Genomic DNA, 113,515 nt, shown 5'->3' with positions numbered 1-113,515 from the left:
ACGCCCGGGTCCTGGTCGTCGGCTACCCCGACCTGCTGCCCGACGACGGCAGCGGCTGCTACCCGACCGTGCCGTTCGCCGCCAAGGACTTCCCCTACCTCCGCGACACCGGGAAGCGGCTGAACCTCATGCTGCGCATGGTCGCCGCCTGGAACGGCGCCCGGTACGTGGACACCTACGGCCCGACCGTCGGCCACGACATGTGCAAGGCCCCCGCCGACCGCTGGATCGAGCCCCTCCAGCCGACCTCCCCGGCCGCCCCGGCCCACCCCAACGCCAAGGGCGAGGCGGCGATGGCCCAGGCCGTGCTGAACCGGCTGGAGCGGCGCCACTAGGCGTGCGCGACGGGCCGGGAGTCCACGGCCCGTCGCGTCCCGGTGTTCCGGGTATTGCGTCAGCGCGTCCCGACACTGCGGGCCGTGCGGCCCGGTGGGACGGTTCGCGATAGGTTGACCTGCATGAGCGACAACGTTTACTTCGACATTTCGATCAACGACCAGCCGGCCGGCCGGATCGTGTTCACCCTGTTCGACAAGGTGGTGCCCGACACCGCCCGCAACTTCCGTGAGCTCGCCACGGGCCAGCACGGTTTCGGATACGCCGGTTCCGGCTTCCACCGGATCATCCCCCAGTTCATGCTCCAGGGCGGCGACTTCACCCGCGGTGACGGCACCGGCGGCAAGAGCATCTACGGCGAGAAGTTCAAGGACGAGAACTTCGAGCTCAAGCACGACCGCCCGTACCTGCTGAGCATGGCCAACGCGGGCAAGAACACCAACGGCTCGCAGTTCTTCGTCACCACCGTCGTGACGTCCTGGCTGGACGGCAAGCACGTGGTCTTCGGCGAGGTCGTCGAGGGTCAGGACATCGTCGACAAGATCGAGGGCTACGGCTCCCAGAGCGGCAACCCCAAGGCCAAGGTCCAGATCACGGCGAGCGGCACCGTCTGAGTTCGGACCGGCTTTCTTCCACGGGGGACCGGGCGGCCGCCCGGTCCCCCGTGGCGTCGGTCACCGGGTGCCGCGCTCGCGCGGCGGTTCCGCCGCCCCCGGCGGGGCCCGCCCGGCCGGGGAGTCGTGCGCGGTGAGGTGCTCCAGGGCCTCGGCCAGCTCCTCGCAGGCCTCCTCGACGGAGAGCCGGGTGTGGTACTGCTCGGTGATCACCGCCGACAGCAGCAGTGCGGTCAGCGCCAGCGAGCCGTTGAACAACTGGAGCTTCACCATCACCTCGACGGGCGACAGCCGGGTGAACGCGCCGATGCCCTCCGTCGCGGCGACCGTGGCCGTCACGGACGCGAACAGCGCGCACAGCATGCTCCCCGCCAGCCGGAACCGCAGCGCGGCCCAGATCAGCAGCGGGTAGACGAGGAACAGCGCGCTCAGGGAACTGTGCGTGGCCAGCGGGACCAGGACGGCCGCGACGGCGACGAGGGCCAGGACCTCCTTCCAGCGGGACAGCGACGGCAGCCTGCGGGCTTCGAACAGCACCAGCAGGACCGGGGTGATGATCAGCACGCCCATCGCGTCGCCGACCCACCATGCCAGCCAGGTCGGCCAGAAGTGGGTCGGGTCGAGCTTGCCCGCGAGCATCAGGCTGACCACGCCGACGGTGGAGCTGACCAGCATGGCGCCGAACGCTCCGAGGAACACCAGGGCGAGGCCGTCCCGCAGCCGGCTCAGGTCGGTGCGGAAGCCGACCCGGCGCAGCGTCAGGTAGGCGCAGACCGGCCCGGCCGTCTGGCCGACGAGGATGCCCACGGCGTCGGGGCCGGGACTGCCGACCGACAGCACGAGGAAGAACGCGCCGAGCGTGATGCCCGGCCAGCAGCCCAGGCCGAGGACCAGCAGACAGGCCAGCGCCACGCCGGTCGACGGGTAGACGGGGGTGAAGACGGCGCCCTCGACGGTCAGCCGGCACAGCAGGCCGAGCCGTCCTGCCGCGTAGTAGCAGGTGGCGACGGCCAGCGTCCGGAGGGCGAAGACGACCGGGCGCAGCTCCTGGTTTCCCACCACACCAGCCATCAGACACCGGGGCGGCCGGGTCGGCGAGGCGGGAGCCGCCCGCGGCCGGCCCGCGGACCGGTGCCGGTGTCTCCGTGCGCCCGGCACGAGCGCCGGAACCGGAGCCGGAGCCGCAGCCGGGCCGCCGGGGGCTACGGCGTGGCGTCCGGACCCTCGTGGCCCATGACCAGGACGGCCGCGTCGTCCTCGTGGCCCACGCGTTCGGCGCCCTTGATCACGGCGGCGGCCAGGGACTGGGCGTCGAGACCGGCGACGGCGGCGACCCCGGCGAGCCGTACCACCTGGTCGAGCCCCTCCTCGATGGGCAGCGACGGCCCCTCCACCACGCCGTCGGTGAGCAGCACGAACATGCCGCCGGTGGTGAGCCGGTAGCGGGCCACGGGGTAGTCGATGCCCGGTTCGATGCCCAGCGGCGGTCCGCCCTCGTCCTCCCCGACCCCGGACTTCCCGTCCGCGGTGGCCCAGACGAACGGGACATGGCCGGCCCGGGCGCTCTCCAGCACCCCGGCCTCCGGGTCCAGCCGCATGAAGGTGCAGGTCGCGAAGAGGTCGCTGCCCAGGGACACCAGCAGGTCGTTGGTGCGGGCGAGCAGCTCGCCCGGCTCGCCGGTCACCGAGGCGAGCGCCCGCAGGGCCACCCGGACCTGGCCCATGAAGGCGGCCGCCTCGATGTTGTGGCCCTGGACGTCACCGATGGTCAGGCCGATGTGGCCGTCGGGCAGTGGGAAGGCGTCGTACCAGTCGCCGCCCACGTTGAGTCCGTAGCAGGCGGGTGCGTACCGGACGGCCAGATGGAAGCGGGGGGTGTCGGGCAGGTCCGGGGGCAGCATGCCGCGCTGGAGGGCGATGGCCAGCTCCACCTGCGAACGCTGGTACTCGGCCCGCTCGCGTGCCTGGGCGGTGAGCGACCGCAGTCTGACCAGCAGCTCGTCGTCGTCCGTCGAACGCTTGCGAGGCATGGATCACTCCGGCCGAGGCTCCATCCTTACCAGGGCAAACCCGCAGGTTTTCACCTTTACAGGATCATAGTGCGAACGGCGGGCGAGCGGTCGGCCGCGGCGACGGCCGGATGCGGTCGGCCGTCGCCGGGCGGCTCGGTTCACCCCTGGTGCGGTCCGTCCCCGCGCCGGGACACGCGCAGCGTGCCGACCGTCCTGAGCAGCCGGTCCGCCGGGTCGCGCAGCCGGGGATGGGCGAGGACCGTGTTGCGCAGCCCGCGGACCGGCCGGCGCCACAGTCGGTGCGCCGTGGCCACCGGGTGGGCGCGGGTGGCGAACCCCTCGCCCACCCGCAGCTCGCGGGTCTTGAGCCAGTCCTTGTACTCCTTGTCGCCGCGCCCCAGGTCGACCAGGGTGATCCCGGCCCGCGCAGCGGCCTCCGCGGTGCGCAGATGCATCATCAACCCCGGTGAGTAGTAGTGCAGTTCGGGGTCGTAGGCGGTGAACCAGGCGGCGAGCACGGTGCCCGAGCGCGGGCCGAAGTGCGCGGCCACCGGCCGGTCGCCGGCGTAGAGCACGGAGAGCACACCGGTGAAGTGTTCCTCACGGACGTGGAAGAGGTGGTCGACGAGGTCGACGATCCAGGGGCGGGCGAAGCGGTCCATGCGTCCGGTCCGCCGGTACTGGGCGGACTTCCAGCGCATCAGCGTGCGCAGGGCCGCGGGATCGCGTTCGTCGAACTCGAAGCGCAGGTCGCCGGTGTCCCGGCCGAGGCGCCGCTCCTTCTTCAGCGTGGTCTTCGCCAGGCCCGGATAGGTGGCGCGCAGCCACTCGGGGTAGCCGCCGTCACCGGGCTTCACGTCGATCACCGGCGAGGCGAAGGTGCCGGTGACATGGGGGACGAAAGGTCTCTGCTCGGCCACCAGGTGGTCGAACTCGAAGATGGACATCCCGCAGGCGCTCAGCAGCTCCTGGGTGTCCCAGGTGACTCCGGGCCGGTGCACCAGCGCCTGGCAGTCGGAGAGACCGAGGCCGACGGCCCGGCCGACGCCGAGGGCATTGCGCTCGTACGGGAGGAAGCCGACGGCTTCCCCGTCCTCGCGCAGGACCGCCACCCGTACGCCGGCCCGGTGTCTGCCGACGCCTGTCGTGAACTCCGGGGCCAGAAAGGGGTTCGCGTACTCCGGCGACTCGTCCATCGCACGGTGCCAGGCCCCGCGGAGCGACTGGGTCAGCTCGCCGGGTCTGTGGATCGTGATGTCCACCTCAGATCAACCGCCCTTCGGCTGACGAGGTGTGTGACGCATGACTGCACTGGCCTCTGGATCGCATGGGCGACCGCTCCCCCCCCCATAACGCGTATTCCGCGTTCTGCCGTTTCTATGAACAGCTCCTGTTCCCCGCTGTACACCTTCGTTCCGGGACCGGCGACGGGGTCGCCGGTCCGGAGGTGTCGCTCAAACGTCGCGAAACAGTACGCACACTGTCAAGGGTGCCACTGTCGGGGCGGGTTGGGGGTGGGTTGAGGGTGGGTGACTCGGACTTTCCGGCCCCTTTCCGTCAGCTCGCCGTCAGGTCGCCGTGGCGGCGGCCGCCGCGCGGCCCGCCTGCCGGCCGGAGAAGAGGCAGCCGCCGAGGAAGGTGCCCTCCAGCGACCGGTACCCGTGCACCCCGCCGCCGCCGAAGCCGGCGACCTCACCGGCGGCGTACAGGCCGGGCACGGGAGTGCCGTTGCTGTCCAGGACGCGTCCGGAGAGGTCGGTCTGGAGACCGCCGAGGGTCTTGCGGGTGAGGATGTTCAGCCGCACGGCGATCAGCGGGCCGGCACTGGAGTCCAGGATCCGGTGGATCGACGCCGTCCGGCTGAGGGAGTCGCCGATGTAGCTCAGGGCGTTGCGGATGCCCTGGACCTGGACGTCCTTGCTGTACGGGTTGTCGATCTCGCGGTCGCGGGCCTCGATCTGCCGTCTGAGGTCGGCGAGGTCGATGAGGTTGTCGCCGGTCAGCTTGTTCATGCCGGTGACGAGGTCGGTGAGGTTGTCGGCGACCACGAAGTCCGCGCCGTTGTTCTTGAACTTCTCGATCGGCTCCGGGGTCTGCCAGATCCGGGACAGCAACTGCCAGACGTTCTTGTTGGTCAGGTCGGGGTTCTGCTCGGAGCCGGAGAGTGCGAACTCCTTGGCGATGATCTTCTGGGTGGTGACGAACCAGGAGTAGTCGTAGCCGGAGGCGGTGATCGACCCGAGGGTGTGCAGGGTGTCGTAGCCGGGGATGTCGGGGGTGCCGAAGCGGCGGCCCTTGGCGTCGAACCACATCGAGGACGGTCCGGGCAGGATGCGGATGCCGTGGTTCGGCCAGATCGGGGCGTAGTTGCGCAGGCCCTCGGTGTAGTGCCACATCCGGTCGGGGTTGACGATCCGGCCGCCCGCCTGCGCCGTGATGCCGAGCATCCGGCCGTCCACGTGCGCGGGGACGCCGGTCACCATGAACTTCGGCGGGGTGCCGAGCCGGGCCGGCCAGTTCTGCCGTACGAGATCGTGGTTGGCGCCGATGCCGCCCGAGGTGACCACCACGACCGGGGCCCGCAGTTCGAAGTCGCCGACGACGGTACGGCTGCTGGGGGTGCCGCGGGCCGCGCTGCTGGGCTCCAGGACCGCGCCCCGTACGCCGGTCACCGCCCCGCCCGTGGTCACCAACTCGTCCACCCGGTAGCGGAACTTGAAGGTCACCTTGCCGGCGGCGACCGCGGCGCGCACCTTCTTCTCGAACGGCTCGACCACGGCCGGGCCGGTGCCCCAGGTGACGTGGAAGCGGGGCACGGAGTTGCCGTGGCCGTCGGCGAGGCCCCCGCCGCGCTCGGCCCAGCCCACGATCGGGAACCACTGCACGCCCAGCCCGGAGAGCCAGGACCGCTTCTCGCCGGAGGCGAAGTCCACATACGACTGGGCCCACTTGTAGGCCCAGTAGTCCTGGCCCTTCGGGTCGTCGACGCCCCGGTCGAAGCCGGCCGTGCCGAGCCAGTCCTGCCAGGCGAGGTCGTGGGAGTCCTTGACGCCCATCAGCCGCTGTTCGTCGGAGTCGACGAAGAACAGTCCGCCGAAGGACCAGAAGGCCTGGCCGCCGAGGCTCGCCTCCGGCTCCTGGTCGAGCAGCAGCACCTTCCGGCCGGCGGCGGCGAGTTCGGCGGTGGCGACCAGGCCGGCGAGGCCGTGGCCGACGACGATCGCGTCCGCGTCCTGCGACTCGGCGGCGAACGCCCCGGCCTGGCCGAGGGTCATACCGGCGAGCGCGCCGCCGGCCACCGTCAGCACCTGACGGCGGGTGAACCGGGACGACGGCTCGGAGCTTTCGGGCGCGTCGGCGCCTGCTCTGGGGTTCTCCATGGGGGCGTGCCTTCCGTACGGATGCGGGCGCTGCGGGAGACATGACTGGGACTGCCGGGACGGCAGGGTGTTACCGACGGTAGCCCATGGTGGGAGCGGCGACTAGAGCCGGGCGCGACCAGATCGCGGGCGACCTGGCCTACAGCCAGGTCGAGTTGAAGTTCCTCTCTGATTCCGTGGAGAGAGAACGGACATCGATGAGCATCATCACCACCGCGACCGCCCGGCTGGCCGACATCGCCGTCGAGACGGACCGCACCGACGCGGTGCAGTCCTCATGTCAGCCTCGCCGCCGCGGTGCCCGACGGCAGCCGCGTCGAGTACGGCCCGCAGCTGCGGGCCGTGACCCGCAGCGAGCTGGAGATCCGCGACGGCCTGGCGGTGGCCCCGGACGTGCCCGGCATCGGCATCGACCGGGACCCGGACGCACTCGACGACCGGAGGGTGGCATGACGACCTCCGTCGGCCCGCGGGGCGCGGATCCGACGGCGGACCAGGCGCCGACGGCGGCGGACCAGGCGGCCCCGGGTGAGGGGTGGGCCACGGCGGAGCAGGTGCTCCTCACGGAGCGGCCGGTCCGCCGGCCCCGTGGACACCGCCGAGCCGGAAGATGTGCAGGTGCGCGTGGAGGCGCTGCAGCGGATCGTACTGACGTGCTATCAACCTCAGTCATGGAGACCCCGGCGGCCGAGCCCGTCACCCCGTCCACCCCGCGGCCCGTACGGTGGCCGACCATGGTGCAGGGGTGGCATGAACTGACCTTTCTGCACTGGCCGGTGGAGCCCGAGCTGGTCGCGGGACTGCTGCCCGCCGGCACCCGGCCGGACACCCTGGACGGGGTCACCTACGTCGGCCTCGTCCCGTTCCTGATGCGGGGCACGGGCTTCGGGCCGGGACCGGGGCTGCCGTACCTGGGCACCTTCTGCGAGACGAACGTACGGCTGTACTCGGTGGACGGACACGGCAGGCGCGGGGTGGTGTTCAGGTCCCTGGACGCGACCCGGCTGCTCCCGGTGCTGGCGGGCCGACTGGGGTTCCGGCTGCCGTACGTCTGGTCCGCGATGCGGCTGCGCCGCGAGGGCGACGTGATCACCTACAGCTGCCAGCGGCGGCGCCCGGCGGCCGCCGGCCGGGCGGTCGTACGGATCGGGCCGCCGATACCCGAACCCTCGCCGCTGGAGCACTTCCTGACCGCGCGCTGGGGACTGCACGTGACCTGGCACGGCCGTACCGCGCACCTGCCGAACGAGCATCCGACCTGGCCGCTGCACCGGGCTGAACTCCTCGACCTGGAGGACGAGCTGGTGGCAGCGGCAGGCTTGCCGGCGCCGCTCGGGCCGCCGGTCAGCGTGCTCTGGTCGCCCGGCGTGAAGGTGCGGTTCGGGACGCTGGAACTCCTCGGTCACAACAGGTAAAGAAACCGCATGGTCTAGTCCAAAGTGGGCTTTGGTCCAGTCCAATTCATTGACGTGACCGCGACACCTCCGGAAGCTGGGACCACTCCACCTCCCCGCCCCCCATGGAGGCACCAGTGAGACCCCTTCGCGCATGTCTGGGCGCGGCGGCCGCCGTCACCCTCGCCGCCGCCGGCACCACCGCGCTCGTCGCGAACGACGCCTCCGGCGCGACCACCGCACTGAGCAACCGGTGGTACGCGGCCGCCCCCTACCTGATGCCGCTGGACAACAACCCGCCGGACGCGGCCGCCATCATGGACGCCAGCGGCCTCAAGGCCTTCCAGCTGGCGTTCGTCCTGGCCCCCGACGGCGGCGGCTGCTCGCCCACCTGGGGCGGCACGGCGGCGGTCTCCTCGGACACCGCCGTCCAGTCCGTGATCAACACGATCCGGGCCAGGGGCGGCGACGTCTCCGTCTCCATCGGCGGCTACGGCGGCACCAAGCTGGGGCAGACCTGTGCGGACGCGGCCTCCACGGCGGCGGCCTACCAGCAGGTCATCACCAAGTACGGGCTGCACGCGATCGACTTCGACCTGGAGGAGCCGGAGTACGAGAACACCGCGGCGATCAGGAACGAGATCGGCGCCGCGAAGATCCTCCAGCAGAACAACCCCGGCCTGTACGTGTCGGTGACGACGCCCGGGACGGCCGACGGCACCGGCTGGTTCGGCAAGCAGATGCTGCTGGAGGCGAAGTCCGAGGGGTTCACCCCGAACAACTTCTCCATCATGCCGTTCGACGGCGGCTTCAGCGGGGCGGCCTCGCAGACCAGCGCGCTCACCGACTTCAACGCGATCCTCCAGTCCACCTTCGGCTGGGACCAGGCGACCGCCTACGCCCACGAGGGCTTCTCCGGGATGAACGGGCGCAGCGACACCGGCGAGTACTTCACCCAGGCCGACTTCCAGACCGTGCTCGACTACGCGACGAGCCACCACATGGACCGCTTCACCTTCTGGTCCCTGAACCGCGACCGCCCGTGCAGCCCGGTGGACAACAACGGCACCACGTCCGGCACCTGCTCCAGCGTGGCGCAGAGCGCCTGGGACTTCGCCAAGTACTCGGTGAAGTTCGCCGGGGTCACCCCGCCGACCACCACCCCCACGCCCACCCCGACGCCCACCCCGACCTCGTGCAGGACCGCCTGGAGCGCGACGGCGGTGTACACGGCCGGCAACGAGGTCTCGTACAACAGCCACAACTGGCTGGCCAAGTGGTGGACCCAGAACGAGGTGCCCGGCGCCTCCCAGTGGGGTCCCTGGCAGGACGAGGGCGCCTGCTGAACCCCTTGCGGCCCTGGAGCGGCCTTCTGACGAGAGGTCCCCGTCGCACCTGGCCGAGTTCGACCGGTACGGCCTGGCGGGGGCCACCGTTGCGCCGCACGATGGTGGGGGCCGTCCGCGTCGCGGCCGGACGACGGGAGGACCGATGACTCAGAGCTGGGGGCCACGCCCTCCCCTCACGGCGGACGGCGCCGAATGGCGGCCCGCGCTGGACATCCCGGCGCCCGGGCCGCAGCGCCGCTGGACCGTACTGCTGCGCTGGCCGCTGCTGATCCCGCAGTACGTCGTGCTCTGCCTCCTGGGCATCGCGGCGTTCTTCACGACGGTGGCCGGCTGGTTCGCGGCGCTCGTGCTGGGCCGGCTGCCCGACGGGATCGCCTCGTTCCTGGGGAAGTACCTGGCGTACGAGACCCGGATCGCGGCCGCCTCGATGCTCCTGGTGGACCGGTATCCGCCGTTCGCCCTCACCGCGCCCGACCACCCGGTGCGGATCGAACTGCGGCCCACCGCCCTGAACCGGTTCGCGGTGCTGTTCCGGCTGATCCTGATGATCCCGGCGGCGATCATCGCGAACCTCGCGACGACCGGTTGGTTCGTGATCAGCTGGATCTTCTGGATCATCGCGCTGGTGCGGGGACGGCTGCCGGATCCGGTCTTCGGCGCGACGGCGGCGGTCGCCCGCTACCGGATGCGGTTCGGCGCGTACACCAGCATGCTGTCGCCCGTCTACCCGAAGGACCTCCTCGGCGACCGGCCGGACACCGCGAAGGAGGCCGGACAGGAGGCCGCCTCCGGCACCCGGCCCCTGGTCCTGGACACCGCCGCGAAGTTCCTGGTCTGGGCCTTCCTGGTACTCGGCCTGATCACCCAGATCGGCTCCCGCTCCACCGGCGGCCACGACGAGAACGGACTGGCGAATACGCCGCAAGTGGTGCATCTCGCGCGACGGTCGTAGCGTCGAGGGGACAGGTACGGCCGAACGGGCGGGAGCGACCATGCGCAAACCAGTGGTGGGAACGGCGATGGGACTCGGGGCGGCCCTGTTGCTCACGGCCGGTATGACGACGGCCTCCGCGACACCGCCGACACCGCCCGCGGCACGGGCGGCGGTCCAGCACCCGGTGCTCGTCGACTGCCTCTGGCACCAGCGGTTCAGGCCGACCGACTTCCTGCTGGCCTGCGGCGACGGCAACAGCATCCTCACCGGCATGCACTGGACCAAGTGGAACGACGACACGGCGGTCGGCCAGGGCGTCAACGTGGTCAACGACTGCAAGCCGTACTGCGCGGCCGGCAAGTTCCACAAGTACCCGGTGACCGTACGCCTCGACCGCCCGACGGCCTGGACGAAGCACCCGAACGTGCAGCACTTCACGCGGATGAACCTGACCTACTCCGATGCCAGGCCGGAGGGATACACGCAGGTCATGAGCTACCCGATGTGGAACTGAGCGGGGCCGTCACCCGGCTGCGCGACAGGCGGGGCCACCTCGTGCGCCGGGCGGGCGACGTCGCGGCCCCGGCTGCCGCGGCCCGGGGACGGCGAGGCGCCATGGTGGTGTGACCGGTACGCCGGAGCGCTGCGCTCCCGTCGAAAGAGGTCACATGCCCCGATTCCCCCGCCGGGCCGCCGCCGCCCCGGCCGCGGTCGTGATCGGCCTGCTCGCGGCGGTTCCGGCCGCGAGCGACGAGCCGGTCCTCTCCCGTCCGCACACCGTCGCGCATTTCGATCTGGCCCAGGGCCAGACACCCGAGAGCGTCGTCGCCGAGCGGGGCGGCGCGGTCGACGTCTCCTTCGCGTTCGCCCGGCAGGTCGTCAAGGTCACCCGGGAGCGCCGGGTCCGGGTCCTCGCCACCCTGCCCGACGAGGACAGCCCCCGCACGCCCCTCGTGAGCGACGCGGTCACCCAGGGCCTGGCCCGCGCGCACGACGGCACGCTCTACGTCAACTACGCCACCGGTACCGGCCGGACCGGCGTCTGGCGCATCCCGGCGGGCGGCGGTGCGCCCGAGCAGATCGCCCGGCTGCCGGCGGACGGCCTGCCCAACGGCCTGGCCCTCGACGAGAAGCACGGCGTGCTCTACGCCGCCGACTCGGCGCTGGGCACGGTGTGGCGCATCCGGCAGGCGGACGGCACGGCCACGGCCTGGGCCACGGGCACCGAGCTCACCGGGCTCCCGTCGGCCACCGGGTTCGGCGCGAACGGCATCAAGGTCCACCATGGCGCGGTATGGGTGACCAACACCGACCGGGCCGCCCTGCTGCGTATCCCGGTGGGCGCGGACGGCTCGGCAGGGGCGGTCGAGACGCGGGCGACCGGCCTGACCGGGGTCGACGACTTCGTCTTCCCCGGCCGCTCGGACCTGGTGCTCGCCGCGCTGAACCCGTCCAACGAGGTCGCGCTGGTCGACCCGGACGGCACCCACGCGAGCGTGCTGACGGTGCAGGAGGGGCTGTCCAACCCGACCTCGCTGGCGGTACGCGGCCGTGACGTGTTCGTGGTGAGCGCCGCCTACTCCACCCAGCGCGACCCGAACCTGCTGAAGGCCCGGCTGGGCACGCACTTCTCCCGCGGGTAGCCGGGGAGGGCCCGGATCAGGCCCTCCCCCGCACCCGGGGACCGGCCGGCCTCAGGCGATCTCGACCAGCAGGTCGCCGCCCTCCACCTGCTGGATGCGGTTGATGGCGAGCCGGGAGACCCGGCCGGACTTCGGGGCCGTGATGGTGGCCTCCATCTTCATGGCCTCGATCGTGGCCACCGTGGCACCCGCCTCGACCTCGGCGCCCTCCTGCACCGCGAGGGTGACGACGCCGGCGAACGGGGCCGCGACATGGCCGGGGTCGGTGCGGTCGGCCTTCTCGGTGGCCGGGATGTCGGAGGCCGCCGCCCGGTCCCGGATCTGGATCGGCCGCAGCTGGCCGTTGAGGCTCGACATCACCGTGCGCATGCCGCGCTCGTCGGCCTCACCGACGGCCTGGAGCTCGATGAGCAGCCGGACGCCGGGCTCCAGGTCGACCGAGTACTCCTTGCCCGGGCGCAGGCCGTAGAAGAAGTCCTTGCTGTCCAGGACACTGGTGTCGCCGAACGTCTGGCGGTGGTTGTCGAACTCGCGGGTCGGGGCCGGGAACAGCAGCCGGTTCAGCGTCGTGCGGGGCTCCTTGGCCAGGCCCTCGCGGTCCTCGGCGGTCAGCTCCGGGGCCGGCCTGGCGGCGGCGCGGCCCTGGAGGGCCTTGGTGCGGAACGGCTCGGGCCAGCCGCCGGGCGGGGTGCCCAGCTCGCCGCGCAGGAAGCCGATGACCGAGTCCGGGATGTCGAACCTGTCGGGGGTCGCCTCGAAGTCCAGCGGCCGCACCCCGGCGCCGACCAGGTGCAGGGCGAGGTCGCCGACCACCTTGGAGGACGGAGTGACCTTGACCAGCCGGCCCAGGATGCGGTCGGCGGCCTCGTACATCGCCTCGATCTCCTCGAAGCGGTCGCCGAGCCCCAGCGCGACGGCCTGGGTACGCAGGTTGGAGAGCTGGCCGCCGGGGATCTCGTGGTGGTAGACGCGGCCGGTCGGCGAGGCGAGGCCGGCCTCGAAGGGCGCGTAGACCTTGCGGACGCTCTCCCAGTACGGCTCCAGGTCCTCCACGGCCCGCAGGTCGAGGCCCGTGGGACGGTCCGAGTAGTCGGTCGCGGCCACGATCGCCGACAGCGAGGGCTGCGAGGTCGTACCGGCCATGGAGGCCACCGCGCCGTCCACCGCGTCCGCGCCCGCCTGGATCGCGGCGAGGTAGGTGGCGAGCTGGCCGCCCGCGGTGTCGTGGGTGTGCAGGTGGACCGGGAGGTCGAACTCCCGGCGCAGGGCCGAGACCAGCTTCGCGGCGGCCGGGGCGCGCAGCAGACCCGCCATGTCCTTGACGGCGAGGATGTGGGCGCCCGCGTCGACGATCTGCTCGGCGAGCCGCAGGTAGTAGTCGAGGGTGTAGAGGCGCTCGCCGGGGTTGGAGAGGTCGGCGGTGTAGCAGAGGGCGACCTCGGCTACGGCGGTGCCCGTCTCCCGTACCGCCTGGATGGCGGGGCGCATCTGGCCGACGTCGTTGAGGGCGTCGAAGATGCGGAAGATGTCGATGCCGGTGGCGGCGGCCCCGTGGACGAAGGTGTCGGTCACCTCGGTCGGGTACGGGGTGTAGCCGACGGTGTTGCGGCCGCGCAGCAGCATCTGGAGGCAGATGTTGGGGACGGCCTCGCGCAGGGCGGCGAGCCGCTCCCAGGGGTCCTCGGCGAGGAAGCGGAGCGCCACGTCGTAGGTGGCGCCGCCCCAGCACTCCAGGGAGAGCAGTTCGGGCAGGGTGCGGGCGACGACCGGGGCGACGGCGAGCAGGTCCTTGGTGCGCACCCGGGTGGCGAGCAGGGACTGGTGGGCGTCGCGGAAGGTGGTGTCGGTGATGCCGATGGTGGGCGACTCGCGCAGCCGGCGGGCGAAGCCCTCCGGGCCGAGTTCGACCAGCCGCTGGCGGGACCCGGCCGGGGGCTCGCCGTCCGGCAGCGGGGGCAGCTTGGTGGTCGGCTCGATCAGGTGGGGGCGGTCGCCGTGCGGCCTGTTGACGGTGACGTCGGCCAGGTAGGTGAGCAGTTTGGTGCCGCGGTCGGCGGAGGTGCGGGCGGTGAGCAGGTGCGGGCGCTGCTCGATGAACGACGTGGTGATCCGGCCGGCCTGGAAGTCCGGGTCGTCCAGGACCGCCTGGAGGAACGGGATGTTGGTGGCGACACCGCGGATGCGGAACTCGGCGACGGCACGCCGGGCGCGGCCGATGGCGGCCTTGAAGTCCCGGCCCCGGCAGGTGAGCTTCACCAGCATCGAGTCGAAGTGCGCGCTGATCTCCGTACCGGCGTGGGTGGTGCCGCCGTCGAGGCGGATGCCGGAGCCGCCCGGGGAGCGGTAGGCGCTGATCCGGCCGGTGTCGGGGCGGAAGCCGTTGGCGGGGTCCTCGGTGGTGATACGGCACTGGAGGGCGGCGCCGTGCAGCTTCACCGTCTCCTGGGAGAGCCCGAGGTCGGCGAGGGTCTCGCCGGAGGCGATGCGCATCTGGGCCTGGACGAGGTCGACGTCGGTGACCTCCTCGGTGACCGTGTGCTCGACCTGGATGCGCGGGTTCATCTCGATGAAGACGTGGTTGCCGTTCGGGTCGAGGAGGAACTCGACGGTGCCGGCGTTGCGGTAGCCGATCTCGCGGGCGAAGCGGACGGCGTCGGCGCAGATGCGGTCGCGCAGTTTGGGGTCGAGGTTGGGCGCGGGGGCGAGCTCGATGACCTTCTGGTGGCGGCGCTGCAGCGAGCAGTCCCGCTCGAAGAGGTGGATGACGTTGCCCTCGCCGTCGGCGAGGATCTGCACCTCGATGTGGCGGGGGTCGACGACGGCCTTCTCCAGGAAGACCGTCGGGTCGCCGAACGCGGAGGCCGCCTCACGGGAGGCCTGTTCGATCGATTCGCGCAGCGCGGCGGGTTCCTCGACCCGGCGCATGCCGCGGCCACCACCGCCGGCGACGGCCTTCACGAACACCGGGAAGCCGATCTCGTCGGCTGCGCGGACCAGTTCGTCGATGTCGTTGGAGGGCTGGGAGGAGCCGAGGACCGGTACGCCGGCCGCGCGGGCGGCGGCCACCGCGCGGGCCTTGTTGCCCGTCAGCTCCAGGGTCTGGGCGCTCGGCCCGACGAAGGTGATGCCCGCCTCCTCACAGGCACGGGCGAGTTCGGGGTTCTCGGAGAGGAACCCGTAGCCGGGGTAGACGGCGTCGGCCCCGGCCCGGCGGGCCGCGCCCACGATCTCCTCGACGGACAGATAGGCCCGCACCGGATGTCCGGGTTCCCCGATCTGGTAGGCCTCGTCGGCCTTCAGCCGGTGCAGCGAGTTGCGGTCCTCGTGCGGGAACACGGCGACCGTGCGCGCACCCAGCTCATAGCCCGCGCGAAAAGCGCGGATGGCGATCTCTCCACGGTTGGCGACCAGCACCTTGCGGAACATCCCTGGATCCCTTCAGCCTGCCGGCGACGAACACCATGGTGTCAGCCGCGCCCGTCCTCAGGGGGTGTCCGGCGGATCATGTCGGCATCGCGCGCGTCCTGGGCCGGCCGAGGAACGCCGTCTCCTCCCGCCGGCCCGATCCGTCGGACACCCCCCGGCTCGCCGCCACATTAGGGGTTGCCTGAACTCGCTGAAGTGCGAAAACCATCACATTGACGTTGTTGAGCAGTTCGGCGGGTACGCCGCGTGGCATATGGGGTTTCGCGCAGGTCGGCAGGGCCGGGGTGTCTCAGGGCAGCCGGAAGGACGGTACGGGGTGGCGTGGCGGGCCCGGTCGGGGCAGCGGCGGGTCCGACCGGGGCGGCGACGGAGTGGTGTCGAGGCGTTCCACGAGGAACGCGGGGAACGGCAGGCGGTGGCCGTGCAGCAGGCCGAGGACGATCGCCGAGCCCACGGCGATCAGGTGCTCACGGCCGGCGAGGTTCGGCACGGCGATGGACTCCCACACCATCGAGCCGCCGGTGAGGGTGAAGACGACGGGGGCGCGCCGGACCACCGCCAGATAGGTGAAGAGACCCACCACGGCCGCGGACGGCCCCGTGTCGAGGATGCGGCCGACCTCCGGGGGCAGGCCGAGACCCCACCAGCCGGGGCCCAGCGCGACCATCACCCGGGCGGTCATCGTGCCGGCCAGGGTGGTGAGGTACGCGACGGCGAGGGTACGGCCGCGGCCGAGGGTGAGTTCGGCGAGCGCGAAGGCGAGGAAGAGCTGGGTGATGCCCGCCCAGACCGGCAGGTCGAGCGCCGGGACGTAGAGCGACACCGGGGTGCGCAGCAGGGAGAGCCAGAGCGGGAGGTCGGCGGTGACGCCGCCGAGGTGCCACACCAGCCGCCTGCCGAAGGGGTGCTGGGCGATGCCGTGGAAGAAGATGACGCCGAACGCGGCCACGAACGCCAGCAGGAGCCCGGAGAGCCCGCGCCGCATCAGCTGCCGTACCGGCTCCAGCACGATCGCGTGCCATTCGTCGCGCAGTGTGCGCCGGACGAAGCGGACCGCCCGCGCGGCCACCCGGCTCAAGTCGCCTTCCATGAAAGGCATCGCCCCCATCGACACCGCCCCCGTCATCGGCCTGCGCACCCCAAGAGGTTCTCCGTGCCAGGGCCGTTCCACGCGTCATCGTATAGACGTTTGGATCATTTGCGACTATGCGGGAGCTACGGATGGTCGGATATCGACGTCGGATTTATCACCCGTCCACGACTCAACCCGCGCGACCTCCCTCGCGTCACGTACCACGACCCCACCGTGGCGGGCCTGTTGCTGGAGCAACCGGGTGGGCCGGTGGGGAGCGGATGCGCAGAACTGCATAAGATCGCTCACAGCCACAACACAGCAAGTCACCTTGCCGGTGGCCGGTTTTCAGCAATGAGACCGGAACCGTTCTGTTTCGATCACGGACTCCCCTATAGTGACGCCCAGTTCAGCACCGAGCGTCACAACTCCTTCACCGGACACACATCCCTACCTGCTCCGAGGACCAGACCGGACCGATGACCGCGCCCACGCATCCCGGCGACCGACCTTCCCTCCGAACGCTTCTTCCGGCCTTCGCGCTGACCGCCGTGGTGTCGGCCCTCGCGGTCTTCGCCGCGGTGACCGCCGCGCCGGCCTCGGTACGCACCCCCCTCGCCCTCGGCGCGAGCGCTGCCGCGCTCCTGCTGTGCACGGCGGTGACCTGGGCCGTACACGCGGCGCGGGTCGCGCGCGGCGCCCGGCGCAGGCTGGAGGCGGTGAGCCAGGACATCGGGCGGCTGCTCCAGCAGCAGGCCCGCACCACCGAGGAAGCGCGTCTGGAGCAGCAGCGGCTGATCGACGAACTGGCCCAGCAGCGCAGCGAGTTCGCCGACTCGTTCGAGCAGGAGCGGGCGCGGATCCACCAGGAGAGCGGCCAGGAACTGGACTGGTACGGGCAGGAGAACGCCCGGCTCGCCACCGAGCTGGAGCGCGCCTCCCGGGAGCGGGCCGCCGCGATCGCCGCCGCCGGCAACGCGTCCGGGCGGATGCAGGCCCTCGCCACCGCCACCCTCGCCGACCTGCGGGCCATGGAGGACCGGCACACCGACGAGGACGTGCTGGCCGACCTGTTGCACCTCGACCACCGCACCGCCCAGGCGGGCCGACTCGCCGACTCCATCGCCGTCCTGACGGGGGCCCGTTCCGGCCGTCGCTGGGCGCGTCCGATCAGCATGGAATCGATCCTGCGCGGCGCGATGGGACGCATCAGCGGCTACCGCCGGGTGCGGGTGCACTCGGTGAGCGAGACGGCCGTCGCCGGCCACGCCGCCGAGGGTGTCATGCACGCGCTGGCCGAACTCCTGGACAACGCGGCCAACTTCTCGCCCCCCACGGCCGAGGTCCACGTGTACGTGGAGGAGGTGCCGGCCGGGGTCATCGTGTCCGTGGAGGACAGCGGGCTGGTGATGGGCGACGTGCAGCTGCGCCGTGCCGAGCGGGCGGTCGCAGGTGACAGCACCGAGCTGGGCGGCCTCAGCGGTACCCGGCTCGGGCTCGCGGTGGTGGGGCGGCTGGCCCGCAAGCACGGCCTGAAGGTCTCGTTCCGGCCGTCGGCGCGCGGTGGCACCGGGGTGCTGATGCTGGTCCCGCAGGACCTGCTGACCCGCCCGGTCGCCGACGAACCCGCGACCGCGCAGGAGGCGGAACCGGCCGAGCCGGTGCCGGTCGCCCCGGACCCCACGCCCGTGCACGAGTCCGCCGAGCCGGACGAGGACGAGGAAGGGCCCACCGGGCTGCCCAGGCGGCGCCGTGGCCGGACCCTCGCCGAGGCCGAGCGCCGGTCGGCGCCCCAGCCGGCGGAGCCGCGCCCCGCGCCCGGCGCCGCGGACGCCCAGGTCCGGGCCGCCCGCTTCAACAGCTTCCGGCAGGCCGTCCGCCCGGCCGCGGGCGACGCGGCCGAGACCTCGGCCGAGCCGGCCGGCGAAGCGGCCCCGTACGCTCCCGACCCCGTACACGACCCGGTCCCCGCGCCCCGCCCGGAGGCCGGTCCAGAGCTCACGTCCCACCCGCACGCGTACCCGGAAGGCGACACCACTTCATGACCGGCAGGACCACCGCCGACGACAAGCTCACCTGGCTCATCGAAGGCCTCCTGGAGCGCACCCCCGGCGCGCGGCACGCCCTGGTGCTCTCCCGCGACGGGCTGAAGCTCTGCCGCACCCCGGAGCTCTCCGTCGACCAGGCAGACCAGCTCGCCGCGATCGCCGCCGGCATCCAGTCGCTGTCGCACGGGGCGTCCGTCGAGTTCGGCGACGGCAGCGGTGGCGTGCGGTCGGCGATGACCGAGTTCTACGGTGGCGTGCTGTTCATCGTGGAGGCCGGCGAGGGCGCCCACCTGGCCGTGGTGACCTCCGAGGACGCCGACCCCGGGCTGGTCGGGCACAACATGAGCGAACTGGTCGAGCAGCTCGGCGAACATCTGACCGCGCAGCCCCGCACGTCATGAGCCGCCCCGGCAGGGACGACGCGCCCGACCGCCTGTACACCATCACCGGCGGCCGCACCGGTTCCGGCCCCGACAGCCCCTTCGACCTGGTCACCCTCGTCGTCGCGGAGTCGGCGCCGGCTCCCGGCATGCAGTCGGAGCACGCGGCGATCCTGCGCCTGGCCGAGTTCCCGACCTCGGTGGTGGAGATCGCCGCGGAGCTGAAACTGCCGGTGAGCATCACCAAGGTGCTGCTGGGCGACCTACAGGCGGCCGGCCGGGTCAGCGCCCGCCATCCCCACCGGCCCGCCATCACCGACCCCGACATCCTGGAGCAGGTGCTCGTTGGACTCCGCAACCTCTGACGCGCGCACCCCGTTGGGTGCCTCCGCCGACAACGGTTTCAAGATCGTGGTCGTGGGCGGTTTCGGCGTCGGCAAGACCACCCTGGTCCGCTCGGTCAGCGAGATACGTCCCCTCAACACCGAGGAGACGATGACCCAGGCCGGCGCGGATGTCGACGACATCCGGGAGGTGCGCGGCAAGTCCGCGACCACCGTCGCCTTCGACTTCGGCCGGATCACCCTGGACGCCCGCAATGTGCTGTACCTGTTCGGGGCGCCGGGCCAGGAGCGGTTCTGGTTCCTGTGGGACCGGCTGTTCTCCGGCACCCTCGGCGCGGTCGTGCTCGTCGACACCCGGCGGATCGACGACTCCTGGTACGCCATCGACCGGCTGGAGAAGCACGGTACGCCGTTCATCGTGGCCTGCAACCACTTCGGCGGCCCCGTGCACACGCCCGAGGACGTCCGGCACGCCCTCGACCTGGACCCGAACGTCCCGCTGCTCGACTGCGACGCCCGTTCCCGGGAGTCCGGCAAGCAGGTGCTGATCACGCTCGTCCAGCACGTCAAGAACCGGTACGCCGGCCCGTCCGCACCGGCGGACCTGCCCCGACAGGAGTTCGTGTGACCCCCGATGCCGTGCCGCTCGGCGGCCCCCGGTTCCAGACCGAACCGGCGCGTCTGTACCGCGAGATGCGGCGCGACCACGGCGCCGTCACCCCGATCGTGCTCGACGGGGACGTGCCCGCCTGGCTGGTCGTCGGCTACCGCGAGCTGCACCAGGTGACCGGTGACCCGGTGCTCTTCAGCCGGGACTCCGACCTGTGGAACCAGTGGGACATGATCCCCGACGACTGGCCGCTGCTGCCGATGATCGGCCGCAAGCAGCCGTCGATCCTCTACACCGTCGGCGAGCGGCACCGCGAGCGGGCCGGGATGATCAGCGACGCGCTGGAGGCCGTCGACCCGTTCGAACTGCGCGGCCACGCCGAGCGGTTCGCGGACGAGCTGATCGACGGACTGTGCACCAGCGGCGAGGCGGACCTGATCGGTCAGTACGCCATGCTGCTGCCGGTGCGGGTGCTGGCCCGGCTGTACGGCTTCTCCGACGAGGAGGGCCCCGGCCTGGTCACGGCGCTCAACGACATGATCGACGGGCGTGAGCGGGCGATCGCCGGACAGATGCATCTGGCCACGTCCATGGCGCAGTTGCTGGCCGACCGCAAGGCGAACCCGGCCCATGACGTGGTGTCCCGGATGCTTCAGAACACGAGCGGGTTCACCGACGAGGAGATCTCCCAGGACCTGATGGTCATGATGGCGGCCGGGCACCAGCCGACCGCCGACTGGATCGGCAACTCGCTGCGCCTGATGCTCACCGACGACCGGTTCGCGGCCTCCCTGTTCGGCGGCCGCAACAGTGTCGCCGAGGCGATGAACGAGGTGCTGTGGGAGGACACCCCCAGCCAGAACATCGCCGGCCGCTGGGCATCGCGGGACACCCAGCTGGGCGGCCGGCGGATCCGCGCCGGTGATCTGCTGATCCTCGGCCTCCAGGGCGCCAACTCCGATCCGCAGGTGCGTATCGACGCCTCCGCGCTGACCGGCGGCAACAACGCGCACTTCTCCTTCGGCCACGGCGAGCACCGCTGCCCCTTCCCCGCCCAGGAGGTCGCCGAGGTGGTCGCCCGGACCGGTATCGAGGTCGTCCTCGACCGGCTCCCGGACATCGACCTGGCGGTCCCGGCCGGGTCCCTCACCCGGCGGCCCTCGCCGTGGCTGCGCGGGCTGAGCGAACTGCCCGTCAGGTTCACGCCCGTACCCGCCCTCTGATCGGTACCCCGGTACCTCGGTACCCCGGTGCTTTCTGCACCTCCGCACTTTCTGCACCTCCGCATCGACAGACAGGCGCAGCACACCGCATGGCGCAGTTACCCGACCCTGCCCTGGGAGGCACGTCACGATGACGACCGGTACCGAACAAGCCCGGATCGCCCTCGACCCCTTCGTCACCGACCTCGACGGCGAGAGTTCGCGGCTGCGCGCCGCCGGTCCGCTCGCGGCCGTGGAACTGCCCGGCGGGGTGCCAGTCTGGGCCGTCACCCGGCATGCCGAGGCCAAGGCGCTGCTCACCGACCCGCGTCTGGTCAAGGACATCAACGTGTGGGGGGCCTGGCAGCGCGGGGAGATCGCGCCGGACTGGCCGCTGATCGGGCTCGCCAACCCCGGCCGTTCGATGCTGACCGTGGACGGCGCCGACCACCGCAGGATGCGCACGCTGGTGGCGCAGGCGCTCACCCCGCGCCGCGTGGAGCAGATGCGGGAGCGGATCCAGAAGCTCACCCAGGACCTGCTCGACGGGCTCCCGGCGGACAAGGAGAGCGTCGACCTCAAGGCGGCCTTCGCCTACCCGCTGCCGATGTACGTCATCGCCGACCTGATGGGCATCGACGAGGCCGAACTGCCCCGGCTGAAGGTGCTGTTCGAGAAGTTCTTCTCGACCCAGACGCCGCCCGCCGAGGTCATCGCGACCCTCACCGAGCTGGCGGGGATCATGGCGGCGACGGTCGCCGCCAAGCGGGCCGAGCCCGGCGACGACCTGACCAGCGCGCTGATCCTGGCCTCGGAGGACGGCGACCACCTCACCGACGCGGAGATCGTCTCCACCCTCCAGCTGATGGTGGCGGCCGGCCACGAGACGACGATCTCCCTGATCGTCAACGCCGTGGTCAACCTCTCCACCCACCCCGACCAGCGCGCCAAGGTGCTCTCCGGCGAGGTGGACTGGTCTGCGGTGGTCGAGGAGACCCTGCGCTGGTCCACCCCGACCTCGCACGTCCTGATCCGGTTCGCGACCGAGGACGTGCCGGTCGGCGACAAGGTCCTCCCGGCGGGCGACGCGCTGATCGTGTCGTACGCGGCGATCGGCCGCGACGAGAACGCGCACGGGCCGAGCGCCGGGGAGTTCGACGTCACCCGGGAGTCGGCGAACCGGCACATCTCCTTCGGGCACGGCCCGCACGTGTGCCCGGGTGCGGCGCTGTCCCGGCTGGAGGCGGGCGTCGCGCTGCCCGCGCTCTACGACCGCTTCCCCGGCCTGGACCTGGCGGTACCGGCGTCCGAGCTGCGCAACAAGCCGGTGGTCACCCAGAACGACCTCTTCGAACTGCCGGTGCGACTGAACCCCTAACGGGTGTTCACGGAGTACGACTTGGCTCCGGTGCCGGCCAGCCTGCCGCCGTCGACGATCAGGTACTCGTCGCGCAGCGGCCGGCCCGCGAGCCAGGACTCCAGGATCTCGCGGGTGCCGGCCGCGTAACGGGCCTGTGCGGAGAGGGTGGAGCCGGAGATGTGCGGGGTCATCCCGTGGTGCGGCATGGTGCGCCACGGGTGGTCCGCGGGGGCGGGCTGCGGGAACCACACGTCGCCCGCGTATCCGGCCAGCTGCCCGCTGCGCAGCGACCGGTCGACGGCGTCCCGGTCGGCGATCCGGGCCCGCGCGGTGTTGATGAGGTACGCGCCGCGCTTCATCGTGCCGATCAGCTCGTCGCCGAACAGGCCCTCGGTCTGCGGGTGCAGGGGCGCGTTGATCGTGACGACGTCGCAGTGCGGGACCATGGCCGCCGCGCTCTCGTGGAAGGTCAGGTTCAGCTCCCGCTCGACGGACTCGGGCAGCCGGGTGCGGTCGGTGTAGTGCAGCGTGACGTCGAAGGGCGCGAGCCGGCGCAGCACCGCGAGGCCGATCCGGCCGGCGGCGACGGTTCCGACGTGCATGCCCTCCAGGTCGTAGGACCGGCTCACGCAGTCGGCGATGTTCCAGCCGCCGTCGAGCACCACCTGGTGCGAGGGCAGGTAGTTGCGGACCAGCCCGAGGATCATCATCACCACGTGCTCGGCGACGCTGATGCTGTTGCAGTACGTCACCTCGGCGACCGTCACCCCGTGCGCGATCGCGGCGTCGAGGTCGACGTGGTCGGAGCCGATGCCGGCGGTGACGGCCAGCTTGAGGTTCCGCGCGGCGGCGATGCGCTCCGGGGTGAGGTAGGCAGGCCAGAACGGCTGCGAGATGACGACGTCCGCGTCGACGAGTTCACGGTCGAAGACCGAGCCCGCGCCGTCCTTGTCGCTGGTGACGACGAGGGTGTGGCCGGCCTTCTCCAGGAAGGAGCGCAGGCCGAGTTCGCCCGAGACGCTGCCCAGCAGGTGGCCGGGGGTGAAGTCGACGGCCTCGGGGGGCGGGGCGGTCTGGCCGCCCGGGTAGTGGTCGATGACGGGGATGCCGTCGCGGGCGTAGCTCTTCGGGTATCCGTCGGTCGGGTCGTCGTACAGGACGCAGAGCACCTTGGCCATGGCGGCGGCTCCTCAACTCCGTTGCGGATGGGCGCCTTTCACGATCCTCGGGGCCAACTGTGCAGGTCAAAACGAACGTTGCTATGCCGTGATAGCCCGCTTCTATCACCGGCCGCGGCCGTCCAGGACGGCGTGCAGCCGGCTGTCGAGGGCGTCCCGGAGACCGGCCTCCCGGGCGACCTTCACCAGGGCACGGGCGAGCACGGACTGGGGCTCGCTGCGGGCGACGACGAGTCCGACCCGCGGTCCGTGGGCGGGGCCCTCCAGCGGGACCACGCGCATGCCCTCCGGTACACCGAACATGTGCAGCCAGGCGTGCGAGATCACGCTGGACCAGCGGCCGCCGGGGAGGTGGGCGTACAGCCCGGCCACGCTGTCGGACTCGATCGCCGGGACGGGTGCCGCGCCGTCCGCGGCGAAGCACTCGTCGATGATCCGCCGGTTGCGCATCCGGCGCCCGAGCAGGCACAGCGGGAGCGCGGCGGCCTCGGACCAGGTGGCCGTGACCGCCTCGCCGAGGGCGCCGTCGACCGGGGTGAGCAGCACGTAGCGCTCCTCGTAGAGCGGGAAGCGGCGGACCTGGCGCAGTTCGTCGTCGTCCAGGTAGGTCATGGCCGCGTCGAGCTCGAACCCGGCGAGGCCGCGCCTGATGTCGGCGGACGACAGGGACTCCATGGCCACCCGGGCGTGCGGATGCCGGTCGCAGAACGGGCCGGTGAGCAGCGAGGCGACGGGGACGGCGGTGGGGACGACGCCGAGGCGCAGGGTGCCGGTGAGGCCGTCCCGCAGGGCCGACAGCTCCTGGCGGAGCGCGTCGCCCTCGGCGAGGATGCGGTGCGCCCACGCCAGGACGACCTCGCCCTCGGGGGTCAGGCCCTCGTAGCGGCGGCCCCGGCGCACGACGGGCACGCCGAGTTCGTGTTCGAGCCGCCGGATCGCGGCGGACAGCGAGGGCTGCGAGACATGGCAGGCGGCGGCCGCCCGGCCGAAGTGCCGCTCCCGGGCGAGCGCGACGAGGTATTCGAGCTGGCGCAGCAGCATGCGGCCTCCGTTTGACTTCGAGTGCTCTTGAAGTCGTAGCGTCCTGAGAAGAACAAGTCAGCGGGAAAGGCTGGGAGTCAATGCAACAGCGCAATCTTCGAGATCTGTCGGTCTCCGCCATCGGCCTCGGCTGCATGGGCATGTCCGCCTTCTACGGCACCACCGACCAGGACGAGGGCGTGCAGACCATCCACCGCGCGCTGGAGCTCGGGATCACCTTCCTGGACACCGCGCAGCTCTACGGGCCGCTCACCAACGAGTCGCTCATCGGCGAGGCGATCCGGGGGCACCGGGACGAGTACGTCATCGCCACGAAGTTCAACTACCGCATGGACGACGCCGTGCCCGGCGACATGAGCACCATCGGCCCGCAGGACGGCTCGGCCGCGCACGTCCGCAGCTCGGTCCACGGCTCGCTGCAGCGCCTGGGCACCGACTACATCGACCTGTACTACCAGCACCGCGTCGACCCGAACGTGCCGATCGAGGAGACCGTGGGCGCGCTGGCCGAGCTGGTGGCCGAGGGCAAGGTGCGGCACATCGGGCTGAGCGAGGCCGGTCCCGAGACGATCCGGCGGGCCCACGCGGTCCATCCGGTCACGGCCGTGCAGAGCGAGTACTCGCTGTGGTCGCGCGACCCCGAGGACGGGGTGCTGCCCACCTGCCGGGAGCTGGGCATCGGGTTCGTCCCGTACTCGCCGCTGGGCCGCGGCTTCCTGGCCGGCCGGTTCTCCTCCCCCGACGACCTCGACGCGGGCGACTGGCGGCGCACGGGTCCCCGCTTCACCGGCGACAACCTGGAGCCGAACCTGCGGCTGGCCGCCAAGGTGCGGGAGATCGCCGCGGAGAAGGACGTGACCCCGGCGCAGCTGGCCCTCGCCTGGGTGCTGGCGCAGGGCGACGGCATCGTCCCGATCCCGGGCACCAAGCGCCGCAGCTACCTGGAGCAGAACGCGGAAGCGGTCGACGTGGAGCTGACCAAGGAGGACCTGGCCCGGATCGAGGCCGAGGTGCCCCGGGCGGCCGGTGCGCGCTACGACGAGGCCGGGATGCGGTCGGTGGATCTCTAGGGTCCCGCTCGCGGTGGCCGGGCGGGGGCCGGTGCCGCACGCTGGTAGGCATGGGGAGCCGGTGGAACGTCGCGGGGCTGCGGCAGTCGTGGCAGTCGTCACACATCCTGCTGCTGCTCCCGGTGCTGCTCATCGTGGTGATCACGGTGGCGGCCATCCGGTCGCCCCCCGACGTCCACCTGGGTCCCACCCTGGTCATCGCGCCCGCGCTCACCCCGTCGTTCGCCGGGCCCCGTACGACCGCGCTGGTGGGCGCGCTGGCGGTGGCCGCCCAGGTGGTGATCGCCGTGTTCCACGGCGGGCTGGTCAGCGCGAACCACATCGTGCAGATCGTCACCCTGACGATGCTCTCGGTGATCGTGGTGGTCTACAGCTCGGTCCGGGAGCGGCGCCGTGCCCAGCTGGCCCAGGTCCGCTCGGTCGCCGAGGCCGCGCAGCACGTGCTGATGTGGCCGCTGCCCGAGCAGATCGGCCCGCTGCGGATCGCCTCGCTGTACCTGGCCGCCGAGGACGAGGCGCAGATCGGCGGCGACCTGTACGCGGTCACCCGCTCCGAGGGCCAGGTCAGGGTGTTGATCGGTGATGTCCGGGGCAAGGGGCTGGCCGCGATCGGCGAGGCGGCGCTGCTCCTCGGGGCCTTCCGGGAGACGGCCCACCGGGACATCACCCTGCCGGAGCTGGCGGTCGTCCTGGAGCAGAGCGTGAGCCGGTACGCGGCGGACCGGGACTCGCCGGAGGAGGCGGGCGAACGGTTCGCGACCGCGCTGCTGATCGAGATCCCGGACCTGGACCCGGTGACCCGGATGACCAGCTGCGGCCATCCGCCGCCGCTGCTGCTGAGCCCCGGCCACGCGGTCACCGTCCCGAGCCTGCATCCGTCGCCGCCGCTGGGCGTGCACTGCACCCCGGCCACCGAGCACACGGTGGACGTGTTCTCCTTCGAGCCCGGCGACACCCTGCTGCTGTACACCGACGGGGTCGTCGAGGCGCGGGACGTCCGGCGCCGCTTCTATCCGCTGACGAACCGGGTGGCGCAGTGGACCGACGCGTCTCCCGAGGCGCTGATCCACCACGTCCGGCGCGATCTGCTGTTCCACGCCGGCGGCCACCTGGGCGACGACGCGGCCCTGATCGCCCTGCACCGCACCCCCACCGTGCACCGCCGTCACCACCACGGCGTCCTCGGCCACGGCTCCGCCCGGACCTAGCGGGTCTCAGAACTCCGTGGTCTGCGACTGCAGGTACGTCTGCAGGAAGGCGAGCTTGGCGTCGCTGTCGGCCACCGCCAGGGTGCCGAAGCCCGCGCCGAGTTCCATGGTCTGCGGGGTGTCGGTGGCGAGGGCGGGCCAGTCGGCCAGGGAACTGCCGTTCGGGTCGCCGGTGGCGGCGAACCGGGCGACGTAGGAGGCGGTGGTGTCGGCGATGTCGTAGTCCTTGGAGGTCCAGGGGCGACCGGTGTTGTAGAGGTAGCCGAGCAGGTAGTAGACGTCCGAGCCCTCGAAGGCACCGGTCGCGTCGGTGCCGATGACGGGGTTCGTGTCGTCGTACCCGGGCGGGACCCGGGTCCAGAAGTAGGTGTACACGTCACTGGAGTTGGCGGCCGTGGTCTTGAACTGGGTCGCCCACAGGAAGGCCGAGACGCGTTCCTCGTCCCGGGCGTAGGCGCTGAACTGCCGGGCGGCCGTCGTGTCGCTGTCCGCCGGGTACAGGCTCAGGAAGGTGTCCGCCAGCCCCAGCGGGCCGAACTCGGAGCGGGCGTAGGCCTGGAACGCGTCGAGGGTCAGCTTCAGGCCGGGCGAGGCGCCGTTCGCGTCCTTGCAGACGCCGGTCAGAACGGGCACGTCGGTCTCGGCGCAGGCCTTCAGCACGGCGGTGTAGGTGTCGGGCAGGACGTATCCGTCCAGGACGTGCCCGAAGTCGGCGGCGGTGTCGGCGGCGGCCCGGGTGACGAGGTCGTCGGCGGCCAGCGCGCGCAGGCCCGCGAGGTCGGCGGCGCCCAGCCGGGCGGCGAAGGCGGTGCCGTCGGTCTCGGCGTCGGCGAGGTCCCGGTAGCGTCCGGCACCCTGGGCGAGTCCCGGGTCCCTGGTGTACCGGACCCCCGAGGAGAGCAGGGCGCGGTGGTAGAGGCCCCTGGCGCGGCGGGACGCGAGCAGGATGTTCACGATGGACGCGCCCTGTCCCCAGCCGCCCAGGGTGACCCGGTCCGGGTCACCGCCGAACGCGCCGATGTTGCGCCGGACCCACTCGAGCGCCGCGACGACGTCCTGGATCCCCCAGTTGCCGGAGCCGCCGTACGCGGACTCGGCGGTCAGCTCGGGGTGGGCGAGACCGCCGAGCGGGCCGACCCGGTGGTCGGGGGTCACGACCACCACTCCCTTGGAGGCGAGCAGGGAGCCGTTGTAGATCTCCTGGCCCGCCCACAGGGCCCGGTCGCCGCCGTACAGCCAGACGAGGACGGGGCGGCCGTCGCCCGAACCGGAGTCCGCCGTCCAGATGTTGAGGTTCAGGCAGTCCTCGCCGAACGCGGGCACCTGGTCGGCGGGGATGTCCGTGACCGGCTGCGGGCAGGCGGGGCCCCAGGAGTCGGCGGCCCGCACCCCGTTCCAGGAGGGGGCCGGCTGCGGCGGGCGCCAGCGGTTGGCGCCGGCGGTGGTGTCGGCGTACGGGACACCCTTGTAGACGGTGACGCCGCGCAGGCCGCCCTGGACTCCGGTGACCTGGCCGGACTCCGTGGATATCACGGTGGCGGCCGAGGTCTTCGCCGCGGCCGGTGTGGACAGGGTGCCGAGCAGTCCGGCCGCGGCGGCGGCACCGAGAAAGCCGCGCCGGTTCAGCGGGGCGGAGGGCAGGTCTGTGTCGCTCACGGGATTCCCTTTCGGGCGGTGGGGGGGACGAGCCGACGAGAAGCCTGGCGTGGGGGGATCCGCGCGGCAACCGCATCCGGGCGACTCACAGCAGGTCAACAGCTCCTGAAGGGGCGGAAGTCGAGGCGACCGTTCAATTGTCTTTGGGCCAAAGTTAAGTCGTGAGGGTGTTCGCCGGCCTGGGCCGACTGTCAGACTCCGCTTCGCCTTTCACAGACAGGGAGTCGAGATGTCCGACCCGCAACCCCCCACCCGCAGACGGCCGCTGCGCAGGGCCCTTGCCGCGGCTCTCGGCGCGCTCGCGCTGGTGGTCGCCCTGCCCGCCACCGCGCACGCCGACGTCCTGACGCTGCTGCCGCAGAACGCCGACGGTGTGGAGCAGACGTTCTCCCCGGCCTACGACTACGACGGCGACGGCTGCTACGCCACCGCGGCCATCGGCGCCGACGGCACCCTCAACCCCGGCCTCGCGCTCGGCGGTGACGTCAACGGCCACTGCCACGACTACGCGCAGCTGGCCAACGCCAACACCTACTCCCGCGAGAAGTGCAACAACGGCTGGTGCGCGGTGATGTACGCCAGCTACTTCGAGAAGGACCAGGCGACGTACGGGCCGCTGGCCATCGGGCACCGGCACGACTGGGAACACGTCATCGTGTGGATCCAGAACAATCAGGTGCAGTACGTCTCGGTGTCCCAGCACAGCAGCTACCAGGTGGCGGCCGCCTCGGCGATCCGGTTCGACGGCACCCATCCGAAGATCGTCTACCACAAGGACGGCCTGTCCACCCACGACTTCCGGTTCGCCAACTCCAACGACGACCCGCCGGAGAACGCCACCGGCGGCTGGTTCTTCCCGCGGCTGGTGGGCTGGGACGGCTACCCGGCGGGCTACCGCGACAAGCTGATGAACGCGGACTTCGGCTCCGCCACCATCAAGATCAAGGACGGCTCGTTCAACGCCAACCTGGGGTACTCGATGCCGTCCGGGATCTCGTTCGACCCGAACGCCTGAGCCGGGCCGGACTGTCCGGTCCGCCGTCCGCGGGGCGGATGCCTTCGGGGAGGTCTCGTACCCGACCTCGACACCCGTGGCGCCGTCCGCCCCGGTGGCGGTGCCCGTCAACGGTAACCGCGCAACGACCGTGCCGGGGCCGGGAAGGTGAGCCGGGCCCCGGCACGGAGCCGGTGTCACGGCTTGCGGGCGACCGCTCCGTACATCGCGATGTCCTCGTCGCGGATGCCCTGCTCGCCGGTGCCGTCCGGGTGCCACTTGTGGACCTGGACGATGCCCGGCTCGACCAGTTCCAGGCCCTCGAAGAAGGCGTCGGCCTCGTCGATGGTGCGCAGCCGCATCGGCATGTTGCGGGCCGCGTACTCGCGGGCGACCCGGCCCACCTCCTCGGGCGCGAACTCGGCCGTGCCGATGGACATCGCCAGGTAGCTGCCGGAGGGCAGCGGTTCGAGGAGGCGGCGTACGACACCGACCGCGTCGTCCGCGTCGAGCATGAAGTGCACGATGGCGATCACCGTGAGCGCGACCGGCTTGTCCAGGTCGAGGGTCTCGCGCAGTTCGGGGGCGTCGAAGAGGTCCGTCAGGTCACGGAAGTCGGCCTCGATGTACGCCGTCCTGCCCTCGGGCGTGCTGGAGAGCAGGCCCTGGGACAGGGTGAGGACGATGGGGTCGTTGTCCACGTAGACCACCCGGGAGTCCGGGGACACCGCCTGGGCGATCTCGTGGAGGTTCGGGGAGGTGGGGATGCCGGTCCCGACGTCCAGGAACTGACGCATGCCCGCCTCCTCGGCGAGCCAGCGCACGGCACGGTTCATCCAGTCGCGGTTGGCGCGCATGTGGATCGGGAGCGCGGGCCACTCCCGGGACATCGCGTCACCCGCCTCCTGGTCGGCGGGGTAGTAGTCCTTGCCGCCCAGGATGTAGTCGTAGATCCGCGCGGAGTGCGCGTTCTCGGTGTCGATGCGGTCGGCCGGCCATCCGTTGTCGGGCAACGCCGTGACTCCCATTCAGATGAGGGGGATGCGGGGTGTTCGATGGACTGCGGGTGATGCGTCAGAGGTGGGGGGTTGGTTGAACGATCAGCTATAGCAAGGAAGTTACGGGAAAACCGATCACATCAGGAAGTCGGCGTCACCCGCCTTCACTCCGGACAGGAAACTCGTCATCTCACGCGGCGTGAAGACCAGCGCCGGACCGTCGGGGTCGGTCGACTGGCGTACCGCGACCCGGCCGTCGGCCAGCTTCTTCACTTCGACGCAGGCACCGCCGGCGTCGTCGCTCCACGGCTTGGACCAGCCGCGCGCGCCGAGTTGCCGGGACGGAATGCCGTTGCGTATGAGGTGGTGCACTAGAGCTCCTTGCGAATCGCACCGAGGAGGGCCTCGGTCTTTCTGGCGGGCGCTGCCTGCGCGCCCAACCGGTCCAGGGCCTCGCGATAGACCACGACGTCGTCGCTCTTGTCCAGGTAGACAGCGCCCACCAGGCCGTTGAGATAGACGATGTCGGGCAGCTCGGGTGCCCGGAACCGGAAGAGGTGGTACGCACCGGCGCGCATGGCGGGGTGCGGGCCGTTGGCGAACGGCATGATCTGCAAGGTGACGTTGGGCAGCCGGTTGATCTCGATCAGATGGCCGATCTGGGCGCGCATCACCCCGGCGCCGCCGACCGGCCAGCGCAGCACCGTCTCGTCCATCACGACCCACAGCCGCGGCGGCGCCGGGCGGGTGATCAGCTCCTGGCGGCGCATGCGCAGGGCCACCATGCGCTCGGTGGCCTCGGTCGCCGCGTGCGGGTTGCCGGCCCCGAGCAGGGCGGCGGCGTACTCCCTGGTCTGCAACAGGCCGTGCACGAACTGGTTCTCGTAGGCGCGGATCTGCAACGCCGCCTGCTCCAGGCTCAGATACGCGGCGAACCAGTCCGGCATCACATCGCGGTAGGTGTGCCACCAGCCGCGCTTGTTGGCCTCGCGCACCGACTGGAGGAAGGTGTCCACCTCCTGGCGGTCCGTCACGCCGTAGACCTGCAGGAGCTTCTCGGCGTCGGCCAGCCGGAGCCGGGCCACCTTGGCGGCCTCCATCCGGCGGATGGTGGAGTGGCTGACCCCGATCGCGGCCGCGGCCTGCTCGAAGGTCAGGCCGGCCCGGGTCCGCATCTCCTCCAGCTGTCTGCCCAGGATCATGCGCAGGACGGACGGGGCTCCGCCCCAGTCGGTCTCCGAGGTCACGCCCTACCCCCTCACACCAGGTTTCAGGGTCACCGTCTCACGTGCTCGTGATCGTTCACGGACGCGTTCGATCACTTCTTGTCGGGAGCAGCATGCACTTCGCTTCTTGCAATTTTCAACTTGCCGGTTGCGAGGCGATGTTGCCGGATGCCAGAGTGGGCTTACTGCTCCGGCCGACCAAGGAGCAGGCGAAGCAGTCCAGTTGGGGGAGACTGAGCTGCGGTCCGGCGCCGTCCAGGCACGGGTCGTCGTCTGCACCCCGAGTGGCCCGGGGCCGACACAACCGCTCGACCCCCACGCTGCGAAGCCGGACGAAAGGCGCACGGCGATGGCCCCGCCCTCTCTCCCCCAGCCACTCGACCGACTGCCCGAGGACCACGTACCCGCCCTGCCGCGGCCGGTCCTGGCGGCCGCCGCCGAGGGCCCGCACCGCCCGTCGGACGCGACGGGCATCCCCAGACCACCCGGAGGCGAACGCCTCGGTCGACTCCCTGGGCCGCAAGGCCTCGACCGGTTCGCCTCCGGGGACCGTCCCACTCTGCACAGCCGGGCCTTCGACCTGGCGCCGACCCCGCGCGCGGTGGGCAACGCCCGCCGGAGCGTGGGCGAGCTGCTCGGCTCGTGGGGCGTGTCCGAGGAGGCCGTCGACAACGCGGTCCTGGTGACCTCGGAGCTGGTCACCAACGCGATCGTGCACTCGGCCGGCCGGCGGATCATCTGCCGGGTGCACGCCGACGCCGACCGGATCCGCATCGAGGTCGAGGACCAGAACGGGAGCATCACGCTCCCGGCGCCCCGGCGGGCCAGACCCGACGAGCAGAACGGCCGCGGCCTGTTCCTCGTCGACGCGCTCAGTCTCGACTGGGGTGTCACCGCCGCGCCGGAGGGACGGCCCACGGCCCGCGTCGTCTGGGCCGAACTGTCGACGGCACCGGACGCACCGCTCACCACCCCCCACACCTCAGGAGGCCCGCCGACCCATGGACCGTCCCCCCACTCCTGATCCCGCCGCAGACCCGTCCTGGACCCGCACCCGCCCCAAGCCCGGCCCGGAGCAACCCCACACCGCTCCGGCCGGCTGAGCCGCCACCGACACGATCCGGCCGGGACTCCCTCGTCCCGGCCGCGCCGCGTGCCCCGAGGCCGCCGCTCACTCCGTCGCATGCGAGAGCAACGCGGCCGCGGCCGCCCGTAGTTGTACCGCCGCGGTCACACAGGCCGTCGCCTGCCGCTCCAGGGTGGCACCGCTCCACTCCGGCGCCTCGGCGCAGTGGCCCAGCGTCTCGGCGGCACCTCGCAAGCGCTGGGCATAGCCGTCCATGCGGTCCGCGTCGACCCTCAGATCGTCCACGTACGCGAGGAGTTCGGGGGTGGCGGTGGCGGGACGGGATTCGGTCACCATGGGGCTCACCTGCAACTCGGAGGGACGCCTAGCGCGGCAGCACCGCGCCGGCGCTTCTATGGGCCACGAACCGGGGGCTGGACAGGACGAACCCGGGCCGCACGGTGTCGAGTTCGAGGACCTGGAGGTGCCGGGCGAGCGGCCCGTGGGCGCCGTCGACGCGCAGCCGCAGCCGGGGGCGGGCATGGATCCGCGGCCTGCCGTGCGCGCGGACCAGGGTGCGTACGACGCTCTCGCCCCGTCGCCCGTAGAACACCCAGTCCGCCTCGGGACAGCGGGCGCCCGGCCCCGGACGGCCCTCGACCGAGACACCCAACTCGGGTGCGTGCAGCCGCAGTTCCCGCCCCTGTAGGTCGATGTCGGCGGATCCGCGGACGGCCGGCTGGGCCCAGACCTCCTCGGCCACCGCCCGTGCCTCCTCGGTAGCGACGGCGAGCGCCACCACGTACCGTCCGGTGCGGCGCAGGTCGGCGCGGCGCAGCAGGTCCGCGGCGAGGTCGTACGCGTGCGGCCGCCACAGGTCGTCGACCAGCACCGACAGGCCGAGTTCGGTGTAGGGGCCGATGGTGGTGCAGCGGTGCTCGTAGAGGGAGAGCACGGCGAGGGCGCGGCGGCCGAGCCGGGTGGGCACCAGCCAGGCGACGTCGGGCAGCAGGCTGCGGGCCACGTCGGCGTCGACCGGGAAGCACAGGTGCGCGGCGGAGGAGTCGTAGTAGCGCACCGGCATGTCGACCGGGCCCGCCGAGGTGGCCAGGCTCGTGGTCGGGACGGCCAGGAACGGGTAGCCCTCGGGCGGGCGGCCGCGGTCCCTGAGCCGGTAGACACGGGTGCGTTCGACCGGGCCGTGGTAGCGGGCGAGGGCCCGGTCGACATCGGCACGGGCCTCGGGGACCACCGTCTCCAGGTGGTCGATGTAGACGCGGAGCAGGTGGCAGAGCGGGAACTCGCGGGTGGGGCCGGTGTAGTCGACCCGGTAGCGGTTGGGGTGCGGGGCCCCGGGGCCCTCCGGGACCGGGACGATGTCGTGCCGGTCGGTGATGCCGGCGACCCAGGTGCGCGGGTCGGCGGGCCGGCGGTCGTCGACCTGTGCGCCGACGGCGACCACGTGGGTGACCCGGTAGGCGCGGCAGAACTCGTCGTCCTGCGCGAGGTTCAGCAGCGCGATGCCGCCCTCGCCGTGGCCGACCAGGGCGAGGTCGGCGCCGCGTGGGATGCCGTGGTCCCGGATCGCCAGCAGGATCGAGCGGGTGTAGGGCGAGTCGGCCAGGAACAGGTTGCGCCAGGCCCCGGCGAAGTCCTGCGGGGAGCCGTCACGGGGGCGGCCGGGGGCCGCGCCGGGGGCCTGGACGACGTACCGGAGCACGCCGTCGGGGCCGCGGACGTCCTGGACGAGGACCCGGCCGTCGCCGGCGAGCGCGTCGATGTTGCGCAGGAAGCCGAGGAAGGAGCCCTCGGTGGCGAGGGAACCGGCTTCCCGGGCGGACAGTTCGACGGCCTGGGCGCCGCCCTCGCCCCGGTCCGGGACCGGCAGACGGGAGGCGTCGAAGCCCCTGACCGGGCCGGCGGCCAGCGCCCAGGCGGTCTCGTCGCTCAGCGGGTCCTCGTCCAGCAGGCCCTGGATGGTGAGGAGTTCGGACAGGATCGGGGCGAGCGCGGACAGCGAGCGCTGGGCACCCTGGTCCTTGAAGAGGGCCCGCAGGGCGCGGACGGCCTCCGGGTCGTGGCCGGCGGTGACGGCGCCCGTCAGCCGGCGCATCCCCGGGTCGTGCCCGCACTCGGGGTGGTCGAGGAGTACGGCGGCGATCCGGAGCCGCAGCGAGGTGACCGCCACCAGCGCGGCCAGGCTCTCCCGGCCCAGCGCCTCCCCCGCGGCGCCGAGCAGATGACCGACGCCGTCGGGGGCGACGATCGCCGAGCCGCCGAGACCCTGCTTGTTGGTGAGCGTCCGCAGCAGCGCCCAGCGGGCCGCGAGTCCGGTGCGCGGGCGGCGGCGCGCGGAACCCGTCAGCGCCGGGGCGAACAGCACGGAGCTGGTCCGTGCGGAGACCTCGCGGATGCCTTCGGCGACGGCCACCACGTCACGGGCGCACTCCCGCAGCATCTCCTCCGCGGGCGGCCCGGAGGCACGGCGATGCGCTGCCATCCGACGCTCCCTCGGATCGACGACATGCCCTGCTCCCATCGTGTGCCCTGCATCCGGCACCCGCACCTTCGCCCGCCCGGGTGAGACAGAGAGGCGAACCGGCCGAGGCCCGGCACGCACGCGGGGGCGCGTCGGTTGTCGGGAGCCGTGGGGGGGGATCCGTCGGTGGTGGGTGTTCAGGTGTCGGGCGTGAGGCCGGCGGCGATCGTCGCGCCCAGCTCCCAGCATGCCTCGATGTCGGCCTTGCCGGGCTCGCCGGTCACCGTGACCGGTTCGGCCGCGCGGCGCCAGCCGAGGCCGGTGGTGATGGAGTCGAGGGCGCGCAGGGCGCCCGTGACGTCGTTGCCGCCGTGCACGTAGGCGCCGAAGGGACGGCCGCGCGTCTCGTCCAGGCACGGGTAGTAGATCTGGTCGAAGAAGTGCTTGAGGGCGCCGGAGAGATAGCCGAGGTTGGCCGGGGTGCCGAGCAGGTACCCGTCGGCTTCGAGCACGTCGGCCGCGGTGGCCGACAGTGCCGCCCGCCGCACGACCCGCACGCCCTCGATCTCCGGGGCCGTCGCCCCGGAGACCACGGCCTCGAACATGGCCTGGCAGTGCGGTGAGGGGGTGTGATGGACGATCAGCAAGGTGGGCACACCGGCACCCTGCCGTGCGGGGCCCGCCGACGGCAAGCGGCGGCGGGCCGCCCTCAGGGCTGTACGGGCATGCTCCAGCAGTTGGAGACGGCCGGCACACCGGAGAGCCGGGCGGTGAGCCAGGCGACCGCGTCGCCCTGGTCGGTGAGCAGGGGTTCGAGGTGGTTCAGCAGGGCGCGGCCCGCGTCCGGCAGGAGGACCGGCACGTAGGTGATGTTCGCGCCCTTGTCGCACCAGTTCACGGCGAGCGTGCGGGCCTGCGCGTGCGGGACGAGATCGTCGCTGACGCCGGTGGCCACCCGGACCGGACTCGCCGGCGCGGTCCTGCCGATGCGCTGATCGTCCAGGAAGGCCCGGAGGGCGGGCTCCTCGCCGACGATCTCGGAGATGGAGCTGCCGTCGGTGGTCCAGGCGGTGCTGTGGACGGAGCCGTAGGCGAGCAGCGCGTCGCCGACGCACATCGTCGACAGGTCGGCGAGGGCGGCCCGGCCCGCCGCGCCGAGATGGGCGTCGACGATCGGCTTGAGCGCCGGATCGGACTGGACGAACCCGTTCACCGCCCAGCCGAGGGCACCGGCAAGGTCGCTGCCGTCGATCGCCGCGGTCACCGCGGTGAGGTCGGCGGGCGGCGCTCCCGCATAGCTGCCGGAGAGGGTGATGTCCGGGGCGTAGGCGGGCTGCAGCTCGGCGGCCGCGGCGGTCGCGCCGCCGCCCTGGCTGTAGCCGAACAGGCCCACCCGCGAGGCCGCGGTGACCGAGGCGCCGGGCAGGCTCCGGGCGGCGCGTACGGCGTCCAGCACGGCGTGGGCGCCGTCGAGCCGGTTGACGTAGGTGTGCAGCCGGTCCGTGGCACCGAGCCCGACGTAGTCGGTGACGACGACCGCGACGCCCTCGGCGAGCAGCCGGTAGATCGACAGGTCCTCGTAACCCACGGACACCGTCTGGCCGTTGAGGACCAGCGGATACTCCAGGCCCATCGAGGCGGCGCACTGGTCACCCTGTCCCATGGTGCCGGGGGCCAGCGCGACCAGCGGGCGGGCGCCGGGGCCGAGCCAGGGCGCGGTGGGCTCGATGTAGGCGCCGGTGACGGCGACGGGGTCGCCCGCCGAGTCGGTGGACTTGTACATCAGCCGGGTGGCGCTGCCCGGCAGCGGGCCGGGCAGGCTCGGCAGGCTGAGGGCCAGCGGAAGGGGTTCGGTGCGGACGAGGGCGCCGTCGGCCGTGGGCAGGGTGGCCGGCGGGTCGTAGAAGGCCGGGATGGTGACACCCCGGGAGACCTCCGCCTGGGAGGCCGTGGCCTGCAAGGTCTGAAGGCAGAGGCAGGCGGCAGCGGCGACGGCGGTGGCCAGCAGGCGAACGCGGACAGGCATGGGGAACCTCCTGGACGTGCTGGACGTGGGAGGTGCGGTGGGGTGTCCCCGGAGCGGCCGACGGGGCAGGTGCGGTCTACCCGACGGTAACGAGCACCGGATTACCGGCGGTAGCGGCCGTCAGGTTACGGTTCAGTAATATGACGGACGGTCAACATGGGGCGACGACTCACGCTGCGGGTAGGTCGCGGCAGGCGCGGTGGGACGTGTCGTCGCGCTTGGGGCACGGCCTGGCAGGGCAGGGCAGGTGGCAGTCGTGAGCGAGCCGGAGGCCGAGCCGGCCGGGCCCGCCCTGGACGCGTCGCGCGCGGCGCGCGAGAAGGGTCAGACCGCGTTCCGCCGGGCGCGCCAGAGCAGTACGGCCCCGGAGGCCAGCAGCAGTCCGCCGAAGAGCGCGGGCCACAGGTGCACGCCGGTCTCGGCGAGATCGCCCTGGACCGCCTGGGGCTCGGTCTGGGGTTGCGTGCCGGAGCCGGTGGCCGGGGTCTCCTGACCGGCCGGGGCGGCCACGGCGGTGTCGGCCGGCGTGGCGGCGACGGCGGTGTCGGCCGGCGTCTCGGTGTCGGGCCGCTGCGTGGGCTCGCTGATGACACCGCCGCCCGACGACTTCGTGGTCGAGGACTTCGTGGTCGAGGACTTCTTCGGCGACGCGCTCGCGTCGACCCTCGGCAGCTCGGTGCCGCTGGAGGCGGTGGCGGGGGTGCCGGCCGGAGGCTCGGACGACGGCTGCCCGGTCGCCGGCTCGGACGGCTCGGCGCTCTGCGTCTGGGCCGGCGGGGCGACCGGGCTCGCGGTCTCGCTCGGCTCGGACGGCTGGGTGCTCTCGGACGGCGGCTGTTCGTCGGCCCCCGCCCCGCAGGTGCGGCCCGAGTTGATGCAGTCGACCATCTTCCGCATCAGGCTCTCGTCGAAGACGTTGATGAAGTCACCGTGGTCGGTGACCGGCTTGTGCAGCTGCTCGGGGAACGAGTCCACCGCGAACAGCGGGACCGTACGGCCGCCGTCCTGGAGGCTCGGCGCGTCCACGGCGTAGACGATGCGCTGCACCAGCTGCGGGATGGCCTGGAATCCGGCCGGGCAGCTGCCGTCGGGAGCCTCGAACGCCACATGGGTGCGGTGGTTGGCGCTGTCGATGTTCCGGCCGTCCCAGCAGCTCTGGAACCTGAACGTGCGCACCACGTCACTGCCCGCCGGGCAGAGCGGGTACTTGTCCTTGAGCTGCCGGTTCTCGAACCCGGTGCAGCTCCAGGAGGCGTTGGCGTTGGCCGGCCCGTTGACGAAGGCCTTGGCGTCGCCGGTGATGATGCGCAGCAGCCTCGGCATCTCGGTGACCTTGGAGGTCGGGTTGCCCTCGAAGGTCAGCGTGACCTGCTTGGCCGTGACGATCTGCCCGGCGTTGCCCTCGGTGCCGCCGCCCGGCTTGCCGGCGTCCCGCTCCTGCTTGCCGTTCTGCAGCCGCAGCACGGGCCAGTAGTACGTGGACCTGTCGCCCTTGTCCGCGCAGCTGGTGTCCGCGTTCGCGAGGTCCTGGTCGCTGGCGAAGGCGTTGTTGGACTGGTTGCCGATGTAGTCGTGGAAGTGGTGGGCGCCGTTGGAGACACCGGGCGCGACGATCACGTTGTCCGAGTTGAACAGACCGTTCGCGTTGACGCCGCAGCTGGAGCTGAAGGTGCCGGTGGAGCCGCCGGACCGCTCGGCCGGGGTGGTGACGTTGGGCTGGACGGAGGTGATGTCCGCGTAGTCGGCGGCGACCGGGCCGTTGCCGCCCTGACCGCCGGCGCCGGTGCCGGTGCCGGTGCCAGTGCCCTGGCTCGGCGCGGCGCTCGCCTGACCGCTCTGGCTCGGCGTGGCACTGCCCTGGGGGTCCGCCGACTGCCCGGCGCCCTGGTTCGAGGAGCGCAGGGTGCAGGCGGCCAGGTCGTCCAGGCCCTGCGGGCGGTCGCCCTCGCGGCCGATGGCGTCGGCGATGCGCTGGAGCGACGCGGACCGCTTCTCCTTCAGCGGGTTCATGATCGTGTCGTCGGCGAGGCCGGGGTTCTGTTCGATCGCCGTGGCGGACTGGCTGAGCTGCTGGTAGGCGGCCACGACCTGCTGGTCCAGCTGGGCGAGTTCACGGTCGACGTCGGCCTTCGCCCCGTCGGGCACCGCCGTCAGCCTGCTGCCGACGTCGGGACAGTAGATCGTGGGGGCGGACAGCACCTGACCGGTGGCGACCTGGCCCTGCTGGTCCCCGCCCTCGGTGGCCGAGGCGTAGACGTTCACCGCGACCAGTCCTCCGCCACCGAGCATCAGGGCGACCGCCGCGAAGGTCGCGCGCTGTGCGCCGGTCGGGCGTCTGCGCCTGTTGGGTCTCAAGGTCGTTCCCCTGGGTCTCGTGGTCGGCCGGACATGGAAATCCCCGGCCTTATACGGACCCCGGCGCCATCGTGTTCAACAGACCCGCGAATTCACGGTGACCTCACAGAAAGCGGGAGTCCCGGAACGGGCCGACGCGACCGACGGCAACGCCCCGGTGACCCTGCGAAAGCAATGGATGGACGCCAAATGCCGTCCCGTACGGTCGAGTTCCGAACGCTAAGACGAACATCACAAATACGTATCGGACATTACGCCCTTCAACCTTCACACGAGTGACACAAGTTGGCTAAGTTGACGGACAAGCCGTTCGGCTCCCCCCGGCGAATCCCGCCGGGCCGCACGGCCTCCGCCGAATCCGGCGCCGTCCAGAGGCGAATCCGGAGCCGGGGACCCAACCGAACCACTGGGGTGAATCGGCCGAGCGTCCGTGCGGACGACGGCCGTAGGGCATGCCTTCCGGACTTCACCGCCCGAACCCGACAGCTAACTCGGTAGGCGGAGTACGGAAGGAGCACGACCCCTCAATGGCGCCCGAGAGCCGTGACGAGGTTCGACAGCGGATCAACAGCCTCTACGACCAGGCCGAGAACGCCACCGGGAACTACAACGCCACGCGCGCGATGAGCGGGGGTTCGCGCTCACGCGGTGTACCGCTGTTCAAGCGGCCTCGTCGCGACGACCCGGGCCTCGACAACATCGCCCGGGAGTGGTTCGACGGCGCCCGCTCGAAGCTGGGACCGAGCGTCCCGGCCGCACTCCCGTCCGACCGGCAGCCCGCCCGGCCCGGCCCGCGGCGGCCCGTCAGCGCCATGGCCGCCGACCTGATCGGCCAGCTGGAGAACTCCGGCCCGGCCCGGCTGGAACTGACCGCGGGTCCGTCCGCGCAGACCGACTTCGAAGTCGTCCGCGAGCTGCCGCAGCCGAGGCAGGATCAGCGCGCGGTGGCCGCGCTGGAAGCGGCTCCGGCCGCCGCCCAGCCCGTGCCGACCGCGCAGAACCCGTGGCCCACGCCTGAGGCCCAGACCGCGGCGCAGCCCTGGGCGGCGCCCGCCGTCGGCATACCGAACCAGCGGACCGACAGCGGCTCCTTCCGGACCGATGCCCTCGCCGCCACCCGCGCGATCCCCGCGGTGACCGAGACGGGCGGCATCCCGATCGTGTCCCCGTCCGACACCGGGACGTTCCGCATCATGACGCCGGGCGGTACCGGAGCCTCCCGGGCCCTGCCCCCGGCGGACACCACCGGCTTCCGCGTCATGACGCCAGGCAGCGCGGCCACCGGAACCTTCCCGGGCGTGCCTCCCATGGAGATGGCCCCCGCACCGACCCCGCCTCCCGCGGACACGAACGGCTTCCGCGTCATGACCCCGGGCAGCGCGGCCACCGGAACCTTCCCGGGCATGCCCCCCATGGACATGGCCCCGGCGCCGGCCGACACCACCGGCTACCGCGTCATGACGCCAGGCAGCGCGGCCACCGGAACCTTCCCGGCCGTGTCCCCCATGGACATGGCCCCCGCACCGACCCCGCCTCCCGCGGACACGAACGGCTTCCGCGTCATGACCCCGGGCAACACAGCCACCGGAACCTTCCCAGGCGTGCCTCCCATGGACATGGCCCCCGCACCGACCCCGGCCGTAGGGGACAGCGGTTCCTTCCGCATCATGACCCCGGGTGCCACGGGGTCGTTCCCGATGCCGACCCCGGCCGACGCGGGAGCGTTCCCGACCGCTGACCCCATGGGCACGAGCGTCTTCCCGACCGCGGCACCCGCCGCTCCGGCCCCGGCTCCGGCCCCGATGGACATGGGCGGCTTCCGGGTCATGTCGCCGAACGCGGCCGCCGCCTACGCCGAGGTGCCCCAGGCCGCCGCCGACACCGCCTACGCCACCGGCGCGTACATGTACCCCCCGGCGGCCCCCGCCGCCCCCATCGCCACCATGCCGCCGGCCGACCCCTTCGCCGCCGCGCCCGTCCCCGACATGGTCGGCGCCTACGCCGGAGCCGCGCAGCCCGCCGACGCCGCGTACGCCTACACCGCCGCGATGCCCATGGCGATGGCAGCGCCCCCGGCCGCGATGCCCGCCCAGATGACGGCACCCATGCCTACTCCCATGGCGCCCCCCATGGCCGCCCCCATGCCGACGCCTCCCATGCCGGCGATGGCCGCGGCGGCGCCGATGGCCATGGTGGCGCCGCCCGAGGCGATGACGGCGGCCGCGCCCGCCATGGCGATGCCCACCGCCGCCCCGGTCATGACGGCCCCGCTGCCGACCGCACCCATGCAGGTCACCGCCCCGGTCCCGACCGCGGCCGCGCCCGCACCCGGTGCCTTCGCCGACCCCGGCGGCTATGCCCAGCCGGGCCTCACGCCCGAGCCGGGCAAGGCCATGAAGGCGCTGGCGTTCGCGCGGGAGCAGATCGGCCGGCCGTGCGTCTGGGGGGCGGCCGGGCCGGGGGCGTACGACTGCTCCAGCCTGACCCAGGCCGCCTGGCGCGCCGCCGGTGTCACGCTGCCGCGCAGCGCGGCGGAGCAGACGCTGGCCGGCACCCCGCTGACGCTGGCCGCCGTCGAACCGGGTGACCTGGTCTTCTTCTTCGACGACGACAGCCACGTCGGGATCTACGCGGGCGGCGGCGCCATGGTGCACGCGCCGAGCCCCGGGGCGCTCATCCGCGAGGAGTCGATCTACAACGCCGGGGAGTCCGCGATCCACCGGGTGATCCGCCCGGCCTGACCCGGGCCGGGCCGGGTCCCGAGGTCAGGCCCTCCGCCGCCGCGTGCGCCAGCTCTCGTGGTGGTCCAGGAGGGTCTCCTCGACGGGCCGGTAGACGAGGCCCAGTTCACGGACGCTGCGGCCGTTGTCGACGCGGAAGCGGATGCCCAGGTGCTTGCGTATGTAGTCCTGGGTGAGGCCGAAGAGCGGGCCGAGGACCCGTACCGGCCCGTGCGGGAGCGCGGTGCGCGGCAGGCGCGGGTCCCAGGGGTGGCGGGTGCGGATGATCCGGGACATCTCGTGGAAGGACGTCATCGTCTCGTTGGCCACGATGTACCGGCCGCGGGCCGCCGGGTTCTCCGCCGCCGCTATGTGCGCGTCGGCCACGTCGCGGACGTCCGCGGTGGTGAAGCTGAAGTCCGGGGCGCCGTAGCAGAAGTACCCCTTGAACAGTTCGTCGAGCAGGAACAGACTGCCGGACTCGGAGGCGGCGGTGAGGGCGGGGCCGAGGATCAGGCCGGGGTTGAGGGCGACCATCCGCCAGCGGTCCTGGACGGCCTCGGCGTCCCAGGCGGCCCGCTCGGCGACCGTCTTGGCGTAGTGGTAGGGGTTGTCGGCAACCGTGCTGGTGGTGTTGAAGTACTTCTCCGTCAGCACCTCGCCGACCATCTCGCGGACGTCGGCGTAGTCGCCGAAGATCGCGCCCACGGTGGAGGTGAAGACCAGGGTCGTCACCTCCGGGGTGCGTTCCACGCTGCCGAGGACGTTGCGGGTGCCGAGCAACGCGGGGTCCACCACGTCCCGTCGGCCGTCCTTGATCTGCTCGGGCATCAGGAACGGCGAGGCCACGTGGAAGACGGTCGCGCAGCCGCGGAAGGCCTCGTCGAAGGAGCCGTCCCTGAGCAGATCCGCCTCGAACAGGGTGAGCCGCCCGGGGAAGGCCTCCTGGAGCTCCCACAGCGGCCGTGCCTTCGTGGCGTCGGAGGCGCGGCGGACGGTCGCCCGGACCCGGTACCCCCGCTCCAGCAGCCGCCGTACCAGATGGCTGCCGACGAAACCGCTGCCGCCGGTCACGGCCACGGTCGTCTCCGCGCGTGCGTCCACGCTCCCACCCCTCGCCCTCGGGCCACCGCGCCTCGGTGCGCCGCAGAGGACAGGTTGGTGCATGTACATGGCGTACGCCAAGCACGGCACGGCCGCCATGGCGCCCCGGGAGTCATAAGCAGGACCCGACACACCTCATAAGATCGCCTTATGAGGTCATAGAGTGGACCCGCGTACCTACTTAGGACTGCCTTAGTTTAGGCTTCCCGTTCGAGATCGCTTGTCCTCACTCGAAGGGAACCTGATCATGCCGCGCCCCCTGCGGGTAGCCATCGTCGGAGCCGGCCCCGCCGGGATCTACGCCGCCGACGCCCTGCTCAAGTCCGCGGTGGCCGCCGAGCCCGGCGTGTCCATCGACCTCTTCGAGCGGATGCCCGCCCCGTTCGGCCTGATCCGGTACGGCGTCGCCCCCGACCACCCGCGCATCAAGGGCATCATCACGGCCCTGCACCAGGTGCTCGACAAGCCGCAGATCCGCCTCTTCGGCAACGTGGACTACCCCGCCGACATCAGCCTCGACGACCTGCGGTCCTTCTACGACGCGGTGATCTTCTCGACCGGCGCGACCGCCGACCGCGAGCTGCGGATACCCGGCATCGAGCTGGACGGCTCCTACGGCGCCGCGGACTTCGTCTCCTGGTACGACGGCCACCCGGACGTGCCCCGCACCTGGCCGCTGGAGGCCGAGAAGGTCGCGGTCCTCGGGGTCGGCAACGTGGCCCTGGACGTGGCCCGCATCCTCGCCAAGACCGCCGACGAGCTGCTGCCGACGGAGATCCCGCCGAACGTCCACGACGGCCTCAAGGCCAACAAGGCCCTTGAGGTGCACGTCTTCGGGCGACGCGGCCCGGCGCAGGCGAAGTTCTCCCCGATGGAGCTGCGGGAGCTCGACCACTCCCCCAACATCGAGGTCATCGTCGACCCCGAGGACATCGACTACGACAAGGGTTCGATCGAGACCCGGCGCGGCAACAAGCAGGCCGACATGGTCGCCAAGACCCTGGAGAACTGGGCGATCCGCGACACCGGCGACCGCCCGCACAAGCTCTTCCTGCACTTCTTCGAGTCGCCGACCGAGATCCTCGGCGCGGACGGCACCGTCACCGGCCTGCGCACCGAGCGCACCACGCTGGACGGCACCGGCAACGTCAAGGGCACCGGCGAGTTCAAGGACTGGGACGTCACCGCGGTCTACCGCGCGGTCGGCTACCTCTCCGACAAGCTGCCCAAGCTGCCCTGGGACATCGAGTCGGGCACGGTCCCGGACGAGGGCGGCCGGGTCATCGAGGAGAGCGGCAACCACCTCCGGTCGACCTACGTCACCGGCTGGATCCGCCGCGGCCCGGTCGGTCTGATCGGCCACACCAAGGGCGACGCCAACGAGACCGTGTCCAACCTGCTGGACGACTACACCAACGGCCGGCTGCACGCCCCCGAGGCGCCCGCGCCGGAGGCCGTGGAGGCCTTCCTCGCCGAACGGAACGTCCGCTTCACCACCTGGGAGGGCTGGTACCGGCTGGACGCCGCCGAGAAGGCGCTGGGCGAGCCGCAGGGCCGCGAGCGCGTCAAGCTCGTCGAGCGCGAGGACATGCTCCGGGAGAGCGGCGCCTGAGGCGCTGAGCCGCAGGGACCGAAGGGGGCCGGCCGGACTGCGGGCGGCCCCTCTCGCACACGCCCGGTGTGCCCGGCGGACGGGGCCCGCCCCTGAGCGGATGGGCGGGCGGGCCCCGTCCGCCGCCCCCATTGTGCGTGGCGTGCCTGTTGAGGGGCACGGGTGAACCGGAGTCGTACGAGGCACACGGTCTGCGCCCCGGGTGCGGGGCGCACACCCCGTGCGCGGGCGGCCCCCGCCCTTCAGGACCCGCTCCCGGGCGGCGATACTGGAAGACTCAGCCCGCTCCCACCAGCAGATTGGCCCATGTCGAACTCCGCCACCGACCGTGCCGTCCTTCCGCCGACCGTCTGGCCCGCCCGCGGCCGCCACACGGGCCCGGACTCCGAAGAGGTGATCCGCAGGATCCTGCGCCGCCGCAAGGAGACCGGAGCCCTCGACGACTTCGCCGAACCCCCGATCCCCGTGGACTCCGCCCGGCGGCTCTTCGAAGCCCGCTGGCGCGTCGACGACGACGCCGTGACGGTGCGCGCCCGACTGACCCTCCTCGACCCGCGCGGCCATCAGGCGGGACGCGAGTGGCAGCTCGTCGCCGAGGCCGACCGGCCCTGGGACGAGGCCTGGCCCTCCCCCGCGGCGATGTTCTGGCCCGACGGCGAGGAGGCCGGTGACGGCGGCGAGGCGGCCTGGGACTACCTCCCGGCGGTGGCGGGCGTGCGGCTGCGCACCGTCAACCCGCTGCCCGCCGACGACAAGGACATGCGCCGGGTGCTGCGGGACGCGGCGAAGGACGCCTGGTGCGTCAACCTCGTCGTGCACGAGGCGATGACGCCGGACGCGCTCGGCCGGCTGCCGCTGGTCCGGCAGCTCCCGCCCGGTCTCGCGCACCGCGTCGTGGAACACCGGGCCGCGCCTCAGCAGTTCCGTGCGGTCAACTGGGCGCTGCGGGACCTCGGCGTCGAGGTACCGCGCGGTGGCGCCGTACTGCTGCCCCCGGACCCGGCGCCGTCGGACTACGCCGCGCAGGAGTACGCGGTGCGCAGTGTCTTCCTGGACGGTTCGGAGCCGACCGAGCTGTTCGCCGCCGTGCGCCGGTGCGTCGCGCTGCCGAAGCCCGCGCCGCAGGGCGCCGAGGAGGCGCTGGCCGATCTGCGCGACAACTGGACGCTGATGACGCTGGAGGAGGAACTGGCCCGTGAGCGGGGGCGCGTGGCGCAGTACGCCGAGGCGCTGGAGGCCATGACCAGGTCCCGCGACCTGTACCGGGAGGCCGCCGAGCGGGCCGGCGAGGCGCTCGCCGCCCTCCGCGACACCCCCGCTCCGGCCGCGCCTGCGCCGCAACCCGCCTCCCCCTTCCAGCAGTTGACCCGCGCCTTCAAGGGGCTGCGGGCCCCGAAGGAGAGTTCCGGGCCGGCCGTCATGTCCGAGGACGAAACCGGGAAGACGGACCAGTGAGAGACCCCGCGCCGGATCGGGGCCGAAGGACGGGACAGCCATGGACACCACCACGACCGTGCTCGTGATCTGCGCGATCGTCGCCGCGGCCCTGCTGGCCGGCGCCGTCGCCGTACTCGTACGGCTGGTCCGCACCCGGAGCGCCCTGCGCCGGGCCGGGCTGCCGACCGGCTCGCGCTGGGTGTTCTGGGGTGCCGTGCTGTATCTGGTGCTGCCCACCGACCTGTTGCCCGACCCGATCTACCTGGACGACATCGGTGTACTGCTGCTGGCCCTGCGCTCGATGCGCGCGGCCCTGCCGGCGGAGGACCCCGAACTCTGATCCGGCGGGCATGATGGGGTGATGCGCTGCACGTACACCGGTGTCCCCGGTCTCTCCTCGAATCCCGGTGCCACGCCCGAAGTCGCCGTGGTGGTCGACGTGATGCGCGCGTTCACCGTGGCGGCCTGGGCGTTCTCGCGGGGCGCCGAGCGGATCGTCTTCGCCGAGACCCTCGACGAGGCACTGGAGCTGAAGGCCCGTCACCCCGGCTGGCTGGCCTTCCAGGACGGACCGGTGGTGCCCGGCTTCGACCTGGCCAACTCACCGGCCCAGTTGCGCTCGCTGGACGTCGCGGGCCGCACGGTCGTGCAGAAGACCACCGCCGGGACGACCGGGGCGCTGGCGGTCGCGGGGGCCCGGCTGCTGCTGTGCGCGAGCTTCGTGGTCGCCGGGGCCACCGCCGCCGTACTGCGCCGCGAGCGGCCTTCGGCGGTCACCTTCGTGGTCACCGGGGACGGCGGACGGGCCGAGGAGGACCTGGCCTGCGCCGAGTACATCGCCGGGCTGGTGAGCGACGGCCCGGTCGCCCCCGGCCCGTTCGTGGAGCGGGCCCGGAACTCCGGTGGGGCCGCGCGGCTCGCCGAGGGCCTGCGGCTCGGCTGGGAGGGCGTCCACCCCGAGGACGTGCCGCTGTGCCTGGAGACGGACACCTTCCCGTTCGCCATGGCGGCCGGCCGGGAGGGCGGTCACCTGGTGCTGCGGCCGGTGGACGCGGGCTGAGCCGGCCGGCGTGGGTCGCGGAGGTGCGTTTTCGGGCCGTCGTGACGCATTCTTGCTGTGTCACCCACCCGGCGGTGCGCGGACGAGGTAGGACCCGATGACAGGGAGCGGCGAGCCCATGGGCCGGGCGCGTGAGCGGCTGACCGCGCTGCTGGTCGAGGCCTCGACCGGCGCCCTGGGCGCGGCGGACGGTCACGTCGCCGGGGTGTACCTGCGCTCCGGCACCCCGGGACTGCTGCGGCTGGCGACGCTGGTGGGGCTGCCAGGACCGCTGTTCCGGCCCTGGTGGCGGCTTCAGGTGGACCGGCCGTTCCCGGTCGCGGACGCCTACCGGCTCGGGGTGCGGGTGGTGCTGCCCGACGCCGCCGAGATGGTGCGCCGCTATCCGCAGTTCGCGGCGGGCCTGCCGTTCCAGTTCGGCTCGGTGTACACGCCGGTGCCCGGGGCGGAGCCGTCCTTCGGGGTGCTCACGGTGCTGCGGCCCGCGACCCCGGACACCGTGGACGAGCTGCCCGACCTGGACCGGCTCGGGCGGCTGGCCGAGACACTGGGGGCCGGGCTGTCCGAGCTGGTGGCCGAGGAGGGCGACGCGGCGGTCGCCTGGGAGGGCGAACCGGTGTGCGTACGGCCGCCGGCGAGCCGGCCCGGGGCGGCCCGGGTGGGACGTTTCACCTGGGACCCGGCCACGTCGGCGGTGCGCGCGGACGACCGGCTGCACGCCCTGCTCGGCATGGCGCCGCAGGACTTCCCCGGTACCGGCGCCGAGCTGGCCGCGGCGGTGACGCCCGACGACGCCGACGACGTGCTGGCCGCGCTGCACGAGACCGCGGCCGGCAAGCCGCCGTACGCCCCGCTGCGGGTGCGGGCCGCGGACGGCGCCCCGCTCCTGCTGGAGCTGTGGCCGCCGCCCGGCACCACCGACCCCTCCCTGGTCTCCGGGATCGTCGTCGACCCGGGCCCGGCCGCGGCCGCCGACGCGGCGGCCGATCTGCTCCCCCAGGGCGTCTTCTGCCTGGACCGCTCGGGGGTCGTCCGCTACGCCAACCCGGCCGCCGTCCGGCTGACCGGCCTGCCGCGCGCCGAGCTGCTCGGCCGGCCCGTGTGGGACGCGATGCCGTGGCTGAGCGGACCGCCGTACGACGACCACTGGCGGGGGGCGCTGCTGGCCCGCGGCCCGGTGCGCTTCCAGGTCCGTCGCGGGGATCCCGCCGAGGGCGAGCTCCTCGCCCTGTCCGTGCACCCGGGCCCGGACCTGGTCACCTGCACGGTCGTCCCGGCCGCCCTGATCGAACCGTCCGTGCACCTGCCCCGCGCGGCCGAGCCGGGCACCGCGGCCGGGTCCGGACGGCCCGGCGGGGCCTCGATGGCCCCGCTGTACCGGCCGATCGCGCTGGCCATCGCGCTGACCGACGCGGTCACCGCCCGGCAGGTGTCGGTGGTGGTGACGCAGGAGCTGCTGCCGGCGTTCGGCGGCGGCCGGCTCGCCATCTACCTGCTCCAGGACCGGCATCTCTACCTGGCCTGGGAGAACGGCTTCCCACCGGGCTTCCTCGCGCCGTTCGACGGTGTCGGTCTGGACGCCCACATCCCCGGGGTGGAGGCCCTCACCACCGGCCGGCCGCTGTTCTTCGAGTCGATGCAGCGGCTCGCGGACACCTACCCGGGTCTCGCCCTGGACGCGACCGTGGGCGCCCGCGCCTTCCTCCCGCTGATCGCCTCGGGGCGGCCGGTCGGCACCTGCATCCTCGGCTTCGACGTGGAGCGCCGTTTCAGCACCGAGGAGCGCACGGTCCTCACCGCGCTCGCCGGTCTGATCGCGCACGCGATGGAGAAGGCCCGCCGCTACGACAGCGAGGCCGCCCTCGCCCGCGGTCTGCAGCAGGCGCTGCTGCCGCGCCGGCTGTCGGCGCACCCCCAGGTGGAGACCGCGGGCCGGTACCTGCCGGGCACCCAGGGCATGGACGTGGGCGGTGACTGGTACGACGTCGTGGGGTCCGGCGACGGCCTCGCCCTGGTCATCGGCGACGTCCAGGGACACGGTGTGCAGGCGGCCGCCACCATGGGGCAACTACGCAGCGCGGTGCGGGCGTTCGCGCTCAGCGACCGGCCGCCGGACGAGGTGCTGAGCGGCACCAACCGGCTGCTCATCGACCTCGACCCGGGTCAGTTCGCGAGCTGCTGCTATCTGCGCCTGGACCCCGCCACCGGGCGCACCCGGATCGCCCGGGCCGGTCATCCGCCGCCGCTGCTGCGCGCCCCGGACGGCCGCACCCGGGTCCTGGAGATACCCGGCGGTGTCGTCCTGGGCGTGGATCCTCGGGCCCGGTATCCGGTGACCGAGCTGGAGCTGGCGCCGGACGCGATCCTCGCCCTGTACACGGACGGGCTGGTGGAGCGGCCGGGCGCCGACATCGACGACGGCATCGCCGCGCTGGGGGCGGCCCTGGCCGAGGCCGGGGAGGTGCCGGGGCGGGGCGGCGGCCGGACCCTGACCGGGGTGGCCGACCGGCTCACCGCCATGGCCCGGCACGCCACCGACCGCCCCGACGACGTGGCCCTGCTGCTCGCCACCCGCCGCCCGGGACCCGTGCGCCGCGGATGATCGGGACAGAACGGGGTGTCCGGCCGGTTACCAAGGGGGACGCCCTCGCCTCACGCCGCCGGGCAGTGTAGACATGGGCTCATGGTCCGTCAGCCCGGCCGGTCCGACACTCGGCCGTCCCCATCCGGGACTCCGCGCGCGCCGCTCGCCCCACGGCGTCCGAGCGGGCCGGGGCGGGTCCGGTCCGGATGGCTCGGGTCGGCGGTGAGCGGACGCAGCGTGGCCGGACAGGTCTTCGTGCTGCAAGTGGTGATCGTGCTGCTGCTGGTCGTGTCGGCCGTGCTGGCCCTGGTGCTCCAGGTACGGCACGACAGCACCATGGAGGCCCGCAACCGGTCCCTAGCGGTCGCCCAGACCTTCGCCGACGCCCCGGGCACGGCGGCGGCGCTGCGGCTGCCCGACCCGACGGCGGTGCTCCAGCCTCGGGCGGAGGCGGCCCGCAAGTCGACCGGCGTGGACTTCATCGTCGTCATGAACACCGACGGGATCCGGTACACGCACCCCAAGCCGGACCGCATCGGCAAGAAGTTCGTCGGGAACATCGGGCCCGCGCTGGCCGGCGGGACGGTCACCGAGGAGGTCCAGGGCACCATCGGGGAGCTGGTGCAGGCCGTGGTCCCGGTCCGGGACGCGGACGGCGCGGTGGTGGGGCTGGTGTCGGCCGGCATCACCACCGCGCACGTGGGCGGCCGCGCCGACCAGCAGCTGCCGCTGCTGCTGACCGCGGCCGCCGCGGCGCTGGCCCTGGCGACGGCGGGCACCGCGCTGGTCAGCCGGCGGCTGCTGCGCCAGACGCACGGGCTCGGCCCGGACGAGATGACCCGGATGTACGAGCACCACGACGCGGTGCTGCACTCGGTGCGCGAAGGCGTGCTGATCGTCGACGGCGACGGCCGGCTGATGCTCGCCAACGACGAGGCACAGCGCCTGCTGGACCTGCCCCAGGACGCCGAGCGGCGCCGGGTCCTGGACCTCGGCCTGGACCCGGAGACGGCGGCGCTGATCGCCTCGGGACGGATCGCCACCGACGAGGTGCACCTGGTCAAGGACCGGCTGCTGGCCGTCAACCAGCGCGCGATCGAGGTGCGCGGCGGCCCTCCCGGCAGCGTCACCACCCTGCGCGACTCCACCGAACTGCGCGCCCTCTCCGGCCGTGCCGAGGTGACCCGCGAGCGCCTGAACATGCTGTACGACGCCGGGGTGGGCATCGGCACCAGCCTGGACGTCACCCGCACCGCCGAGGAGCTGGCGGAGCTGGCCGTGCCGCGGTTCGCGGACTTCGCCACCATCGACCTGTACGACGCGGTCCTCAAGGGCGAGGAGCCCAAGCCCGGGGACGCGCTGCGCCGGGTGGCGTGCACCGGCATCCGCAAGGACGCCCCGCTGTACCCGGTCGGCGAGCGGTTCCAGTTCGTGCCGTCCTCGCCGCAGGGCCGCAGTCTGGAGACCGGCGAGTCCGTGGTCGAGCCGCGGCTGCGGGAGGCGCCGGGCTGGCGTGCCCAGGACCTGGAGCTCACCCAGCGGATCCTGGACTTCGGCATCCACTCGCTGATCACGGTCCCGTTGCGGGCCGGGAACCTGGTGCTGGGCCTGGCCAACTTCTGCCGTTCGGAGAAGCTCGCGCCGTTCGACGCCGAGGAACTGGCCCTGGCGGAGGAGCTGGTGGCGCGGGCGGCCGTCTCCATCGACAACGCCCGCCGCTACACGCGCGAGCACAGCATGGCGGTGACCCTCCAGCGCAGCCTGCTGCCGCGCAGCCTGCCCGCGCAGGGCGCCCTGGACATCGCCTACCGCTACCTGCCGGCGCAGTCGGGCGTGGGCGGCGACTGGTTCGACGTGCTGCCGCTGTCCGGGGCCCGGGTGGCGCTGGTGGTCGGGGACGTGGTGGGGCACGGGCTGCACGCGGCGGCGACCATGGGGCGGCTGCGCACCGCGGTGCACAACTTCGCGGCGCTCGATCTGCAGCCCGACGAACTGCTCGGTCTGCTGGACGAGTTGGTGGGCCGGATCGACCAGGACGAGACCCCCGCGGACACCATGGCCACGATCACCGGGGCGACCTGCCTGTACGCGATCTACGATCCGGTGACCCGGCGGTGCACGGTGGCCCGGGCCGGTCATCCGCCGCCGGCGCTGGCCAGGCCCGACGGCGGCGTGGAGTTCCCGGAGGTGCCGGCGGGTCCGCCGCTGGGGGTGGGCGGACTGCCCTTCGAGACGGCCGAGCTGGATCTTCCGGAGGGCAGCAGGCTGGTCCTCTACACCGACGGGCTGGTCGAGGACCGGCAGCGGGACATCGACGAGGGCCTCGAACTGCTCGCCGGGGCCCTGGAGTCGGCGGCCGGCGCCTCCCCCGACGAGACCTGCGCGGCGGTACTGGAGCGGCTGCCGGCCCGCCCCAGCGACGACGTGGCGCTGATCGTCGCCCGCACCCGGGCACTCGGTGCGGACCGGGTCGCCCAGTGGCAGGTGCCGGCCGATCCCGCGGCCGTCTCCGAGGTGCGGTCCCGGGTGACCCGGCAGCTCGCCCGCTGGGACCTGGACGAGCTGTCGTTCACCACCGAGCTGATCCTCAGCGAGCTGGTCACCAACGCCATCCGGCACGGCCGGGCGCCCATCGGGGTACGGCTGCTGCACGACCGGACGCTGATCTGCGAGGTCTCCGACGCCAGCACCACCTCGCCGCATCTGCGGTACGCGGCGAGCACCGACGAGGGCGGCCGGGGCCTGTTCCTGGTCGCGCAGCTGTCCGAGCGCTGGGGCACCCGCTACACGCCCGCCGGGAAGGTCATCTGGGCGGAGCAGCCGCTGCCGTGACCCTCAGCCCAGCGCGCGGTCCAGGTTGAAGGCGGCGCTGATGAGGGAGAGGTGGGTGAACGCCTGCGGGAAGTTGCCCTGTTGCTCGCCGGTGCGGCCGATTTCCTCGGCGTACAGGCCGAGATGGTTGGCGTAGGTGAGCATCTTCTCGAAGGCGAGCCGGGCCTCGTCGACGCGTCCGGCGCGCACCAGGGCCTCCACGTACCAGAAGGAGCAGATGGAGAAGGTGCCCTCGTCGCCGCGGAGCCCGTCGGGGCTGGCCTGCGGGTCGTAGCGGTAGACGAGGGAGTCGGAGACCAGGTCCTCGGTGAGGGCGTCCAGGGTGGACAGCCACTTGGGGTCGGTCGGGGCGATGAACTTGGCCAGGGGCATCATCAGCAGCGAGGCGTCGAGGACGTCCCCGCCCTCGTGCTGGACGAAGGCGCCGCGCCGCTCGGACCAGCCGCGGTCCATGATCCACCGGTAGATGGTGTCGCGGCTCTGCCGCCAGCGGGGCAGGTCGGCGGGCAGGCCGCGCCGGTTGGCGAGGCGGATCGCCCGCTCGATGGCGACCCAGCACATCAGCCGCGAGTAGAGGAAGTTCTTGCGGCCGCCGCGGGTCTCCCAGATGCCCTCGTCGGGCTGGTCCCAGTGGTCGCAGACCCATCCGACGAGGCGGGTGACGTCGTCCCACTGGCCGCTGGAGATGGGCTCGGCCCACTTGTCGTAGAGGTAGATCGAGTCGATGAGGGCGCCGTAGATGTCGAGCTGGAGCTGGCCGGCCGCGTCGTTGCCGACCCGGACCGGGGCGGAGCCGCAGTGCCCCTCCAGGTGGGTCAGCTCACGTTCGGGCAGGTCGCAGCGGCCGTCGATGCCGTACATGATCTGGAGCGGGCCGGAGGCGAAGCCGTCGCCGGGGCTGATGTAGGTGGTCACGAACTTCATGAAGGCCGCGGCCTCGCTGCTGAAGCCGAGCCGCAGCAGGGCGTAGACGGCGAAGGCGGCGTCGCGGATCCAGACGTAGCGGTAGTCCCAGTTGCGTTCGCCGCCGAACTGTTCGGGGAGGCTGGTGGTGGGCGCGGCGACGATGGCGCCGGTGGGGGCGTAGGTGAGCAGTTTCAGGGTGAGCGCCGAGCGGTGCACCATCTCACGCCAGCGGCCCCGGTAGCGGGACTGGTGCAGCCAGCGCCGCCAGTAGCAGACGGTGGCCTCGAACTGCCGCTGGGCCTCGGCGCGGGCGCAGCCGCGCGGGGCGATGTCCTCGCCGGCCTGGTCGAGGGCGAAGACGGCGGACTCGCCCTCGGCGAGCTTGAAGTCGGCGCGGGCGTCGGGGCCGTCGCTCTCCAGGGCGACCGTGGAGGTGAGCAGCAGCGACTTGGCCGCGGACTCGAACAGGGCGGTGTCGCCGAGCAGGCGCAGGGTGTGCGGGTCGGCGCCGTAGTTGAAACGGGGGGCCACCCGGACCCGGAAGGGCACGGTGCCGCGCACGCAGAGCACCCGGCGGATCAGCCGGTGCCGCTCGCACTCGCCCGAGCCGTCCGTCACCGGCATGAAGTCCTGGACCTCGCCGACGCCCTCGTCCGTGTAGAAGCGGGTGATCAGCACGTTGGTGTCGGGGAAGTAGAACTGCTTGGTCCGGGCCGGTACCGTCGCGGCCAGCGCGAAGAAACCGCCGCGCTCGGCGTCCAGGACGGCGGCGAAGACGCTGGGGGCGTCGAAGGACGGGCTGCAGTACCAGTCGATCGTGCCGTTGCTGCCGACCAGGGCCACGCTGCGCAGATCCCCGATCAGCCCGTGTTCGGCGATCGGCAGGTAGCGGGGGCTCCCGGGCGCATTCTGGTAGAACAGCTGCTCGGCCATCGTGACGGCCTCCCCGGAACGGATGTACGGTCACCATACAGCTTAAAAGGGACATAGCTTAAAGGGGCGAATCGCCTCCCGGGATGCGGGGTGCGGCCGGGCGGGCAATCGTGAGAGTGTGCACCCCGCTCCGCGAAGGAGGGACCCATGTCGACCTCAGAACCCGAAGCGTCCCGGCCGCCCGAGGACCGAGCCACCCCGGACGCCCTGCTGCACAGCGCCCCCGGTACCGGGGTGGCGCCCGAGGACCTGGTGATGGCGTCGGGCCGGGACGTCACCCCGGCCACGCTCGAATGGGCCAGGAAGAAGATGGAGCGCGAGGGGCCCAGCTGCGTCGAGCGGCTCCTGCCCTGATCCACCGCTGTCGGATTTCACACGAAGGTTGCCCGTTCACCCTTTCGAAGCGGGGTCGGCTGCTGACAGACTTCGCAGGGTGCCCGACTTCGACATGCTCGTCATCGGTTCCGGACCCGGCGGCCAGAAGGCCGCCATCGCCGCGGCCAAGCTCGGTCGCCGGGTCGCCGTCGTCGACAGCCCCGACATGGTCGGCGGTGTGTCCATCCACACCGGGACCATCCCCTCCAAGACCCTGCGCGAGGCCGTCCTCTACCTGACCGGCCTGACCCAGCGCGACCTGTACGGCCAGAGCTACCGGCTGAAGGAGGAGATCACCGTCTCCGACCTGACCGCGCGCACCCAGCACGTGGTCAGCCGCGAGGTGGACGTCATCCGCAACCAACTCTCCCGCAACCACGTCACCCTCTGCTCCGGCATCGGGCGGTTCATCGACCCGCACACCGTCGCCCTGCGCGAACCGAGCGGCAACGAACGGCTGTTGACCGCGGAGCACATCATCATCGCCACCGGCACCCGGCCGGCCCGCCCGGACAGCGTCGAGTTCGACGGGCGCACCATCATGGACTCGGACAACGTGCTGTCGCTGGAGCGGGTGCCGCGCTCCATGGTCATCGTCGGCGCCGGTGTCATCGGCATGGAGTACGCCAGCATGTTCGCCGCGCTCGGCAGCAAGGTGACCGTGGTGGAGAAGCGCGCGGCCATGCTGGACATGTGCGACGTCGAGGTCGTGGAGTCGCTCAAGTACCACCTGCGGGACCTGGCCGTCACCTTCCGGTTCGGGGAGACCGTGGCCGCCGTCGAGCGGCATCCCCGGGGCACGCTGACGGTGCTGGAGAGCGGCAAGAAGATACCGGCGGACACGGTGATGTACTCGGCGGGCCGGCAGGGCCTGACCGACGGACTCGACCTGGACAAGGCGGGGCTGTCCGCGGACCGGCGGGGCCGGATCACGGTGGACGAGCACTTCCGCACCGAGGTGCCGCACATCTACGCCGTCGGTGACGTGATCGGTTTTCCGGCGCTCGCCGCGACCTCGATGGAACAGGGCAGGGTGGCCGCGTACCACGCCTGCGGGGAACCGGTCGGGCAGATGGACAACCTCCAGCCCATCGGCATCTACACCATCCCGGAGATCAGTTTCGTCGGCCGGACCGAGGACCAACTCACCGAGGAGTGCGTGCCGTTCGAGGTCGGGGTGGCCCGCTACCGGGAGCTGGCCCGGGGCCAGATCATCGGCGACTCGCACGGCATGCTCAAGCTCCTGGTCTCCCCCGAGGACCGGCGGCTGCTCGGTGTGCACTGTTTCGGCAGCGGAGCGACAGAACTGATCCATATCGGTCAGTCGGTGATGGGCTGCGGGGGCACGGTCGACTACTTGGTGGATGCCGTCTTCAACTACCCGACGCTGGCGGAGTCCTACAAGGTCGCGGCCCTGGACGCCACCAACAAGCTGCGGCAGCTCGACCGGCTGGAGGACTGAGGGCCCGCGGAACCGTTGCTTCCGATGTGAGAGTTCGTAGCCCCAAGTGGCATATGTGATTACCGCTCGGTCAGCTTGAAAGGTCAAAGAGGGCCGCTATAGTCACACCCACACACGCGGTGTGACCGTCCGCCGACTCTCGGCATGCGGCCCTCACCACCCCTTTCTTCTTTCCGACCGGCCCTTTGCCCGAGGCCATCCCTCTCCGGGTACGAGGCGGGTCGTGCACCCCCCACCCGTACCACCGCGGGCCTGCACTCCCGTGCGCCCTGCACGACCGGAAAGCAGCACAACCATGAGCAACAACAGGGGCAGAGGGCTCCAGGCCAACGCCCTCGGCACGTTCGACACCGTGGTCATGGCCATCGCGGGCAGCGCACCGGCGTACTCGCTGGCCGCGACCACCGCGGTGCTGGTCGGGGCGGTGGGGCTGGGCAGTCCGGCCGCCCTGCTGTGGTGTGCGATACCGATGCTGGGCATCGCGCTGGCCTTCAGCTACCTGGGCCGGATCGATGTGAACGCGGGCGCGAGCTACTCCTGGGTGGGCCGCACCCTGCACCCGTTCCTCGGCTTCGTCAGCGGCTGGGCGCTGGTGGTGTCCGCGACCATCTTCATGGTGGCCGGCTCGCTGCCCGCCGGATCGATGACGCTGTCCCTGTTCGACGCGGGCCTCGCCGACAACGTGGCCCTGTCCACGGTGGTCGGCGCCGCCTGGTTCCTGATCATGCTGGCGGTGGTGCTCGGCGGGGCCCGCCTCACCGTGCGCGCCCAGCTGCTGATGTCCGGCATCGAGCTGGCGGTCCTGCTGCTGTTCGCGGTGCTGGCCCTCTTCCACACCAACACCGCCCGCACCTTCGACTGGTCCTGGCTCGGCTTCTCCCACTTCGACGGGGTCTCCGGCTTCGCCTCCGGCGCGCTCATCGCCGCCTTCTACTACTGGGGCTGGGACGTCACCAGCAACCTCAGCGAGGAGACCCGCAACTCCCGCCGTACCACCGGACTCGCGGGCCTGATCGGCGTCGGCATCGTCTTCGCGCTGTTCGAGGTGTTCACCATCGCCGTGAACGTCATCCTGTCCGCGGACCAGATCGCGGCGAACGACGCCAACGTGCTGGGCGTGCTGGGCGAGCAGATCTGGCCGGGCTGGGGCGGCAAGCTGCTCATCGTCGCCGTGATGCTCTCCACCATCGCCACCCTGGAGACGACCCTCATCCAGGTCACCCGCTCGCTGTTCGCGATGGGCCGCGACCGGACGATGCCGACCGCGCTGGGCAGGGTGCACCGCACCTGGAACACCCCGCACGTGGCGATCGGCGTGGTCGGCGCGGTGGCGCTGACCCTGTTCATCGCCTCCAACGCGCTGGGCTCGGTGGGCGAGATCCTCTCCGACGCCATCTCGGCGATCGGCCTCCAGATCGCCGTCTACTACGGTCTCGCCGGCCTCGCGGTGGTCGTGGCCTACCGCAAGACGCTGTTCAGGTCGGCGGGCAACTTCCTGCTCGGCGGGCTCTGGCCGCTGTGCGGTGCGCTGTTCATGTTCTGGATCTTCGTCGAGTCGCTGGGCCAGCTGAGCAGCGCGGCGATCGCCATCGGCATCGGCGGTCTGGCCGTGGGGCTGATCCCGATGCTCTGGTACTGGAAGCAGGGCAGCGACTACTACCGGCCGGCCAGGCTGGACGCCACCCGCACCGTGGCGGCCGACTGGGTCCCCGATGATCATGCCACCGTCCATGCCCAGGCTTACGAAGGCCTCCCCACCGATTTCTGAGGTACGAGTCCGATGGCGCGAGACCGCTTCGCCCCCGAATTCGACCCGGACTGCGGGGACGAACCCCTGACCTCGGCCCGGCAGGACATCGTCATCGGCCGCTGGCAGGGCCTGCGGGCACTGCTGCGGACCACCGGCCCCCACTGGCTCGTCCGGGGCCACCGGGTACGGCTGCTGGCCCAGGCCTGCGCGGGCAGTTCGACGATGGAGTCCTGGCTGGCCGCCGAGCCGCAGAGCGCCGACGCGCTGGTGCTGCGGGCGGCGACCGAGACGGCCCGGGCGTTCACCCTGGCCATCTCCGCGGGCCGGGGCGCCCCGATGGACCGGGCCAGGATCGACACCGCGGTGCTGGCCTGCCTGGCCGCCGCCGAGGCGTACCCGCAGGACCCGACCCCCTGGGTCTCCCTGATCTCGGTGGCCCGGCTGTATCCGACCGGGGTGCGCCGCCAGGAACTCGCCCGCTGGTGGGACGAGTTGCACCGGCGCGACCCGTACAACGTGGAGGGCCACCTCCAGGTGCTCCACTACTACTCCGCGCGCTGGCACGGCACGCACGGCCTGATGTACGACTTCGCCCGGGACGCGGCCGGGGTCGCCCCGCCGGGCTGCGCGCTGCCCGTCCTGGTGCAGTACGCCCGTGTCGAGGAGTTCCGGTACGCCCTGGACGCGGCGGAGGACCGGCAGAACGCCGTCGCGCTCAGCCAACACTGGAAGCACGACGGCGCGGTCAGCGACGTGCGGCGCACCTGGGAGCGCTGGATCACCCAGCGCGGTGACGCCCCCGTCGCCCCGGGCGAGCTGCGTGACCTCAACTACCTGACACACGCGGCCTGTCAGGCGGGCGTCACGGACATCGCCGCCGACCTGCTGCGGCTCCAGGGCCGCCGGGCGACCCGCACCCCGTGGTCGTACACCGGCGACGCGGAGAAGCAGATCGTCAAGTGGCGGGCGGACCTGAAGGTGCGTGGTTGACCCGCCGTCTGTCGACTGCGGCGCCGTCGTGGCTGGTCGCGCCCACGCGGCGGTAGCCGCACATCGGATACGGCCCCGCGCCCCTTCAGGGGCGCTGGCTCAGCCCTCGGTCTGCTCCGCGGGCCGGGCCAGGCCCGTGGTCCATTTCTCCTCGATGCGGCCCGCCTTCCAGATCAGCAGGGCGATCACCCAGGTCGCGAAGAAGAGGCCGACGATGACGAAGCCGACGATGTTGAGGTCGAGCCCGGCGACCCAGTCCCAGAAGAAGCCGTGCAGGTGCATCTTGTCGGCGAGCAGACCGAGGAGTTCCACGGTACCGATGATCAGCGCGACGGCCACCGACAGGCCGGTGATGGTGAGGTTGTAGTAGACCTTGCGGACCGGCTTGGAGAACGCCCACTCGTAGGCGAAGTTCATGAACGAGCCGTCGATGGTGTCCAGCAGCGACATCCCGGCCGCGAAGAGCACCGGCAGGGTGAGGATGGCGTACCAGGGCAGGCCGGAGGCGGCGCCGGAGCCGGCCAGCACGAGCAGCGCGATCTCCGTCGCCGTGTCGAAGCCGAGCCCGAACAGCAGGCCGAGCGGGTACATCTGCCAGGGCTTGCTGATCGAGCCGGTGACCCGGCCCAGGAAGCGGTTCATGAAGCCGCGGTTGTTCAGCTGCGTCTCCAGCGCGGCCTCGTCGTAGGCGCCGGAGCGCATCTGCCGGAAGACCTTCCAGATGCCGGCCAGGATGACGAGGTTGATGCCGGCGATGAGATAGAGGAAGGTCCCGGAGACGGTCGTACCGATCAGGCCGGTGACCTCGTGGAGGTGCGAGCCGTCGTCCTCGACCGGTCCGGCCAGGGCCTTCATGCCGAAGGAGAGCAGCAGGGAGAGGCCGAAGACGATGCTGGAGTGGCCGAGGGAGAACCAGAATCCGACCGACAGCGGCCGCTGCCCCTCGCCCATCAGCTTGCGGGTGGTGTTGTCGATGGCCGCGATGTGGTCGGCGTCGAAGGCGTGCCGCATGCCCAGCGTGTACGCGGTCACGCCGATGCCTATGCCGAAGGACTCGGTGCCCACGCTGAAGTGCTGCGGGGCGATGATCCCGACCAGCGTGCCCCAGCCGATGACGTGCAGCGCGAGCACGAAGCCGGCCATCCCGCCGACCCTGGTCCACTCCTGCCGGGTCATGGAACCCCGGACACGGCGCCAGGCCGAGCGCTTGGCTTCGGCCTGGACGGGAAGGGACGGGGCGGAACCAGGGGTGGCCGTCATCGGGAGGTGACATCCTTCGGTCGAGCAACAGGCAGCTGCCAGCGGCAGCCTTGTGCCATCTTCCCGCACTTGCAAATCGTTCGCATCAACGCCCGCACCAGGCCTTCACCAAGAGAAGGTCATGGAAAGGTAAAGGCCGGTTCGCCGGTCACACCGCCAGCAGCCCGCTCCCCAGCCAGTCCCTGGCGTTCTTCACGCCCGGCAGGGCGAAGAAGTAGCCGCCGCCGGTCGGGGAGATGTAGTCGACGAGCGGCTCGTCGATCAGCCGGGTCTGGGTCGCCTCGAACTGACGCTGGACGTCCTGGTTGTAGCAGCAGAAGGCCAGGCCCATGTCGAGGTTGCCGACGCTGTCCACGCCCCGGTCGTAGTTGTAGCCGCGGCGCAGGATGCGGGTGCTGTCGGACTTGGAGGTACGCGGGTTGGCGAGCCGGATGTGGGCGTCCAGCGGGATGGCGTTGCCCTTCGGATCCTTGGCGTAGTTGGGGATGTCGGTCTCCTTGGCGCCGTCCAGCGGGGCGCCGGTGTCCTTGCGGCGGCCGAACATCAGCTCCTGCTCGCTCAGCGAGACCCGGTCCCAGAACTCGACGAGCATCCGGATGATCCGGATCACCTGGTAGCTGCCGCCCGTCGCCCAGGCCGGCTCGCCCTGGCCCTCCCCGACCCAGATCAGCCGGTCGGTCTCGCGGGCCGAGGTGACGTCCGGGTTGGCGATGCCGTCCTTGAAGCCGAGCAGGTTGCGCTGGGCGCCGGTCGGCCGCGGGGCGTTCTGGAAGCCGTCGATGCGCCACTTGATCTGCATGGCGCCCCGGGTGTGCTTGGCGATGTCCCGCAGCGCGTGCAGCACGGTGTCCGTGCTGTTGGCGCAGATCTGCAGCGAGAGGTCGCCATGGCACTCGGCGGCGTTCAGGTTGTCGTTCGGGAAGGTCCGCATCGGGGTCAGCCGGACCGGCCGGGCCTTGGCGAGGCCGTAGCGGTCGTCGAACAGGGAGGCGCCGACGCCGACGGTGACGGTCAGCGCGTCGGAGGGCACCGTGGGGCCGAGGATGCCGTTGTCGGCGGGCGGCGCGCCGACGCCGAGGTCCTCGGGGGTGCCGCCGGAGGTGAGGAAGCGGGCCCGCGCGGTGATCGTCTTCAGCAGGTCGGTGAGCTCCTGCCGGCTGTCGGCGATGACGTCCAGGGAGACGAAGGTGGCGGCGGCCGGGGCCGGGGTGAGGATGCCGGCCTGGTGGGTGCCGTGGAAGGGGATCTCGGTGGTGCCGCTCGCGTCGGCTGCCTGGGCCTCGGCGGCGCCGCCGGCCTGGCTCAGGGCGAAGCCGCCGCCGGCCAGGACCGCGCCCGCGGCCCCGGCGCCCAGCGCCGTCCGCACGAAGGAACGGCGGCCGGCGCCCATCGGGCAGGACGGGGTGTCGGCAGCGGACATCGGAGGGTTCCCTTCGTCGTACGGGTGCGGGTGCTCTGCGCGCTTCATCAGGCGGACTTCCTGATCTCCAGGAGGTCCGGCACCGGGGAGAGGTCTTCGAGGAGCTGTCCGGTGGCACCGGCGATGCGCTGCCGGGTGACGGTGTCGAGCCCCTCGACCGGGGTCCAGGTCGCGCCCTGGTGCTCGGCGTCCAGGAGTTTCTGGAGACGGGCGATGTCCGCGTCGACGGTCGGCAGCAGCTTCGGCGCCCGGGTGGTGAGCAGCGGCCGGAGCACGGTCAGCAGCTCGCGGGTGCCGGCGAGGTTGGCGTTCGCGGTGGCGAGGTTGGTGCCGCTGCCCTCGTCGGTGTCGGCGGTCAGCTCGAACTGGAGGGTGTTCTCCAGGATCTCGTGGGCGCGCAGCGGCAGGTCGCCCGGGTCGAAGTCCTGGGCCGGGAACGCCTTCTGGAGCCCGGCCGCCGCGTCGGCGAGCGCCTGGACCGGAGCCTTCAGCTGCCCGGCGGTCTGCGCGTGCCACAGCCCGTACTCGACCCGGTGGAACCCGGCGAAGTCCCGGTCGGCCACGCCGCCCGAGAGGCCGTCGGCACGGCCGTTGATCTTCTTGTCGTAGTCCTCGAAGGTGCCGTAGGCGGCGCCGAGGGAGGAATAGGTGAGGTGGGCGGTCAGCCAGTCGGTGCGGGCCTTGGCCAGGTGGTTGCCCGCGATGTCGGCGTCGAGGGTGCGGGTCTGCGCGACCAGGGTGGCCAGACCCCGTTCGACGTACGCCTTGTACGCCGCCAGCGGTGCCGCGAGGTCCGCCTCGGAGACCGGTACGACCGCCTTGGTGCCGCCTGTGCCGCCGCTGACGGTGACCGACTCGGAGGTGACGGCCTTGCCGCTGGAGGGGACACAGCGCCAGGCGTAGGTGCCGCCGGCCACCGTGGCGACCAGATCACGGGTGGTGCCGGGAGCGAGGCCCTCGACCTCGCCGTAGACCGCGTTGCTGCTCGGGTCGATCAGATACACCTCGGAGGTCTTGCTGCCGGTGTTCTGCATCCGGAAGGTCTGCCGGCCCGGCTTCGGCGCGGTGAAGCCCTTGCCGCACTCGGTCTCGGAGACGGCGACGGTCTGGCCGCCGGCCGGCTTGGGCCGGGCGACGGCGACGACGAGCCCGGCGACGACGGCCGGCACGGCGACCACGGCGACGGGAACCACCCAGGCAGGCCGGCGCCGCGGCCCCCCGGCGGGCTCCGGGCCGGGTTCGGGCCGCCCGGCGGAGGCCTCCGGCTCGGAGCGCTCGGCGGCAGGCTCCGACTGCGTCGGCGTCGGCGTTCCAGGCTTCGCGGCGGAGGGCTCCGCCTGCCGCTCCGGCCTGTCGGCCGGCTTCGGTGCCGCGGTCCGCACTCCCCGCACGAACAGGGTCATGACGACCGCGAGGTAGCCGATGTACCCGGCCACCTGGAGCCACGTCATCGCCGGGGTGATGTTGAGGACGCCCTGGAGGAGGGTGCTGTACCAGGAGCCCGCGTCGATGTGGGCGCCGAGGTCGAAGGCGTACGCCGTGTTGCCCGGGAGGACGCCGCCCTCCTGGAGGTCGCGCAGGCCGTAGCCGAGGACACCGGACGCGATCACGATCAGGACGGCACCCGTGTAGGTGAAGAACCTCGAGAGGTTGATCTTCAGTACGCGCCGGTACAGGCCCCAGCACAGGCCGGCCGCCAGGACCAGGCCGATCCCGGCGCCGGTCAGGGGGCCCGCGGACTCACCGGCCGCCCGGGCGGTGGTCCACAGGAACAGCGCGGTCTCCAGGCCCTCGCGGCCGACCGCGAGGAACGAGGTCAGGATCAGCACGCCCGAGCCCATGGCCAGGGCCCCGGTGACCTTCTGCCTGATGTCGCCGGCGAGACTGCGGGCCGAGCGCCGCATCCAGAAGACCATCGCGGTGACGAAGGCGACCGCGATCACGCTGAGGACGCCGCCGAAGGCCTCCTGGGCGGTCGCGGAGAGGGAGGCGGCGGTGAAGGTGAGCACCGCGCCGAAGCTCATCGCCAGTGCGATCGCGGCCAGCACACCCGTCCACACCTGCGCCAGCCGGTTCGCGGCCCCCGCCCGCACCAGCGTGGCGACGAGGATCGAGACGATCAGTCCGGCTTCAAGACCTTCCCTCAGCCCGATCAGGAAACTAGGAAACGCGTCGTCCCACATCCGTCGCAGCCCTCCCCGGCAGGCCCGTCCCCGCCCATTGGCTCGAACTTAGTGAAGGCATGCCTTACTCCGCCGACCATGATGACTACACCCATGTAGTCAGCCGGTCATGAACTGGTAATGGTGCGGCAAAAGCCGCGCCGGACGCGGACGCGCACGCCCGGGAACACCGGCCGGACGTCGTTCGTCTACATTCGGGTAGACCGTCTACGCCTTCGCAGTCACCGGAGCTTCGCAGTCATCGGAAAGGGCCGTCGCCGGCGTCATGAACCGCAAGAGGACCGCGGAGTTCGCGGGGAGCGTCGCGTTCGGGGCCTGGGCGGCGTTCGCGGTGCTGGCCCTGGTCGTGACCGGCCGGCACGGCACCCCGCTCGGCCCGGACCGCACGTTGCTGGCCTGGTCCCTCGGTCACCGTCCGGACGTGGCGGTGGCCGTGGCCCGCGGGGTCACCGCGACCGGCACCGGGATCGTGCCGTACGCGCTGGTGACGGCGGCCGGGGTGGCCGTGGGCCGGACCCGGCGGCAGCGGCTGGTCGCGGCGCTGCTCGGCGCGGGGTGCCTCGCCCTGGGCCAGGCGGCCCGGAGCTCCGTGATGGAGCTGATCGCGCGGGCCCGGCCGCCGCAGGCCGACTGGCAGACGTCCGCCTCCGGTTGGTCGTTCCCGTCCGGACACACCACCACGGCCGCGCTCGCCGCCGGTCTCGTGATCCTCGCGATCCGGGCCAGGGGCCCGCGGGGCCGCACGCCGTGGTGCCTGGCCGTCGCCTGCTGGGGCCTGGCCGTCGGGGCCACCCGGGTGTTTCTCGGCGTGCACTGGTGTACCGACGTGATCGGCGGCTGGCTGTTCGCGAACGGCTGGCTCGGGGTCTGCGCGTGCGCGGCGGCCCGGTGGGTTCCGGACAGATGGGTACCGCACGACGCACCGGAGAGACCGGTGGCCACGCCGTGAGCGTCGGGGCGGGTGCGGCGCCGGTCGGCCATGTCCCCGGTCAGGCCCGCCGTTTCGGCCTCCGGCAGCCGTCCGGGGGTCCGAGGCCGTCCGCCGCGATGACCGGGACCGGCGGGCAGCCACGGCGTACGACGCCTGCCCGGTCACAGCGCCCGGCGTCGGATCAGCAGGCCGAGCACCAACAGGCCCGGCAGCAGGGGCAGCCACACGGTCAGCAGCCGGTAGCCGAGCACGGCGGAAGCGGCCGCGGCGGCCGTGGTGCCGGAGGCGGTGAGGGCGAGCGCGAGGGCCGCGTCGAGCGAGCCGAGACCGCCCGGGGTGGGCAGCAGCGCGGCGGCTCCGCTGGCCGCGAGGTAGAGGAGCGCCACCCGGGCCGGGGCCAGCGGCAGTCCGACGGCCCGGGTCACGGCGATGAGGACCACCGCGTGCAGCCCGGCGAAGGCGAGCGAACCGCCCCACAGCGCGGCCGCCCGGACCGGGCGGGCGTGCAGGGCCCGGATGTCGGCGGTCACGGCGGCCACCGCGCCCCGGCAGCGGGGCCAGACCCGGACCCGGAGCAGCACGCCGACCAGAGCGGCCGCGGCGGTCCCGGCGAGGAGCGCGGCCATGGACAGGTGCGGGATCCGCAGCAGTCCCGGGCAGGCGGGGGCGAGGACGGCGACGAGGGCGAGCCGGACCACGGCGCCGGCGGCCGCCTTGACCGCGAGGGCCGACGCACCGCGGCCCGCCGGGAGACCGCAGCGCATCAGGAACCGCAGGTTCACCGCGCCCGCGCCGAGCCCGGCGGGCAGCACGTGGTTGGCGGCCGAGGCGGCGAACTGCGTGGCGACCAGCCGTCCGACGGGCAGCCGGCGGGCGACCGCGCCCTGCTGGGCGAGCGCCGAGGACGCCCAGGTGCCGACCGCCGCCCCGGCCGCCACCAGCAGCCACCCGTGGTCGGCGACGGCGAGCCGGACCACCCCGTGCGCCACGGCCGGCCAGTGCCGCCTGACCAGCCAGCCCGCGCCGAGCAGCAGCACGAGGCAGACACCGCTCTGCCAGTAGAGTCCCCGGCGGCCCAGGACGGGCGTGGCGTTCACGTTCGGGACCATCGACACACCCACCCCTGTTCCCCTGCGGCGCGCAGGACCCTCATGGGCTTCAGGAGCAAACACTGACAAACTAAACGGACTTACCCGCGGAGGCAGCGCGGGTGCGGCCATACGAACGGCGGCACTACGCGCTGTAAGGTTGGGACATGGCTGGCACAGGGTCCCGCGGCAGGGCGGAGCGGCGCAGCGCAGGAGAGCTGGAGAGCGAGGTCCTGGCGGCCCTGTGGGCGACCGAACGGCCGTTGACCCCGGCCGAGATCCAGACCGAGATCGGCGGCGGGCTCGCGTACAACACGGTCCACACCATCCTCAAACGGCTGTACGACAAAGGGCTCGTCCTGCGGGACGCCGACGGACGGCGCGGTGCGTACCGGCCGGCGAAGAACGCGGCGGAGCTGACCGCCGAGGCCATGCACGAGGCCCTGGACCGGGGCCCCGACCCGATCGCGGCGCTCCAGCAGTTCGTGTCCCGGCTGAGCCCGGAGGAGGAGCGGGCGCTGCGGAACCTGTTCGCCGGAGGCGGCGCATGAGGTTCGACGTCTACACCCCGCTGCTGGTCTCCCTGTTGCTGCCCCTGGTCAGTCCGGTGATCGGCCGCCGGATGGCCCCGGCGCTGGCGGCGCGCGTGCTGACGTCCGCCGCCGTGCTGACCGCCGCCGCGACCACCTGGTCCCTGATCCTGCTGACCACCGCGCTGCTGGGCGATGTCCCGCCGGTGATCCGGGAGGCCCACGAGGACGGGCGGCCGCTGGCCGACCCGGTGCCCGAGGTGATCGGCGTCGCCGCGTGCCTGGCGCTGGCCGTGGTGGCCCGGCGGGTGCAGCGGGCGGTGCGCGCCGAGCGGCGCACCCGGCGGGCGCTGCGACGGCTGTGCGAGGGGCATCCGCGGGACACCGAGCTGGTGGTGGCCGCCTGCGAGGTGCCGCAGGCGTTCGCGATCCCGGGCCGGCCGGGCCGCATCCTGGTCACCTCGGCGATGCTGGGCGCACTGGCACCGGCGGAACGGCGGGTGCTGCTGGCCCATGAACGGGCCCATCTACGCCACCGGCACGGCCGTCTGGTGACGGCGGTGACGCTGGCCGCGGCCGCCGACCCGCTGCTCGGGCCGGTCCGTTCGGCCGTGACGTTCCTGGTGGAGCGGTGGGCGGACGAGCAGGCGGCGACCGAGGTAGGGGACCGCGGGACCACCGCCCGTGCGCTGGCCCGGGCGGCCCTCAGCACGGGCCGCGCCGCGCGCCCGGCCTGCGCCCTGAACTTCACGGACCGTGCGGTCACCCGCCGGATCGCGGCCCTGCAGACGAGTCCACCCCCGTATCTCTGGTCGGCCGCGGCGGCCGTTCTCGCGCTGGGCGCCCTGGCAGCGCTGTTCGCTGCCGACGCGACGACCGACCTGGTACGGCTGCTTGCCAACGCCCTGACGTAAAGCGCCCCGTCTTTGTCTTTCAGGGGCGCGGGGAACTGCGCGACACGCCACGCCGGCGGCGCGGATGACCGATCACGCCGTAGGAGGTGCGGCCGCGTCGTCGAGTGCCGGTCGGGTGTGGCTGGTCGCGCAGTTCCCCGCGCCTCCGGGAAAACTGCGCTCAGGCCGGTCGGGCAGGTGCCCGGTGCCGTGGCTGGCCCGGGGCCGGGCCCTGCCTCACCGGGGGCACCGCCCGCACCGCCGGGCTGTCGGTGCCGATCGTCACCGGCTCCCCGTGGTGGTGGACGGTGAGCGGGGGGCCGTCGAGCAGGGTGTACGTCGCCTTGTCGGCGCCGATCTCCACCCGGAGCCGGCTGTCCCGCAGCTGCAGGCTGAAGGCAAGCCGGCGCAGCCGTTCCGGCAGCCGGGGGGCGAACCGGGCGCCGTCGTCGTAGTGGCGCAGCCCGCCGAAGCCGGCCACCAGGGCCATCCAGGTACCGGCGAGCGAGGCGATGTGCAGCCCGTCGCGGGTGTTGTGCTCCAGGTCGTCGAGGTCCATCAGCGCGGCCTCCGCCGTGTAGGCGTGGGCGAGCGTCAGGTGCCCGGCCTGGGCGGCGACGACGGCCTGGCAGCAGGCGGACAGGGAGGAGTCGCGGACCGTCAGCGGCTCGTAGTAGGCGAAGTTGCGGGCGATGTGCTCCTCGTCGAAGTACGCCTCGCAGGTGTACATCGCCAGCACCAGGTCGGCCTGCTTGACGACCTGTTTGCGGTAGAGGTCGAAGTAGGGGAAGTTCAGCAGCAGCGGGTACTGCTCGGGGCGGGTGTTCTCGAAGTCCCAGCGCTGGTAGCGGGTGAACCCGGCGTGCTGCTCGTGGACGCCGAGTTCGTGGTTGTAGGGGATGTGGACGGACTCGGCGGCGTCCCGCCAGGCCGCGCTCTCCTCCGCGTCGACGCCCAGCCGGGCCGCCTGGCGCGGGTGGCGTCCGACGGCGTCGGCGGCGGCCAGCAGGTTCGCCCTGGCCATCAGGTTGGTGTACGTGTTGTCGTCGGCGACCGCGCTGTACTCGTCGGGGCCGGTGACGCCGTCGATGTGGAAGGCGCCGCGGCTGTCGTGGTGGCCGAGCGAGCGCCACAGCCGGGCGGTCTCCACGAGGAGTTCGACGCCGGTGTCCCGTTCGAAGTCGGTGTCGCCGGTGGCGGCGACATAGCGGACCACCGCGTCGGCGACGTCGGCGTTGACGTGGAAGGCGGCGGTACCGGCCGGCCAGTAGGCCGAGCCCTCCGAGCCGGCGATGGTCCGCCAGGGGAACGCGGCCCCGTCCAGGCCCAGTTGGGCGGCGCGTTCGCGGGCCGCGGGCAGCGTGTTGTGGCGCCAGCGCAGCGCCTCGGCGACGGCGCCGGGGGCGGTGTGGGTGAGGACGGGCAGCACGAACATCTCGGTGTCCCAGAAGGCGTGCCCGTCGTATCCCGAGCCGGTGAGGCCCTTGGCGGGTATCGCCCGCTGCTCGGCGCGGGCCCCGGCCTGGAGCACGTGGAAGAGGGCGAACCGGACGGCCTGCTGGACCTCCTCGTCGCCGTCCACCTCCACGTCGGCGCGGGACCAGAAGTCGTCCAGGTAGCCGCGCTGGTCGTCGGCCAGCCCCTGCCAGCCCTCGTGGGCGGCGGCCGCGAGCGCCGCGTCCACCTGGTCGGCCATGGCGGGCAGCGAGCGCACCCCGGACCAGCCGTGCGCGACGAACTTCTCCATCCGCAGCCGCTCTCCGGGCTCCAGCACGGAGGTGACGGTCAGCCGGGCCACGTCCGCGCCGCTCTCGGCGCGGGCCTCGGTCCGCTCGGGACCGGAGACCGTGTGGTCGGCGGCGACCGCGACCCGCAGGCCGCTGCGCCGGGTGCGGTGCACGAGGCGCAGCCGGTGCCCGGAGGCGAAGTCGTCCTCCTGCTCCAGCACCGAATCCAGGGCCACGGCGGCCCGCGGATCGCCGTTCGCCCCGGGCAGCTGCTCGTTGGCGACCAGTTCGGACTGGACCACGATCCGGCAGCGCCGGTCGACGGCCGTCACCTCGTAGGAGACGGCGGCGATCGCCCGCTGGGTCAGCGACACCAGCCGGGTCGAGCGCACCCGTACGGTGGAGCCGGCCGGCGAGGTCCACTCACAGGTCCGCTCCAGCACGCCGCGGCGCAGGTCGAGGACCCGCTCATGGGTGACGAGCCGGCCGTAGCGCAGGTCGAAGGGCTCGTCGTCGACCAGCAGCCGCAGGATCTTGCCGTTGGTGACGTTGATGACGGTCTGCCCGGACTCGGGGTAGCCGTAGCCCGCTTCGGCGTACGGCAGCGGGTGCACCTCGTGCACGCCGTTGAGGTAGCTGCCCGGCAGGCCGTGCGGTTCGCCCTCGTCGAGGTTGCCGCGCCAGCCGACGTGCCCGTTGGAGAGCGCGAACACCGACTCGCTCTGCGCCAGCACGTCGAGGTTGAGCGCGGTCTCGCGGACCGCCCAGGGTTCCACGGCGTACGACCGATGGGTGATCACTGCCTGCCTCCCAGTTCGGCCAGGTCCTTCACGACGGTGTCCGCGCCGTGCGCGTACAGGGCGTCGGTCTGTCCGACGCGGTCCACGCCGACGACGTACCCGAAGCGCCCCGCGCGGCCCGCGTCCATCCCGGCCAGGGCGTCCTCGAAGACCGCGGCGCGGGCGGGTTCGACCCCCAGGTCACGGGCGGCGGCCAGGAAGGTGTCCGGGTGCGGCTTGCCGGGCAGCCGGCGCTCGGCGGCCACGACGCCGTCGATGCGGACGTCGAAGAAGTGCTCGGCGCCGATCGAGCGCAGCACGTCACGGCAGTTGGCGCTGGAGGAGACGATCGCGGTGCGCAGCCCGTGCGCGCGGACCGCCTCCAGATAGCGCAGGGTGCCGTCGTAGGCCTCGACCCCCTGGGTGCGGATCCTCTCCAGCAGCAGCTCGTTCTTGCGGTTGCCGAGGCCGTGCACGGTCGGGGCGTCCGGTGGGTCCTCCGGGGTGCCCTCGGGCAGGTGGATGCCCCGGGAGTCGAGGAAGGCGCGGACGCCGTCGGCGCGCGGGCGTCCGTCGACGTACTCGTCGTAGTCGGCGACCGCGTCGAAGGGCCGCTGTCCGTCGTGGCCGCGCAGAAAGGCGTCGAAGGTCTCCTTCCAGGCCGCGGCGTGCACGACGGCCGTCTTGGTGACGACCCCGTCGAGATCGAAGAGACAGGCCTGGATGGTGTCGGGCAGACCGAGTGCAGTCATGACCCGCATCTTCCCCACCGGACGGGTTCGAGGGGGTGGCGCCCGCCACATTCGGGGCCCGGTGTCACACTTTTTGCGTGCCGCTGACTTTCGACGACCTTCTCGACCGCGCCCGTTCGCTCGCCGGACGGGCCCCGCGCGCGATCCTCGGCATCGCGGGCAGCCCCGGCGCCGGCAAGACGACCCTCGCCGAGCGTCTGGTGCGGGAGCTGAACGGCCCCGGTGAGCCATGGGCCGCGCATGTGCCGATGGACGGTTTCCACCTGGCCGACGTCGAGTTGGACCGCCTCGGTCTGCGGGACCGCAAGGGGGCGCCGGCGACCTTCGACGCTGCCGGGTACGCGGCGCTGCTGCGGCGGCTGCGCGCGGAGCGGGACGTCGTGGTGTACGCGCCGGGCTTCGAACGGGTCCTTGAGCAGCCCCTCGCGGGCGCGATCCCCGTCCCGCCGACGGCCCGGCTGGTGGTCACGGAGGGCAACTACCTGCTGCTGACGGAGGGCCTGTGGGCGCGGGTCCGGCCGGCCCTGGACGAGGTCTGGTTCTGCGAGGTCGACGAGGCCGAGCGGATACGGCGGCTGGTCGCCCGGCACGAGGAGTTCGGCAAGGGGCACGAGCAGGCGGTGGCCTGGGTGGCGGGCACCGACCAGCTGAACGCCGACCTGGTCGCGGCCACCCGGGACCGGGCGGACCTGGTGGTACCGGAGACGCTGCCGCCCACCCGAAATTGATCGCGGGTTGTTGTCGATCCGGCCGTCTCCCGTTCGACATCATGATGTGCGGCGTCTCGCCCCACGAGGACACGAAACGAACCTGGCGAGGAAACACGTGGAACAACTGCTGAGAGTCATGAACTTCGTCGTATCGGCCGACGGGGTCGCCGCCGGTGCCAGTGAGCACCAGAGCCTGGAGCGGCCGTTCGGCCTCGACCGTCCCGAGCGGCTGTTCGCCTGGGCCGGCGCCACCGCGAGCTGGCCCAACCGCACGGAGGCCGGCGGCAGCCGGGGCCTCGACGACTACTTCACCCGGGACTTCGCCCGCAACATCGGCGCCGAGATCATGGGCCGCAACAAGTTCGGGCCGCAGCGCGGGCCCTGGCAGGACCACGAGTGGCAGGGCTGGTGGGGCGACGAGCCCCCGTTCCGCACCCCGGTGTTCGTCATGACCCACCACGCGCGTCCGTCGTTCACGCTCTCCGACACCACCTTCCACTTCGTCGAGGGCGACCCGGCCACGGTCCTCGCCCAGGCCCGGGAAGCCGCGCAGGGCAAGGACGTCCGGCTCGGCGGCGGCGTCACCACCGTCCGCCAGTTCCTCGACGCCGACCTCGTCGACACCCTGCACGTGGCGGTCTCACCGGTGAAGTTCGGCTCCGGCCTCCGCCTCTGGGACTCCCCCGACGATCTCCTCGACCGCTTCCACCTGGAGGTCGTCCCCAGCCCGAGCGGCGTGACCCACCACCTGTTCTGGCGCAGGTGACGTGTCGCTGTCCAGGCCGCCCTCGATGAACTCCGGGGCGGCCCGGGCCACGGCGAGCTAGCGCACCACGCGGTGCCGGAGGTAGGTGACCCCCGAGTCGAAGGTGCGGGTCTCGACGCGTTCGAGATCCACGCGGCGGTCGTGGCGGGGGAAGTACGGAGTGCCGCCGCCGACCAGTACGGGGTAGATCATGGTGCGGTACTCGTCGATCAGACCCCGTTCGGCCGCCTCGGCGGCGAGGGTCGCGCCGCCGATGGCGATGTCGCCCTCCCCCGGCTCGGCGCGCAACCGCTCGATCTCCTCCGCCACGCTGCCGGAGGCCGGCCGGGCGGCCTGGCCCCGCACCTGGGACAAGGTGGTGGAGAACACGACCTTCGGGAGCGGGTTCCAGAGCGCGGTCCATTCGCGCTCGGCGGCGTCGAACGCGGGTTCCTGGTCGGCGTTCTCCCAGTACAGCATCGTCTCGTAGAGACGCCGTCCCATGAGGTGGACGTCGACCTCCCGGATCTCCTCGATCCAGAAGCGGAAGACCTCCTTGTCGGGCGCCGTCCAGTTGAACGTGCCGTCCGGCCCGACGATGTAACCGTCGAGCGACATGCTCATCGAATAGGTCACGCTGCGCATCGGGAGTCCTCCTGCTCGGGAACGGGTCCGACAGTACGACCGCCGGGGGCCGAAGGACTCATCGACGCGCGCGGCAGAGCCTCTAGCAGGCGGTCAGGGCCAGTTCGGGCACGCCGTGGGCGTCCTCGGCCCCGATGGCGGCCGTGAACTGCTCGGTGTGCACGGTCAGATCGCCTTCGAAGGACGGAGTGAAGTCCCCGCCGGGTCCGTACTGGACGGCGAACACGTGCAGGTGCTCCGGCGCGCCCGGCGCCGGTTCGGCCTCGTAGGCGGTGCTGGTGACCAGGTGGCGCCAGCCCTGGTCCGGGTTGCCGTAGCCGCGCGGGTCGGCGGCGAGGGCGAACGCGGCCTGTTCCTGGGTGAGTTCGGCGCGGGCGTCGAAGTGGTCGGGGCCCTGGAGCGCGGGATGCGTGAGCCGCAGCGCGCCCGCCGAGGCGACCCGGCCCTCGGCGACCCGGCGGACCCGGTCGCCGTCGTCCGCCGCGTAGGGCAGCCCGGACAGCAGGTACGGCGTCCCCGCGAAGCGCTCGACGGCCACCGTCACCCACAGGCTGGTGCCGTCCGTGACGTAGAGGGAGCGCACATGGCGCAGCACATGGTCGGGGCCCACGACCGGCTTGCTGACCAGCTTGGCGGTGAGGCCGTCGGCGTGGACGTCCCGGACCCGGATCTCTCCCATCGGCCGGCAGTACAGGAATCCGTCCAGGACGGGGCCGAAGCCGTGCTGCCGGTTCACCGCGGCCGGGAGGTGGTAGGTGCCGGCCGCCTCGACGAGGGCGGGGGTCATGTGGTGGTCGAAGGCGACCGACACGGAGCCCGCGCGGAGCTGGTGGCGGGCCGGGACCGTCGACGGGTCGCGGTGCCAGGCGGTGGTGTCCTGGATCTGCCAGACCAGCATCCAGGCGAAGTGCCCGTCGACCCCGCCGTCGGGCTTGACCGCGTGCCGGGCCCAGCGGCTGTCGCCCCGGTAGCGGCCCAGGTCGGAGCCGATCCGGGCGCCGAAGTAGCGCAGGCCGAGCACCGACTCGAAGGCGGAGTGCTGTTCGCTGTAGCGGGGGCCGCCGTTGTCGAAGCCGCCGTTGGTCAGGCGGGCGTCGATGTACCGGGCGAGCGCGTCACCGTCCTCGGCGAACATCTCCTCTCCGCTGATCCGGTGGGCCTGGGCGAGGAAGGACAGGGAGATGGGGCCGTAGTTGTTGTCGTAGGCGCCGCCGTGCTCGGGGGGCAGCAGGGCGCCGCGGTCGAGGACTCGGTGCGCGCGGATCTTGTCCGTGTACAGGGCGAGTGCCCGCTCACGGACCGGCTCCGCCTGCGCGGGCGGGAGGTGCCGGGCCAGCATGAGCCCGCCGACCACGCAGCCGATGGCCTGGTTGCCGGCCTCCTGCGGGTTGAAGAAGGTGGCCTCGGTCAGCCAGCGCCAGTAGCCGCGGGCCAGCTCGGTCAGCTGGGCGCGCTGCTCGTCGTCGACGAGGCCGTCCGCGAGGTCGAGGACGTTCACGGCCTGGAGCAGCGCCCACACCGTGCTGGGCCAGTCCCCGATCGGGTGCGCGCCCGCCTCCAGCACGTAACGGGCGTACGGCAGACCGCAGTCGCGGACGGTGAGGTTCGGATAGCCGGGGTTGTCCTCGGTGTAGACGCGTTCGCGCAGATGGAAGGCGAGGCTGCGGTGCACGGCATCCGGCAGCCGAGCGTCCTTCGAGCGCTGCCAGGCCAGCGCCAGCAGGGAGGTGATGCCGAGGGAGGTGTCGCCGATGTCGTCGTCGGCGTCGGGGTGTTCGAGGTTGCCCTCGGCGGTGAGGCGGGCCAGGGCCTGTTCGACGACGTCGGCGAGGACCGCGTCGTACGCCTCGGGGGTGGACGGCAGGTCGTGCAGCGGGCCGAGCTGGCGCGGCAGGTGCATCGGAGGAGGTCAGCCCTTCATGCTGGAGGTGGCCGTGGCGTGGTTCGTCGAGGTCAGACGGCAGGCGAGGGACGGCGGGCGCGCAGTGCGACGGTCAGGGTGCTCGGGCCGAGCCCACCGATGTAGACACGGTTCCCGGACGTCGCGTCGGTACCGCCGACCACGGTGTGGTCCTGCCCCGGGTCGTACCGTAGTACGTCGCTGCGGTCCGGCCCGGCGAGCGGCTCGCCCGCCTCGACGGCGGCCTCGACCCTGATCTCGTCGGCACCGACCCGGTAGGTCATCGGCCCGGTGGTCAGGCACCAGCGTCCGTCGCCGATCGGTACGGCGCCCTCGGGCTCACCGCCCGGCCGGAAGGTCAGTTCGAGGGCCCAGGGCACCCTCGGTCCGCTGATGTCGATCCGCAGGTCGGCACCGTCCTCCCGCAGCTCCGCCTCGACGCGGGTCGTGTGGGAGACCTCGTCCCGGGGCCGGTCCGGGAAGGCCATCGCGGCCGAGAAGCGGCCCTCGTCCGCCATCCGGTAGGCGCCGTCGTCGCGTCGCCGGCCCGGCGGGAGCGGCTGGTAGTAGGCGGCCGTGAGGGTCTCGGTGAGCCGGTACCGGTGGTCGGCGAGCTGCCGCAGGCCGGCGGCGCGGAACGGGCCGAGGTCGAAGAACCCCCGCGAGAGGCGGACCGCGTCGAGGACGGCGTCGCCGGCGAACAGGCGCAGGAAGGTGGGGTTGCAGGCGAGGCCCGAGCGGATGCGCCGGTGGTCGGGCACGTCCGAGCCGCCGTACAGGACGCTGTGCGCGGTGGCGGACGCGTGTGAGGCGAGGCCGGCCGTGCCGAGGTACCGGCCGCGGGGCAGGGGTTCCGGCGCCGGTGCCGGCAGCATGCGGCACAGGTCGGGGGTGAGAAGGGTCTGGGCCAGCAGGTCGGGGTCGTCGATGCCGCCGGCGGCCGCCAGCCGTGCCGCCCGGCTGAGGTCGCCCCGGCCGGTACGGATCGCGAGCAGCCGGTAGTGCGGCAGGTAGGGCGCCAGCGGGAACGGGTGGTGCTGGTCCTGCCGCCGCGAGTGGACGGTCTCCACGGTGCCGTCCGGCCGGATGAGGTCCAGGGTCGCGGTGAGGTTGCGTTCGACGGCGTCCCGCAGGTCGGTGCGGCCGAGGACGTCGGCCAGGAGCAGCAGCGACGGGTTGGACACGTGCGAGGCGTAGACGGCGCTGCGCTCCGAGTACAGGCCCTCGGCGTCGATGTCGACGCCCTCGGCGAGCCATGCGTCGACCCGGTCGAGCAGCCGGCCGTCCGGGAACGAGCGGTGCAGCCGCGCCAGCGCCGCGCACAGCTCCCAGCGGTGGTTCGGGGTGTGCACCCCGCCGGTCAGGAGGGCGCCGGTGGCGGCGCCGGCGATCTCGGCGAGCGCGGCCGTGACCTCGCGCAGCTCCGGCCCCGCGCCGGCGGCGAGGAGGTGTGCGTCGCACACGTCGTTGACGGTGAACGCGGAGTCCGGCGGTGACTGCACGTTGTCGCCGCCGGCGAAGAGGCCGGTGGCGGTCTGCGCGGCGCGCAGGGCGCGGAGCTGCGTCATCGCGGCGGCGACGGCCCGCCCGCTGCCGTGCAGTGCCGAGTCCGGGGACCGGTACGCCGCGACCAGGGTCTTCACCCACCGCGCCAGGGCGCGGTGGGTGACACCGGCAGGTTCCTCGTCGGGGCGGGCCGCCGCCGGGGCGGCCGACCGGTCGGCCGCGTCGGCCGCCGCGCGGACGAACTCGTGGTCGAGCGGGCTGGGCAAGGTCAGTCCTTCAGGCCGGCATTGATGTCGGCGCCCATGACGTAGCGCTGGAAGACCAGGAAGATCACGATCAGCGGGATCATGGAGATGACCGAGGCGCCGAGCAGGACCGACCAGTTGATGTTCTGGGCGCCGACGATGCTCTGGATGCCGATCTGGACGGTGAACTTGTCGGGGTCGTTCAGCATCAGCAGCGGCCAGATGTAGTCGTTCCACCGCCACTGGAAGGACAGGATGGCGAGGGTCAGCATGATGGGCCGGGAGAGCGGCACCATGATCCGCAGGAAGATCGACAGTTCACGGGCGCCGTCGATGCGGGCGGCTTCCACGAGTTCGTCGGGAACCGTCAGGAAGAACTGGCGGAACATGAAGCATCCGGTCGCGGTGAGCACGGCCGGGAGGATGACGCCGGCGAACGAGTTGTAGAGGCCGAGGTTGCGGACCACCAGGAACTCGGGGGCGAGCATGACCTCGCCCGGCAGCATCGTGGTGGCCAGGATGCAGATGAAGAACGCCTTGAGCCATTTGTTGTCGTACTTGGCCAGCGCGTAGCCGGTGCAGCAGCTGGCTCCCACGGTGAGGATCGTCGTGATCACGCACACGAGGGTCGTGTTGATGAAGTACTGCGAGAAGTTGGCACTGCGCCACGCGGTCAGGTAACCCGACAGGGTGGGGTGGTGCGGAACCATCGTCAGCGGGTAGGAGAACAGGTCTCCGGCCGGTTTGAAGGAGCTGAGGATGAACCACAGCACCGGCAGTCCGTAGAGGCACGCGAGGATCCACAGCAGTGTCGTCGCGGGGACCGCCCGCCGGAGCCCGCCGCTGTTCGCGCCGCGGGACCGCTTCTTGGCGGCGGGCCGTCCGGGATCGGCGTCGACCGGGCGTGGCATGTCTGTGGTTGTCATCGGTTCTCCACCCGTCGGTTGACGATCAGCTGGATGATCGCGACGGCCATCAGGATGAGCATGAGCACGAACGACGCGGCGCTCGCGTAGCCGATCTGGCCCCGTTGGAAGCCGGTCTGGTAGATGTACTGGACGAGCAGGTTGTTCGATGTTCCGGGTCCGCCGTTGTTGAGGGAGACGAAGACCGGGTATTCCTTCATCGCGTTGATCGTGTTGAGCAGGATGACGATGAACGAGGTGGGCGCGATGCTCGGCAGCGTGATGCTGAAGAACTGGCGCCATGGACCGGCGCCGTCGAGCGAGGCCGCCTCGTAGTAGGACACCGGTACGTTCTTGATCGCCGCGATGAACAGCAGCATCGAGAAGCCCGTCCAGGCCCAGGACGCCGCCATCACCACCACGAGCAGCGACAGGTCCGCGTTGGACTGCCACGGAACGGCGTGCCCGCCGAGCTTCTCGATGAAGTAGTTGACCAGTCCGAAGTTCTCGCCGAACAGCCACCGCCACAGGACACCCACGACGATGGGCGAGAGCAGCCACGGGATGAAGAAGATGATCCGTGCCACCGACGTGCCCTTGGCGTGCTTGCTCACCAGCACATTGGCGATGAGCAGCGAGACCGCGAAGTTCACCGGCACGAAGAGGACCGCGTACAGCAGCGTCCGGGTCAGCGCGTCGTAGAAGGCGGAGTCCCCGAGCAGGTTGTGGTAGTTGTCCAGTCCGACGAACTGGAACGCTCCCACACCCGTGTAGTTCGTGAAGGAGTAGACGAGCCCGATCACCGCCGGCCACACGAAGAACAGCGCGAAGAGCACGACATTGGCCGCGATGAGAACGAGTGGCGCAAGGGTGTAGCTGTTGCGTCGTTTTCTGGGTGGGCTCGCGGACACGGCCGAGGCGCGTTTTGTCATCTTCCTGACTCCGTGCTGGTGGAATGGATTGCTGTGGGCTCACGCCGTGAGCCCGGCATCACGTGGTCGCCCAGGGCCGGGCGGCGGTGTCGGAACACCGCCGCCCGGCCCGTCGGCCTACGAAACGCCGCCGACCTGCTGGTTGTAGCCGTCCACGATGTTCTGGAGGGCCTTCTCGACCGACTGCTGGCCGTTGACGGCCTTGCCGATCTCCGTCTTGGTCGGGTCGGTGGTGAGGCTCTTGCCCTTCAGCACCCAGTTCGTCTGCGCGCCGTTGAAGTAACCCGAGATCGGCGCGTAGAGCGGGATCTCCTCGTTGTACAGCTTGAACGCCGCCTGTGCCGCGGCCGAGGTGAAGGGGTACTTCGGGCTCAGGCCGCTCTCGACCGGGAGGAAGCCGGAGCTCTCGACGAGCTCGGTGTACTGCTTCGGGTCGTACACCCAGGACATGAACTTCTTGGCGGCGGCGGACGCGTCGCTGTTGTTGTTGAAGCCCACCATCATGCCGCCGCTGTTGACGTCACTGGCCTGGACCGGCTGGGCGGGGGTCGGGACGCTCGCCCAGTCGAACTTCTTGATGCTGTCCGCGAAGGAGGCGACCTGCCACACACCGGACCAGTAGGCGACCACGTCACCGCTCTGGAACAGGGCCGACGGGTCGGCGCCGCTCGTCCACACCGACTTCGGCATGACCTTGTCGTCGTTCAGCCCGACGAAGTACGAGACGGCCTTCTTGGTCGCGGCGTCCACCGAGAACTTGCCGGAGGAATCCGCGTGGACGTACTTGCCGCCCATCTCGTACACCATGGCGCGGAGCCGGGACGGCGACTGGTCGAAGGTCAGCGAGTACTTGGCGCCGGTCTTCTCCCGGACCTTGTTCGCGGCCGCGATGAACTCGGTCCAGGTCCAGGTGTCCGAGGGCGAGGCCGGGACGGCGACGCCGGCCTTCTTGAACAGCGTCTTGTTGATGAACAGACCGGAGGCGGTGACGTCCGAGGGGATGGACAGCACCTTCCCGGACGAGTCCTTCGCGAGGAAGTTGGAGTTGATGTTGTAGCTCTTGTTGTTGGCGATGGAGCTGAGGTCGATCAGCTTGTTCGACCAGATCGGGTCCAGCGCCGGCACGTCCGCCACGTCGGGCAGCGAGTTCGCCTGGGCGGCGTTGTGCAGCTTCGTCGGGTACCCGTCGTAGGGGATGTTGACGAGCTTGACGCTGACGCCGGTTTCCTTCTTGTACTGCGCCACCAGCTTCTTCCAGCCCGCGTCCTGGCCCGGAACCGTGGAGATCCAGAACGTCAGCGACTTCGCGGTGCCGCCGGAGCCGGACCCCGACCCGCAGGCGGAGAGCAGCAGGGCTCCTGCCGAGGCAACGGCAGCGAGGGGAATCAGGCGGCGCATACCGCCGCGGCCGAGTCGGCTGGAGCGCCGCACACCCACAGTGGTCATCTTCGATCCCATTTCGTCGTACGAACGGAGCACGGCGCCGGCTGAGGCGGCACTGGTGCATTTTGAAGGAAAAGTCACTTTCCGGGGGGCCGCGGCCTCGCCCGGCCGCATCGTCCACGCGGGGCGAGATCCCCGGCCGTCCTGGCCGTCACCGCACGGGCACGCCCTCGTGCGGTTGCCGTACGTCGTGTACGGGCTGGGAGGCTCACCCCAAGTCGGCGTCCCGGCCGACTTAGAAAGCGCTTGTCCGGACATTGGCAGACCGATTAGGAAGCCGTCAATCCTTCACCTGCGCGCCTTCGGTCACGTTTTGGACTCCCTTGGCCACAGCGAGCCGAGCGGCACCCACCACGGTACCGAGATCGCCGATCTGGCTGCTGACCACCTCGGTGGGCCAGCTCAGTCGCCCCAGCTCAGACCGCACCCCGGGCAGGAGCTGCGGGTCCGCGCCGGTGCTGCCGCCCAGCACGATCAGCCCCGGGTCCAGTACGGCGGCCACGGCGGCGGCCAGCCGGCCCACGTCGGCGGCGTGCCGGGCGACGAGGGAACGGGCCGGTTCACGGCCCTCGGCGGCCAGCGCGAACAGCTGCTCGGCGGTACGGGGGCACGGGCCGTCGGTGTCCTGCCAGGCCTCGGCGGCCCGGCGCAGCAGGGCGTGCGAGCCCACATAGGCCTCCAGGGCCTCCTGGCGGGGCTCCCGGTCGTCGTCCCAGGGGTAGGGCAGCCGGGCGAGCTCACCGGCCGCGCCGTTGGCGCCGCGCAGCACCTGGCCGCCGATGACGATGCCCAGACCGATACCGACGCCGATCCGCAGGTAGCCGAAGGTGCGGCGGCCCCGGGCGGCGCCCTCGTGGAGCTCGGCGAGGGCGGCGCAGTTCACGTTGTTCTCCAGGTGCACCGGAACCCCCGGTGGCAGGGCGACGGAGACCGCGTCGAAGACGGGCCCCGCCTTGGCGGTCGCCGGGCGCATCCCGGTGCCCGCCAGGTCGGAGGCGGTGACGTCACCGATGGCGACGACGATGGCCCGCAGCGGGGCGCCCGCAGGCAGCGCCGCCAGGGCCTCGCGGACGGCGTCGGCGGCGCGGATGCGGGGTGTGTCCGCCTCGACGAGCAGGGTGCCGTCCAGGGCGCAGCCACGCACCCTGGTGCGGGCCGGGCCGAGGTCGACGGCGATGACCGAGCCGGAGGCGGGGCCGAGACCGTATACGGCCGCGGAGCGGCCGGTGCCGCCGGAGGCGGTGCCGGAGTGGGTGGCCAGCCGGGCCCCCTCCAGCTCCGCGACGGCGGCGGAGACCGTGGGCTTGGACAGCCCGGCGAGGCTCGCGAGCTGCGGCCGGGTGGCGCTGCCGGCCTGGGCCAGTACGGCGAAGACCGCGCCGGCGCTCTCGGTGAGCCGGGGGGTCTCAGCCACGACGTGTTCCACAGTTCCCCCATGGGTCTGGGGCCGCGCTCCCCCGGTGTCGCGGGATGCGGCGATGCGGTGCCCTTGTGCCGCGCGGTTCTGCCCTCGACAGCGTCCCGTCGATCGAGTCCGCGGCAACTCTTGACGCACTGTACTTCGTTAGTTAACTTCCTAACGAAGTTCACGGTACTCGCCTGCCGTGCTCCGCAAGAAGCCCGTCCCGGGGCTTCCCTACTTGCTCGACTCCTGTTCGGCCAGAAACGGTTCGCCCGCCGTCGCAGCACAGTGCCAGGCTCTTCGGCGCTGTTCGCCCAGACGACGAAAGAGGATCCGTGCAGGACACCCCTTCTTCTCCGCTCGTGGTCGGTATCGACGTGGGTGGCACGAAGACCCAGCTCCGCGCCCTCGCCGGCGCGGACCGGGTCGCCGACCACGTCCGCCCGAGCAGCGGCTGGCGGCCGCACGACCCCGACGCCGCCGCCCGCTGGCTGACCGCGATCGTCCACGACGCCCTGCCGGCCGGCACCCGCCCGGCCGCGCTGGCCGTCGGCGGACACGCCTGTGAGACCCCCCGTCAGTGCGCCGGCATCGCCGCCGCACTGCGGGGGCTTCTCGGCGTTCCCGTCCGGGTGGTGGGTGACGCCGAGCTCCTCGTCCCCGCCGCCGGTCTGGAGAAGGGCGTCGGCCTGGTCGCCGGCACCGGCTCGGTGGCCGTGGGCCGGCAGCCCGACGGCAGCCCCGTGCAGGTGGGCGGCTGGGGCGCGGCCCTCGGCGACGAGGGCGGCGCCGCCGGACTGGTCCGGGAGGCCGCCCGTGCGGTCTGGGCCGCGCACGACCGCGGTGCAGCCCCCGACGCCCTGGCCACCGGACTCGTAGCCGCCTTCGAGGTGGCCGAGGTGCCCGCGCTCGGCGCCGCGCTGGAGAGCGCCTCCGACGTCTCCGCCGAGTGGGGCCGGCGCGCCCCGGTGGTCTTCGCCGCGGCCGACGCGGGCTCCCGGCTCGCCGCGGACGTGATAGCCGACGGCGGCCGCGCCCTCGCCGGCCTCGTGGCCCGGCTCGCCGCCCGCGGTCTCGCCGTGGACGACGTGGTGGTCGCCGGCGGCACGATCCTCTCCCAGCCGCGTCTGTACGACGCCTTCGCCGCCGCGCTCGCCGAGGCCGTACCGGGAGCGCGGCCACAGCGGTTGCGGTTCCCGCCGGTCGAGGGCGCGGTGGCACTGGCACGTTCGATCCGGTGAGCACCCGTCCGCGGCCCGTGCGGTCCCGCACACCTGGGCCACGGACCGTTCGACGCCGCGAACGCGCAGGTCCCGTCGGGTTCTTCCGGTGAACCACCGGGCTGCCGTTCAACTCCGGGTCACATGGCGGTCGTCGGGCGATGGCCGCCGGGACATGAACCCGGCCCAGAACTTCGCTCGTTCGACACTTCTCCCACGCGAACCCACACGTCCGGTGCGCATCGGTGCCCCGGGCGTCGTGTCAACTCCCCTCCGGCCAATGCGCCGTAGAACTGAAGAGAGGCACATCCATGTCGTCACCTGCCGGGCACCGCTCCGCTTCTCCGGCCCGTGGACTCGCCGTCGGCCGACGGGGATTCCTGAAGACCTCGCTCGGCGTGTCGGCGGGTGTGGTGGCCGCACCGACCCTGGTCGGCTGGCTCGCCGCCGCCGACGCCAAGGCCGCGACCGCCGCCCTGGCGTTCGTCGACGACTACAAGACCAACATCAGCACCAACCTCACCGCCGACACCAACGCGGTGGTCCGCATCCTCGGCGGCTTCGCACAGATATGGAAGACCGGTTCCGCCTGGAACACCGGCACCGTGCTGCGCGCCGACATCCTGCGCGCCAACATGCGCTACTGCGCCAAGATCACCAGGAAGCGCAGCGCCGCCGACGCGAAGAAGGCGTTCCTCTACGACCGCCAGCACCAGAGCTACGCGATGATCGCCGGCCTCGGCCCGCTCGCCGACCTCTACAAGGCCGGTTCCCTCGCGGTCACCTCGATCACCAGCGCCCCCGACGGCACCCCCGCCACCACGATCAGCGACGCCGTCCCGGCCGACGCCCCGGCGGGCTCCGCACTCGGCGCGGGCTCGCACGACTCGGCGCTCGGCAAGGTGGCCACCCTGGTCGACACCGTGCGCGGCAACTACGCGTCCGGCAACCCGTCCAAGTACGCCTACCAGTACCCGCGCCCCTGGCGGATGAACGAGGACAGCGAGGTCGTCGACACCGGTACGACCGACGCGTACGGCTTCCCGGTCTACGAGTCGGACGTGGTCGTCGCCCCGCAGCTGCTGCGCCAGCGCGGCACCTCCCCCACCGACGACGGCGGCTTCCCGTCCGGCCACACCAACGCCTTCCACCTGGCGGCCCTGGCTTACGCGTACGCGGTGCCGGAGCGCTTCCAGGAGTTGGTCACCCGCGCACTGGAGCTCGCCGACACCCGGATCGTGGCGGGCATGCACAACACGGTCGACGTGCTCGGCGGCCGCGTCATGGCCACCGCCCTGGCCGCCGCCACCCTCGCCGACCCGGCCAACGCCGACCTCAAGGCGGCCGCCCGCGCCCAGGCCCTCGCCTACTTCGAGGCGCAGACCGGCTCCACCGCCGACACCCTGTACGCCTACGCCCACTCGGCCGGCACCGCCACCGACCCGTACGCCGACCGCGAGGCCAACGAGCGCGCGATCACGCCCCGCCTGACGTACGTCCTGAACCGGGAGGGCCGCGAGCTCCCGCTCACCGTGCCGAAGGGCGCCGAGGTGCTGCTGGAGACCCGCCAGCCGTACCTCACCGCCGACCAGCGCCGCGAGGTGCTGCGCAGCACCGGGCTGCCGTCCGGGTACGTGCTGCTGGACGGCCCGGAGCAGTGGGGGCGCCTCAACCTGTTCGCCGCCGCCGACGGCTACGGCTCCTTCGACTCCGACGTCACGGTCACCCTGGACGCGGCGGCCGGCGGCTTCGCGGCGGCCGACAGCTGGCGCAACGACATCGACGGCCACGGCGGCCTGACCAAGAAGGGCACCGGCACGCTCACCCTGACCGGCCGCAACCGCTACCGGGGCGGCACCGTGCTGGCCGACGGCAGCCTGGTCGCCGCCTCCGAGGACGCGCTGGGCCGCGGTGACGTCCGGGTCTCGGCCGGCACCCTGCGGGTCGCCGGGGAGCTGTTCGTGCGCGGTACGTACACGCAGGACTCGGGCGCCCTGGAGGTCACCCTCGTCAAGGGCGGCAAGGCGCCGCTGGCGGTGAAGCACCTGGCCGTGCTGGGCAAGGGCAGCACGCTGGTCCTGAACCTCTCCGCCGAGCACCCGCCGGCCGCGGGCAGTACCCTCCCGGTCGTCGACGCGCCCCGGCTGCGCGGCCAGTTCGACAGGGTGGAGCTGAACTCCGCCACGCTCCGGGCCGTACCCGTCTACACGGCAGACGGTCTGTCGGTACGACTCGTGAAGCGGTGACGCGCCCGGCGGCGGGAGCGATGCGACAGTAGGGCCCATGGCTGCTCGTGATCGCTCCCGCCGCCGCGGGCCCGGTGTCCCCGCGGGGCGGATGATGGCAAGCGAACAGCAGTCGGTCCTCGAACCCGACGTCCCCGACCTCCCCGCCGGGCCCGGCCCGCTCCCCCGGCGCACCGCCGCGGTCCGGCTGGCCGCCGCGCTGCGCGCCCGCCGGCGGTGGCTGGTGCCGGCCCTCGCGGTGCTGCTGCTCGCCCAGATGGCGGCGGCGATGGTGACCACCGCCGTCCAGCAGACACCCACCATCGACGAGCCGGTCTACGTGGCCACCGCCACCGACTACCTGCACGAGCACCGGCTGCGCTACAACACCGAGCACCCGCCGCTCGGCAAGCTCGTCATCATGGCCGGCCTCGCCGTCGCCGACCCGCACTACGACCCGTCGTACCGGGGCGACCAGGGGCAGGTGGGCCGGCACCTGCTGTACTCGTCCGGCAACGACCCCTGGCGGGTGATGCTGTGGGCGCGGCTGCCGGTGATCGCGCTGACGCTGCTGTTCGGTCTGGTCGCCTTCGCATTCGCCCGCGAGGTCCTCGGCACGGCCGCCGGGCTGCTGGCGCTCGCCCTGTACTGCTTCTCCCCCGACCTGGTCGCGCACGGCTCGCTGGCCACCCTGGACGTGCCGTCGGCCGGGTTCGTGCTGACGGCGGCCTGGCTGGTGTGGCGGGCCCGGCGCCGTCCCAGGCTGTATCTGCCCCTGGCCGGAGCCGCGTTGGGGGCCTCGCTGGCGACGAAGATGAGCGCGCTGCCCGCGGTCCCGGTGCTCATGGCGCTGGCCGTGGTGTCGGTGTGGGGAGCGCGTCCGGGCCGTGCGCCGCGTGCCCTCACCGCCGCCGCCGTGGTGGCCGTGACCGCGGTCGCCGTCGTGTGGCTCTCCTACCTGGCGGTCGATCCCCGGCTGCGGGCGCTGTCCGCCCAGCCCGTGCCGGCGGTGCCCGGCCTGCGGGGGTTCCTGGTCGGCCTGATGCCCTTCCCGCAGTCCTACCGGGACGGCATGCGGATGCAGTTCGCCATGGAGGACTACCCCTGGCAGGGCTATCTGTTCGGGCACGTCTACACCGGCTCCCGCTGGTACTACCTGCCGGCCGCGCTGCTGGTGAAGACCCCGCTCGGCATGCTGGCGCTGTGGGCGGCCGGTGCCGTCGCGCTGCTGTGGGTACGGCGGTTGCGGCGGGTCGCACCCTACCTGCTGCTGCCGCCGGCCGTGCTGCTGGCCTCGGCGATGACCGGGTCACGGGACTTCGGGACGCGGTACGCGATCTTCATGCCGATGTTCCTGGCGGTGGCCGGGGCCGCGGTCGTGACGGTGCGTCGGCGGTGGGCGCGGCCGGTGGGCGGGGCACTGGTGCTGTTCGTCGCGGTGAGCTCGCTGCGCGCGTTCCCGTTCTATCTGCCGTACGCCAACGAGGCGTTCGGGGGTCCGGCGAAGACGCACCTGTGGCTGCACGACTCCAACGTGGACTGGGGGCAGGACCTGGGCCGGCTCGCCGACCGGCTGAGGGAGCGCTATCCGGGCGAGCGGATCTGGCTGGTCTACAAGGGAAGCGGCGTGCCGGCGTACTACGGCGTCCACGCCGCCGATCCCCGCAAGGTGCCGCCCGGGAAGGTGCACGGGCTGCTGGTCGTCTCGGACTCGTCGGCGGCCAAGGCGCGGGGCACACTGGCCGAATTGATCGACAGCAGCCGCCCGGTCGATGATGTCGGTCATTCGATCACCATCTACCGGCGGTGACCGTACGATCCACCCGAACCACCGGCGACGGCCACCGCATCCGTCGCCGGTGCGCACCGGAATCCCGGTGCTGATTCCGCATCCCGGGCGTTCGGACGCCGGGACGGTCCGGCGTACCGCACAACCCCTGGTCACCACGGTCCGTGAGCTATGTTGAGTCCTCGTGGGAGACAAAGGAGGCGCTTCGGTGCCATCGCCGCAGCAGGCACGTGCACAGGCATCCGCGATCACCTCGGGCAAAACCGTGCCGGAGGCCGAGGCCGCGCCCACCTCCCAGCTCCGCGAACTCTTCGACGGCCCCCGGCTCTCCCCCGGCCAGCGCCGCATCGCCCAGTACCTGATCGACCACATCACCGAGGCGGCCTTCCTGTCGATCACCGACCTCGCCGAGCGGGTCGGGGTCAGCCAGCCGTCGGTGACCCGGTTCGCGGGCGCGGTCGGTTTCAGCGGCTACCCCGCGCTGCGGGAGCGGCTCCAGTCGATCGCGTTGCGCACCCTGGCCGGCGGCACCGGGGCCGCCACCGAGCACCGCAGCAACGAACTCCAGGCCGCCGTGGACGCCGAGATCGAGAACCTGGAGAACCTGCGCCGGGACTTCGCCGACCCGGACCGGGTGATCTGGATCGGCCGGGAGCTGTCCCAGTCGTCCCCGCTCACCGTGCTCGGCCTGCGTATCTCCGTCTCGCTGGCGGAGTACTTCGCCTACGCCGCCCGCCGTATCCACCCGGACGTAAGGCTGGTGACCCGGGGTGGCAGCGTGGCCTACGACGCACTGCTCCAGTCGCGCGAGGCGGGCGGCACCTGGGTGCTGGCGTTCGGCATGCCGCGGCACGCCCAGGAGACGCTGACCGCGATCCGGGTGGCGCGCACCGCGGGGCTGCGGGTCGCGCTGGTGACCGACCAGGCGCTCGGCGCGCTGGCCGACGAGGCCGACGTCACCTTCAGCACCGGCATCGGCTCCCGCCTGGTCTTCGACACCTACGCGGCGCCCGGTCTGATGGCCGCCGCGCTGCTCCAGGCCATGACCGACGCCGACCCCGAGCGCACCCAGGCGCGGCTGGAGGACTACGAGCAGGTCGCCGAGGAGCACCAGTTCTTCCTCAAGGACTGACCCCGGGACCCGGCGCACCGGCCGTCCCGACGCCCCTGCGACGCCCCTCCGCGTGATCCCGTAGGGGGAGCATTCACCGCATTTCGAGCATGAATGTTTTCATACGTCTTGCAAACGGGACGGCATATATAAATACTGCTCACGGATCACCCCCGGCCCACTCCGGGCACGTTCCGCACCGAGCACGCACCGCTCGCACCCGCCCCGAGAAAGCCGACGGACCGCCCATGCGCACGCAGCACCATCCGCAGTGCCGGCGGCCGGCGTCCGGGGCCTCGCACGGACATCCCCAGCCGCCGTCTCCTACCCGCGTCGGCGCCGGGGATGTTCGAACGGGCATCGCTCATGCGATCCGCCCGCGGCGGCTCCGGCCATCCCCTAGGCCGGAGCCGCCCAGACCTCCGTCGCACATCCTCAGGACGCCGCACACCCGGAAGCGATGATCATGACTCTGACGACGACCGCGCGCATCACCCCCGACTGGCCCTGCCAGGTCAAGGCACCGGGCAGCTACGACTGGGAACGCTCCGCCGCCAAGTGGCTGCGCGAACTGGTACCGGCCCGCTACGCCAGCTACCCGGCACTGATCAAGCACCCCGTACTGCTCGCCCGGCACGCGCAGATCCAGGTCCAGCAGGAGGTCCGGGTGGCGCGCACGGCGCTGCAGACCGCACGCGCGGAACTGCCTCTGCTGGGCCTGCCGGAGTCGGTCATCGAGCACACGATCAAGCTGTACGCGGCGGAGGTCATGCAACTCCAGCACATCGCCCGCAGCGTCCGCGCGGTCACCGAGGCGCTCGTCGGGCACAGCACCGGCCGCTGACCGTACCGGCCTGCGGACGTCCCGTACCGCACCGGTCGGACACGCGTGTGATCAGGGGCACCTCCCTGTGCCATGCTCGACCCGTGACGAGTGAGCACGCGCCGGCCGTGGACACCGGTGCCGTCGCCGAGCCGGCGGCCCTGGCCAGGATCGTGTCCAGGCAACGCGCCGAGCTGGAACGACTGCGGGAGGCCATGGCCACCGCCGCCCTGCTGGAGCGGGCCAAGGGCGCGCTGATGGCCACGACAGGCTGCTCTCCCGATGACGCGCACGAGGCCCTGACGCAGCGGGCCGCGGCCGGGAACCGCACGTTGCTGGAGGAGTGCTGGCTGACCCTGGGCGCCCTGACGCCCGCCGGGGCCGTCGGCACCGGCCCGCCCGCACCGGCGGCCACCTGGCAGGTGCCCGCCCCGCCCGGCACCGCCCGGACGCTCGGCCGCCTGGGCAAGGCCCTGGTGAACGTCGGCTCCCCCCAGGAGCTGGCCGGGATGCTGCTCGACCACCTGGCGTCCGAGACCGACGCCGACGCGGTCCTGCTGTACCGGCGGCTCCCCGGCGACGGGCTGGAACTCATCGGATACGCCGGCGTCGACGCGACCCTCGCCGCGCAGTGGCACCACGTACCGCCGCTGGCGGGTTTCGCCCCGCTGGCGGCGCTCAAGGCCGGTGAACCGCTCTGGCTGGAGCACTTCGCCGCGGACCGGCAGGACTTCCAGCTCGTCGGCGAACCGACCGCGCGCTGGAAGTCCCGGGCCTGGCTGCCGGTCCCGGCGGAGCGCACGGCCGAGGTGGTCCTCGGGGTGCTGCGCCGGACCGATGCCGCCTTCCGGCGTGCGGACCGTGAGCTGCTGCGGGCCGTCGCCCGGCTGTGCGCCGGCCGGTTCACGGCCCTTGGCACCCCCGCCGAGCCGACGGCCCCGGCCTTCTCCCGGACGGTGCAGTCGGTACTGGACGCGCTGCCGGGAGCGACCGTCCTGCTGGCCGCGCTGCGCACCGCCACCGGCGAGGTGGAGGACTACCGCATCGAGGCGGCCACCCCGGACGCCGTCGACATCCTCGGCCGCACCGGCCATGAACTGGTGGGCTCGCGCATCCTGGAGAGCTACCCCTCCGTGGCCGGCGAATCGCTGTGGCAGGGGTATCTGAAGGCGCTCGGCGGAGAGCCGTACGAGGGCGAGCCGTTCGGTTACGAGGAGGTCGTCGGCGGGGTGACCGTGACCGGCACCTACTCGGTGCGCGCCACGCGGCTCGGCGACGGGCTGCTGGTGACCTGGCTGCGGCACGACACGGAGGAGCGCCAGGAACAGCGGCTGGCCGACATGCAGCGGCTGGGCAACCTCGGCTGGGCCAACTGGAACCTGGTGACCCGTCAGATCCACTGGTCGTCCCAGGTGTACACCATCCTGGGCCGCGATCCGAGGCGCGGGGCGGTCCCGTTGGACCTGCTGCCGGACCTGGTGCTGCCCGAGGACGCCCATGCGCTGGCCCGCGCCGTCGCCGAACTCACCCGCACCGGCCGCCCGTTCGACGTCCCGTTCCGGATCAGGTCGGGGAACGCCGTACGGCATCTGCGGGCCGTCGCGGAGGCGGTGACCGCGCCCGACGGCACGGTGGTCGAGGTGCACGGCTTCGTACAGGACCTCACCGCGCAGCGCAGCGCCGAACTGGCCCTGCTGGACAGCGAGCGGGCGATCCTGATGCAGCGCGGCGTCCTGGAGGCCGAGCGTGCGCTGGCCGCCCGGCTCCAGCACGCGCTGCTGCCGCTGCCCAGCAAGCCGGTGCGGCTGCGCGGGCTGCGGGTCGAGGTGGCCTATCTGCCCGCCCAGGCGGGGGTGCACGTCGGCGGCGACTGGTTCAGCGCCATCGAACTGCCCGACGAGGCCGCGCTGTTCGTGGTCGGCGACGTGGCGGGGCACGGCGTCGACGCGGTGGCGACCATGGCCCAGCTGCGGTTCACCGCGAAGGGCATGGTGACCACCGGTTCGTCCGTGACCGGTGCGCTGGCCCGGCTCAACTTCCTGCTCCTGCACACCCGCGACAGCCAGTCCACCGCGACGCTGGTGCTCGCCCGCTACGAACCCGCCGAACGGCGTCTCGCCTGGGCCCAGGCGGGTCACCCGCCGCCCCTGCTGGTACGCGGCGGCGAGGCCCGTTTCCTCGACCGTCCGGCGGGCATGCTGCTCGGCGCGTGCGCGGATCCGGTCTACGAGTCCGCCGAGTTCCGGCTGGAACCGGGCGACCGCCTGCTGCTGTACACCGACGGCCTGGTCGAACGGCCCGGCGAGGACATCGAGGTGGGCCTGGACCGCCTGGCCCGGGCCGCCCTCGCCGTGGGCCCCGCCGCCCTGGACGCCCTGCTCACCGCGATGCTGTCGGGCGAACGGCGCGACGACGTGTGTGTGCTGGACATCCGGGTGCCGACGGCCGGCGAGGAGTGACCGGGGCGTCAGCCGTCGGAAAGGCTGGTGCGGGACTCCAGCGAGCGGCGGGTGTCGTCGCCGTAGACACCGCGTTCGTCGCCGCTGATGCCGTACCAGACCTGGAAGCGTTCCACGGCGGCGGTCAGTGCCGCGTCGTAGGTGCCGCTGGTGGAGCCGTCGCGGTAGACGTCGGGGATGCGCAGGAGGCGTTGTTCCAGCTCGACCACCTGGGGTCCGGAGTCGCCCTGGCGGAGGGTGCCGGCGCCGTCGGGGTCGGTGGAGGTGTCGGAGGCCGGCGGGGTGGTGGCCGGTGCCGTGGTGGCGGGCGCGGACGGCTGGGCGGCCTCGGCGGTGTCCGCCCGGCCGGGCAGCAGCAGGGCGCAGCCGAAGCCGACCAGGGCGGCCGCGCCCACGGCCACCACGACGGCGGCCCGGCGCAGTCCCGGCCCGAAGCCGAAGGCACGGGGCGGGCCGGAGGTGACGGGCGGCAGCTCCTGGGTCTCGTCCTCCGTGCCGGCATCGAAGCGGTCGGCCGGGTCGAAGGACTCGAAGTCCGCGGGACCCCGGCTCTTCGCCGCCTTCGCCCTCGCCTCGGCCTCCGTCCCCTCGTGGAACTCGCGCATCAGCTCCGCGAGGGTGTCGAGCCGACGGGGCCGCAGGACCCGGACCGGTTCCAGGACCGGTCCGCGGTGCGGCTGTTCACGGTCGGGCGGTGTCGACACAGTGCTCCCCTTCCACGTCCCGCGGGCACAGGAGTCCGCGATCCCCGAGAACACATACGCGAGGACCGGCCCACCGGTTCAGCCCGGGACCCCGAGTGGACCGGGGGACAGTGACAAGAGCACTCAGTCCCCCACTGGCGTGCACTGAGTGCCATGAGCCCGGCGGAGTGCTACGTTCGCGTCCATGAGCTCCAGCAGCGCGGCACCGACCGCCAAGCCGCCCATGCGGGACGCCCTGGTCGCGGCGGCCTTCCGGCTCTTCCTGGAGCGCGGCTACGAGCAGACGACCGTCGACGACATCGTGGCCCTCGCGGGGGTCGGGCGGCGCTCGTTCTTCCGCTACTTCCCCTCCAAGGAGGACGTGGTCTTCCCCGACCACGAGGGGTGCCTGGCCGACATGACCGCGTTCCTGGCGTCGGGCGCCCCGGAGTGCGAGCCGGTGCGGCGGGTATGCGACGCGGCCCGGCTGGTGCTGCGGATGTACGCCGAGAACCCCACCTTCTCCGTGCAGCGTTACCGGCTCACCAAGCAGGTACCGGGGCTGCGGGCGTACGAGCTGTCGGTGGTGTGGCGCTACGAGCGGGCGCTCGCCGAGTACCTGCGGGGCCGGTACGCCGGCCGCCCGGACGGGACGCTGCGGGCGGACGTCGTCGCGGCGGCCGTGGTCGCGGCGCACAACAACGCGCTCCGCTCCTGGCTGCGTTCGCAGGGGCGGAGCGACGCGGAGGAGACGGTCGACCACGCGCTCGGGTACGTGCAGGCCGCGTTCGGCGCCCGGCCCGCCGGTCCCGCCGGGCCCGCTCCGGGCGAGGCGGGACCGGCGGCCCTGTTCGGCGGCCCGGTGGAGCACCCGGACGACGTGGTCGTCCTCGTCTCGCGGCGCGACGCCCCGCTGTGGCGGGTGGTGCAGGAGATCGAGACCGCGTTCGGGCGCGCCTGAGCGGATCCGCCGAGCGATCCGAAGAACCCATTTTTGGGGTACGCAGTGCCTTTACGACTGACACTGAGTGCCATACGCTGTCGGCGTGCACGGTGGCACCGCGGACCGGGCACAGGCGTGCCCGGCCGGGTCCGGACACGCGGGATTCCGGGCGAGCGCAGGGAGTTGACCAGCGTGTACCACCACTCGACGAGCGCCGCGCAGTCGGCGGTCGGATTCGCGACGGGCGTTCTCGACCCCGTGCCCGTGGACCGTGCCAAGGACGCCATCGTCTACCAGCGCTGCACCTGGTGCGGCACCGCGATGTACCACCGGCTGCTGTGTCCGGTGTGCCAGTGCAGCGAGCTGCGGACGGAGCACAGCGAGGGCACCGGCACGGTCCGCCACTCGACGGTGGTGCACCGCAACACGCCCGCGGCGCGCAATGTGTCCCTGATCGAGATGGCCGAGGGATTCGTCGTACGGGGCCGGGTCATGGGCCCGCCGATCGGCATCCACAGCGGTGACCGCGTCAAGCTCTCCACCACCCGCGACCCGGTGCGCGGCGAGCCGGTCTTCCAACTCCTCGACGAGCCGTACCGCGCCTGGACCTGACAGTCGGAAATCCGGTTGCCCCTTGCCCGGTTCGCTGCGCCAGGATGGCCCGATGGACGATGAGACGGCCCAGGTGGGCGCGTCCGGCCGGAGGTTCACCGGTGAACAGGTGCTCGCCGAACTGCCGGACAGGCCGGGTGCGTCGAAGGACGGCCCGTGGTACGAGCCGTCGGGCATGACCGGTGTCCTTCTCGCTCCGGGTCTGGTGCAGGCGACCTTCGAGGCCCGCCTCGGCGACCGCCGCTCCCGGCACAGCTCCCTGTGGCGTTTTCGCGATGCGCGGAGCGGCTGGCGGATGTACTACCACCACGCCACGGTCGTACCGCCCGGAGTCGAGTAGCACCGGGCCGGACGTCTCGCTCTGGACGTCTCGCTCCGGATGTCAGGGCGTCAGGGTGACCCGGATGCCGACGGTGCCGTCGAGGCCGCGGCGGAGGCGGCTGCCGAGGAGGGTGAGGCGGCCGGTGAGGCCGTACTTGCGGGCGATGAGGGCGCGGTAGCGGGCGGTGGTGGCCGCGTCGGTGATCTCCGCGGTCGCCGGGACCGGGTCCCCGGTCGGGCCGCCGCGCAGGTCGCAGGGGCCGACCTTGACATCGGCGCGGCGGCGGATGCGCTTGACCTTCCAGGAGTCGGCGATCGTCCAGACGCCGAGCGTGTCCCCGTCCCGCACCACCCACACCGGGGTGGGGACCGGGGTGCCGTCCTTGCGGTAGCTGGTGACCAGCAGGTACTTGCCGGCGCCGAGCCGGTCGAGGGCCGCCGTGCCGGTGGTGTCGTCCATGCCCGGAGTCTAGACGGAGTTCGGCACCGTAGCGCGCCCCGAAGGCGCGCGGGGAACTGCGTGACCAGCCACCACGGCGCCGCAGCCGAACGACGGCGCACTCCGGCCATGGCAGCGGCGCTCACGCATCCGAACACCGGCCGAGCAGGTCGAGGTACTTCCGGGCGAAAAGGTACGCGTCGCCCGGCCAGCGCGCCGAAAGATAGCCGCCGTCCTCGACGACGAAGGCAGGGCTGTCGTCGCTCGCGGTGCCGCGCCGGGTGAGCTCGCGAGGGCCGCGCTCGAACTGGCCGGTCGGGTCGGCGAGGGCGGCGCGCACCTCGTCCTCGACGTAGGCGGAGTAGGTCCGGTAGTAGCGGCCCAGGCGCCAGGCGGTGGTGAAGTAGGCGGTGCGCTCCATGTACTTGGGCAGGCAGGTGGTGCGGCGGCCGGACAGGACGCTGCGCCCGGTGGCCGGGTCCAGGGTGCGGGCGAGGACGAGGACGCCGTGGCAGATCGCACCGACCGGGCGCCCGAGCGCCCAGAACTTCCCCACCTGGTCCCGGAGTTGGGGCGAGCCGAGGTACTGGCGCATGCCGGGCGCGTGTCCGCCGGGCAGCAGCAGCCCGTCGAACCCGGTGACGTCGAGGTCGGCCCAGGCCACGGTGGCGGTGAACTCCGGTGCGGCGGTGAGCTGTTCGTACCAGCGCCGGGGTTCGTCGGCGGCGCCGAGCTGCCCGAACAGGACGCCGGTGAGCAGCCGCGGGTCGGCCGCGAGCCGGGTTCCGGCGCGTTCGGTGGCGAACACCACCTGATGGCCGGCCCGGGTCAGCTCCCGCCAGGGCACGGCCACCTCGGTCACGTCGAAGTCCCGGTCGGGAAGCGGTATCAGCACACGCATACGGCCATGATGGCAGCCGGACGGCCGCGCCTCACCCGAGCGCCGCCGCCATCCGCCGTACCGCCTCCGTGATCACCTCGGGCGACGCGGCGAGGTTGAACCGTACGTGCCCGGCGCCGCCCGTCCCGAAGGGGATGCCGGAGTTCACGGCGACCCGGCCGCGCTCCAGGAAGAACTCGGCCGGGTCCTCGCCCAGGCCGAGCGCACGGCAGTCGAGCCAGGCGAGGTAGGTGGCCTCGCCGGGCTGGTACCGGATGCCGGGCAGATGGCGGTCGAGCAGGCCGGCGAGCAGGTGCCGGTTCTCGTCGAGGCCGGCGAGCAGGGCGTCGAGCCAGGCCGTGCCGTCGGTCAGGGCGGCCGTGTGGGCGATGACGCCGACATGGCTCGGACCGTGGCTGACCTCCTCCGGCAGGCGGGCGAGGTCGGCGGCGGCGCCGGGTCCGGCGAGGGCGAGCGCGGCCTTGAGGCCCGCGAGGTTCCAGGCCTTGGACGCGGACATCAGCGCCAGTCCGCGGTCCGCGCCCGGCACGCTCAGATAGGGGACGAAGCCGACGCCCGGGGCCGTCAGCGGGGCGTGGATCTCGTCGGCGACGACCCGGACGCCGTACCGCTCGGCGAGGGCGGTGACGGCGGCGAGCTCGGCGGCGGTGTGCACGGTGCCGGTCGGGTTGTGGGGGCTGCACAGCAGATAGCCGGCCCGCACCCCGCCCAGCCCGCGGAACGTCGCCTCCAGCACGTCGAGGTCGATCCGCCCGCCGACGCCGAGCGGGGCCTCCACCACCCGCCGGTCCAGGTGGCCGACGAACTGGTAGAACGGCGGGTACACCGGCGAGTTGACCACCACCGGGTCGCCGGGCCCGGTGACCAGCCGGAGCATCTCGACCACGCCGAGCATCACGTCGGGGACGATCGCGGTGCGGGCCGGGTCGAGCCCGTCCCAGCCCCAGCGTTTCGCCGCGAACGCGGCGAGCGCCTCGGCGTAGGCGGTGCCCGCCGGGTAGCCGGTGTCCCCGAGTTCCATCGCCGCCGTGACCGCGCGGACGACCGGCGCGGCGAGCGGCACGTCCATCTCGGCGACCCAGACCGGGAGCACGTCCTCGGGGTAGGTGCGCCATTTCATGCTGGTACGACATCGCAGCCGGTCGAGGGTGAGGGCGCGCAGCGGGTTCGGTTCGCCCGGATTCTCCTGGATGCTGGCCATGGGATCAAGATAGGCGGCCGTGGCCGGCACCGGAACGAGGCGTGCGGCCGGGCCGTACTGCCACGGGATCGTAAAGATCACCAACGCCGTGAACACCCCGCGGGCCGCCCACGTATGGAATGCAGGGCGCTCGACGACCGGAGGGCCCCGCGGTGCAGGCACCGCGCGTTCGGGGTTCGGGAGCCATGGATGAGGCACGCACGACGACGGGTCGTCCGGCGGGGGACACAGCTGGCGGCGGTCGGCGGACTCCTTCTGGGAGGCGCGATGGTCACCACGGCCATGGCGAGCGAGACTCCCGGCACGTCCGCCGTCCCGTTCAGTTCCGGCTCCGCGACCGAGGCCGGCAACACCGGTGCCGCGCTGGTGGGCGAGCTCGGCACGGCCCGTACGGCGGGCAGCTGGATCGGCGCCGACGGCAGGCCGGTGGTCGCGGTGACCGACGCACAGGCCGCGGCGACGGTGAAGAAGGCGGGCGCCGAGCCCAAGATGGTGTCGCACAGCATGAACGAGCTCAAGGCGGCCACCGCCACGCTGAAGGCGGCACCGCGGGTGGCCGGCACCGCGTGGGCGGTGGACTACAAGACCAACCAGGTGATGGTGGAGGCGGACAGCACGGTCTCCTCCTCCGACTGGTCGGACCTGAAGCGGGTCGCCGCGGGCATCGGCAGTTTCGTGCAGATGCAGCGCTCCGAGGGGAAGTTCACCACCCGGCTCAACGGGGCGCAGCCGATCCTGTCGACGGGCGGCCGCTGCTCGGCGGGGTTCAACGTCACCAACGGGACCACCGACTTCATCCTCACCGCCGGTCACTGCGGTCCCGCCAACACCATCTGGTTCGACGACAGCCAGGGCAACCAGCAGTTGGGCACCACGATCAACACGCAGTTCCCGGGCAACGACTTCTCGCTGATCCAGTACGCGTCCGGGAAGGCCGGTGACAACGCGGACGTGGTCGCGATCGGCAACGGCCAGGGCGTGCGGATCACCGGGGCGGCCGATGCGACGGTCGGGGAGAAGGTGTTCCGCAGCGGCTCCACCAGCGGTCTGCACGACGGCACGGTGACCGCGCTCAACGCGACCGTCAACTACCCCGAGGGCACGGTCACCGGGCTCATCCAGACCAATGTGTGCGCCGAACCGGGCGACAGCGGCGGCCCGTTGTTCTCCAACGGCATTGCGCTGGGGATGACCTCGGGCGGCAGCGGTGACTGCACCACGGGCGGGGTGACGTTCTTCCAGCCGGTGACGCGGGCGATGGCCGCGCTGAACGTCCAGCTGATCGTGACGAAGCAGGCCGCCGGGGGCCAGAGCGCCGCGCCGGCGCCGTCGGCGTCAGCCAACCACAGCGCCATCGCGCCGAGCACGGCCACGCCGGGCTCCACGGCGCCGGTCACCGGGGAGGAGACCAGTCTGATCGCCCGGCTCACGGACACCCGAAACATCGGGCCGGGCCTGCTGGTGGTCGGGGGCAGTCTGATCGCGCTGGTCGGGACCCGGTTCATCCGCTCGGAGCAGGACCGCAAAGCCTACCAGCGCTACTACTCGGCCACTTGGGGCTGACGGGGGACGGAGCGGTCCGCCGCGCGAGGTCCTAAGAGATCAGGAGAAGGGCACCCGTCCGCTGCGGGTGCCCGGGACGGGCGGTCGGGCCGCCTGGTCCGGCCGCTACGGGGTTGCCGCCGCCCATTCGAGGACGAGCCGCTGGTACTCCTCGCGCTGCTCGGTGCTCAGTGTCCCGCCCGACCGGAGCCACAGGGCCCGGATCTCCTCGTTGACCTCGTCGGCCGATCGCTCGGTGACGGCTTCAACAGTGGTGGACATGGTGTGAGCATATGCCGGACGAGGTGAAGGCGCCGTGAGTAAGTACGACCGATAGGGATATATCGGACCGTGTTACTCATCACGTCAATGTGTCCAGCACAGGCGGGAGTTCGGTGCCCCGTGACAGTGCCGCGTGACAGCGCCCCGGCGGGCGGTAACGGCAGTTCAGCCGCCGGTCCGGCCGAGCACCAGCACCTGGATGGCCAGCACGGCGGCGCCGCGCGCCCAGTCGTGGAAGTCGGAGACCTTGGTCTCCAGGTTGATCGGGGCGGCAAGCGGATGCCGGTGGGTGCGGATCATGTCCCGCACCGCGTCGCCGGCCACCTCCATCAGGCCGACCCCCTCCCCGGCGAGCAGGATCTTCTGCGGCATGACGAAGTTGGCGATCTGCGCGAGCAGGGTGCCCAGCGCCCGGCCGGCCTCGCCGATCACCCGTGCGGCCATCGGCTCGCGCGCGGCGGCGGCCGCCAGGATCTCCTCGTACGACGCGTCCCGGCCGGTGGCGGCGCGGACCTGGTAGCGGATGCTGGGGATGGTGAGCAGCGACACGGCGCTGCCGCGCTCGCCCTGCGGAGTGAGCGGGCCCTGCGGGTCGATGATCCAGTGCCGTCCGAAGCCGCGGTCCTCCTCGGCACAGGGGACCCGACGGCCGCCGAGCACCAGGCCGTAGCCGATGCCGGCGCCGATGGTGAGCACGACGAAGCGGTCCAGCCCGCGTCCGGCGCCGAACCAGGTCTCGGCCTCGACCAGGGCGGCCACGTCGTTCTCCACGACGACCGGCAGCCCGGTGCGCTCCCGGACCAGCCCGGCCAGCGGAACGTCCCGCCAGGACAGGTAGGGCGACTCGCCGACCACCGCGTACTCGCGCACGAACCCGCCGACGCCGATGCCGATGCCCGCGACGGCGGGGTGCCGGCCGGCCAGCTCGGCCGTCATCGCGGCCAGCAGGTCGGCGACGTACTCGGGGTCATGGCCGGTGAGCGGCCGGTCGAGGCGGGCGACGATATCGCTCCTGAGACTGGTGACGACGCCGTAGACCATCTCGTCGGTGATCTTGAAGCCGAGGAAGGACCGGGATTCGGCGACCACGCCGAGCGGCTGCGAGGGGCGGCCCTGCCGCGCTTCCGCCGGGGCGCCCGCCCAGGGGGCCTCGACGAGCAGGCCGGACTCGATGAGCGGCTTGGTGAGGCGGGTGAGGCTGCCCTGGGAGAGGTTCAGCCGGCGGGCCAGCTCGGTACGCGACAGCGGGCCGTGGACGAGCACCTCGATCGCCACGGAGCGCTCCGCGGGGCTCAGCGGCAGCCAGTCGGTCACGGCATTCCTTTTCTTCCGGAGTTGAAGCAACCAAGCCACCCTACTGTGCGCCGGGTGCGCCGCATAAGCGCCCTCCTCACACCTTTCCGACTTCCTTCCGCCCCTTGACGGCAAGATTCTTCCGCAGCAAAAGTAACCCCCATGACTTTCTCACTCGGCATCGTCGGCGCCGGACAGTTCTCCGGCCAGTTCGCCACTCTGTTCCAGGCCCATCCCGGGGTCGGCGACGTGTACGTCACCGACCTGCTGCCCGAGCGGGCGGAGAGGCTCGCCGCCGCCCAGGGTCTGGCGGGCACCTTCCCGTCGTACGAGGCCATGCTGGAGTCCGACGTCGACGCGGTAGCGATCTTCACCCAGCGCTGGACGCACGGCCCGCTGGTCCTGGCGGGCCTGAACGCCGGCAAGCACGTGTACTCGGCGGTCCCCATGGCGATCACGACCGAGGAGATCGCCGCGATCATCGACACGGTCAAGGCGACCGGCCTGACCTACATGATGGGCGAGACCAGCCAGTACAACCCGGCCACCGTGCACGCCCGCAACCAGATCGCCGAGGGCGCCTTCGGGCGGCTCTTCTACGCCGAGGGCGACTACGTCCACGACATGGACCTCGGCTTCTACGACGCCTACCGCTACAGCGGCGGCGAGAACTGGAAGGCGACCGCCAGCTACCCCCCGCTGCTCTATCCCACGCACGCGGTGGGCGGGGTGCTCGGCGCCTGGCAGACCCACGCGGTGAGCGTGTCGGCGATCGGCGTCACCGACGACCGCGGCGACGGCGTCTTCGACAAGGACGTCAGCCAGTTCGGCAACGACATCTCCAACGCGACCGCGCTGTTCGAGGTGGCCGGCGGCGGCTCGTTCCGCACCAACGAGTTCCGGCGGGTGGGCTACCCGTCGCACATCCGCGAATCACGCTTCCGGTTCTTCGGGACCGAGGCCAGCATGGAACAGCTGGCGACGGTGGCGCTGTGGCAGGACAAGAAGGGTGTCCAGGACATCAGCGAGCTGCTCGAACCCAAGCCGACCATGTCCCCCGACGACCCCTCGCTCCAGCACATCGCGCCGGAGCTGCGGGCCGCGTTCACCTCCGGGTCCGCACCGGTGCACGACCGGGCCCGGCTGCCGCGCGAGTTCGACACGCTGCACAACGGACACGAGGGCAGCCACCACTTCCTGGTGGACGACTTCGCGACCGCCGTCAACACGCGCGCTCTGCCGACGGTCAACGCGTGGGTCGCCGCCCGTTACACCCTGCCGGGCATCATCGCGCACGAGTCCGCGCGGCAGGGTGGGGCCAGGCTGGAGATCCCGGACTTCGGGGACGCCCCGGAGAGCTGAGCCGCAGCCGCCGGCCGGGGCCGGGTGCCGTCAGGTGCCCGGCTTGCGGCCGTACACGAAGACGTCGTCCCCGGTCTTCAGCAGCGACCAGTACTTCTTGGCGACGGTGGGCGTCATGTTGACGCAGCCGTGCGAGCCCGGCGGGTTCCACATGCTGAGATTCACCGAGTGGAAGGCCTGGCCGCCGTCGAAGAACTGGCTGTAGGGCATCGGCACGTTGTAGACGGACGAGACGTGGTCGATGTCACGCCAGTAGATCTTCTTCAGACCGGTCCGGGTCTCGAAGCCGTCACGGCCGGTGCGGACCGGGACCGGGCCGTAGACCAGCCTGCTGCCGTCCTGGATCCAGCTCAGCTGGAGCGTGAGGTTGACGCAGGCGATGCGCCCCTTGTTCGTCGGGCACGTGCCGTCCTTGTTGGGGTCGTTCCCGACGGCCTTCTGCTTGTTCATCAGGTCCATCACGCCCCAGGTGACGGAACCCGCGTACCCGACGGCGGGCGTGATGCCGTGCTTGTTCTGGAACGCCTGGATCGCCTTGCAGTCGGCGGTGGACTGCTTGCCGTCGACCGGCCGCCCGAGGAACTTCTCCACCTGCTTCTGGTACGGCCCGGCCTGCGTGGTGCAGCTCGCGGCCTGCGCGGGAGCGGAGGTGAGGGCGAGCGTGAGCGGCGCCACCAGTCCGGTGACACCGAGGATGACGGCACTTCGTCTGCTTATATCCCCCATGTGATGTCTGTCTCCTTTTCCTGTCCTGTGGTCTCGTCGTACTGGACCGGCCGATGCGCGGCTTTGGTTGTAGCCCGGGTCAGGCTGTGACGAAACGGTTGACTTGGCCGTCGCCAACGCCCATGCCGGCATCGGTCCACCTACCCGGAAGTGGACCGCGCCACAGCGTCGTGGCCGACCTAGTGTGCGGTTCATGGACCCCGCACTCGCCGACGATCTCGCCCGGCTTCCGGAACTTCTCCAGTCCGCCCGTGACATGGCCGCCCGGGCGGTGGCCGGTTCGGCCGAGCGGCCGGTGGCCGCGCTCGCGCCCGCACCGTCGCGGGCGCCGCTGCCCGAGCGGGGGGAGGGCGGTACCGGCGCGCTGGCCCGGTTCGCCGAGCGGTGGGCGCCGGGAATGTCCGCCTCGGCCGGGCCACGCTACCTCGGTTTCGTCACCGGCGGTGTGACGCCCGCCTCCCTCACCGGCGACTGGCTGACCTCGGCCTACGACCAGAACCTGTCCGGGGACACCGGCTCCTGGGGGGCCGCCCTGGAGCGCGAGACCGTGGAGTGGCTGGCCAGGCTGTTCGGGCTCGGCGAGGCGCACGGCGGAGCCTTTGTGACCGGCGCCACGATGTCGAACACGGTCGGCCTGGCGATCGCCCGGGAGTGGCTCGGCGAGCGGCTCGGGGTGGACGTCTCCCGGGCGGGGTCCGCCGCGCTCGGCCCGGTCGAGGTGCTCTCCGGCAGCCCGCACTCCAGCATCGGCAAGGCGCTGTCGGTGCTCGGCATCGGACGGGACCGGCTGCGCCGGGTGCCGCTGCTGCCCGGCGGCCGGGAGGCGGTGGACGTGGCCGCGCTGGAGGCGGCGCTGGCCGGTCTTGACGGGCGGCCCGCGATCGTCGTCGCCAACGCGGGCACGGTGAACACCGTCGACTTCGACGATCTGCGCGCGATCGCCGCCCTCCGCGAGCGGTACGGCTTCTGGCTGCACGTGGACGCCGCGTTCGGTGCCTTCGCCGCCCTCTCCCCCGCCCACGCCCCGCTCGTCGCCGGTCTCGACGCGGCCGACTCGGTCTGTGTGGACCTGCACAAGTGGCTCAACGTCCCCTACGACGCCGCCGTCCAGTTCACCCGCCGCCGCGACCTCCAGGTGGCCGTCTTCCACAACGACTCCCCGTACCTGGGCCCGCCCACCGAGACCCCGGACTTCGTGCACCTCACCCCGGAGAACTCCCGCCGGATGCGGGCGCTGCCGGTCTGGTTCGCGCTGACGGCGTACGGCCGGGACGGGCACCGCGAGATCGTCGAGCGCAATGTCACCGAGGCCCGCCGCCTCGGCTCCGGCATCGGGGAGTTGCCCGCCCTGCGCCTGCTCGCCCCGGTCCGGCTCAACGTGGTCTGCTTCACCCTCGCCGAGAAGCCCACGCAGGAGCGGGTGGCCGCCCTGGCCCGTGCGGTCGCCGCGTCCGGCGAGGCGTTCCTGACACCGACGGTGTACGGCGGGGTGCCGGCGCTGCGGGCGGCCTTCAGCAACTGGCGGACCACCGAGGACGACACCCGGCGCGTGCTGGCCGCGCTCGCGACCGCCTCAGCGGCTCTCTGACCCGCGCCGGGCCTCCCGGTGCGGCCGCAGTGCCGCATGGAACCCGCTGTTGACAGCGGTGAGTCCGCCGTCGACGCGAAGGGTGGTGCCGGTGATCCAGGCGGCGTCGCGGGAGGCGAGGAAGGCGACGGCCGCGGCGACGTCCTCCGGTTCGCCGATCCGGCCGAGCGGGTAGAGCGGCCGCAGGGCGGCGAGTTCGTCCTCCCGGCCCGCCCAGGCCGAGGTGCGGACCGTGCCCGGCTCCACCAGGTTGACCCGCACCCCGCGGGCGGCAGCGTGCCCGGCCAGGGTGCGGGTCAGCGAGCCGAGACCAGCCTTGGCGGCGCTGTAGGCGTGGTTCCCGAAGTCCGCCTCGGCGTTGACGGAACCGATGCTCACGATCGCGCCCCGGCCCGAGGCCGCCAGGTGCGGAAGGGCGGCGCGGCAGCAGCGGTGGACCCCGGTGAGCGTGATGTCGAGGTCCGCCTCCCACCCGTCGTCCGGCTGGTCCTCGAAGAGAGGCACGTCGGGGGTGCAGTGCGCGGCGCAGTTCACCAGGACGTCGAGGGCGCCGAAGGTCTCGACGGCACGGGCGACGGCGGCCGCCACGGAGTCCCGGTCGGCGACGTCGCAGGCGAACGCCGTGACCGCCAGGCCCTGTTCGCGCAACGCGGCCGCCGTCCGCTCCGCCTCGGGCAGGTCCCGGTCGGTCGCCAGCACCCGGGCGCCCTCCTCGGCCAGCCGGCGGGCGACGGCCGCACCGATGCCGCGGGCCGCCCCCGTGACGAGAACTCCGTGTCCGGCAAAGCGATCGGGTCCGGTCATGACGACGACCGTACGGGTCGGACGATCAACAGGACAGATAGCGTGCGCACATGTCCTCGTTCTTGCAGCAACTCCCGGCCCTCATCGGCGTCGTGATCGGCGCGCTCGGTTCGTATCTCGCGGTGGTGCGGGGCGACCGGGTGCGGTTCCGGCGGGAGCAGGAGGCGCGCTGGGACGAGCGGCGGCTGGCCGTGTACGCGGAATGGGCGCAGGCGCTGAAGAGGACCGTCTCCGTCGACTACCGGGTGGCGGCCCATCTGGGCAACGACCCGCATCCCCACCCGCTCTCCCCGCAGGAGGCCGAACCCCTGCTGGCCGAGGCCCAGTTGGCCCGTGATCCGCACGGCGAGAAGCTCATCATGCTGGGCAGTCCGACGGTGGTCGGCAAGGCCCAGGAGTGGGTCGTCACGGTCATGGAGATGGAGCGGTTCCTGCGGGAGGGGCGACGGGATCCCGCGGCGTGGCGGATACTGCTGGACCGGCAGCGGGACGGACGCGACCGCTACTACGCGGCCGTGCGGGAGGATCTGGCGCTGCCGCCCGGCCACTCCGGGCGGCTGCCGCTGCCGGCGGAGATGTGAGGCCGACTCGGTCCGGCCTCACGTTCTCCCGCAGCAGCCTCAGTGGCCGCGGGCGATCCACTCCGCCAGCTGGGGCGCCTCGGCGCCGATGGTGGTCGAGTCGCCGTGCCCGGTCAGGACCTTCGTCTCCGGCGGGAGGGTGAGCAGCTTGTCCCGGATGGAGTCGATGATCGTCGGGAAGTGCGAGTACGACCGTCCGGTCGCGCCGGGGCCGCCCTGGAAGAGGGTGTCGCCCGTGAAGACGGCGCCCAGACCCGGGTCGTAGAGGCAGACGGCGCCGGGCGCGTGGCCGGGCGTGTGCAGAACGGTCAGGTCGGCGCCCGCGGCCTCGATGACCAGCCCGTCGGACAGGTGGTTGTCGGGGTCACGGTCGGGGTGGGTGAGCTTCCACAGCGGCAGGTCGTCGGGGTGCAGCCAGATCTTGGCGCCGGTCAGGTCGGCGAGGGCGGGCGCCGCGTCGATGTGGTCGTTGTGGGCGTGGGTGCAGACGATCGCCTTCAGGACGCGGTCGTCGACCGCCGCGGCGATGGCCTGGGCGTCGTGGGCGGCGTCGATGACGATCACTTCCCGTTCGTCGCCGACGATCCAGACGTTGTTCTCGACGTCCCAGGTGCCGCCGTCGAGGGTGAACTGCCCGGAGGTGACGAGGCGTTCGATGCGCGTGGTCATCACAGCACCACCACCGAACGCAGCACGTCGCCCTGGTGCATCCGCTCGAAGGCCTTCTCGACCTCGTCGAGCTGGATGGTCTCGGTGACGAAGGCGTCCAGCGGCAGCCGCCCCTGCAGGTGCAGGTCGATGAGCATCGGGAAGTCCCGGGAGGGCAGACAGTCGCCGTACCAGGACGACTTGAGCGCGCCGCCGCGGCCGAAGACGTCGAGCAGCGGCAGTTCGAGCTTCATCTCCGGGGTCGGGACGCCGACCAGCACGACCGTGCCGGCCAGGTCACGGGCGTAGAACGCCTGCCGGTAGGTCTCCGGGCGGCCGACCGCCTCGATGACGACGTCGGCGCCGAAACCGCCGGTCAGCTCCCGGATCGCCTCGACCGCGTCGCTCTCGCGCGAGTTCACGCTGTGGGTGGCGCCCAGCCTGCGTGCCGTCTCCAGCTTCTGGTCGTCGATGTCCACGGCGATGATCCGCCCCGCGCCCGCCAGGTTCGAGCCGAGGACCGCGGCGGCACCGACGCCTCCGCACCCGATGACCGCGACGGTGTCGCCGCGGCCGACGGCGCCCGTGTTGAGGGCGGCGCCGATGCCCGCCATCACCCCGCAGCCCAGCAGTCCCGCGGCCGCCGCCGACGCACGCCGGTCGACCTTGGTGCACTGCCCGGCCGCCACCAGCGTCTTCTCCGCGAAGGCGCCGATCCCGAGGGCGGGCGAGAGTTCCGTGCCGTCGGTCAGAGTCATCTTCTGCTTCGCGTTGTGGGTGTTGAAGCAGTACCAGGGCCGGCCGCGCAGACAGGCCCGGCAGTTCCCGCACACCGCACGCCAGTTGAGGATCACGAAGTCACCGGGCGCGACGTCGGTGACCCCGTCGCCGACCGCCTCGACGACCCCCGCCGCCTCGTGCCCCAGCAGGAACGGAAAGTCGTCGCTGATCCCGCCCTCGCGATAGTGCAGATCGGTGTGGCAGACCCCGCAGGCCTCGATCCTGACCACCGCCTCGCCCGGACCGGGGTCGGGCACGATGATGGTCTCCAGGCTGACAGGGGCGCCCTTGCTCCGCGCGACGACGGCACGGACCTGCTGAGACATGGCCACTCCTCGACTGACAGAGGCGGCGAGACGTTGCCCTATACGGCACGCATCTCGTGTTTCGCAACACAGCATCGCGGAGGCCGCAGCGGCGGTCAAGGATCCGTCAGCCGCCCCGCGCATCTGGGGCGGGCAGCGCGTGCCCAGGTATCATTTGTTGCGCAATCACCATGAACCCACACATCCCTAGTCGGCACGGTTGTGCCTGAGGTGAGGATGCGCGACATCACCTTCTACGGCCGGGGCGAGCTTCCCGAGCCCGGGGGCGAGGCCGAGGTCCTGCTGGACGCGCGGGGGCGGCTGGCGGCCTGGGGCCCGGGCGCCGAGCAGCTGCTCGGCCGGCCGGCCCGGGAGCTGCTCGGCCGGCCCGCGCACGAGCTGCTGCACGACCCCGCCGACGCCGCGCACCTGCTGCGGCGCTGGGCGGCGGGGGTCCGCCGGGAGCGGCTGGTGCTGCGCGGTCGCGACGGGGAACCGGTCGAGGTCCAGGTCTGGGCGCGCTCCCTCACCACGGCGGACGGCGAGGTCCGGTGGCTCGTACAGGGGACGGGCGCGGAGTCGTACCGTACGTACGAATTCGGTCGCGCCCTGTTGCAGGGGCTGTTCACCGACATCCCCTTCCACATCGACCTCTTCGACACGCAGCTGCGGTTCATCGCCCAGAACCTCGGGCGGCGGCGTGCCGGGGTGTTCCGGGAGACCGCGTTCACCGGGCACACGATGCGCGAGATGGCCCCGCCCGGCCTGCTGGACCTCGATGCCCTGGAGGAGCGGCAGCGTCGGGTGCTGGAGACCGGCGAGGCCCTGCTCGACACCGAGGTCGTCGGCCGTCCCGTCCCCGGTTCACCGGACGACTACGTGTGGTCGGAGTCCATCCTGCCGCTCAGGAACGCGTCCGGGACGGTGATCGCGCTGGCCCATGTGGTCACCGACGTGACCCAGCGGGTCCGCTCGCGGGAGCGGCTGGTCCTGGCCAACGAGGCCGGCGCCCGGATCGGCACCAGCCTGGACCTCTGGCAGACGGCCCGGGAACTCGCCGACGTGGCGGTGCCGTGGTTCGCCGACAGCTGCCATGTCGACCTGCTGGACTCCGTCTTCGCCGACCGGGAGCCCGCCGACGACACGGCCCCGGGCCACCCGCTGCTCCGCCGGGCCGCCTGCGGCGGAGTACCCGAGGACACGGCAGGGGCCCGGCCGGTACCGGTGGGCGAGGTGGACACGGCGGCGACGGTGCCCGGCTCGCCGTTCCTCGACGCCCTGGCGAAGGGCGAGTCCGTGCTCCTCGCGGACGAGCAGCTGGCCCCGGGCGGCAGCGGCCGTCCGGTGCCGGGCGCCGGACCGGAGGTCCACTCCTGGCTGCTCGTCCCCCTGCTCGCCCGGGGTGTCGCCCTCGGTACCGCCGTCTTCATGCGGTCCCGCAGCCCCCGCCGGTTCGAGCCCGAGGACGTGCTGCTCGCCGAGCAGATCGTGACCCGCACCGCGGTGTGCGTCGACAACGCGAGCCGCTACCACCGGGAGCGGACGACCGCCCGGACCCTGAGGCGCAGCCTGCTCCCCCAGCGGCTGCCGTCGCCGTCGGCGGTGCGGACGGCGTCCCGCTACCTGCCGGCCAGCGAGCACACCGGGCTGGGCGGTGACTGGTTCGACGTGATCCCGCTGTCCGGGGCCCGGGTGGCGCTCGTGGTGGGCGACGTGGTCGGGCACGGTCTCCAGTCGGCGGTGACCATGGGCCGGCTGCGCGGCGCCGTACGCACCCTCGCGGACCTCGACCTGTCCCCCGTGGAGCTCCTCGCCCACCTGGACGAACAGATGAGCCGCTTCCTCGACGAGCGCGGCGACGAGGTGTCCCTGGTGACGGGGGCGACCTGCCTGTACGCGGTGTACGACCCGGTGTCGCGGCTGTGCCGGCTGGCGCGCGCCGGCCATCCGTCGCCGGCGGTCGTCTCGGCGGACGGCGCCGTCGAGTTCGTGGACCTGCCAGGCGGCCCGCCGCTGGGCCTGGGCGGTGTCGTGTTCGAGGAGCGCGAGATCGCCCTGGACGACGGGGACCTCCTGGTCCTCTACACCGACGGACTGCTGGAGTCACGGGCGCAGGACGTCGAGACCGGGCTGCGCCGGATGCGTGCCACCCTCTCCCGCACGCCCGTGTCGGCCGCTCCGCAGGAGGTGTGCGACACGCTGGTGCGCGAACTGCTGCCGCCGGGCCACCAGGACGACGTGGCCGTCCTGGTGGCCCGGATGACCGGTCTGGCCCCGGACTCCCATGTCACCTGGGAGATCGAGGCGCGGGACAGAATGGTCGGCCGGGCCCGGGAGCTCACGGCGCGGCAGCTGGCGCGGTGGGGGCTGGCGGAGTCGTCGTTCACCACCGAGCTGATCGTCAGCGAGCTGGTGACGAACGCGCTGCGGTACGGCGGTGCGCCGATCACGCTGCGCCTGATCCGGGACCGGAACCTGATCTGCGAGGTGTCGGACGGCAGCAGCACCTCACCGCACGTACGGCGCGCCCAGGACACCGACGAGGGCGGCCGCGGTCTCTACCTGATCACCCAGCTCGCGCAGAACTGGGGGACGCGGTACGGCGACCGGGGCAAGACCATCTGGGCCGAGCAGTCACTGACCGGCTGACGCGGGCACCGCGGCGCAGGACCCGTCGTCCGAGCCGGGCACGACGACCAGGAAGGCGTCCGTGCCGAGGTCCATCACCACGGTCGCCCGCCCGCCCTCGGCCCGGCACCTCGCCGCGTACTCCTCGGCGGGCCACGAACCCCGGGGAGCCCCGGCGGGAAAACGCTCCAGCACCCTCGCACCCATGGCGGCCCTGCACTTTCCGTGTCGGTCTCTCGCCTTGTCGTGCGGTTGCCCCGCATCCCCGCGGACATGCCGACGACGCGGACGGGCATCGGCCGCCGGTCCACCGGCCCCTAGCTACACATAAGGAAGAAATAAGAGCAGAATGTCTGCTAGCGGCGTATACCGCACGCACCAGACGCGGTCAGGCCTGTAAGTCAAAGGAGACGAGTCATGGCCAACGTCTCGCACGGCAGAAGTGACATAGCCAGCCATCCCGATGTCTCCGAGATGCGGGAGCGCTACGCCCGCATGCTCGGCGGCCGTGATGTGGCGCTCGTGGACGGACCGGTGTTCCTGCTCGGTCTGTACTGCGCGGCGTCCCCGTGGATCCTCCACTACACGGCGAGCCAGCCCGCCCTCGTGGCCCACAACCTGATCATGGGCATCGCGATAGGTCTGCTGGCACTGGGCTTCACCAGGGCGCCGGAGCGCATGTACGGCCTCAGCTGGGCCATGTGCGCCATCGGCATCTGGATGATCATCGCCCCCTGGGTGGTCGGCACCAGCCCCGACAGGGGCGTCATCCTCAACAACGTCATCATCGGCGCGCTGGCCCTCTGCCTCGGGCTGGTGTGCGCCGCTTCGGCGGCCAAGCGGACGCCTATGACCTAGGCACAGCGGCATCCTCTGGAAGGGAGGAGCGGGGCCGGTCCGATGACGGCGGACCGGCCCCGCCGCGCGCCCGCCCGGCGGACCGGCCGCCCGCGGGTCGCGCCCTCGACGTCGTGCAGGCATCCCCCTGGGATCGGCCATGAAAAAAGCCTCGCCCGGCGGGAGTCGACCGCCGGGCGAGGCTGACGCGTGCTCGCGAAGCTATACCACGACCGTTTCGTCGGGGGTCTGATACTCCTCGCTGACCTCCTTCGCCCCGAACGGCCACACCTTCTCCAGCCGGGCCCAGACCAGGAACGCCACGCAGCCGAGGGCGAGCCAGGCCAGGGACCACTCGATGGGGTGACGACCCGGCGAGTTCCGGTCGGCGTAGCCGTAGATCACGCACCAGCCGGCGAAGGCGACGATGCTCGGCAGCGGGTAGAGCCACATGCGGTACGGCCGCTTCAGGGCCGGCTGCCGGCGCCGCAGCACCGTGAGCGCCACGATCTGGGCCAGCGCCTGGACGATCACCATCACGGTGGTGAGCAGCTGGATCAGGGTCGCGAGGTCCGTGTGGCGGCCGATCAGGAAGCCGATCGCGGTGATCACGCCCATGGTCGCGAGCCCCAGCATCGGGAAGCGGTGCTTCGGGTGCAGCTTCCCGTAGGGGCGGAAGAAGACCCGGTCGCGGGCGGCGTCGTAGGGCACCCGGGAGCCGCCGAGCAGGCCGGTGAAGACCGAGGCGAAGGCCGTGATCAGGATCAGCACGGTCACCGTGTCGGCGGCGCCCTTGCCCCAGGTCTTCTCCAGGACCGCCGAGGCGACCGAGGTCGAGGCGATGTCGTCCGGGTTCGTCATGCGGTGCCAGTCGATGACGCCGAGCGTGCCGATCTGGAGCAGCAGGTAGATCGCCATGATGCCGAGGATCGAGAAGAGGATGGAGCGCGGCAGGACGCGGCCGGGGTCCTTGATCTCGGCGCCCATGTAGGCGGTCGTGTTGTAGCCCAGGTAGTCGTAGATGCCGATGGTCAGGCCCGCGGCGAAGCCGAGCCAGAAGTGGTCACTGGTCAGGTCGAAGGCGTGGGCGGGGTAGGTGAAGGCCAGGTGCGGGCTGAAGTCGCTCGCCGCGGCGACGATCACCAGCAGCACCGAGGCGATCATCACGGTCCACATCACGGCGGTGATCCTGGCGATGTGCTCGATGCCGCGCCAGAGCAGGAGCACCACCAGGGCGATGACGCCGAGCCCGATCAGGTCGCCGGAGGTCTGGCCGAGGCCGGGGGCGAGGTAGCCCAGGTACTGGACGAAGCCGACCACGCCCGTGGACATGATCAGCGGGATGAAGAGCATCGCCGTCCACACGAACAGGAACGGCATGAGGCGCCCGGTGCGGTACTGGAAGGCCTGGCGCAGATAGACGTAGCTGCCGCCGGAGCCGGGCATGGCGGCACCGAGTTCGGCCCAGACGAGGCCGTCGCAGAGCGCGAGCACGGCGCCCGCGACGAAGCCGATGACGGCCTGCGGACCGCCGAACGCGGCGACCATCAGCGGAATGGTGACGAACGGACCGATACCGCACATCTGGCTCATGTTGATGGCGGTGGCCTGGAACAGACCCACGCGGCGGACGAAACCGCCGCTCGGCGGGGCACTGCCCGAGACGACGGGACTACCGGGACCAGCGGACATGGAGGCTCCTGGGCGGGACACGGGGATGTGGGCGAGGCACGTACGACAGGCGGTGGCCGACTCGGCGGGATGGCCGATAAAGTTAAGGAGCCTTACTAGATGCGTCAAGTATGCGTCGGGAATCGGTGAGAATGGTCTGATGGCCGCCAGCGACGTCGAAGAGCAGCAGGACCAGCCCTGGAGCCGGCAGCGCCTGCGCAGCACCAACGAGCGGCTGCTGCTGGACCGGCTGCGCCTGCTCGGCTCCGCCTCGCGCGCCCAACTCGCCCGCGAGACAGGGCTGTCGAAGCCGACCGTGTCCAGCGCGCTGGCCGCGCTGGAATCCGCGCGGCTGGTCCACGAGGTGGGCACCCAGGCTCCGGAGCGCGGTCGCACGGCCGTGCTGTACGCCCCCGATCCGGCGGCCGGGTACGCGCTCGGGGTCGACGTCGGCCGGAGCTGGCTGCGGGTGGCGGTCGCCGATCTCGACGGCACCCTGGTCGCCCGCTCCGACGTGCGCAACCGGGCCCGGGGTTCGGGCGCGATGGCCGACCTGCTGGTCACGACCGCCCGGCAGGTCGTCGCCAACTCGGGGGTGGACCCGGCCGAGGTGGTGCACGGGGTGGTGGGCACCCCGGGCGTGTACGACGAGCGGCAGCGCCGGGTGCGGTACGCGATGCATCTGCCCGGCTGGGGCCGCGCGGGCCTCTTCGACCGGATGCGCGAGGAACTGGGCATCCCGCTGGAGGTGCACAACGACGCCAACCTCGCGGCCCTCGGCGAGTACACGTACGGCGTCGGGGCGGGCAGCCGGCTGTTCGCGTACATCATGATCGGCACCGGTCTCGGAATGGGCGTGGTCAGCGAGGGGCGGCTGTTCACCGGGGCCCACGGGCTGGCCGGGGAGATCGGCTTCCTGCCCTGGCCGGGCCGGCAGCGGGGGCCCGAGCGGCTGGAGGACGCGGTGTCGGGGGTGGCCGTGGCCGAGACGGCACGGCGGCTGGGGATGACCGGGCAGCTCACCGCGAAGTCCGTGTTCGACGCGGCCCGCCAGGGCGACCCGGCCGCGGTCGAGGCGGTACGCCTGGAGGGCGAGCGGATCGCGCACACCGTGGCGGCGGCCGCGGCCGTGCTCGACCCCGACCTGGTGGTGCTCGGCGGGGGTGTCGGCCACAGCGTCGACCTGTTGCTGCGCCCCGTACGGGAGCATCTGCGCACCCTGACCCCGCTGCGCCCGAAGCTGGCGCCCAGCCGGCTCGGCGAGGACGCGGTGCTGCTCGGCGCGGTGGCCACGGCCCTGGGCACCGCCCGTGACCTGGTGTTCGAGCGCAGGTCGGGCGCGGCCTGAGCACGGCGGCACCAACTCACGCGGGCGCCACGGTGATTGACACGGCCTTCATGGCACCCTAGCTTGAGCCGAGTTAGTAAAGTTTCCTAACTTTACGAGCCTGGAGACCACCGTGTTCCCTCGCCGTGCCCCCGGACACCGTCTCGCCACGGCCGCCATGGCCCTGGGACTGCTCTGCTCACTGAACACCAGCGCCTGGGCCGGGGCCCGCGACCCGGCCCACGGGCCCGCCCGGATCACCCGGGTGCCGTCCGCCGCCGGGTCCGAGACCCCGCTGTCGGGTTACGCGATCCGGTCGACGGCCGAGGTGGGCGACTCCGCGGCGGCGGTCTCCTCCCCCGGCTACCCGACGCAGGGGTGGTATCCGGCGGGACCCCGCTCCACGGTCCTGGCCGCGCTCCTCGCCGACGGCGGCTACGACGACCCGTTCGTCTCCACCAACCTCCAGAAGATCCCGAAGGCACCCTTCCAGGTGCCGTGGTGGTACCGCAGCGACTTCGCGGTGGCCGACCCCGCGCAGCGCACCTATCTGGACTTCAGCGGGGTGATCTCGGCGGCCGACGTGTATGTGAACGGCCGTCAGGTCGCCACCACCGCCGACGTCACCGGCGCCTACACCCACCATGAACTGGACGTCACCTCGCTGGTGACGGCCGGCACGAACACGGTCGCCTTCCGCATCCAGCCCAACAACCCGAACAAGAACCTCACCATGGGCTGGCTCGACTGGCTCCAGCCGCCGCCCGACCAGAACATGGGCATCGTCCGGGACGTCCTGGTCCGGCGCGGCGGCCCGGTGGCGCTGCGCGACGCGCACGTGGTGACGAAGCTCGCGGTGCCCTCCCTCGCGACGGCCGACCTGACGGTGAAGGCACAGGCCCGCAACGACTCGGAGGCGCCGGTCACCGCCGAGGTCTCCGGCACCGTCGCCGGGGTGACCCTCACCCGGTCGGTGGAGCTCGCGGCCCACCAGAGCAGGACCGTCACCTTCGCCCCCGCCGACACCCCGGGGCTGCACCTGACCTCCCCCAAGGTCTGGTGGCCCGCGGGCATGGGCGGCCAGCCGCTCTACGGCCTCGACCTCACCGCCTCCGTCGCCGGCACGGCCTCGGACACCGCCCACGAGGACTTCGGGATCCGGGACGTGCGGGCCCCCTTGAACGCCGACGGCGCCCGCCAGTACTCGGTCAACGGCCGCCGGCTGCTGATCAAGGGCGGCGGCTGGTCACCG

General features: G+C 72.3%; 94 protein-coding genes, 1 pseudogene and 1 riboswitch (2 of these 96 running past the window's edge). Of the genes and pseudogenes, 51 read left to right on the top strand and 44 right to left on the bottom strand.

Going from position 1 to position 113,515, the window contains the following annotated elements:
• Together IEZ11_RS18625 and IEZ11_RS18620 are read left to right on the top strand one after the other, a co-directional pair.
• Positions 1 to 335 carry the 3' end of an SGNH/GDSL hydrolase family protein gene (locus IEZ11_RS18625; RefSeq protein WP_189263893.1) on the top strand. 586 nt of this gene lie to the left of the window's left edge, so 335 of the gene's 921 nt are visible here — the last part of the coding sequence; its start codon lies beyond the left edge, outside the window; the stop codon is at positions 333 to 335.
• A gap of 123 nt (positions 336 to 458) precedes the next feature.
• Positions 459 to 950, top strand: a complete 492-nt coding sequence (locus IEZ11_RS18620) for a peptidylprolyl isomerase (protein WP_189263892.1) — start codon at positions 459 to 461, stop codon at positions 948 to 950.
• A gap of 60 nt (positions 951 to 1,010) precedes the next feature.
• Here IEZ11_RS18620 and IEZ11_RS18615 read toward each other — a convergent pair whose 3' ends face one another.
• The 4 genes from IEZ11_RS18615 to IEZ11_RS18600 all read right to left on the bottom strand — a co-directional run bounded on the left by IEZ11_RS18615 (position 1,011) and on the right by IEZ11_RS18600 (position 6,237).
• Positions 1,011 to 2,021, bottom strand: coding sequence for an MASE1 domain-containing protein (locus IEZ11_RS18615; protein WP_189263891.1), 1,011 nt, complete (start codon positions 2,019 to 2,021; stop codon positions 1,011 to 1,013).
• A 131-nt stretch (positions 2,022 to 2,152) separates the two neighbouring features.
• Positions 2,153 to 2,980, bottom strand: a complete 828-nt coding sequence (locus tag IEZ11_RS18610) for a PP2C family protein-serine/threonine phosphatase (protein ID WP_189263890.1) — start codon at positions 2,978 to 2,980, stop codon at positions 2,153 to 2,155.
• Positions 2,981 to 3,120: 140 nt separating this feature from the next.
• The gene (locus IEZ11_RS18605) at positions 3,121 to 4,224 is read right to left on the bottom strand and encodes a GNAT family N-acetyltransferase (RefSeq protein ID WP_189263889.1); all 1,104 of its coding nucleotides are present in this window, start codon (positions 4,222 to 4,224) and stop codon (positions 3,121 to 3,123) included.
• 306 nt (positions 4,225 to 4,530) lie between these two features.
• Complete coding sequence (locus IEZ11_RS18600) at positions 4,531 to 6,237, bottom strand: FAD-binding dehydrogenase (RefSeq protein WP_373294936.1); 1,707 nt, start codon at positions 6,235 to 6,237, stop codon at positions 4,531 to 4,533.
• A gap of 381 nt (positions 6,238 to 6,618) precedes the next feature.
• On the opposite strand from IEZ11_RS18600, the pseudogene IEZ11_RS18595 reads away from it, so the two are divergent.
• The 6 genes and pseudogenes from IEZ11_RS18595 to IEZ11_RS18570 all read left to right on the top strand — a co-directional run.
• Positions 6,619 to 6,795 (top strand): annotated as a pseudogene (locus IEZ11_RS18595) (mandelate racemase/muconate lactonizing enzyme family protein); the annotation flags it as partial.
• A 218-nt stretch (positions 6,796 to 7,013) separates the two neighbouring features.
• A complete protein-coding gene (locus tag IEZ11_RS18590) occupies positions 7,014 to 7,757 on the top strand; it encodes a YqjF family protein (RefSeq protein WP_189263887.1) in 744 nt (247 codons plus the stop codon).
• Between the two features lie 104 nt (positions 7,758 to 7,861).
• Positions 7,862 to 9,082, top strand: coding sequence for a carbohydrate-binding protein (locus IEZ11_RS18585; protein WP_373294932.1), 1,221 nt, complete (start codon positions 7,862 to 7,864; stop codon positions 9,080 to 9,082).
• A gap of 145 nt (positions 9,083 to 9,227) precedes the next feature.
• Positions 9,228 to 10,037, top strand: coding sequence for a DUF4389 domain-containing protein (locus IEZ11_RS18580; RefSeq protein WP_189263885.1), 810 nt, complete (start codon positions 9,228 to 9,230; stop codon positions 10,035 to 10,037).
• Positions 10,038 to 10,077: 40 nt separating this feature from the next.
• Positions 10,078 to 10,533 carry a hypothetical protein gene (locus IEZ11_RS18575; protein WP_189263884.1) on the top strand — a complete coding sequence of 152 codons (456 nt, stop codon included), beginning with the start codon at positions 10,078 to 10,080 and terminating at the stop codon, positions 10,531 to 10,533.
• A 154-nt stretch (positions 10,534 to 10,687) separates the two neighbouring features.
• The gene (locus IEZ11_RS18570) at positions 10,688 to 11,662 is read left to right on the top strand and encodes an SMP-30/gluconolactonase/LRE family protein (protein ID WP_189263883.1); all 975 of its coding nucleotides are present in this window, start codon (positions 10,688 to 10,690) and stop codon (positions 11,660 to 11,662) included.
• Between the two features lie 51 nt (positions 11,663 to 11,713).
• Here IEZ11_RS18570 and IEZ11_RS18565 read toward each other — a convergent pair whose 3' ends face one another.
• Positions 11,714 to 15,088 carry a pyruvate carboxylase gene (locus tag IEZ11_RS18565; RefSeq protein ID WP_189263882.1) on the bottom strand — a complete coding sequence of 1,125 codons (3,375 nt, stop codon included), beginning with the start codon at positions 15,086 to 15,088 and terminating at the stop codon, positions 11,714 to 11,716.
• A 289-nt stretch (positions 15,089 to 15,377) separates the two neighbouring features.
• The gene (locus IEZ11_RS18560) at positions 15,378 to 16,178 is read right to left on the bottom strand and encodes a hypothetical protein (protein ID WP_229713128.1); all 801 of its coding nucleotides are present in this window, start codon (positions 16,176 to 16,178) and stop codon (positions 15,378 to 15,380) included.
• A 461-nt stretch (positions 16,179 to 16,639) separates the two neighbouring features.
• Here IEZ11_RS18560 and IEZ11_RS18555 point away from each other — a divergent pair, with 461 nt between their 5' ends.
• The 6 genes from IEZ11_RS18555 (at position 16,640) to IEZ11_RS18530 (ending at position 22,122) form a co-directional block, all read left to right on the top strand.
• Entirely contained in the window at positions 16,640 to 18,205 is a 1,566-nt protein-coding gene (locus IEZ11_RS18555; protein ID WP_189263881.1) for an ATP-binding protein, read from the top strand.
• Entirely contained in the window at positions 18,202 to 18,609 is a 408-nt protein-coding gene (locus IEZ11_RS18550; protein ID WP_123979438.1) for a roadblock/LC7 domain-containing protein, read from the top strand. The genes IEZ11_RS18555 and IEZ11_RS18550 overlap by 4 nt, the downstream gene beginning before the upstream one ends.
• On the top strand, positions 18,606 to 18,953 hold the full coding sequence (locus IEZ11_RS18545) for a DUF742 domain-containing protein (protein WP_189263880.1): 348 nt from the start codon (positions 18,606 to 18,608) through the stop codon (positions 18,951 to 18,953). The genes IEZ11_RS18550 and IEZ11_RS18545 overlap by 4 nt, the downstream gene beginning before the upstream one ends.
• On the top strand, positions 18,934 to 19,560 hold the full coding sequence (locus IEZ11_RS18540; RefSeq protein ID WP_373294931.1) for a GTP-binding protein: 627 nt from the start codon (positions 18,934 to 18,936) through the stop codon (positions 19,558 to 19,560). Before IEZ11_RS18545 ends, IEZ11_RS18540 begins: the two co-directional genes overlap by 20 nt.
• Positions 19,557 to 20,765 carry a cytochrome P450 gene (locus tag IEZ11_RS18535; protein ID WP_189263879.1) on the top strand — a complete coding sequence of 403 codons (1,209 nt, stop codon included), beginning with the start codon at positions 19,557 to 19,559 and terminating at the stop codon, positions 20,763 to 20,765. The genes IEZ11_RS18540 and IEZ11_RS18535 overlap by 4 nt, the downstream gene beginning before the upstream one ends.
• Before the next feature lie 130 nt (positions 20,766 to 20,895).
• Positions 20,896 to 22,122, top strand: coding sequence for a cytochrome P450 family protein (locus IEZ11_RS18530; protein ID WP_189263878.1), 1,227 nt, complete (start codon positions 20,896 to 20,898; stop codon positions 22,120 to 22,122).
• Here the strand turns inward: IEZ11_RS18530 and IEZ11_RS18525 are convergent.
• Together IEZ11_RS18525 and IEZ11_RS18520 are read right to left on the bottom strand one after the other, a co-directional pair.
• A complete protein-coding gene (locus tag IEZ11_RS18525; RefSeq protein ID WP_189263877.1) occupies positions 22,119 to 23,282 on the bottom strand; it encodes an NAD-dependent formate dehydrogenase in 1,164 nt (387 codons plus the stop codon). The genes IEZ11_RS18530 and IEZ11_RS18525 overlap by 4 nt on opposite strands.
• A 105-nt stretch (positions 23,283 to 23,387) precedes the next feature.
• Positions 23,388 to 24,323: a LysR family transcriptional regulator gene (locus IEZ11_RS18520; protein WP_189263876.1), complete on the bottom strand. Its 936-nt coding sequence runs from the start codon at positions 24,321 to 24,323 to the stop codon at positions 23,388 to 23,390.
• A gap of 80 nt (positions 24,324 to 24,403) precedes the next feature.
• On the opposite strand from IEZ11_RS18520, the gene IEZ11_RS18515 reads away from it, so the two are divergent.
• Together IEZ11_RS18515 and IEZ11_RS18510 are read left to right on the top strand one after the other, a co-directional pair.
• Positions 24,404 to 25,393, top strand: a complete 990-nt coding sequence (locus IEZ11_RS18515) for an aldo/keto reductase (protein WP_189263875.1) — start codon at positions 24,404 to 24,406, stop codon at positions 25,391 to 25,393.
• Between the two features lie 50 nt (positions 25,394 to 25,443).
• Positions 25,444 to 26,601, top strand: coding sequence for a PP2C family protein-serine/threonine phosphatase (locus tag IEZ11_RS18510; RefSeq protein ID WP_189263874.1), 1,158 nt, complete (start codon positions 25,444 to 25,446; stop codon positions 26,599 to 26,601).
• Positions 26,602 to 26,607: 6 nt separating this feature from the next.
• Here IEZ11_RS18510 and IEZ11_RS18505 read toward each other — a convergent pair whose 3' ends face one another.
• Positions 26,608 to 28,257, bottom strand: coding sequence for a carboxylesterase/lipase family protein (locus IEZ11_RS18505; protein ID WP_229713126.1), 1,650 nt, complete (start codon positions 28,255 to 28,257; stop codon positions 26,608 to 26,610).
• Positions 28,258 to 28,486: 229 nt separating this feature from the next.
• On the opposite strand from IEZ11_RS18505, the gene IEZ11_RS18500 reads away from it, so the two are divergent.
• Positions 28,487 to 29,272 (top strand): NPP1 family protein, encoded by a 786-nt coding sequence (locus IEZ11_RS18500; RefSeq protein WP_189263873.1) that lies wholly within the window; start codon positions 28,487 to 28,489, stop codon positions 29,270 to 29,272.
• A 176-nt stretch (positions 29,273 to 29,448) separates the two neighbouring features.
• Here the strand turns inward: IEZ11_RS18500 and IEZ11_RS18495 are convergent, their stop codons facing one another.
• From IEZ11_RS18495 to IEZ11_RS18485, 3 genes are all read right to left on the bottom strand, one after another.
• On the bottom strand, positions 29,449 to 30,264 hold the full coding sequence (locus IEZ11_RS18495; protein WP_189263872.1) for an SAM-dependent methyltransferase: 816 nt from the start codon (positions 30,262 to 30,264) through the stop codon (positions 29,449 to 29,451).
• Between the two features lie 120 nt (positions 30,265 to 30,384).
• A complete protein-coding gene (locus IEZ11_RS18490) occupies positions 30,385 to 30,621 on the bottom strand; it encodes a DUF397 domain-containing protein (RefSeq protein ID WP_189263871.1) in 237 nt (78 codons plus the stop codon).
• Complete coding sequence (locus IEZ11_RS18485) at positions 30,621 to 31,496, bottom strand: Sco1979 family transcriptional regulator (RefSeq protein ID WP_189263870.1); 876 nt, start codon at positions 31,494 to 31,496, stop codon at positions 30,621 to 30,623. The genes IEZ11_RS18490 and IEZ11_RS18485 overlap by 1 nt, the downstream gene beginning before the upstream one ends.
• A 328-nt stretch (positions 31,497 to 31,824) precedes the next feature.
• Between IEZ11_RS18485 and IEZ11_RS18480 the strand changes: the two genes are divergently transcribed.
• Positions 31,825 to 32,499, top strand: a complete 675-nt coding sequence (locus IEZ11_RS18480; RefSeq protein WP_189263869.1) for an ATP-binding protein — start codon at positions 31,825 to 31,827, stop codon at positions 32,497 to 32,499.
• 147 nt (positions 32,500 to 32,646) lie between these two features.
• On the opposite strand, the gene IEZ11_RS18475 is transcribed toward IEZ11_RS18480, so the two are convergent.
• From IEZ11_RS18475 to IEZ11_RS18455, 5 genes are all read right to left on the bottom strand, one after another.
• A complete protein-coding gene (locus tag IEZ11_RS18475; protein ID WP_189263868.1) occupies positions 32,647 to 32,898 on the bottom strand; it encodes a hypothetical protein in 252 nt (83 codons plus the stop codon).
• A gap of 28 nt (positions 32,899 to 32,926) precedes the next feature.
• Positions 32,927 to 35,041, bottom strand: a complete 2,115-nt coding sequence (locus tag IEZ11_RS18470) for a hypothetical protein (protein ID WP_189263867.1) — start codon at positions 35,039 to 35,041, stop codon at positions 32,927 to 32,929.
• Between the two features lie 176 nt (positions 35,042 to 35,217).
• Entirely contained in the window at positions 35,218 to 35,676 is a 459-nt protein-coding gene (locus tag IEZ11_RS18465) for a flavodoxin family protein (protein ID WP_189263866.1), read from the bottom strand.
• A 53-nt stretch (positions 35,677 to 35,729) separates the two neighbouring features.
• Positions 35,730 to 37,046 carry a lipase family protein gene (locus tag IEZ11_RS18460; protein ID WP_189263865.1) on the bottom strand — a complete coding sequence of 439 codons (1,317 nt, stop codon included), beginning with the start codon at positions 37,044 to 37,046 and terminating at the stop codon, positions 35,730 to 35,732.
• A gap of 324 nt (positions 37,047 to 37,370) precedes the next feature.
• Positions 37,371 to 39,335: a DUF1996 domain-containing protein gene (locus IEZ11_RS18455; RefSeq protein ID WP_189263934.1), complete on the bottom strand. Its 1,965-nt coding sequence runs from the start codon at positions 39,333 to 39,335 to the stop codon at positions 37,371 to 37,373.
• Between the two features lie 406 nt (positions 39,336 to 39,741).
• Positions 39,742 to 39,918, top strand: a riboswitch (cyclic di-AMP (ydaO/yuaA leader).
• 10 nt (positions 39,919 to 39,928) lie between these two features.
• On the opposite strand from IEZ11_RS18455, the gene IEZ11_RS52450 reads away from it, so the two are divergent.
• Entirely contained in the window at positions 39,929 to 42,142 is a 2,214-nt protein-coding gene (locus tag IEZ11_RS52450; protein WP_373294930.1) for a C40 family peptidase, read from the top strand.
• 24 nt (positions 42,143 to 42,166) lie between these two features.
• Here the strand turns inward: IEZ11_RS52450 and IEZ11_RS18445 are convergent, their stop codons facing one another.
• Entirely contained in the window at positions 42,167 to 43,225 is a 1,059-nt protein-coding gene (locus IEZ11_RS18445) for an NAD-dependent epimerase/dehydratase family protein (protein ID WP_229713125.1), read from the bottom strand.
• Positions 43,226 to 43,472: 247 nt separating this feature from the next.
• Here IEZ11_RS18445 and IEZ11_RS18440 point away from each other — a divergent pair, with 247 nt between their 5' ends.
• The 6 genes from IEZ11_RS18440 to IEZ11_RS18415 all read left to right on the top strand — a co-directional run bounded on the left by IEZ11_RS18440 (position 43,473) and on the right by IEZ11_RS18415 (position 52,750).
• Positions 43,473 to 44,837 carry an FAD-dependent oxidoreductase gene (locus IEZ11_RS18440; protein ID WP_189263863.1) on the top strand — a complete coding sequence of 455 codons (1,365 nt, stop codon included), beginning with the start codon at positions 43,473 to 43,475 and terminating at the stop codon, positions 44,835 to 44,837.
• Positions 44,838 to 45,143: 306 nt separating this feature from the next.
• Positions 45,144 to 46,292: a hypothetical protein gene (locus IEZ11_RS18435; protein ID WP_189263862.1), complete on the top strand. Its 1,149-nt coding sequence runs from the start codon at positions 45,144 to 45,146 to the stop codon at positions 46,290 to 46,292.
• A gap of 40 nt (positions 46,293 to 46,332) precedes the next feature.
• The gene (locus IEZ11_RS18430; protein WP_189263861.1) at positions 46,333 to 46,614 is read left to right on the top strand and encodes a YkvA family protein; all 282 of its coding nucleotides are present in this window, start codon (positions 46,333 to 46,335) and stop codon (positions 46,612 to 46,614) included.
• A gap of 21 nt (positions 46,615 to 46,635) precedes the next feature.
• Positions 46,636 to 47,334: a 2-phosphosulfolactate phosphatase gene (locus tag IEZ11_RS18425; RefSeq protein WP_189263860.1), complete on the top strand. Its 699-nt coding sequence runs from the start codon at positions 46,636 to 46,638 to the stop codon at positions 47,332 to 47,334.
• Between the two features lie 97 nt (positions 47,335 to 47,431).
• The gene (locus IEZ11_RS18420; protein ID WP_189263859.1) at positions 47,432 to 49,936 is read left to right on the top strand and encodes a SpoIIE family protein phosphatase; all 2,505 of its coding nucleotides are present in this window, start codon (positions 47,432 to 47,434) and stop codon (positions 49,934 to 49,936) included.
• 81 nt (positions 49,937 to 50,017) lie between these two features.
• Complete coding sequence (locus IEZ11_RS18415) at positions 50,018 to 52,750, top strand: SpoIIE family protein phosphatase (RefSeq protein ID WP_189263858.1); 2,733 nt, start codon at positions 50,018 to 50,020, stop codon at positions 52,748 to 52,750.
• A gap of 3 nt (positions 52,751 to 52,753) precedes the next feature.
• Here IEZ11_RS18415 and IEZ11_RS18410 read toward each other — a convergent pair whose 3' ends face one another.
• Complete coding sequence (locus IEZ11_RS18410; protein ID WP_189263857.1) at positions 52,754 to 54,589, bottom strand: glycoside hydrolase family 15 protein; 1,836 nt, start codon at positions 54,587 to 54,589, stop codon at positions 52,754 to 52,756.
• A gap of 147 nt (positions 54,590 to 54,736) precedes the next feature.
• On the opposite strand from IEZ11_RS18410, the gene IEZ11_RS18405 reads away from it, so the two are divergent.
• The 4 genes from IEZ11_RS18405 (at position 54,737) to IEZ11_RS18390 (ending at position 59,166) form a co-directional block, all read left to right on the top strand.
• Entirely contained in the window at positions 54,737 to 54,943 is a 207-nt protein-coding gene (locus IEZ11_RS18405) for a hypothetical protein (RefSeq protein WP_189263856.1), read from the top strand.
• A 79-nt stretch (positions 54,944 to 55,022) separates the two neighbouring features.
• On the top strand, positions 55,023 to 56,426 hold the full coding sequence (gene sthA / locus IEZ11_RS18400) for a Si-specific NAD(P)(+) transhydrogenase (RefSeq protein ID WP_189263855.1): 1,404 nt from the start codon (positions 55,023 to 55,025) through the stop codon (positions 56,424 to 56,426).
• A gap of 295 nt (positions 56,427 to 56,721) precedes the next feature.
• The gene (locus IEZ11_RS18395) at positions 56,722 to 58,194 is read left to right on the top strand and encodes an APC family permease (protein WP_189263854.1); all 1,473 of its coding nucleotides are present in this window, start codon (positions 56,722 to 56,724) and stop codon (positions 58,192 to 58,194) included.
• A 12-nt stretch (positions 58,195 to 58,206) separates the two neighbouring features.
• On the top strand, positions 58,207 to 59,166 hold the full coding sequence (locus tag IEZ11_RS18390; RefSeq protein WP_189263853.1) for a hypothetical protein: 960 nt from the start codon (positions 58,207 to 58,209) through the stop codon (positions 59,164 to 59,166).
• Between the two features lie 99 nt (positions 59,167 to 59,265).
• On the opposite strand, the gene nicT is transcribed toward IEZ11_RS18390, so the two are convergent.
• From nicT to efeU, 3 genes are all read right to left on the bottom strand, one after another.
• Positions 59,266 to 60,426, bottom strand: coding sequence for a Nickel transporter NicT (gene nicT / locus IEZ11_RS18385; protein ID WP_189263852.1), 1,161 nt, complete (start codon positions 60,424 to 60,426; stop codon positions 59,266 to 59,268).
• A gap of 148 nt (positions 60,427 to 60,574) precedes the next feature.
• A complete protein-coding gene (efeB, locus tag IEZ11_RS18380) occupies positions 60,575 to 61,846 on the bottom strand; it encodes an iron uptake transporter deferrochelatase/peroxidase subunit (protein ID WP_189263851.1) in 1,272 nt (423 codons plus the stop codon).
• Positions 61,847 to 61,893: 47 nt separating this feature from the next.
• Positions 61,894 to 64,029, bottom strand: a complete 2,136-nt coding sequence (efeU, locus tag IEZ11_RS18375) for an iron uptake transporter permease EfeU (protein WP_189263850.1) — start codon at positions 64,027 to 64,029, stop codon at positions 61,894 to 61,896.
• A 265-nt stretch (positions 64,030 to 64,294) separates the two neighbouring features.
• Between efeU and IEZ11_RS18370 the strand changes: the two genes are divergently transcribed.
• Positions 64,295 to 64,978 carry a phosphatase PAP2 family protein gene (locus IEZ11_RS18370; RefSeq protein WP_189263849.1) on the top strand — a complete coding sequence of 228 codons (684 nt, stop codon included), beginning with the start codon at positions 64,295 to 64,297 and terminating at the stop codon, positions 64,976 to 64,978.
• A gap of 143 nt (positions 64,979 to 65,121) precedes the next feature.
• Here the strand turns inward: IEZ11_RS18370 and IEZ11_RS18365 are convergent, their stop codons facing one another.
• A complete protein-coding gene (locus tag IEZ11_RS18365) occupies positions 65,122 to 66,069 on the bottom strand; it encodes a lysylphosphatidylglycerol synthase domain-containing protein (RefSeq protein WP_189263848.1) in 948 nt (315 codons plus the stop codon).
• A gap of 146 nt (positions 66,070 to 66,215) precedes the next feature.
• On the opposite strand from IEZ11_RS18365, the gene IEZ11_RS18360 reads away from it, so the two are divergent.
• Together IEZ11_RS18360 and IEZ11_RS18355 are read left to right on the top strand one after the other, a co-directional pair.
• Positions 66,216 to 66,599: a BlaI/MecI/CopY family transcriptional regulator gene (locus tag IEZ11_RS18360; RefSeq protein WP_189263847.1), complete on the top strand. Its 384-nt coding sequence runs from the start codon at positions 66,216 to 66,218 to the stop codon at positions 66,597 to 66,599.
• Positions 66,596 to 67,492: a M56 family metallopeptidase gene (locus IEZ11_RS18355; protein ID WP_189263846.1), complete on the top strand. Its 897-nt coding sequence runs from the start codon at positions 66,596 to 66,598 to the stop codon at positions 67,490 to 67,492. Before IEZ11_RS18360 ends, IEZ11_RS18355 begins: the two co-directional genes overlap by 4 nt.
• A 160-nt stretch (positions 67,493 to 67,652) precedes the next feature.
• Here IEZ11_RS18355 and IEZ11_RS18350 read toward each other — a convergent pair whose 3' ends face one another.
• Entirely contained in the window at positions 67,653 to 69,998 is a 2,346-nt protein-coding gene (locus IEZ11_RS18350) for a glycoside hydrolase family 65 protein (protein ID WP_189263845.1), read from the bottom strand.
• Positions 69,995 to 70,729, bottom strand: coding sequence for a beta-phosphoglucomutase family hydrolase (locus IEZ11_RS18345; protein ID WP_189263844.1), 735 nt, complete (start codon positions 70,727 to 70,729; stop codon positions 69,995 to 69,997). Before IEZ11_RS18345 ends, IEZ11_RS18350 begins: the two co-directional genes overlap by 4 nt.
• Before the next feature lie 77 nt (positions 70,730 to 70,806).
• Here IEZ11_RS18345 and IEZ11_RS18340 point away from each other — a divergent pair, with 77 nt between their 5' ends.
• Positions 70,807 to 71,457: a nucleoside/nucleotide kinase family protein gene (locus tag IEZ11_RS18340; protein ID WP_189263843.1), complete on the top strand. Its 651-nt coding sequence runs from the start codon at positions 70,807 to 70,809 to the stop codon at positions 71,455 to 71,457.
• 97 nt (positions 71,458 to 71,554) lie between these two features.
• The gene (locus IEZ11_RS18335) at positions 71,555 to 72,205 is read left to right on the top strand and encodes a dihydrofolate reductase family protein (protein ID WP_189263842.1); all 651 of its coding nucleotides are present in this window, start codon (positions 71,555 to 71,557) and stop codon (positions 72,203 to 72,205) included.
• A 57-nt stretch (positions 72,206 to 72,262) separates the two neighbouring features.
• Here the strand turns inward: IEZ11_RS18335 and IEZ11_RS18330 are convergent, their stop codons facing one another.
• The 7 genes from IEZ11_RS18330 to IEZ11_RS18300 form a co-directional block, all read right to left on the bottom strand.
• Positions 72,263 to 72,829: a dihydrofolate reductase family protein gene (locus tag IEZ11_RS18330; RefSeq protein WP_189263841.1), complete on the bottom strand. Its 567-nt coding sequence runs from the start codon at positions 72,827 to 72,829 to the stop codon at positions 72,263 to 72,265.
• An 82-nt stretch (positions 72,830 to 72,911) separates the two neighbouring features.
• Positions 72,912 to 74,729, bottom strand: a complete 1,818-nt coding sequence (locus tag IEZ11_RS18325) for a hypothetical protein (RefSeq protein ID WP_189263840.1) — start codon at positions 74,727 to 74,729, stop codon at positions 72,912 to 72,914.
• A gap of 53 nt (positions 74,730 to 74,782) precedes the next feature.
• The gene (locus IEZ11_RS18320) at positions 74,783 to 76,501 is read right to left on the bottom strand and encodes a hypothetical protein (protein WP_189263839.1); all 1,719 of its coding nucleotides are present in this window, start codon (positions 76,499 to 76,501) and stop codon (positions 74,783 to 74,785) included.
• 2 nt (positions 76,502 to 76,503) lie between these two features.
• Positions 76,504 to 77,406 carry a carbohydrate ABC transporter permease gene (locus IEZ11_RS18315; RefSeq protein ID WP_189263838.1) on the bottom strand — a complete coding sequence of 301 codons (903 nt, stop codon included), beginning with the start codon at positions 77,404 to 77,406 and terminating at the stop codon, positions 76,504 to 76,506.
• The gene (locus tag IEZ11_RS18310) at positions 77,403 to 78,317 is read right to left on the bottom strand and encodes a carbohydrate ABC transporter permease (protein ID WP_189263837.1); all 915 of its coding nucleotides are present in this window, start codon (positions 78,315 to 78,317) and stop codon (positions 77,403 to 77,405) included. Before IEZ11_RS18310 ends, IEZ11_RS18315 begins: the two co-directional genes overlap by 4 nt.
• A 117-nt stretch (positions 78,318 to 78,434) precedes the next feature.
• Positions 78,435 to 79,763, bottom strand: a complete 1,329-nt coding sequence (locus IEZ11_RS18305; protein WP_189263836.1) for an ABC transporter substrate-binding protein — start codon at positions 79,761 to 79,763, stop codon at positions 78,435 to 78,437.
• 277 nt (positions 79,764 to 80,040) lie between these two features.
• Positions 80,041 to 81,174, bottom strand: a complete 1,134-nt coding sequence (locus IEZ11_RS18300) for an ROK family transcriptional regulator (RefSeq protein WP_229713124.1) — start codon at positions 81,172 to 81,174, stop codon at positions 80,041 to 80,043.
• Positions 81,175 to 81,497: 323 nt separating this feature from the next.
• Here IEZ11_RS18300 and IEZ11_RS18295 point away from each other — a divergent pair, with 323 nt between their 5' ends.
• The 6 genes from IEZ11_RS18295 to IEZ11_RS18270 all read left to right on the top strand — a co-directional run bounded on the left by IEZ11_RS18295 (position 81,498) and on the right by IEZ11_RS18270 (position 90,789).
• On the top strand, positions 81,498 to 82,403 hold the full coding sequence (locus IEZ11_RS18295) for a BadF/BadG/BcrA/BcrD ATPase family protein (RefSeq protein WP_189263834.1): 906 nt from the start codon (positions 81,498 to 81,500) through the stop codon (positions 82,401 to 82,403).
• Between the two features lie 290 nt (positions 82,404 to 82,693).
• A complete protein-coding gene (locus IEZ11_RS18290; RefSeq protein WP_189263833.1) occupies positions 82,694 to 84,628 on the top strand; it encodes a phosphatase PAP2 family protein in 1,935 nt (644 codons plus the stop codon).
• A gap of 91 nt (positions 84,629 to 84,719) precedes the next feature.
• On the top strand, positions 84,720 to 86,417 hold the full coding sequence (locus IEZ11_RS18285) for a glycosyltransferase family 39 protein (RefSeq protein ID WP_189263932.1): 1,698 nt from the start codon (positions 84,720 to 84,722) through the stop codon (positions 86,415 to 86,417).
• A 187-nt stretch (positions 86,418 to 86,604) separates the two neighbouring features.
• On the top strand, positions 86,605 to 87,528 hold the full coding sequence (locus IEZ11_RS18280) for a MurR/RpiR family transcriptional regulator (protein WP_189263832.1): 924 nt from the start codon (positions 86,605 to 86,607) through the stop codon (positions 87,526 to 87,528).
• A gap of 439 nt (positions 87,529 to 87,967) precedes the next feature.
• The gene (locus IEZ11_RS18275) at positions 87,968 to 88,351 is read left to right on the top strand and encodes a hypothetical protein (protein ID WP_189263831.1); all 384 of its coding nucleotides are present in this window, start codon (positions 87,968 to 87,970) and stop codon (positions 88,349 to 88,351) included.
• 83 nt (positions 88,352 to 88,434) lie between these two features.
• Positions 88,435 to 90,789, top strand: a complete 2,355-nt coding sequence (locus tag IEZ11_RS18270) for a SpoIIE family protein phosphatase (protein WP_268239912.1) — start codon at positions 88,435 to 88,437, stop codon at positions 90,787 to 90,789.
• Between the two features lie 8 nt (positions 90,790 to 90,797).
• Here the strand turns inward: IEZ11_RS18270 and IEZ11_RS18265 are convergent, their stop codons facing one another.
• A complete protein-coding gene (locus IEZ11_RS18265) occupies positions 90,798 to 91,493 on the bottom strand; it encodes a peptidoglycan-binding protein (protein ID WP_189263830.1) in 696 nt (231 codons plus the stop codon).
• A gap of 184 nt (positions 91,494 to 91,677) precedes the next feature.
• Between IEZ11_RS18265 and IEZ11_RS18260 the strand changes: the two genes are divergently transcribed.
• The 3 genes from IEZ11_RS18260 to IEZ11_RS18250 all read left to right on the top strand — a co-directional run bounded on the left by IEZ11_RS18260 (position 91,678) and on the right by IEZ11_RS18250 (position 93,367).
• The gene (locus IEZ11_RS18260; RefSeq protein WP_189263829.1) at positions 91,678 to 92,433 is read left to right on the top strand and encodes a TetR family transcriptional regulator; all 756 of its coding nucleotides are present in this window, start codon (positions 91,678 to 91,680) and stop codon (positions 92,431 to 92,433) included.
• A 174-nt stretch (positions 92,434 to 92,607) separates the two neighbouring features.
• Positions 92,608 to 93,027 carry a Zn-ribbon domain-containing OB-fold protein gene (locus tag IEZ11_RS18255; RefSeq protein WP_189263828.1) on the top strand — a complete coding sequence of 140 codons (420 nt, stop codon included), beginning with the start codon at positions 92,608 to 92,610 and terminating at the stop codon, positions 93,025 to 93,027.
• Positions 93,028 to 93,079: 52 nt separating this feature from the next.
• Positions 93,080 to 93,367, top strand: a complete 288-nt coding sequence (locus IEZ11_RS18250; RefSeq protein ID WP_189263827.1) for a DUF4440 domain-containing protein — start codon at positions 93,080 to 93,082, stop codon at positions 93,365 to 93,367.
• A 42-nt stretch (positions 93,368 to 93,409) separates the two neighbouring features.
• Here IEZ11_RS18250 and IEZ11_RS18245 read toward each other — a convergent pair whose 3' ends face one another.
• The 3 genes from IEZ11_RS18245 to IEZ11_RS18235 all read right to left on the bottom strand — a co-directional run bounded on the left by IEZ11_RS18245 (position 93,410) and on the right by IEZ11_RS18235 (position 95,889).
• Positions 93,410 to 93,808: a PPOX class F420-dependent oxidoreductase gene (locus IEZ11_RS18245; RefSeq protein ID WP_189263826.1), complete on the bottom strand. Its 399-nt coding sequence runs from the start codon at positions 93,806 to 93,808 to the stop codon at positions 93,410 to 93,412.
• 121 nt (positions 93,809 to 93,929) lie between these two features.
• Positions 93,930 to 94,688, bottom strand: coding sequence for a type 1 glutamine amidotransferase domain-containing protein (locus tag IEZ11_RS18240; RefSeq protein ID WP_189263825.1), 759 nt, complete (start codon positions 94,686 to 94,688; stop codon positions 93,930 to 93,932).
• 31 nt (positions 94,689 to 94,719) lie between these two features.
• Positions 94,720 to 95,889, bottom strand: a complete 1,170-nt coding sequence (locus IEZ11_RS18235) for a MalY/PatB family protein (protein ID WP_189263824.1) — start codon at positions 95,887 to 95,889, stop codon at positions 94,720 to 94,722.
• A gap of 189 nt (positions 95,890 to 96,078) precedes the next feature.
• Between IEZ11_RS18235 and IEZ11_RS18230 the strand changes: the two genes are divergently transcribed.
• Positions 96,079 to 97,452: a S1 family peptidase gene (locus IEZ11_RS18230; protein WP_189263823.1), complete on the top strand. Its 1,374-nt coding sequence runs from the start codon at positions 96,079 to 96,081 to the stop codon at positions 97,450 to 97,452.
• 105 nt (positions 97,453 to 97,557) lie between these two features.
• On the opposite strand, the gene IEZ11_RS18225 is transcribed toward IEZ11_RS18230, so the two are convergent.
• Positions 97,558 to 97,713 carry a hypothetical protein gene (locus IEZ11_RS18225; protein ID WP_167450010.1) on the bottom strand — a complete coding sequence of 52 codons (156 nt, stop codon included), beginning with the start codon at positions 97,711 to 97,713 and terminating at the stop codon, positions 97,558 to 97,560.
• A gap of 165 nt (positions 97,714 to 97,878) precedes the next feature.
• On the bottom strand, positions 97,879 to 99,027 hold the full coding sequence (locus tag IEZ11_RS18220) for an ROK family transcriptional regulator (RefSeq protein WP_189263822.1): 1,149 nt from the start codon (positions 99,025 to 99,027) through the stop codon (positions 97,879 to 97,881).
• A 141-nt stretch (positions 99,028 to 99,168) separates the two neighbouring features.
• On the opposite strand from IEZ11_RS18220, the gene IEZ11_RS18215 reads away from it, so the two are divergent.
• Positions 99,169 to 100,368 (top strand): Gfo/Idh/MocA family protein, encoded by a 1,200-nt coding sequence (locus IEZ11_RS18215; protein WP_189263821.1) that lies wholly within the window; start codon positions 99,169 to 99,171, stop codon positions 100,366 to 100,368.
• A 30-nt stretch (positions 100,369 to 100,398) separates the two neighbouring features.
• On the opposite strand, the gene IEZ11_RS18210 is transcribed toward IEZ11_RS18215, so the two are convergent.
• Entirely contained in the window at positions 100,399 to 101,094 is a 696-nt protein-coding gene (locus tag IEZ11_RS18210; protein ID WP_189263820.1) for a L,D-transpeptidase, read from the bottom strand.
• 193 nt (positions 101,095 to 101,287) lie between these two features.
• On the opposite strand from IEZ11_RS18210, the gene IEZ11_RS18205 reads away from it, so the two are divergent.
• Positions 101,288 to 102,682, top strand: coding sequence for a pyridoxal phosphate-dependent decarboxylase family protein (locus IEZ11_RS18205; RefSeq protein ID WP_189263819.1), 1,395 nt, complete (start codon positions 101,288 to 101,290; stop codon positions 102,680 to 102,682).
• Here IEZ11_RS18205 and IEZ11_RS18200 read toward each other — a convergent pair.
• The gene (locus tag IEZ11_RS18200) at positions 102,668 to 103,486 is read right to left on the bottom strand and encodes an SDR family NAD(P)-dependent oxidoreductase (protein WP_189263818.1); all 819 of its coding nucleotides are present in this window, start codon (positions 103,484 to 103,486) and stop codon (positions 102,668 to 102,670) included. The two genes, IEZ11_RS18205 and IEZ11_RS18200, sit on opposite strands and share 15 nt — an antisense overlap.
• Positions 103,487 to 103,536: 50 nt before the next feature.
• Here IEZ11_RS18200 and IEZ11_RS18195 point away from each other — a divergent pair, with 50 nt between their 5' ends.
• Positions 103,537 to 104,067 (top strand): hypothetical protein, encoded by a 531-nt coding sequence (locus tag IEZ11_RS18195; RefSeq protein WP_189263817.1) that lies wholly within the window; start codon positions 103,537 to 103,539, stop codon positions 104,065 to 104,067.
• Between the two features lie 39 nt (positions 104,068 to 104,106).
• On the opposite strand, the gene IEZ11_RS18190 is transcribed toward IEZ11_RS18195, so the two are convergent.
• A complete protein-coding gene (locus tag IEZ11_RS18190) occupies positions 104,107 to 104,736 on the bottom strand; it encodes an MBL fold metallo-hydrolase (protein WP_189263816.1) in 630 nt (209 codons plus the stop codon).
• On the bottom strand, positions 104,736 to 105,821 hold the full coding sequence (locus IEZ11_RS18185; RefSeq protein WP_189263815.1) for an S-(hydroxymethyl)mycothiol dehydrogenase: 1,086 nt from the start codon (positions 105,819 to 105,821) through the stop codon (positions 104,736 to 104,738). The genes IEZ11_RS18190 and IEZ11_RS18185 overlap by 1 nt, the downstream gene beginning before the upstream one ends.
• Before the next feature lie 216 nt (positions 105,822 to 106,037).
• Here IEZ11_RS18185 and IEZ11_RS18180 point away from each other — a divergent pair, with 216 nt between their 5' ends.
• Complete coding sequence (locus tag IEZ11_RS18180; protein WP_189263814.1) at positions 106,038 to 108,449, top strand: SpoIIE family protein phosphatase; 2,412 nt, start codon at positions 106,038 to 106,040, stop codon at positions 108,447 to 108,449.
• On the opposite strand, the gene IEZ11_RS18175 is transcribed toward IEZ11_RS18180, so the two are convergent.
• A complete protein-coding gene (locus IEZ11_RS18175; RefSeq protein WP_189263813.1) occupies positions 108,435 to 108,635 on the bottom strand; it encodes a DUF8839 family protein in 201 nt (66 codons plus the stop codon). The genes IEZ11_RS18180 and IEZ11_RS18175 overlap by 15 nt on opposite strands.
• A gap of 210 nt (positions 108,636 to 108,845) precedes the next feature.
• On the opposite strand from IEZ11_RS18175, the gene IEZ11_RS18170 reads away from it, so the two are divergent.
• A complete protein-coding gene (locus IEZ11_RS18170) occupies positions 108,846 to 109,286 on the top strand; it encodes an SPW repeat protein (RefSeq protein ID WP_189263812.1) in 441 nt (146 codons plus the stop codon).
• A 201-nt stretch (positions 109,287 to 109,487) separates the two neighbouring features.
• Here the strand turns inward: IEZ11_RS18170 and IEZ11_RS18165 are convergent, their stop codons facing one another.
• On the bottom strand, positions 109,488 to 110,957 hold the full coding sequence (locus IEZ11_RS18165; RefSeq protein WP_189263811.1) for an APC family permease: 1,470 nt from the start codon (positions 110,955 to 110,957) through the stop codon (positions 109,488 to 109,490).
• Between the two features lie 139 nt (positions 110,958 to 111,096).
• Between IEZ11_RS18165 and IEZ11_RS18160 the strand changes: the two genes are divergently transcribed.
• Positions 111,097 to 112,284 (top strand): ROK family transcriptional regulator, encoded by a 1,188-nt coding sequence (locus tag IEZ11_RS18160; protein WP_189263810.1) that lies wholly within the window; start codon positions 111,097 to 111,099, stop codon positions 112,282 to 112,284.
• A 157-nt stretch (positions 112,285 to 112,441) separates the two neighbouring features.
• Positions 112,442 to 113,515, top strand: partial view of a glycoside hydrolase family 2 protein gene (locus tag IEZ11_RS18155; protein ID WP_189263930.1) — the beginning only. Its footprint extends 1,629 nt past the window's final position; the window shows 1,074 of its 2,703 coding nt (coding positions 1-1,074); its start codon is at positions 112,442 to 112,444; its stop codon lies beyond the right edge, outside the window.

The sequence above is a fragment of the Streptomyces fuscichromogenes genome, assembly GCF_014645815.1.
GTDB lineage: Bacteria > Actinomycetota > Actinomycetes > Streptomycetales > Streptomycetaceae > Streptomyces > Streptomyces fuscichromogenes.
This window is presented reverse-complemented; position numbering and strand designations above follow the sequence as displayed.

What these genes read in the sequence shown, in the direction of transcription:
- IEZ11_RS18620 (WP_189263892.1), top strand. Translation starts at nt 459, where the DNA reads ATGAGCGACAACGTTTACTTCGACATTTCGATCAACGACCAGCCGGCC.
- IEZ11_RS18615 (WP_189263891.1), bottom strand. Translation starts at nt 2,021, where the DNA reads ATGGCTGGTGTGGTGGGAAACCAGGAGCTGCGCCCGGTCGTCTTCGCC.
- IEZ11_RS18610 (WP_189263890.1), bottom strand. Translation starts at nt 2,980, where the DNA reads ATGCCTCGCAAGCGTTCGACGGACGACGACGAGCTGCTGGTCAGACTG.
- IEZ11_RS18600 (WP_373294936.1), bottom strand. Translation starts at nt 6,237, where the DNA reads ATGACCCTCGGCCAGGCCGGGGCGTTCGCCGCCGAGTCGCAGGACGCG.
- IEZ11_RS18590 (WP_189263887.1), top strand. Translation starts at nt 7,014, where the DNA reads ATGGAGACCCCGGCGGCCGAGCCCGTCACCCCGTCCACCCCGCGGCCC.
- IEZ11_RS18585 (WP_373294932.1), top strand. Translation starts at nt 7,862, where the DNA reads ATGGAGGCACCAGTGAGACCCCTTCGCGCATGTCTGGGCGCGGCGGCC.
- IEZ11_RS18580 (WP_189263885.1), top strand. Translation starts at nt 9,228, where the DNA reads ATGACTCAGAGCTGGGGGCCACGCCCTCCCCTCACGGCGGACGGCGCC.
- IEZ11_RS18575 (WP_189263884.1), top strand. Translation starts at nt 10,078, where the DNA reads ATGCGCAAACCAGTGGTGGGAACGGCGATGGGACTCGGGGCGGCCCTG.
- IEZ11_RS18570 (WP_189263883.1), top strand. Translation starts at nt 10,688, where the DNA reads ATGCCCCGATTCCCCCGCCGGGCCGCCGCCGCCCCGGCCGCGGTCGTG.
- IEZ11_RS18565 (WP_189263882.1), bottom strand. Translation starts at nt 15,088, where the DNA reads ATGTTCCGCAAGGTGCTGGTCGCCAACCGTGGAGAGATCGCCATCCGC.
- IEZ11_RS18560 (WP_229713128.1), bottom strand. Translation starts at nt 16,178, where the DNA reads ATGGAAGGCGACTTGAGCCGGGTGGCCGCGCGGGCGGTCCGCTTCGTC.
- IEZ11_RS18555 (WP_189263881.1), top strand. Translation starts at nt 16,640, where the DNA reads ATGACCGCGCCCACGCATCCCGGCGACCGACCTTCCCTCCGAACGCTT.
- IEZ11_RS18550 (WP_123979438.1), top strand. Translation starts at nt 18,202, where the DNA reads ATGACCGGCAGGACCACCGCCGACGACAAGCTCACCTGGCTCATCGAA.
- IEZ11_RS18545 (WP_189263880.1), top strand. Translation starts at nt 18,606, where the DNA reads ATGAGCCGCCCCGGCAGGGACGACGCGCCCGACCGCCTGTACACCATC.
- IEZ11_RS18530 (WP_189263878.1), top strand. Translation starts at nt 20,896, where the DNA reads ATGACGACCGGTACCGAACAAGCCCGGATCGCCCTCGACCCCTTCGTC.
- IEZ11_RS18525 (WP_189263877.1), bottom strand. Translation starts at nt 23,282, where the DNA reads ATGGCCAAGGTGCTCTGCGTCCTGTACGACGACCCGACCGACGGATAC.
- IEZ11_RS18520 (WP_189263876.1), bottom strand. Translation starts at nt 24,323, where the DNA reads ATGCTGCTGCGCCAGCTCGAATACCTCGTCGCGCTCGCCCGGGAGCGG.
- IEZ11_RS18515 (WP_189263875.1), top strand. Translation starts at nt 24,404, where the DNA reads ATGCAACAGCGCAATCTTCGAGATCTGTCGGTCTCCGCCATCGGCCTC.
- IEZ11_RS18510 (WP_189263874.1), top strand. Translation starts at nt 25,444, where the DNA reads ATGGGGAGCCGGTGGAACGTCGCGGGGCTGCGGCAGTCGTGGCAGTCG.
- IEZ11_RS18500 (WP_189263873.1), top strand. Translation starts at nt 28,487, where the DNA reads ATGTCCGACCCGCAACCCCCCACCCGCAGACGGCCGCTGCGCAGGGCC.
- IEZ11_RS18480 (WP_189263869.1), top strand. Translation starts at nt 31,825, where the DNA reads ATGGCCCCGCCCTCTCTCCCCCAGCCACTCGACCGACTGCCCGAGGAC.
- IEZ11_RS18475 (WP_189263868.1), bottom strand. Translation starts at nt 32,898, where the DNA reads ATGGTGACCGAATCCCGTCCCGCCACCGCCACCCCCGAACTCCTCGCG.
- IEZ11_RS18470 (WP_189263867.1), bottom strand. Translation starts at nt 35,041, where the DNA reads ATGGCAGCGCATCGCCGTGCCTCCGGGCCGCCCGCGGAGGAGATGCTG.
- IEZ11_RS18460 (WP_189263865.1), bottom strand. Translation starts at nt 37,046, where the DNA reads ATGCCTGTCCGCGTTCGCCTGCTGGCCACCGCCGTCGCCGCTGCCGCC.
- IEZ11_RS18455 (WP_189263934.1), bottom strand. Translation starts at nt 39,335, where the DNA reads ATGCTCGGTGGCGGAGGACTGGTCGCGGTGAACGTCTACGCCTCGGCC.
- IEZ11_RS52450 (WP_373294930.1), top strand. Translation starts at nt 39,929, where the DNA reads ATGGCGCCCGAGAGCCGTGACGAGGTTCGACAGCGGATCAACAGCCTC.
- IEZ11_RS18440 (WP_189263863.1), top strand. Translation starts at nt 43,473, where the DNA reads ATGCCGCGCCCCCTGCGGGTAGCCATCGTCGGAGCCGGCCCCGCCGGG.
- IEZ11_RS18435 (WP_189263862.1), top strand. Translation starts at nt 45,144, where the DNA reads ATGTCGAACTCCGCCACCGACCGTGCCGTCCTTCCGCCGACCGTCTGG.
- IEZ11_RS18430 (WP_189263861.1), top strand. Translation starts at nt 46,333, where the DNA reads ATGGACACCACCACGACCGTGCTCGTGATCTGCGCGATCGTCGCCGCG.
- IEZ11_RS18425 (WP_189263860.1), top strand. Translation starts at nt 46,636, where the DNA reads ATGCGCTGCACGTACACCGGTGTCCCCGGTCTCTCCTCGAATCCCGGT.
- IEZ11_RS18420 (WP_189263859.1), top strand. Translation starts at nt 47,432, where the DNA reads ATGACAGGGAGCGGCGAGCCCATGGGCCGGGCGCGTGAGCGGCTGACC.
- IEZ11_RS18415 (WP_189263858.1), top strand. Translation starts at nt 50,018, where the DNA reads ATGGTCCGTCAGCCCGGCCGGTCCGACACTCGGCCGTCCCCATCCGGG.
- IEZ11_RS18410 (WP_189263857.1), bottom strand. Translation starts at nt 54,589, where the DNA reads ATGGCCGAGCAGCTGTTCTACCAGAATGCGCCCGGGAGCCCCCGCTAC.
- IEZ11_RS18405 (WP_189263856.1), top strand. Translation starts at nt 54,737, where the DNA reads ATGTCGACCTCAGAACCCGAAGCGTCCCGGCCGCCCGAGGACCGAGCC.
- IEZ11_RS18395 (WP_189263854.1), top strand. Translation starts at nt 56,722, where the DNA reads ATGAGCAACAACAGGGGCAGAGGGCTCCAGGCCAACGCCCTCGGCACG.
- IEZ11_RS18390 (WP_189263853.1), top strand. Translation starts at nt 58,207, where the DNA reads ATGGCGCGAGACCGCTTCGCCCCCGAATTCGACCCGGACTGCGGGGAC.
- nicT (WP_189263852.1), bottom strand. Translation starts at nt 60,426, where the DNA reads ATGACGGCCACCCCTGGTTCCGCCCCGTCCCTTCCCGTCCAGGCCGAA.
- efeB (WP_189263851.1), bottom strand. Translation starts at nt 61,846, where the DNA reads ATGTCCGCTGCCGACACCCCGTCCTGCCCGATGGGCGCCGGCCGCCGT.
- efeU (WP_189263850.1), bottom strand. Translation starts at nt 64,029, where the DNA reads ATGTGGGACGACGCGTTTCCTAGTTTCCTGATCGGGCTGAGGGAAGGT.
- IEZ11_RS18370 (WP_189263849.1), top strand. Translation starts at nt 64,295, where the DNA reads ATGAACCGCAAGAGGACCGCGGAGTTCGCGGGGAGCGTCGCGTTCGGG.
- IEZ11_RS18365 (WP_189263848.1), bottom strand. Translation starts at nt 66,069, where the DNA reads ATGGTCCCGAACGTGAACGCCACGCCCGTCCTGGGCCGCCGGGGACTC.
- IEZ11_RS18360 (WP_189263847.1), top strand. Translation starts at nt 66,216, where the DNA reads ATGGCTGGCACAGGGTCCCGCGGCAGGGCGGAGCGGCGCAGCGCAGGA.
- IEZ11_RS18355 (WP_189263846.1), top strand. Translation starts at nt 66,596, where the DNA reads ATGAGGTTCGACGTCTACACCCCGCTGCTGGTCTCCCTGTTGCTGCCC.
- IEZ11_RS18345 (WP_189263844.1), bottom strand. Translation starts at nt 70,729, where the DNA reads ATGACTGCACTCGGTCTGCCCGACACCATCCAGGCCTGTCTCTTCGAT.
- IEZ11_RS18330 (WP_189263841.1), bottom strand. Translation starts at nt 72,829, where the DNA reads ATGCGCAGCGTGACCTATTCGATGAGCATGTCGCTCGACGGTTACATC.
- IEZ11_RS18325 (WP_189263840.1), bottom strand. Translation starts at nt 74,729, where the DNA reads ATGCACCTGCCGCGCCAGCTCGGCCCGCTGCACGACCTGCCGTCCACC.
- IEZ11_RS18315 (WP_189263838.1), bottom strand. Translation starts at nt 77,406, where the DNA reads ATGACAACCACAGACATGCCACGCCCGGTCGACGCCGATCCCGGACGG.
- IEZ11_RS18310 (WP_189263837.1), bottom strand. Translation starts at nt 78,317, where the DNA reads ATGACAAAACGCGCCTCGGCCGTGTCCGCGAGCCCACCCAGAAAACGA.
- IEZ11_RS18305 (WP_189263836.1), bottom strand. Translation starts at nt 79,763, where the DNA reads ATGACCACTGTGGGTGTGCGGCGCTCCAGCCGACTCGGCCGCGGCGGT.
- IEZ11_RS18290 (WP_189263833.1), top strand. Translation starts at nt 82,694, where the DNA reads ATGTCGTCACCTGCCGGGCACCGCTCCGCTTCTCCGGCCCGTGGACTC.
- IEZ11_RS18285 (WP_189263932.1), top strand. Translation starts at nt 84,720, where the DNA reads ATGATGGCAAGCGAACAGCAGTCGGTCCTCGAACCCGACGTCCCCGAC.
- IEZ11_RS18275 (WP_189263831.1), top strand. Translation starts at nt 87,968, where the DNA reads ATGATCATGACTCTGACGACGACCGCGCGCATCACCCCCGACTGGCCC.
- IEZ11_RS18260 (WP_189263829.1), top strand. Translation starts at nt 91,678, where the DNA reads ATGAGCTCCAGCAGCGCGGCACCGACCGCCAAGCCGCCCATGCGGGAC.
- IEZ11_RS18250 (WP_189263827.1), top strand. Translation starts at nt 93,080, where the DNA reads ATGGACGATGAGACGGCCCAGGTGGGCGCGTCCGGCCGGAGGTTCACC.
- IEZ11_RS18245 (WP_189263826.1), bottom strand. Translation starts at nt 93,808, where the DNA reads ATGGACGACACCACCGGCACGGCGGCCCTCGACCGGCTCGGCGCCGGC.
- IEZ11_RS18240 (WP_189263825.1), bottom strand. Translation starts at nt 94,688, where the DNA reads ATGCGTGTGCTGATACCGCTTCCCGACCGGGACTTCGACGTGACCGAG.
- IEZ11_RS18235 (WP_189263824.1), bottom strand. Translation starts at nt 95,889, where the DNA reads ATGGCCAGCATCCAGGAGAATCCGGGCGAACCGAACCCGCTGCGCGCC.
- IEZ11_RS18230 (WP_189263823.1), top strand. Translation starts at nt 96,079, where the DNA reads ATGAGGCACGCACGACGACGGGTCGTCCGGCGGGGGACACAGCTGGCG.
- IEZ11_RS18225 (WP_167450010.1), bottom strand. Translation starts at nt 97,713, where the DNA reads ATGTCCACCACTGTTGAAGCCGTCACCGAGCGATCGGCCGACGAGGTC.
- IEZ11_RS18215 (WP_189263821.1), top strand. Translation starts at nt 99,169, where the DNA reads ATGACTTTCTCACTCGGCATCGTCGGCGCCGGACAGTTCTCCGGCCAG.
- IEZ11_RS18210 (WP_189263820.1), bottom strand. Translation starts at nt 101,094, where the DNA reads ATGGGGGATATAAGCAGACGAAGTGCCGTCATCCTCGGTGTCACCGGA.
- IEZ11_RS18205 (WP_189263819.1), top strand. Translation starts at nt 101,288, where the DNA reads ATGGACCCCGCACTCGCCGACGATCTCGCCCGGCTTCCGGAACTTCTC.
- IEZ11_RS18200 (WP_189263818.1), bottom strand. Translation starts at nt 103,486, where the DNA reads ATGACCGGACCCGATCGCTTTGCCGGACACGGAGTTCTCGTCACGGGG.
- IEZ11_RS18195 (WP_189263817.1), top strand. Translation starts at nt 103,537, where the DNA reads ATGTCCTCGTTCTTGCAGCAACTCCCGGCCCTCATCGGCGTCGTGATC.
- IEZ11_RS18190 (WP_189263816.1), bottom strand. Translation starts at nt 104,736, where the DNA reads ATGACCACGCGCATCGAACGCCTCGTCACCTCCGGGCAGTTCACCCTC.
- IEZ11_RS18185 (WP_189263815.1), bottom strand. Translation starts at nt 105,821, where the DNA reads ATGTCTCAGCAGGTCCGTGCCGTCGTCGCGCGGAGCAAGGGCGCCCCT.
- IEZ11_RS18180 (WP_189263814.1), top strand. Translation starts at nt 106,038, where the DNA reads ATGCGCGACATCACCTTCTACGGCCGGGGCGAGCTTCCCGAGCCCGGG.
- IEZ11_RS18175 (WP_189263813.1), bottom strand. Translation starts at nt 108,635, where the DNA reads ATGGGTGCGAGGGTGCTGGAGCGTTTTCCCGCCGGGGCTCCCCGGGGT.
- IEZ11_RS18170 (WP_189263812.1), top strand. Translation starts at nt 108,846, where the DNA reads ATGGCCAACGTCTCGCACGGCAGAAGTGACATAGCCAGCCATCCCGAT.
- IEZ11_RS18165 (WP_189263811.1), bottom strand. Translation starts at nt 110,957, where the DNA reads ATGTCCGCTGGTCCCGGTAGTCCCGTCGTCTCGGGCAGTGCCCCGCCG.
- IEZ11_RS18160 (WP_189263810.1), top strand. Translation starts at nt 111,097, where the DNA reads ATGGCCGCCAGCGACGTCGAAGAGCAGCAGGACCAGCCCTGGAGCCGG.